Source organism: Candidatus Ruthia endofausta (genome assembly GCF_013342985.1).
Classification (GTDB): domain Bacteria; phylum Pseudomonadota; class Gammaproteobacteria; order PS1; family Pseudothioglobaceae; genus Ruthia; species Ruthia endofausta.
The window spans coordinates 458486-572217 of sequence record NZ_CP054490.1; the positions used below are offsets into that span (position 1 = coordinate 458486).

The window sequence follows — 113732 nt, forward strand, 5'->3', positions numbered from 1 at the left end:
CTTCAACAAACAAGGGTGTAGCAGAGGATGTTACTATTGAGTTTTTAGGTGTGCCTATTTTTTATTCTCCCCACCATGAATGGCTGTTGGAGGGTCGTAGCTCTGGATTTTTAGCGCCAGCATTTGGTGGTTACAATGAATCAGACACTGACAAAGGTAGCAACTACCAAGTTAAAATACCTTATTATTTTAATATTGCCCCTGATTGTGATTTTCTTTTAACGCTCAATCAGCTCTCAAGTCGTGGCAGTGTACTTGAAGGCAAATATCGTCAAATTATTACTAATAATAATAACTTGGATGATGGACGTTTTGAAATTGAAGCTCATTATTTAAATAAAGATAAAATTACCAACAATAGGCGCTGGCTATTAAATTCAAAATTAGATTTATCACTTAATGCCAAAACTGATTTAAGTGTTGTTATCAACCGAGTGTCGGATTCAGATTATTTTAAAGAAATTGCTCATAGCAATGCTTCGAATTCAGAATTGCAATCTCATGTTGATTTGTCCTATAAAGACCAAAAGAAAAATTTAACCATGTCTTTATTTGCTGAGTCAGAACAACTCATTAATAATGGCAGTGCCTCGTACACGCGTGCACCAGAACTATCCATTAACAAAGGCTATAAAGGCTTAGGCGGACGTCATGTTAATTTAACATTAGTTAGTACAAAATTTACGCACAAAAACTCAAATACCGCAACCAATAAAACCGGGGTTCGCACTTACGCACAAGCAAAATTTAGCCGCTCAATAAGGACTAATAACTATTCCCTCACCCCAAGTTTGAATTTATCAACAACTGATTACGCGATGGATGATATTGCTAATCAAAAGCGCAATATTGTTAATTTTAACCTTGATTCTAAATTATTTTTAGAAAGGAAAATATCCTTATTTGGTACAAATTTAACCCAAACTCTAACCCCAAGACTGGCTTACAATTACACACCTAAAAAAGACCAAAGTGCTTTGCCTAATTTTGACTCAGATGATAAAAATAATTCATATCAAGGTTTGTTTTCAGGGCAAAAATTTACAGGTATTGATAGAATTGCCAGTGCCAATGACCTTACTTTTGGCCTTGAGTCAGATTTTATTGATGAAGAGACAGGTGATACCTATTTAAGTTTAAAAATAGCTCAAGTATACCGATTTGATGACATGGGCATGAATAATAGTGGCGCCTTAGTTAGTCAAAGAAAATATTCTGATATTGCCATGTCAGCTAATTTAACGATTCATGATTTTGCCTTTAATAACTCACTACAATACGACCCAAAAACCAATAAAATAAATAAGCGCAATAGTTCGGTTAGTTACATTCTAAGTCCTAGAAAGTTTTTAACCTTGGCACATCATGATGATAGTGGCAAAAAATCAGCTGAATTGTATGGTGCTTATCGATTAACACAAAAAATACATCTATTTGCTGGTATTAACCGATCCATTAGTGATTCAATTACCAACAAAGAAACCACAGGCATTGCTTATGAATCTTGTTGTTGGGCGCTACGTTTAGCGCACTTTAAAGATCGTGTTAGTGATGGTGATTACGACTACGTGACTAAAATTGAGCTCATACTCAAGGGCTTAGCCACCACTTCTCCAAGTTTATACAAACGCTTAGAAAAAGATGTACCTAATTATTTAGCCAACCTTGATGATTTTTAAAATGAATAAAACTTTACTACTAATTTTTATATTTTCATTGAATGCATTTGCCACGCTTAACAGCATTATTGCCATTGTTAATGATGATTTAGTCACTTTTGACCAAATTAGCGCTGACATCAAACCTGACCATACCAGAGTTCAAAAGTTGGTCTTGCTCAATCAGCAAATAAACTTAATTTTACAATTGCAGAAAATTAAACAACTAAACATTACGCCAAAAGCAAATGCGATTAATGGCATATTAAGTAATATTGCCTCAAATAATGATTTAAGTTTAATGCAATTACAATCTCTACCTAAATTTGATGAAATTGTTGACCATGTCAAACAGAGTTTATCGTTAGAGGGTCTTAGGCAGTTTATTGTTGAAAATCTTGGTATTAAACTTACTAAGGCTGAAATAACTAAGCAATTTCTCAAAATTCCTAATCATTCAAACAAGTTAGAGCAACAAATAAAAATTGCACAGATCGCCGTTGATTCTGTTAATCAAGCAAACTTATTATTACGATCAAAAGATGATTTAATTAAAGACTTCTTAATTGATTTAAGTGAGAAAATTAACAAAGGTGATTCATTCTCTACTTTAGCAAAACTTCACTCGCAAGATGCTTCTTATAAAAATGGCGGGGAATCTGATTGGCTTGTTCTGTTAAAATTACCAAAAATTTTTCAACAGAACTTAAAAGACCTTTCAGTAGGTGACTTATCACAGCCATTTAAAATAGGACAAGTCTGGAGAATTGTTAAAATTATTGATAAGCGTAGTATTGATAACAACTTGATTGAGCTTAAAGCTAAATTAGTGCGTCAAAAAGAAAATATCTATTTTAATGACTGGATAAAAAAAATAAGGAAAGAAGCTTATATTGAAATTTTTGATAATAAGTTGTAGATGTCAAAACCAATTATTATCACTGGTTTTCATGCTATTCAAGCACAACTAGAATCCAGTCCTGAATGTTTTATTAAGGTCTTTACACTAAACAGCAGGTGTGATAAACGCTTAAATACCCTTACCTCTGAGCTTAATAATTTTGGCATTAGTGTTCAGCAGTGCGCCAAAATTCAATTAGATAAATTAAGCAATCATCAAACCCATCAAGGCGTTGCAGCTGAAATATTATTACCTGCCCTGCCCAATCAAGACGAATTAATCTCTTATGTATCTAAATTGGATAATGCTGGTTTAATTTTAATACTTGATTCTATTCAAGATCCTAGAAATTTGGGCGCTTGCTTACGCAGTGCTAATGCAGCTGGGGTTGATTATGTGGTCATTAATAAAGATGGCTCAGCACCTATTAACGCACTGGTGCATAAAACTTCTGCAGGTGCACTTAATCAGCTAAAAATTTTCCAAGTGACCAATTTGTCACGTACCATTAAAGCACTACAGCAACAAAATATTTGGATAATTGGTTTAGATGCTTCTGCCAATACCTCCATTTACCAAATAGATTTAACCACACCAAATGCTATTATTATGGGCGCTGAAGGCTCTGGTCTTAGAAGGCTAACCAAACAATCTTGTGATCAATTGGCTAGAATCCCCATGCAAGGCATGGCGGAGAGTTTGAACGTGTCTGTCGCCACAGGGGTGATACTCTTTGAGGTAAATAGACAACGTCTTTTATAGCTTAAAGGTATGTGAATATTGCGCACATATTTGGTTAACAATGATAATAATTCCTTCTGTCTTATATCGTTAAAACGACTAATAGGCCCAGATAGGGTTAATATCCCTAGAAAATGACCATTATCAGCAATAACTAGCATTGAAATTGTAAACAAAGAAATATTATGTTCATTAACTGAAACATAATAACCCTTGTCACGAATATTTTTTAAAAACCACTTAAGGTCATTTTTACGCTGACCATAGACCAAAATTATTCACTCTGAAATGCCCCGATTAAGCTCTAATCCAGTACCTTAGTCAATACTATGACGAATTTTGTCAAAAAAATCGCCGCGATATAGACAAATACGATGATTATCCTCTTCAATAAAAAAACGAAGCCATTTCATCACAGAAAGCATCCCTAATGCCATCAACAATAGCTCTAATTTGGATTAAATGATTAACATTTTTAAAAATAAAGACTTGGGTGCCAATGCAATAGTTTTTGTCTACAGTACGTACAACGTAGCCATAATCAGCTAAAGTTTGCAATATTCGATACGTGGTTGAGGGATTAAATTCTACCCTGGTGTAAATTTCTTTCAAACTTAACATGGATTTATCAATAGAAAAAATAGACAAACTTTTTTCTATCACAGTCATTTCTTTTATTCGTTATTTTTTTCATATTGTGAAATAATAAGCTATATGGTGAAAAAAACCTTAAATTCAAGCCACCTATGTATGATTGATGTTGAAACAAACATTTAACTATTAAATTAATACAACACCATTTAAGTAAAAATAACACACTAGGAGATTTTCATGAATAGACAAAAACAAGCGGATGTATTAACAAAGGACTGGGCTGAGAATCCACGTTGGAAAAATGTGAAACGTGCTTATGATGCACAAGACGTTGTACGTCTACGTGGCTCCATACAACCTGAATATACTTATGCACGACTAGGTGCTGAAAAATTATGGAAACTGATTAATGGCTCTTCTAAAAAAAGTTATGTTAATTGCATGGGTGCAATCACAGCAGGTCAAGCAATGCAACAAGCAAAAGCAGGTATTGAGGCAATTTATTTATCAGGTTGGCAAGTTGCTGCTGATGGCAACACATCAGAAACTATGTACCCTGATCAATCTTTGTATGCATATGACTCAGTGCCAACAATGGTACGTCGCATTAACAATACTTTTAAGCGTGCTGATGAAATTCAGTGGGCAAAAGGTATTAATCAAAACGATAAAGAACATGTTGATTATTTTTTACCTATTATTGCTGATGCTGAAGCTGGTTTTGGCGGTGTATTAAATGCTTATGAGTTGATGAAAAATATGATTGTCAATGGTGCAGCGGCGGCTCATTTTGAAGACCAACTAGCCTCAGTTAAGAAATGTGGACATATGGGTGGTAAGGTTCTAGTCCCCACTCAAGAAGCGATTCAAAAACTCACCTCAGCACGCTTAGCAGCAGATGTAATGGGCGTTCCTACAATTGTATTAGCACGAACTGATGCTGAAGCAGCAAATTTATTAACGTCTGATGTAGACCCTAGAGATGAAAGATTTATGACTGGTAAACGTACCCCAGAAGGGTTTTATATTGTTAAAAATAGTCTTGACCAAGCCATTTCACGCGGGATTTCATACGCACCATATGCTGACTTGGTGTGGTGTGAAACCGGAAAGCCAGATTTAGGTTTTGCTCGTGAATTTGCTCAAGCAGTATTAGCTGACAATTCAGAACAACTACTGGCATATAACTGCTCACCTTCGTTCAATTGGAAAAAGAATTTAACCGATAGTCAAATAGCTTCCTTTCAAGAAGATATTGCTGCCATGGGATATAAGTATCAATTCATCACTTTGGCTGGTATTCATAATATGTGGTATAACATGTTTGAGCTTGCTCATGAATACGCTCAAGGTGAAGGTATGAAGCACTATGTTGAAAAAGTTCAAGAGCCTGAATTTGCAGCAGCAGAAAAAGGCTATACATTTGCCTCTCATCAACAAGAAGTTGGGGCGGGTTATTTTGATGATGTTACTACCGTTATTCAAGGTGGCATATCTTCAGTAACCGCCTTAACAGGTTCAACAGAGGAGACGCAATTTTAAAGCACTACCCCATTTCAAATTTGCTTGAGGTGGCGTCTAAATGTAGATAAATAAAGTGATAAATTAAGTAAATTAACACAACTCGAATGATAATACCATGGAAAATAATCTTTCAACAATCACTGCAAAAAAAAATACTAAATGGCTTTAAGGTACATTACAAGGCTTTTAAAGAAAGGCAATGGGTGTAATTATTAAAAGACTCAAAACAAACAAATCTTTTGGAGGGGTAATCTTGTGAAATTCTAGTAATTAGCTCGCCATTTTTCAAAAGAAAAGCAAATTATCTAATTGGTAAAATTATTTCACACAATAACACATCCCATCCTTTGCTAATTGCCATTCTGAATGATAAAAAAAACTGGCTTATATATGAATGCTTTGTTAACGAATGTTAGTAGTATCTCTATGGTTTTTGGTTTTTCAAGATCATATTTTTTATTAATATTCACTACTCTGCCGCGATTGTTGATTTTCTAAAATCAATCTTATCCAGAAAAATTAAAGTAGATTTGTACAGTACAATTGGCTTACACAAACACGGTAAAACTTTGCTTTATGGAACATTTTTAAAATACTCCAAAGTGACTGATGAGAAATTAATTATTGCACCAGGCATTATAAGGTATGATGATGGTCGTATTCACTTTTTCTATGTTTCCTTATGTTTTTAAGGTGATTAATGATAAATTTGCACCCTCTAAATCAAGCACGCCAAAAAAGGTTAAAGATAAATATTTCTTTGTTAAAAGCCATTGCAGAATTGGAGGTTCGGCAGATACTTGAGAGTTTTCCAATGTGACATTTCCCATTCGTGATTTAGGCTCAGATTTATTAAAAGAGTTGGCTGATAAAGTTAGTTCTAGTATCTCCATAGAAGGAGATCTTTTGATTATTAAGCACTTCTATATGGAAAATAAAATGATGCTGTTAAACCTATACATCAACAATACAAATGATAAGCAATTAAAACATATTATTAATGATTATGGCAGTGCCATTAATGAGCTTATTAATGCTGATATTTTTCCTGGGGAAATGCTCGCTAAAAATTTTGGCGTAACTCGACAAAATCGAGTAGTTCTCTATGATTATGATGAAACAATATCAATGAACAGTCCTGTTTTTAGAAAAATTCTAACCGCTAAATATGAAGAGGATGAAATGGCATCTGAACTTTGGTATTACGTAGGTCCAAATGATGTATCTCCAGAAGAGTTTAAATTTTCTATCTTTTCTGATCAGAAAAGATAGACAAATATTTAACCAGCATTATAACAAATTACTAGATATTGACTATTGGCAAACAATACACAACAGCAGACAAATCAGACAAATTACAATCATTGCAGCGCCATAATTAGTGGTACCAATTTCCAGTGTGCGCTTTGCACTAAATGCAATTAATGCTTGCTGGAGAAGTTTGTATGATGCGTTGTATGTTAGCAACGTTATTGCAAATAAAGACAAAACTTCTATTGGCTCTAGTTATAACCCAGTTTGTTGTTCAGTGAGTTAATGACTTTTTAGATAAAACAATATCATTAGCTGATGGTTCTTATTCACAGCTTAAATCCATCAACATACAACAAAACAAATTAGAATTTACACTAGACAATGGAAATCATACACAACTAAGTAAATACACAGGCTTATCGAAATTTTCTAGGTTTAGTGAGAGAAAGACTTGAAAGTGGCTTTTCAAAAAGGCGATCGAACAATCAATCGAAGTATTAACCAAAATAAGCTGTACACCAAAATATCAGGTGAATCTGGCATATTATCTACCACAAGCTTGATACTAGTGCATAACGTGGATCATCATATGCTCTCAGATTTAATTAAAAATAGTAACGGCGATGAACTTGGTGAGGGTATTTTGGACACCATGGTAACAACATTAATTAGTATGCACGACTTAGAAAAATCACGTACAAACTCAACAACAGATAGCATTTACATTGTCAAACCAAAAATTCATGGTCCAGAAGAAGTGGACTTTACCGTAAAGCTGTTTGCCAAAATAGAAAAGGCACTAAGGCTTAAAAAAATACCATTAAAGTAGGCATCATAGATGAGGACGGCGGCGTACTAGTATTAATTTAAAGGCTTGTATTAAAGCTGCTAAAAATAGAGTCATCTTCATCAATACAGGCTTTTTAGACCGTACTGGTGATGAAATACACACCGGCATGTTAGCAAGCCACCATAGTGGCTAGAAATGACATTAAAAATGAGCCATGGATTCAGGCTTATGATCGACAAAGGCATGTGACACAAGCAGACCCAGATGAGTGAGATGCTTGAACAAAAAATGACGCATCTTTTAATAGGGGCAAATTGTGCTTGGGTGCCCTCATCCACTGCAGCAACACTATACGCTACACATTATAGTTAATTTGATATTTTTAAAAGACAAGTTGAGCTAATGAATGGTGGCATTAATCAGGATGATTTATTAGTCATTTCGCTGATGAATGGCAATACCAAATTAACTATAATGATGCCATTCAAAAAGAATTAAATAACAATACTCAAAGTATTTTAGGCTATGTAGTCAAATGGATAAATCAAGGTATTGGTTGCTCCAAAGTGCAAGATATTAATCATATTGGCTTAATGGAAGATAGAGCCACATTTCAAATTTTTAGCCAGCATATAGCCAACTGGATAGAGTACAAAATCTGTAGTAAAGTACAAGTTGAAAAGACTTTTAGAACAATGACCATTGTTGTAGATCAACAAAACAAAAATGGCTCTTATTATGTCAGCATGGCACCTCTAAGTATGCTAGCTATACATTTCAAGCAGCTTTAGCACTAGTATTGCACCATTGAATCATCAAGTTGTTTAGCCCAAGCATCAATTCCACCACGTAGGTTAATAATACGACCAAAGCCAATAGACTCAAAATAACGCGCAACTTGCATTGAACGAATACCGTGGTGACAAATGAGCACCGTTTCTTCTGACCTATCCAAGGTATCTAGGTTGGTCATAATTTCCCCCATGGGTAATAATTTTGCCTTATCAAAATGACACTTGTCCCACTCCCATTGTTCTCGAACATCTAGCATTAACGGATGGTTGTGTTTTAAATGCACTCTTAGTTCAGATGGCGTGAAATTCTTCATAATTATGAAAATATCTCTATTAATTTAATTGAATGCGATGCCCCCATGGCACATTTTCTTTACCTTTAACAAACCACATCACTGGATAACTTGGTTCAAATTCTGGGAATTTTCCCTTAGCATCGGTAAAGTAAATTAACACACTAGAGGCGGTGTCTTGCACGCTAACATAATCAAAAACAGGGTTAAAATTAGTGCCTTTGCCACCACCTAATGATACTGGAAATGTTAACTCGTCCCAAGCCTCAAAACGCCATATCAGCTCTTTACTGATTTTTTCATCACAAGCAATCAATGTAATTGAAGCACGTATATTGCTTTTAATGGCATTGATTTCTGCCACAAACTCATTAATCTCATCTTTAGAAATTGAGCCAGAAGTATCAATGGCAACAGTAATATCAATTTGGCTAGATCTAGGTGATGGTAATATTGCATTGCCACTACGACGTGATGGTCTAGCATAGGAGAAATCATCACGTGCAAATAATTTAACAAATTCACCGCTCAATTTTCCCGCTTGTTGTGCAAGTTGTGCGCTTGAGGCAAGATTTTTTTGCCATTTACTGCTTAATTGTTGAATTTCATCAGGTGTTAAAGGATTGGGTTTATCTGCTAAACCAGAGGAATTTGTGTTATTTTGATGATTATTTTTGTCGTTGTCTTTTCTTAAATTGCTTTGTAAGTCACCCTCACACAGCCCCCATCAGACTCATTTGCGTCATCTTTTGGATCGTCATCATATAAATGTTGGTCCATGGGTTCAGTATCAATACTATCATCAATCATTGGGTAGATTTCTTCTGCAATCATACCTTTATATTTATGAAAAATAGGCAAATCAAGTGGCGGATGAAACCCCTCTTTTACCAAAAGTGGATTAATAGCAAAATCGCAAGCTAAATCCCATTTATGTTTAAGCCGATTGCCACAACGAGAAAAATGCGTTAATGCACAATGCAAGGCTTCATGAATAAGAACAAACTTAACTTGATGATTATCAAGCTGGTTAATAAAACTTGGATTGTAGTAAAAACTTTTGGCATCAGTAGCACTGGTCCTACACCAAGAGCCAGCAGCTTTAAGCGGTAATCGAAGTACTAAATTACCCAAAAAAGGCTTGTCAAGAATAAGTTGTGTGCGTGCTTTAGTTAGTTTTGCTTTAATTGCTTGTAAGTCAATGTTATCAATGTTGTTTTCAATCATAACATCTTCACCAATAACTTTTACCTGCGGTTCAAGCTCAATGTTGTTTTGCCAAAATTGATAGTTTATTTTAACCATGGGCGTATGATATAAGCTTGATTTAATAATAGCAAATTTTTCGCTGTCTGATAATTCAATTTTTAGAAATAGTTGTCTGTCTTCTAATCGAGAATGAGACTTTAATAAGCCACCAAAGCTTAGCAAGTATTCTGGATGATTAGGTAAATCTTTAGCTAGCTTATACAATCGTTGATGTTCATCAATCAATTGGTATAAATATCACTAATAAAATCAAGCTTGATAAATCCAAGAATTTAGAATTTTTTAACTCATAATCAAGCCCCAACCCGCGCTCAATAAAAAAAAATCAACCTTCTTATCATCATAAAAATCAGACTCAATACCAAATAAAAACCCGCAATAATCGTCATTGTGTAGGCAAAAATCATCTCATGCGCATGCCAAATAGTACTGTTGATATTGCTAGTTAATATCGATGTGTGAAAAAACACTCCACAACAACATTGAAAAAACACTAACTAAACCTGCTTGCCATAAAAAACACTCTAAATCCTGAGCGTAAAAAGGCGTTATTGGATAGGTGTTATTTTGATTAGGGCTAATCATCGGTTTTAGTCAAACATGACATCGGCAATTTTATTTACCCAATCGGAAAATTCAGAAATGGTAAAAATGTCACCGCCAATGGCGTGCTGCATATCTGATACTAGCATAACGCCCAATTCTTTTTGTGGAAAATTTTTAGCAAAATTAAGAATATTACCCCACACTTTTTCAGCATGATCGGTACCTTTAACGCCGATTGCTCTACCTGCTAGTGCTGCACAAATTGCATATTGCAAATCAAGCTCTTTGGGAATTGAGACGCTTTCGCCATTAATAATAGCATTAAGATCAGGCAAATTAGCCATGTGTTCAACAAACGTGGTAATTTCAACCCCTGCCACTTCACCAACACAAGCGCTAGCAGCCTGCCTAAATAAAGACAAATCAGTGCCAAATTTATTCAGCGCCCTATGTACAAATTCCCAAGTTCTTGGTGAAGGAAAGGCAACTGGGTTGTGTTTAGCATCAAACTCAAACAAATGCTCAGGACGGTAGCGCAAAAAACCAATAATACGCTCATCAATGTTGTTTTCATATGCCCACGCCACCCAATCATCCAAGTTAACATCAAGCGCAAAATGCGAAAATCGATTTGCCAAAGGTGCAGGCATGGAATAAGTAACACCTCGATCACCTTGACGATTGCCTGCAGCAAATATCACCCAACCCTCAGGCACAATATAATCACCTAAACGACGGTCAAGAATGAGTTGATAAGCCGCTGCTGATACGGTCGGTGGTGCTGAGGTAATTTCATCAAGAAACAAAATACCTTGCTCGCCATGACGCTTTGAATCGGGCAATAATGAAGGCACTGACCACTCAACCAAACCTCCATTTTTAAACGGTATGCCATGAAGGTCACTAGGCTCCATTTGTGATAAGCGAATACCAATGATATTAACCCCATTCTTGGTCGCCACTTAAAAGATGATTTGGGACTTACCAATTCCTGGTGCACCCCATAACATAACAGGTGTATGATGGCCTTGCATCACTGATATTAACTCTTCATTAAGAATTTTACTGACTTGCTCTGGACGCATGAATACTTGAAATTATTAAAACAGACCCTATTCTACAGTAACAAAAGATATAATCACCTGATATGATTACCGCTAATCCCACTCCAAAAGCACTGTTTAATTCCCCTTGCGATTACCCTATTAAGATACTTGGCAAAGATTGTGAAGCGCTTCAGCACACAATTTGCAGCATTGTTGAGCGTCACACTGACAAATTACACCCCAATCAAATAACAAAAAAGTACAGTTCTAAAGGTAGTTATGTATCTTTTACCATCCGTATTATTGTCAGTAGTAGAGCTCAATTAGATACCATTAATCAAGATTTACAAGACTGCCATCTAGTGTCTTATGTTTTATAAATTCTTATGCGTATTATCAACTTGGGGCGTCAAGACTATTTAAACATCTGGGAACGGATGAAAATATTTACTAACACTCGTGATAAAAACACTCAAGATGAGTTGTGGATTGTAGAGCACAGCCCTGTATTTACGCAAGGTATTTCTAGTAAACCAGAATATGTTTTGTCAAGCAGTAATATTCCCATTATTCAAACCGATCGTGGCGGACAAATTACTTATCACGGCCCTGGTCAAGCGGTTATTTATTGTTTAATTGACCTCAAACGTCTTGAGATTGGGATTAAAAAAATGATTGAAATCATTGAAAATTCAATCATTGATTTATTAAAAACTTACGCCATTAAAGCGCATCTAAAATCAGGTGCACCGGGTGTGTATGTTAATAACGCTAAAATTGCAGCGCTGGGCTTAAAGGTTAAACAATCAAAAATTTATCATGGTTTGAGCTTTAATGTGGATATGGACTTGTCTCCATTTATGCAAATTAATCCCTGTGGATATCAAGGCTTGAAAGTAACACAGCTTTGTGATTTAACGGGTAATAGCGATACCTTAAATACCGTTGCTGAGAAACTTAGCCTAATACTTATTAATTATGTTACAAGAAATAGACATTAAAAGCCTAAAAGGCAAATCCAAAGTAGCGCGCTTAAAAATTAAGCCTGATGCTGACAAACTACCCATTAGAAAGCCAAGTTGGATTCGCATTAAACACACTGCGGGCTCAAAAGTTGATGAATTAAAACACACACTTCGATTACAAAGATTATTTACAGTTTGTGAAGAAGCGCAATGTCCAAATTTAAGCGAGTGTTTTAATCATGGTACTGCCACTTTTATGGTTATGGGACAAATTTGCACGCGTCGTTGCCCATTTTGCGATGTGGCTCATGGCAAGCCAAAAGCGCTTGATCTAGATGAGCCTAAACATTTGGCTGATACCATTAAAAAAATGCAGCTTAAATATGTGGTGATTACGTCAGTAGATAGGGATGATTTACGTGATGGCGGCGCTCAACATTTTAAAATGTGCATTGATAATATCAGGCTAAACACGCCCAAAGTAAAAATTGAAATTTTAACACCAGATTTCAGAGGTAGGATTGATAAAGCACTTAAAGTCTTTAAATCTTGCCCGCCTGATGTCTTTAATCATAATCTGGAAACAGTGCCAAGCTTATACCCAAAAGTTCGCCCTGGTGCAAATTATGAGCATTCATTAAGGCTACTTAAAGAATTTAAACAACAACACCCATTTGTTATTACCAAATCAGGATTAATGCTAGGGGTGGGTGAAAGTAAAAAACAAGTTATTGATGTATTAAAAAACTTGCGCACACACAATGTAGATATGCTTACCCTAGGTCAGTATTTACAGCCAAGTAAACATCATTTGGCTGTTGAGGCGTATATTCATCCGAATCAATTTGATAAATACAAAAAAATTGCACTTAAGCTAGGCTTTCTTCAAGTTGCTAGCGGACCTATGGTACGTTCTTCTTACCATGCTGATTTACAAGTCAAGGGCGAGTTAATGAGTTAAAAGTTAGTAGGAATAAAGATGGAAATATACATCGGATAGGTGTGGGAATAATATACAGGCAATAGCAGCTTTCCTTGATGTTAATCTTTCTTTTTTGTGCAACAAAGAGTGAGAGTGTATTATTCACCGTCTATAAATTGAGCATTAGAATATTTAACAAACTCTGAAGGTCAGAGGCATTATTAGCAGCAGACCTAAACAAAAGCGATATTACTATTATTGCTTTAATGTTTCGAATCATAATAAATCGCTCTTATCTTCTTTCTTCTTGCCACTAGCCTCTTCAGTTTGGTCTTTTCTGTCCAGAACCGTTTTTATCCATTCTTTAGGGTCTTTGCCTATCTTTTCAGATTTTGATTTTTTAGCTTTGACTGGCTTTGCAACATTGTATTTTTCATCTGCATCTGTATCACCAGGAAGAAGCTCCATGTTAACTGCAATATTCCTACAAGCAACCTCACCAGCAGACAAAGTACCTAATGGAATTACAATTAGAGTAAGTATAGTAGAAATCAGTACGCCGAATAACAACGAAATTGCCATGCCTTGAAAGATAGGATCTGACAAAATAACACTAGAGCCCCCAACTAATGCAAATGCAGTAATCATGATAGGTCGTGTGCGTGAAGAGCATGAACTAATCACTGCATCAAAAAACGGCATACCTTTAGCATATTCTTGAACAGTAAAATCAACCAATAAAATTGAGTTTCGCACAATAATACCTGCTAATGCAATCCAGCCAATCATTGAAGTAGCTGTAAATTCTGCACCTAACAACCAATGACCTGGAACAATACCTAGTAATGTTAATGGGATTGGTGCCATAATAACAGCCGGGATAATAAAGTTACCAAACTGCCATACAACCAACATATAAATTACCACCAATGCCACAGCAAATGCACTGCCCATATCACGAAAAGTCTCATAAGTAACCGTCCATTCGCCTGTCCATTCAAAACTTGGAGAGGTTTGATCTGTTGGTGGTCCAAGATATTCACCTTGTAATTGCTTGCCATCAATCGTTTGGTATTTAAGCAGCAAGTCATCCACACCCATCATTGCATAAATTGGTGCGCTTAAGCGACCCTTAGGTTCTCCCAACACATATTCAACATCTGCTAAGTCTTTGTGAAAAATTAAGTCATCTTGCTTTTTATAACTAAACGAGCCTAACTCTGAAATTGGAATCATACCACCATGTTGTGAAGGTACGGGCAATTGAGTTAAATAAGACAATTGAGAGCGTTTAGATAACGGTATTTGCAGGCAAATTCGCGAAGGTTCAAGTGCATTCTTTAATCGAATCGTACCTACATTAAGACTACTCATAGCCATAGAGAGTGTCTCTTTAATACTCATAACACTAACACCAAATCGAGAAGCTTTTGCCGTATCCACTTGAAAATCAATAACGGGATATTTATCACGCATTAAATTATCAATATCTGTCATTGTACCAGATTCTTTAAATAACTCTGTCAAATCGTTTGCAAGTTTGCGACGCGTTTCTTTATCTGGACCATATACTTCAGCAACTACGGGGCGCAACACCGGAGGGCCTGGTGGCATTTCAACAACAGCATAATTAGCACCCGCATCTTCCACAATTTGTTTAACCAAAGTTCTTGCTTCTAAAGAAATCTCATGACTAGAACGGTCGCGTTCTGACTTTTCCACCAACTGAATTTGTAATTCGCCTTCTGAAGGGGCTTGTCTTAAATAATAATGCCTTACTAGTCCGTTAAAATCAAAAGGCTTAGCAGTACCTGAATAAGACTGAACGGCAACCACTTCTGGCATATTACGCAACACTTGTGCCATTTTATGCAAAGTTGAAGCAGTATTTGCTAATGCTGTACCATCAGGCATGTCCAAAACCACGCCAAATTCAGACTTATTATCCAATGGCAGCATTTTGACAGGAACCAAAGTAGTATAGAACATTGACATTGATATAAAAAAAGCAACAACCAATCCAATTAAGAAACTCCAGCCATATACTTTTATATTGAACAGTTTAGAAATGGTTGAATAAAAAAAATCAAACATAATCTTCGTTTCTTTTTCTTCTTTTTTGTGCATTTTCCGCAATACCTTTAAAGGTGGTGCGAACACCATAATAAAATAAGGTGTAAAAACGAATGCTGCAAATAATGAAAACATCATTGCAACCGATCCCAGCACAGGAATTGGCGCCATATATGGACCCATCATACCACTCACTACTGCCATGGGCACCAAAGCTGCCACCACAGTAAAAGTTGCTAAAATTGTTGGGTTGCCCACTTCACGTACTGCATCAATTGCAGTGCCAATGGTGATTTTATTATCAATCAGCCATCGTCTATAAATATTTTCGGTAACAACAATTGCGTCATCCACCAAAATACCAATTGAGAAAATCAAGGCAAATAAACTTACTCTATCAATGGTCATACCTAACATCCATGCAGAAAAAATGGTCATCAATAATACAACTGGAATAACCAATGTGACAACAATAGCTGGACGAATACCCAAAGCAAACCAAACAAGTATAGTCACCGCGCCTGTGGCAATAAATAATTTTTTAATCAAAGCGTTTACTTTGTTTTTTGCAGATTCTCCGTAGTTTCTAGTAATACTAACTTCTACATTATCGGGGATTAATCTGCCCTTTAACGCTTCAATTTTAGCAAGAATATTTTGCGTTACTTCCACGCCATTGGTGCCATATTTCTTTGCAATAGCAATGGTTACAGCTTGTTCTCCAGTAGCTTTTTTGCCTGTTTTGTTTGCTTTTCCCGTATAATAACTGACCATGTGCTCGGCATCTTCTGGCGCATAATATACATCAGCCACATCACGTACATAAATTGCCTTACCATCGCTGACTGTAATTACTAAGTTTTCAATATCTTCAACTTTACTAAAAAAATCACCTGAATAGACTTCCATCTTAAAACCATTGAGTTCAATATTGCCTGTATGCCCCCTAACGTTAGCATTACCAACTGTGTTAGCGATTTGTTGAATAGAGATACCATGTCCAGCCAAACGACCTGGATAAGCATCAATATGAAAAATTTCCTTACGCCCGCCAACAATAAAGCCGTTATTAGTATTTTTAACCTTGGCAAGCTGTTGTAACAACTCTAAACCCAATGAGCGTAACTGTCCATCATCAAGTGATTTTGACCAAAGCGTTAAATTAATAATTGATACGTCATCAATTTCTTTGGGCTTAATGAGTGGTTGTCTAACACCTGGTGGCATAAAATCAAGATTTGCCAACATTTTGTCACGCACTTTGATAATAGAGGTGTTCATTTCCTGGCCCACATCAAACTCAACAGTAATAATGCCTTGACTTTTATCACTAACAGAATAAACATGCTTAACACCTAAAATATTTGACATTAAACGTTCTAAAGGCTTAACAATAATATTCGACACTTCCTCAGAAGAGGCGCCTGGATACTCGACAAATAAGTCAATAAGTGGCACAGAAATTTGAGGGTCTTCCTGCCTCGGGGTTGAAATTAAACCAATAATGCCCGCACCCATCATAGCAAAAAATATGATAATGGATAATGGCGAAGTAATGAAAGCTTTGGTGAGCTTTCCAGCAATACCTAACTCAAAATCTTTATAAGTCTCATCAATTTTTGTTTGATCAACGTGATTTTTATTTGCCATAATTAAACTAAATACTCATACCTGAAACCATTAAGATGTTTGGATTAACAACAATTCTTTCGCCAATTTTCAAACCTGATAGAACGCTTTTCTTATCCTTGCCAACTTGTTCGCCTAAACGTATGAATCTTAACTCTGTTTTATTGGTTGATGAATTAATAACGAACACGCTTGGTAGTGAAGAACGCCACATAATAGACACTTCGGGAATAACAGGTGTTAGTATGCCAGAGTATGTTTCAAAAATTTCTACTTCTGCATATGCACCTGACAATACTGGCACATTGGCTGGTAAATCAAACTTAACTTTAACGCTGTGTTTGGCATTATCTGCAATGGGATAAATTTGTGCAAGTTTGGCATCAACCACAATGTTGGCAATGTCCAATTTAATGCGATATGTTTTATTAAGTTTAAGGCTTCTGACTAGTCTCGAAGGCACATTCACTTCAACTTGAAGATTTTTAATATTGGCAAATTTTATTAAAATTTGTCCAGACTGGACAACATCACCCTTATTAATACTTTTAGCCACAATCACACCATCAAATGGTGCACTAATATTGGCATCTTTTAAGCGTAATTCAGCTTGCTTTAAATGCAATTCAGCTTGCTTGAGTTTATTTTTAGCCTGCTGATAGTTTGTGTATCTAGAAGTTCTATTGGCAAACTTGTCAAAATCTGGATTACCTTGGCCTGATATCTTTAGCATAGGATCAGTAAACATTGAAAACATACCTGGTACGCTACCAAACATACCACCTGAGTTTGGGGATACGATTGATTGTGAATATTGAACACCTGCATTTCTAAGCGCTTCATTGGCTGAGGCAATTTCAGCATAAGCTGAATCTCTTTGTGCTTGAATGGATTCTTGTTCTAATGTAACTAAAATTGAACCTTGTTTAAATATGTCACCTTCTTGACCGCCAATACTTAACACATCGCCAGAAACCTGAGCAATTAAATTAACCTGCGAAGAAGAAATGACTGAACCGCCCAAAAGTGCTCTTTTATCAAGTGACATTCCACTCACAATCTGGACGTTATAAACAGATTCAAAATTATTAACGCTTTGATTTACGCCTCTCAAAGGCGCACCAAATGATGTAATTTGCGCCTGAGAAAACAACGAAAATATCAATAAAATTGATGTGAATAATAGTAAGACTGATGAATTCATAGCTGGCCTGTTTTTTTTGAAGTGAAAAAAATAAACTTTAGCGAGAATTTTATATGATTAAAATACGCCATATTTATTATTTTCTTTAAATATGAACAGCTTGCTTTTATCTTACTTGATACAAGTTTTTGTTTTTAAATAACTTTATTTATTTTCATGGACAAATTTCGCTTGTATAGAAACCTCACAATATTAACCTAATGACGACCATTGCTTTCACCGTTGGAGAACCATCAGGTATCGGACCTGATTTGGCTGTTATTTACGCTCAAATAAAATCAAATAAAAATCTTTTGTTATTTGCAGATCCAGATATTTTATTAAATCGTGCAAAACAACTTAATCTAAACATAAAAATCGTTGAATCCGAGCAAGCCAGTTCAGCTTATGAACTGGCTGTTTATCCAATTAAAGTTAACACTCCTGTAGCGTGTGGTATTTTGAATAGAAACAATGCGCAATATGTGTTAAATACACTTGATTGCGCAACTAAGTATTGTCTTAACTCACAATGCGATGCTTTGGTTACTGGTCCAGTACATAAAGGTATTATTAACCAAGCAGGAATTAGTTTTACGGGGCATACTGAATATTTAGCCAACTTGTCTAATACTGATAAAACAGTCATGATGTTGGCAACAAATGACTTAAAGATTGCTCTAGCAACCACGCATATGCCGCTTTCAGAAGTGCCCCAAAGTATTACCACGCAATCTTTGCAAAAAACCATTAGTATTATTCATCAATTCTTATTAAATGACGGTATCGACATGCCTAAGATTGTTGTATGTGGCTTAAATCCACATGCAGGCGAAGATGGCTATTTAGGCATGGAAGAGATTGAAATTATCAATCCTTTAATCAAAAAACTAAACAGCCAAGGATACAATCTTGTCGGCAGTGTGGCTGCTGATACAGCCTTTACATCTGATGCGCTGACTGGTGTTGATTGCGTGCTTAGCATGTATCACGACCAAGGTTTGCCAGTGTTAAAAACATTGGGATTTAAAAAAGCGGTTAATATTACACTAGGCTTGCCATTTATCCGAACTTCGGTCGATCATGGCAGTGCACTTAGTCTTGCAGGTACTGGAAATATTAGCCTTGGTAGTCTAAATACTGCGCTGAATTATGCACAAATGCTAGTAGCCAATCGTAAAAAACGCCAACCTTCACAAGGTGCATCATCTTATGCATAAAGCTCGCAAGTGTTTTGGACAAAATTTTCTCATTGATAATAGAATTATTGACCGTATTGTTGCCACCATCGCTCCAAAGCATGATGATAATTTACTAGAAATTGGTCCTGGGCAGGGCGCCATAACGCTGCCCTTATTAGATTATGTTGAGCAATTGAATGTCATTGAAATTGATCGAAATTTAATTTCAATGTTGGAATCACTGAAACATCCTAATTTAATCATTCATCAAGGTGATGTGCTTAAATTCGACTTAAACACCCTACCCGCACCAATTAGGGTGATTGGAAATTTACCTTACAATATTTCTTCCTCCGTTCTTTTTCATTTGCTTGAAAATTTAGACAAAATAAAAGACATGACCTTCATGTTGCAAAAAGAAGTTGTAGAAAGAATGGCAGCAAACAATGGCTCTAAAATATATGGACGTTTAAGTGTCATGATGCAAACGTTTTTTGATGTTCAGATGATTTTTATCGTACCACCAGAATCATTCAATCCTGCACCAAGAGTAGAGTCTGCCATTGTACACTTAAACCCCTTAACACAAGCAAAAACCAAAGATATTAAAGTACTTGAAAAAGTTGTAAAATTAGCGTTTTCACAACGCAGAAAAACGCTTAGGAATTGCTTGAAATCAATACTAACTCAGGAGCAAACTGATATTGACTTATCTCAACGCGCTGAAATGCTAACAATTGATGATTTTATTACCTTAACACAAGACCATGAAAAACAACATTGAAATAAAGGTTAAAGTGGTCTATTTAGAGCATCAATCGGATGTTTATGCGAGTCAATATGCCTATACTTATACCATTACAATCACCAACAAAGGCGATGCTGGCGTGCAACTTTTAACGCGTCATTGGCGCATTCAAGATGAAACTGGGCATACTGAAGATGTTATTGGCGAAGGTGTAATTGGTCAACAGCCTCATTTGGCATCAGAAGAATCTTTTCAGTACACCTCAGGTGTCATTATCAAAACCTTAACTGGCTACATGAAAGGATCCTATGGTATGGTTGATGACCATGGCGAGCGTTTTAATGTGCAAATTCCTGAATTTGTGCTTAGTAAGCCTTATACGCTACATTAATGTCAGATTATTTAATTGGCGATATTCAAGGTTGTTTTAACTCCTTACAAGCCTTGTTAAAAAAAATTAAATTCTCAAGCGACAAAGACCAGCTGTTTTTTTTAGGCGATGTGGTTAATAGGGGTAAGAAATCTCTAGCCACATTGCACTTTATTAAAGATTTAAAAGGCAATGCCTCAATGGTATTAGGCAACCATGATTTTCACTTGCTGGCTTGTTCACTGGGCAGCAAAAAGCCTAACAAAAAAGACACGTTTATGGATATTATCAATGCCAATGATGCAGATTCACTACTGGGCTTTCTGCGTAACCAACCCTTGATGATTAAGCATAAAAATGCTCTCATGATTCATGCTGGTGTGCCACCAAATTGGGGTGTTGATAGACTTCTTCAACAATCTAAGCAAGTGCAAAAACATCTTCGAGGTGCTAATATTTCACAGTTTTTAGACAACATGTATAACAATAAGCCTAATATTTGGTCTACAGATTTGACCGAACTAGAACAATGTCGATACACTATTAATGCCCTAATGCGGCTACGCTTTTGTAAAGCTAATGGCGAGTTGGAATTTAGTCATAAAATGAATTACACATATCCACCAAAAGGCTTTCAAGCTTGGTTTATGCACAAAGATCGATTGTTAAAAAATACCGATATATTCTTTGGTCATTGGTCTAGTTTGTCAGGTGTTAATCAAACACACATTTATCCTATGGATCACGGCTGTATTTGGCATGGACGATTAAGCGCTATCAGACTAAAGGACAAAAAAGTCTTTTCTATTAGTTGTTAAATTTCTACTCTGCCTTCAAATACAAATTGTGCAGGGCCTGATAAAAATACATGCCCACCCTGTGTGTATTCAATCAAAGCATCGCCGCCACTTAAGTGAGCAACCACATTTTCTTTTAACAGAGTTTGTTCAACACCATAAACCACTGCTGCACAAGCGCCAGAACCACAAGCCAAAGTTTCACCAGAGCCACGCTCATAAACACGTAAGTTAATTTCATGAGTATTCAAGATTTGCATAAAGCCAATGTTGGCTTGATTGGGTAGCAATTTACTTTGTTGAATTTTGCGTGCAATACTACTAACATCAACTGTATTAACATCTTTAACCAGTATCACGCAATGAGGATTGCCAATTGAAACAACACCTAAATCAAACCCTTCGATTTGATAATACGCACTTTGTTGTGGTACTAGGAGGGGAATGTCAATCGGATTAAGACTTGGCTTTCCCATGTCAACACGCACTGTATTGTCATTGTTCAAATATAAACTAATAATGCCAGAGCAAGTTTCGACAATAATTGGATTATTGCTACTTAAACCTTTTTCGCTAACAAAACGCGCAAAACAACGTGTGCCATTGCCACATTGTTCTACCTCTAAACCATCGGCATTATAAATAACATAACGAAAATCAACATTCTTTGTACTGCTAGTCTCAACCACCAATAGCTGGTCAAAGCCAATGCCAAAATGTCGATTGGCTAAATTTACTATTTGTTCAGCATTAAAAGTAACATCAGCAGCAAGGTTATCAACCACCATAAAGTCGTTACCAAGCCCGTGCATTTTTGTAAAATTAATCAACATATCTTGTACATTATCCACTTATAACTCTCAAGGTTAAGAATAATTGAGTTCTGATAAAATATGGCTTAATTTCCACATCAAGGCAATCAATGCAAACACCAACTAATATTACCCTAAACAAAGAAAAAACCTTATTAACCATCACCCTTGGCAAGATTAATTATCCACTTAGCGCTGAATATTTAAGGGTTTATTCGCCCTCAGCTGAAGTGGTTGGTCATGGCAAGGGGCAAGAAACTTTGCAACTTAATAAAGAAAACGTAACCATTTTACGCATTCAGCCAACAGGCAATTATGCCGTTATTTTATTTTTTAGCGATGGTCATGACAGTGGCATTTACTCTTGGTCGCATTTACACAAACTTGCTTTGGATCATGACAAGCTTTGGAGTGAATATTTGCAAAAGCTCAAAGACATTGGACATGCTCATCCACAAATATAAATCCTAATGGCATTTATTTCCTCCCTAGGGTTTTTCTTAATTACTATTGGTATTTTGGTAACTATCCATGAGCTAGGTCATTTTTTAGTCGCCAAAAAACTCAACGTCAAGGTATTGCGTTTTTCTATTGGGTTTGGCAAGATCTTAAAATCATTCAAGTATGGTGAAACACAATACACATTGTGTGTGCTCCCTTTAGGCGGTTTTGTTAAAATGCTTGATGAAAACGAAACGCCAGTTGAGGCGTCAGAAAAACATCGTGCTTTTAATCAACAAAGCGTTTATAAACGCATCATGATTGTTGCAGCCGGACCGCTTGCTAATTTTCTTTTAGCCATTGCCCTCTATACTGTTGTTTTTGTTATCGGTGTTAATGGCGTTAAGCCTGTTGTAAATGTGCTTGAAAGTCCTGGCATTGCTCAACAAGCAGGCATTCAAACAGGCGATCAACTATTAAGTATTAATGGTGTTTTAACACCAACCATTAGCGAATTTTCAATTAATTTTATTCAATCAATGGATGAAAATCCTCTTTATGTTAACGTTATTTCCAGTACTTCAAATCTTAAAAAATTAGAACTTAACTTATCTGGTGATTTCTTATCTAATCCAGAGCAAGGTGTTGATAACTACTTGGGATTTAAATTTGCCATGCCTAAACTTGAGGCAATTATTAACCAAGTTGTGCCTAATTCACCTGCCTCAATAGCGGACTTGCAAACAAATGATAAAATTCTAAGTGCAAATCATACTAATATCGATTCATGGCATGATTTTGTTAATGTTATTCAAAATAGTCCAAATAAAGAAATTAATCTACAAGTTAAACGCAATGGCAATATTTTAAATACGACATTAACACCAAAAATTGAGAACGGTTTAGCCAAAGCAGGTGTTAGCGTCTTAGTGCCCACTGGTTATTTAGATAAATGGCTCGTACTAGTTAAAAAAGATATGCTTGATGCTTTTATAGCGGCCAATGATAAAGTCTATCAACTTACCCTGCTTAATCTAAAAATGATTAAAAAGATGATTATAGGTGACACATCACTTGATCAAATTAGTGGCCCTATTAGCATTGCTAACTATGCTGGCAAAAGTGCTCAAGTGGGTTTTGTTCCATTTTTATCTTTCTTAGCTCTGATTAGTATTGGCCTGGGTTTGCTTAATTTATTACCTATTCCGCTATTGGATGGTGGGTATTTATTTTTCTATTTAATAGAGCTTATTAAAGGTTCGGCTGTTAGTCAATCATTTCAACAAGTTTTAACGAAATTTGGCTTGTTTGTTATTATCTCACTAACGGTTGTTGCTCTGTATAATGATTTGTCACGTTTATTATAATTTATGAAAAAATATAATATGAAAAATATAATCACCTTATTTGTCTTAGCAGCAAGTATCTTAACTTGTTCAGTTGCACTAGCAGCGCCTATTAAAAATATTGAAATTCTAGGTCTTAATGTTATTTCTAGGGGGGCAGTTTTGAGCTATCTTCCAATTGAAGCAGGTGATGATTATAACAATCAAGTGTCAGGACAAATTATTCGCGCCCTGTATAAAACTAATTTTTTTAAAGACATTGAAGTTTCTCAAGAGGGTCAAATTTTAAAAATTAAGTTAACAGAAAACCCCCACATTAAATACATTGATGTGACTAATTATTCAAACAAAGTAATTGAAGAAAAGTCATTAAATCAAATTTTAAAAACCATGGGGCTTTCTCAGGGAAAATTTTTCAATAAAAGACAACTTGATAAATTAATTGCCCAACTAAAAGTTGTATATGCATCAAAAGGTTATTATGGCATTAGCATCGCCAAAACTATTAAGATTGACACACAAAATAGAGTGGGTATTGAGCTTAATATTAGTGAAGGCAAAGTGGCAAAAATTAGTTCAATGAAAATTACTGGCAATCATGTTTTTGATGAAAGTGAGTTATTAAATTTATTTGAAATTGGACAAGCCGACTTTTTTATTATCAATTATTTCACTAAAAAAGATCATCACTCTAAAGTGGCATTAGATGCTGGTATTGAATCTATGAAGTCATTCTATATTAACGCCGGTTATCTTGATTTTAAAGTTAATGAAGTCAAAACAGATTTATCAGAAAATAAACAAAGTGTTAGTATTAACATTCAGATCAGTGAAGGTGCTGAATACAAAATTGGTACCATTCAATTTACGGGCGACTTGCTTAGTCATTCCATTGAAGATCTTAGAAAATTATTGAGTTTTAAAAAAGGCGATGTGTTCGAACGTAAAAAAATGATGCAGAGTTTGCAGTCCATTAATGACGTATTCGCTAATCAGGGTTATGCTTTTTCTGATGTCAAAGTTGCAACATTAGAAAATACAAGTACACATACGATTGATTTAAATATTGACATAACGCCCAATAAAAAAGTTTATATTAACCGCATCACTATTGTTGGCAATACTCGCACTCAAGATGAAGTTATTCGTCGTGAAATTGACATTCATGAGGGTGGCTTATACTCCAATACTGAACTTAATGAATCTATCGAAAAAATCAAACGCTTAGGTTTTTTCTCCGATGTAAAGATGCAAGTTTCAAAACTTGAAGGTTTTAAGGATAAAATTAACCTACATTTTAGTGTTGAAGAAACCCAAACTGGTACTTTTTCAATTGGCTTATCACACTCTAGTAGCACGGGCGCATCACTCAACTTAGGCGTACAAGAAAGAAACTTTTTAGGTACGGGTAATACACTAAATCTTTCTTTATCTAATTCTAAAGCAGCAAGAGATATTAGTTTTTATTTTTCTGATCCGTATTTCACTCAAGATGGGCACAGAATTAGTTACGGCGTATTTTCAAAAAAATTAGACGCATCTGAACTAGAACTAGATGAATATAAGATTGATGAGAACGGCTTTGGTTTAGGCTATAGCATACCAATAACAAAAGAAACAAGAATTGGTGCTGACTTAAGAGCTTCAAAACGTGATGTTACTTGTGGAGAAACCTTTAAAGATAATGATCATGAACCAACACAATGTGCCAGTAAAGATGAAACTGAACTGAAATTAGACTTGAATTGGAGTAACAATACATTAAATGACTTTAATTTTCCAACCAAAGGGCAAAAAAATAGTTTAAATTTTAGTCTGGCCTTACCTGTGGCAGATTTTCGTTACTACAAATTAGACGCCTCTCATAAAAGTTACTACCCACTGAAAAATGATCTGACTCTCTCTTTAAAGGGAAATCTAGGTCTTGCTCAAGGTTATGATGGCAAAGAACTGCCTTTCTTTAAACGCTATTATGGTGGTGGCTCCTCATCAGTGCGTGGGTTTGACTTTAACTCCTTAGGTGCAAAATATATAGGTAGTGATAAAGCCAAAGGTGGTGAGCTTTCCTTTCTAACTAGTGTTTCAGCCATCTCGCCAATCAAATTTATGGATGATAGTAAGAATATGCGCATTAGCACCTTTGTTGATTTAGGGTCTATTAGTGAAAAAGCCTCTGGATTTGACGTAGATGAACTACGCCTTTCAATAGGTGTTGCATTTTCTTGGCTAACACCTATTGGACCATTAGGCTTTTATGCTGCCCAGCCTTTAATTAAAAAATCAGGCGACAAAACCAAAACATTTGACTTTACATTAGGCACTAGTTTCTAAATCAAACGTAGTAGATATAATCACCTTTTGGTTTAATTTGAATAATGTACACATTGGGAGAGATTGCTAAAACTATCAACGCCAAACTTGTGGGTGATACCGATATTGAGATTACAGGCATTGCTACGAGTTTATCTGCCAATCAAGCGCAACTAACCTACATCAACGGTAAAAAATATAAGCAAACATTAATAAACTCCAAGGCTGGCGCTGTTATTCTTAATAATGATTTGCTAAAAAACTGTCCTACCAATGCTTTAATAGTTGATGATGTCTACTTGGCATTTGCAAAAGCCACACACTTATTTAAAAAACAAGTTGTGCCTTATCAAGGTATTCATCCAAGCGTCAAAACTAATCATGCAAAAATAGCACCGAACTGCACTATCGGTAAAAATGTTGTTATTGGCAATCACTGCACCATTGCTTCAAATGTTGTTATTGAAGATAATGTTACCATTGGTAATGACGCTCTGATTCAGCCAAATGTGAGTATTTTGCAAGGTTGTTCAATCGGCAACAAGGTTGTTATATCTCCTGGTGCGGTAATTGGTTCAGAAGGATTTGGCAATGCTCAGGATCAACAAAAACACTGGCATAGCATTGCACACCTTGGTTGTGTTGTTATTGGCAATAATGTGAGCATTGGCGCAAACACAACCATTGACCGAGGCACGATTGAAGATACTCAAATTCACAACGGTGTTCAAATTGACAACTTAGTACATATTGCACACAACGTTATTATTGGCCAAGACTCTGCCATTGCTGCTACAGTGACTATTGGCGGTAGTTGCATGCTAGGAAAAAGATGCATGGTGGGTGGTGGTACAACCATTGCCAGCCACATTAGTTTAGTAGACGATATTATTGTAACAGGTGCCAGCACCGTTGATAGAAATCTATTTGAGCAAGGGCATTACACAGGCTTCACTTCTATTAGCAAGCATCAAAAATGGAAGAGAATACAAGTATGGCTGTTAAATCTTGATAAAATCGCTCATTATTTAAACATTAAACTTAAAAAATTAAAAGAAAAATAACATGGAAATGAATATTCAAGACGTCAAAAACTACCTGCCCCATCGTTATCCTTTTTTACTCATTGATAGAGTGTTAGAGTTAGAAGTTGGCAAGTCAATTGTGGCATTAAAAAATGTTACCTTTAATGAGCCTCAATTTACTGGACACTTCCCTGATCAGCCAATTATGCCTGGCGTTATGATTGTTGAAGCTTTAGCCCAAGCAACAGGAATTTTGGCTTTTAAATCTGAAGTTGGCAGGCCAATTGATGGGCAAATATATATGCTTGTCGGTATTGATAAAGTCAGATTTAAACGTATGGTTGAACCTGGAGACCAATTGCGTTTAGAGGTAGAGATTATGGTAGTTAAACGCGGTATTTGGAAGTTTAAATGCAAGGCAACTGTGGATAATCAAATTGTTACGAGTGCTGAACTTATGTGTACTCAAAAAGCAGCGGATTAATTAAAATTAAGGAGCGTAAAGTGGCTATAAACCCTAGTGCAATTATCGACCCTAGTGCAAAAATTCATAAAAATGCTGAAATATGCGCTTATGTCATTATTGGTGCTAATGTAGAAATTGATTCTGGTACAATTGTTGAAGCACACGTCGTTATTCAAGGCCCAACTAAAATTGGAAAAAACAACCATATTTATTCTTTCGCTTCAATAGGTGGAGATCCGCAAGATATTACTTATGCAGAAGGTCAAGAATCTAGTTTAATTATTAGCAATGACAATCTCATTCGTGAATTTTGCACCATTAACCGCGGTACAGAAAAAGAAAACTCCATCACTCGAGTAGGCTCAAATAATATGTTAATGGCTTATGTTCATATTGCGCATGATTGCCAAGTGGGTAATCATATTATTATGTCCAACAATGCCTCTCTTGCAGGTCATGTTAGAATTCATGATTGGGCAATCTTGGGTGGTTTTACCTTGGTAAAACAATTTTGCATGATTGGTATGCATACCTATGTTGGCATGGGCTGTCAAATCAACAAAGACATTCCTGCTTATATGGTCGCCTCTGGTGTGCAAACTCGGGTTAGAAGTATTAACGCCGAAGGCATGAGGCGGCGAGGTTTTAGCCTTAATGCGATTGCCGCTATTAAACGCGCTTTCAAAGCAGTTTATCGTGAATCTGGCTTGTTAGAACAATCTCTTAAAGAATTAGAACAATCAGAATCTGACCATCCAGAAGTGGTGCAATTTGTTAAATGCATTCGTAGTTCTAAAGTTGGTATTATGCGCGGCCCAACTGAAGAGTGATATTTTAGAGATGCCCCTTGGATAAGTCTTTTTTAAAGTCCAGCAGTGTTATTGCTGCCATGACTTTTCTTTCACGCATACTAGGCTTGGTGCGTGATTATTTTATTGCCCGATATTTTGGTGCCAACGGTCTGACTGATGCCTTTTTAATCGCTTTTAGAATCCCCAATTTTTTTAGGCGTCTATTTGGCGAAGGTGCTTTTTCACAAGCTTTTGTGCCTATTTTAGCTGAGGCTAAAGCCAATAATACACAGGTCAAGGTTCAAAATATCATTAACCATATTGGCACAAAATTTCTTTTTGTGTTAATTATAATCACACTCATTACAGTTATTATTGCACCCATCATCATCTTTATGTTCGCTTGGGGGTTTTATTTTTCACCTGATCCAATGCAATTTAATCTAGCATCAGATATGCTAAGAATCACCTTTCCTTATTTGTTGTTCATCTCTTTAACAGCTTTTTCTGGTGCTATTTTAAATACTTATGATCAATTTGCAGTACCTGCATTTACGCCAGTTTTGCTCAATATTTCTATGATTTTGAGTGCTATATATTTATCTGAACAGATGGACACCCCTATTATGGCACTGGCATGGGGGGTATTTTTTGGTGGCATTGCACAACTTTTGTTTCAAATACCTTTCTTAATAAAAATAAAAAAATTACCCAAATTAACATTTGGCGACCATCAAGCGGTTAAAACCTTAAAAAAACGTATGTTACCTGCCCTATTTGGCGTATCAGTATCGCAAATAAATTTACTAATCGATACCATGATTGCTTCAATTCTTGTTAGTGGTAGTGTTTCATGGCTATATTATTCAGACAGACTATTAGAACTACCCTTAGCACTTATTGGCATTGCTTTAGCCACTGTATCTTTAGCCAAATTAAGTCATCATTTTTCTGATAAAAATGATGAGAAATTTGTGCAAACAATCAATAATGCTTTAACAATTGGATTGATACTTGGGCTACCAGCCTGTGCTGGTTTAGTGTTACTTGCTGAACCTTTAATTATCACCTTGTTCCAATACGATCAATTTGATGCATTTGCTGCATTACAGTCATCATTGAGCCTGATGGCTTATGGCTCAGGGTTAATGGCTTTTATTTTTGTTAAGATTTTAGCCCCTATTTTTTTATCCAGAGGAGACACTAAAACACCAGTTAAAGTCGGGATAATTGCCATGATATCTAATGTTTTCTTAAACATTATTTTAGGTTTTTATTTTGCTCATGTGGGTTTGGCAATAGCCACTTCTATTTCTGCTTTACTCAATACCAGCTTGCTCTATTACTATTTAAACAAACAATCTATCTTTAATGCTTCTAGTAACTTATATCAAACTTTTTTTAAAGCCCTGATTGCAAGCTTTATAATGATTGTCTTTATTTTGATTTCTGGATCAGAAGTTAATATTTACTTAAAGGCTGATGTTAGTTCAAGAATAACATTGCTAGGTACAACTATTGTGCTTGCAATTGTTGTATATTTTTCCAGCTTAAAACTGCTAAACATGGGAATGAAAAAACAATGAATACTGTAAAATGTATTAAATTAGGCAAGCAACTTGAAGCCTTGGATAGAGCGCCCTACCCCGGTGAATTAGGTCAGAGAATACTAGGCAACGTATCCAAACAAGGCTGGCAGCTCTGGCTTGAGCATCAAACTATGTTGATCAATGAAAACAACTTAAATCTGATGGATTCAAACTCACAAAGTTATCTTAAAGAGCAAATGGATAAGTTCTTCTTTTCAAAAAAAGGTGCAGACAACATTCAAGGTTACACACCTAAATGAGTAACGGCGTGTTGTTTGTTATTTCCGCCCCTTCAGGATGTGGAAAAACTTCATTGGTTAAAGCGCTCATTAAAAAAATTGATCATTTGTGTGTTTCAGTTTCACATTCTACAAGAGTGCCACGCTTAGGCGAAGTACAGGGCGAAAACTACTTTTTTGTCTCTAAAGATGAGTTTAATAAAATAAAAAATAGCAATGGCTTTATTGAATCAGCACAAGTGTTTGATAATAACTATGGCAGTGCTAAACAATCGGTTCAAAATTTGTTAAATAATGGCTCTGATGTTATTTTAGAGATTGACTGGCAAGGTTTTAGACAAGTTAAACAAACCTTTAATCGTTCAGTTGGTATTTTTATTCTCCCACCTTCTCAAACAGCATTAAAAGAACGTCTAACTAACAGAGGAGAAGACAATCAAGGTATTATTGACAGAAGAATGCATGATGCAGTAAGTGAAATGCAACATTTTAATGAATTTGACTATTTGGTTATTAATGATAACTTTGACGTGGCTCTGAATGATTTATCAACCATTGTGCAAGCTGCACGCCTAACGCTAACACAACAATCAGATAAGTATCAAGATTTGCTTAAAACATTGATATAACCTATAATATCAATCCTTACTGATATTTATCATTAGTTATTTAATAAAATGAGTCAAGAGTTCGCATTATTACCTGCTAAAAAAACCTCAAGCCTGGAGGTTCAAAAATATCCGCCAATTCTGAGCAGTGAACAAGAACATGAATTAGCCGTTCAATTGTATGAAAATCACGATTTAAGTGCAGCCAGAAAATTGGTTTTATCACACATGCGCTTTGTCGCCTTTATTGCCCATGGCTACAAAGGCTATGGTCTTGAACAAGCCGATCTTGTGCAAGAAGGTACCATTGGGTTAATGAAGGCAGTTAAGCGTTTTAATCCAAATAGAAATGTGCGTCTTGCCTCATTTGCAGTATATTGGATTCGTGCGGAAATTCACGAATTTATTTTCAAGAATTGGAAAATCGTTAAAGTTGCCACAACCAAGGCACAACGCAAATTATTTTTCAAACTTAAACAAGCTAAGGCACATATTTATAGCTCATTGAACGAAGAACAGGCGGATAAAATTGCCAACGATTTGGGCGTGCGTCGTAAGGATGTATTGGAGATGGAATCACGCTTGCAATTTAACGATGTAACGTTTGAAGTGTCTGATGATGAGGATTCTCATGCACCAGAACAATATTTAACCAATGAAAACGTCCAAACACCTGAGCAACTATTACTAATAGACGATTCAAAACAAAACCAACAGCAGCAACTTTACAAAGCCTTGTCGTCGTTAGATGAAAGAAGTTTGGATATTTTACAATCTAGATACTTGAAAGAAGAAAAAACAACCCTACATACTTTAGCAGACAAGTATGGCATCTCAAAAGAAAGAGTGCGCCAACTTGAAACTAAAGCCATGCAAAAGCTTAAATCAAATTTACAAGAGCAAACTCTTTAAAGACCGACTTAAACTTAAGTATCAGCTTAAAAATTAATTTATTAACTAGGAGAAAAAAAATGAATATTCGCCCCCTTCACGATCGTGTGATTGTCCGTAGAACACAAGAGGAAAAAACCACTGAAAGTGGATTAATTATTCCAGATTCAGCCACAGAAAAACCTTCAAAGGGTGAAATTTTGGCGGTTGGTCATGGTAGAATTAACGACAATGGTGATGTTATTGCATTGGACGTTAAAGTTGGAGACCAAGTATTATTTGGACAATATGCGGGTAACGAAATTAAAGCAGATGGTGAAACATTGCTAGTTATGCGTGAAGACGATGTTGTCGCAGTTATTGAATAAAGGAGATTAAAAATGAAAGATATAAAATTTGGCTCAGAAGCTAGAAACTTAATGTTAGATGGTGTTAATATGCTAGCTAACGCAGTTAAAGTAACACTAGGACCCAAGGGTAGAAATGTTGTACTAGATAAATCATTTGGCGGTCCAACAATTACCAAAGATGGTGTTTCTGTTGCTCAAGAAATCACCTTAGAAGGTAAATTTGAAAACATGGGTGCACAAATGGTCAAAGAAGTGGCATCAAAAACCAATGACATTGCTGGTGATGGCACCACAACAGCAACTGTGCTTGCACAAGCCCTTGTTATTGAAGGTGTTAAATCAGTGGCAGCAGGTATGAACCCTATGGATCTTAAACGAGGCATTGATAAAGCAACAGAAGCTGCTGTTAATGCATTGCGTGACATCTCACAACCTTGCAATGACACAAAAGCCATTGCCCAAGTGGGTACTATTTCTGCAAACTCTGACACTTCTGTGGGTGATATTATTGCCAATGCCATGAAAAAAGTGGGTCAAGCTGGTGTCATTACGGTTGAAGAAGGTTCTGGTTTTGAGAATGAGCTTGATGTGGTCGAAGGTATGCAATTTGATCGTGGCTATTTGTCGCCTTACTTTGTTAACAATCAAGAATCAATGACTGCTGATCTTGAGACGCCTTTTGTATTGTTACATGACGGTAAAATTTCAAATATTCGTGATTTATTACCCGCACTAGAAGCAGTCCAAAAATCAGGCAAAGCTTTGTTAATCATCGCTGAAGATATTGATGGCGAAGCGTTGGCCACTTTAGTGGTTAACAATATACGTGGTATTGTTAAAGTTGCAGCAGTTAAAGCACCTGGCTTTGGCGATCGTCGTAAGGCAATTTTGGAAGACATTGCCGTACTAACAGGTGGTGTGGTTATTTCAGAAGAAGTTGGCTTGTCTTTAGAAAAAGTAACTGATGAACACCTTGGTACCGCTAAGCGCATTGAAATCGGTAAGGAAAATACTGTTATTGTTGATGGCGCAGGTAAAAAAGCTGATATTGATGCTCGTATTGCACAAATTAAAGCACAAATTGAAACCACAACGAGCGATTATGATAAAGAAAAATTACTTGAACGCTTGGCTAAATTATCAGGTGGTGTTGCTGTGATTAAAGTAGGCGCTGCTACTGAAGTTGAAATGAAAGAAAAGAAAGACCGTGTTGATGATGCACTACATGCTACTCGCGCCGCTGTTGAAGAAGGTGTCGTTCCTGGTGGTGGTGTTGCCTTAGTTCGTGCTATTAAAGCCTTAGACAGGTTAACGGGTGATAATCATGATCAAAACATTGGTATTGACATTACTAAACGCGCCATGGAAGCACCACTACGCCAAATTGTAACAAATGGTGGTGGTGAGGCTTCTGTTATTCTTAATGAAGTCGCTAAGGGTAAGGGTAATTATGGCTACAATGCAGCAACAGAAGAATATGGTGATATACTTAAGATGGGTATTTTAGACCCAACAAAAGTTGTTCGTGCAGCATTACAACATGCTGCCAGTATTTCAGGTCTTATGATTACAACTGAGGCAATGATTACTGATACTCCTCAAGACGCACCTGCTGCTGCACCTGATATGGGTGGTATGGGTGGTATGGGTGGTATGATGTAACCATGTTATATAACCTTTAAGTAAATAAAAAGCCCCATTTTATGGGGCTTTTTATTATGATAGAAAGCAGTATAAGTTATTTTTTATGCTGAAATAATGTTTTATAATGGTATATTTTTAACACCAAATAAGAGGCTTTAAGGTGAAAATAACACAACGTTTATTAATTATTTTAACAATATCTTTGCTGGAATTACAAGCACAAGCAAATATACAATCTTTCATAAATTCAGAAGCTGATATCATGATGAATTTTACTAGAAGTGGCAATAATTCACATTCAAGCATTGACAACCTATCTTCAAAAAAATGTAGTAGATGTCATAGTGATATTTATGAACAATGGGAAAGTTCAATGCATGCTAAAAGCACAGCATTAAAAGACCCTATTCATGGTCTTTTTTATGATGCAGTTGTAGGCAATCCTAGAGTTAAAGGTGTTAGAATGGGAAAAAATAAAGATAAATACCCAGTTTGTTTAGAGTGTCATTCGCCCGCAGCTGCAAAAGAAGGGAAAACCCAACTTAATGCCAAAAGATCATTCTCTGAAGGGGTTAATTGTATCGCTTGTCATTCTTTAACTAAATTCAAAGGAACAAAGAAAAAAAGTGGTGGGCTAAAATTAGGCATGAAAGCTTATGAATATTCATCCAATCAAATACAGGGTCCTAATGGCACTAGTAAAAAACATAAAAATTTTGGTAAAGGCGGTGTTGCAAACAATCCAGGTTTATTTAAAACTTCCAAGGTGTGCTTAGGTTGTCATGACCAGCGTAACAATTCTAAAAAAGTACCACTTTGTCAAACTGGTGGAGAAATTATATCTGCAGGAGGTTCTACCACTTGCCAATCTTGTCATATGCCAGTAATTGAAGGTATTAGCAACCATACAATGGCGGGTGGGCATTCTGCTGAAATGGTAAGCAAAGGTTTGGTTATGACAATTAATATCAAAAAGGTTTCCGATATGTTTCAAATTAAAGTAAATGCAACTAACTTATTGCCACATAATTTCCCAACAGGCGCACCATTTAGGAATTTCTATATTACTGTTACTGCACAAAATTCTCATGGTGACGTCTTGTGGCAAAGCTCTAAAACTCACCCTATGAAGGATGACAAGCAAGCCATGTTTATGTACATTATTGGTGATGATAATAACAAGCCAACATCACCACCTAAAGCAACCAAAGTTTTGGGAGATACTCGTTTAAAGCCAAATGAAACTCGCGTATTAAATTATACGATTTCATCAAATGGCGTTGCCATAATTACAGCAAAAGCTTATTATGATTTGCTGCTAGTAGCAATTAAAGATAAATTTGGCTCAAAATTATCTAAGCGCTTATTAGAACCTAAAGAAATAGCAAAAGCTATCGTAGTTATTGAATAGTCTTTATTAAAAAAGCCTCGTTTTTTCGAAGCTTTTTTTGGTATGATACTTGCCAAATTATCACATTTAAACATCATGAGTAGCTACGATTCATCCTCTATTGAGGTTTTAACAGGCCTTGACCCAGTACGCAAACGTCCAGGAATGTACACTGAAACTGAGCGCCCAAACCACCTTGCCCAAGAGGTTATTGACAATAGTGTTGATGAAGCAATTGCAGGATATGCTTCTAAAATTAGCGTTGTTTTATACAAGGATGGCTCCTTATCCGTTGAAGATAATGGCAGAGGCATACCTGTGGATATTCACCCTAAGGAGGGTAAGTCAGGTGTTGAGGTTATTTTAACCAAACTTCATGCAGGTGGAAAATTTTCAAATGATTCATATCAATTTTCAGGTGGCTTACACGGTGTTGGCATTTCACTGGTTAACGCCCTATCCACTTTGGTAGAAATTTGGATTAAAAGAGATGCTAAAGAACATTACATCACTTTTTCAAACGGTTTTAAGCAAACAGAACTTGAAATAACTCGCGCCGTTGGTAAGCGCAACACGGGTACTATCGTTAAATTTAGACCTGATGCACAATTCTTTGACACTATTAAATTCTCCGCAACTAAATTACGCCATAACCTACGCTCTAAAGCAATTTTATGCCCAGGTTTAGAGGTTCATTTTTATAATGAAATAGATGAAACAATAGAGAAGTGGGTTTACAAAGAAGGCTTAAAAGACTATCTACTCATGTCTTTAGATGGCTTAGATTGTCTACCACCCGCCCCCTTTATTGTTAATTATAAAACTGACGAACAGCAACTTAATTGTTCACTCGCATGGACGCGATACACCACCAATGTTGTAGCTGAAAGCTATGTTAATCTTATCCCAACCATTGGTGGTGGCACGCATGTTAACGGGCTAAGATCAGGACTTACTGAAGCCTTAAAAGAATTTTGTAAATTTAGAAATTTAATCCCAAGAAACATCAAACTCACACCTGATGATATCTGGCAAAAAATTGCCTATGTATTATCCATAAAAATATTAGACCCGCAATTTTCTGGGCAAACCAAAGAAAGACTCTCTTCCAGAGAATGTGCTAGTTTTGTTGCCAATGTTGTTAAAGATGCTTTTAGTCTTTGGCTAAATCAACATACCAGCATTGCGGAGCAAATCGCTCAACTGGCTATTGTCAATGCGCAAGCAAGACTTAAAACCAACAAAAAAGTCATTCGCAAGAAAATAGTTAATGGTCCTGCCCTGCCTGGAAAATTATCAGATTGCACCAGCACTGACCTTAATCAAACAGAAATATTTTTAGTTGAAGGTGACTCCGCAGGTGGCTCTGCCAAACAAGCAAGAGACAAAGAGTATCAAGCTATTTTACCACTGCGCGGTAAAATTTTAAACACTTGGGAGTTGGATTCTGAACAAGTATTGGCCAGTAACGAAATTCATGACATTAGCATTGCTATTGGTCTTGAGCCTAATAGCGAAGATTTATCTGGCTTGAGGTATGGTAAAATTTGTATTCTTGCTGATGCCGATTCAGATGGTGCGCATATTGCCACGCTCATTTGTACTTTGTTCGTGAAACATTTCCCAAAACTTATTCAAGAAGGTCATATATTTATTGCAATGCCGCCTTTATATCGTGTGGACGCAGGAAAACAAGTTCACTACGCCCTTAATAACAATGAACAAGACGCCATTATTAAAAAAATAGAAAGTGAGAACAAGCGTGTTAAAATTCAAGTTCAGCGCTTTAAAGGTTTGGGTGAAATGAACCCTTCTCAATTAAGAGAGACCACTATGCTACCTGATACTAGACGCTTAATTCAACTCACATTAGATAATCCATTGCAAGTTTTTCAAACCATGGACATGTTATTAAGTAAAAAACGTGCAGCTAATCGAAAAAAATGGTTAGAAGAAAAAGGTAATTTGGCCAATGTTTAATGCTAAACATAAAACCAAAGCTGTTATTCTTTTATCTAGCGGGCTAGATTCTACAACAACTTTAGCCATTGCTAAAACAAAAGAATTTGAATGCTATAGTCTGGGTTTTGATTATGGGCAAAAGCAGAAGTCAGAGTTAAAATCTGCTGAAAATATTGCCCAAATTTTTGCCACTACTGAAGATAGAGTTATGAAAATATCTTTATCTGATATTGGTGGTTCTACCTTAATAGATAATAAGATTGACATACCTAAATTTTCTCAAAGCAATAATATTCCGATTGCGCTAGCATGTCAGAGATGCTAAATTGCCAGCATGTATTTATTGGCGTTGATGCGTGGACTATTTGGTTATCCTGATTGTAGAGAGTCTTATATCAAAGCATTTAAAGTGATGGCTAATCTTGCCACCAAACAAGGTGTTGAAGGGAAAAAACTAACCGTTCACACACCACTAATTCATTTAAATAAAGCACAAATTATCAAAAAAGAGGCCTTTCTCTTGGTATTGTCTATTCACTGATAACAAGGTGTTATCAGGCGGATAAAAATGGAAAAACTTGTGACATTTTTGATGCATGTGAATATAGAAAATTAGGCTTTAAAGAGGTGAAAATAACAGACCCAACCCAATATCAAATCTAGCATTATTTATATAAAACACTTTAATAAAAAAATTAAAATTTAGTCTTGTATAACCTCTTTTTGACGATAAAATAATGATTTTAAAATAGTTAAGGAAATAGACAGATGAGTATTGAACAAAGAGTAAAAAAAGTTGTAGCTGAACAATTAGATGTAAGCGGTGATATTGATAACAATGCTTCTTTTATTGATGATTTAGGTGCAGATTCTTTGGATACTGTTGAATTGGTCATGTCTCTTGAAGAAGAATTTGACTGTGAAATTCCTGACAATCAAGCCGAAAACATTACCACAGTTCAACAAGCAATTGACTACATTAACAATAATTTGTAATTTCCGTTCATCAACTTAACGCAATAAGGCGCTTCTTTCTTTGAATTAAGCGCCTTATTTATATTAAATTTTAAAACATTATGAGTAAAAGAAAGGTTGTTATTACAGGCATGGGTATGGTTTGTCCAGTGGGTTTAAGTGTAGACGAATCTTGGGATAATATTCTTAAAGGTCATTCTGGCATTGCCCCACTCACTAATATTGATACCAAAGGTCAGTTAGTCACATTTGGTGGTTCGGTTAAGGATTTTGAAATTACTGACTACTTAAAACCTAAAGATGCCAAAAAAATGGACACCTTTATCCATTACGGCATGGTCGCTGGCATTCAAGCTATTGAAGACAGTGGTATTGAGATTACTGAGCAAAATACTCACCGCATCGGTGTTGCCATCGGTGCTGGCATTGGCGGTCTTGGCACAATTGAAAAAACTGCAGATCTATTCAGAGAAAAAGGTGCAAAGCGCATTTCACCTTTTTTCGTTCCTTCGTCAATCATTAATATGATTTCAGGCAATCTTTCTATCAAATATGGCTTAAAAGGCCCTAATTTTTCCATTGTTACCGCTTGCGCCACAGGCACTCATAACATTGGTGATGCTTCTCGCTTAATTGAATACGACGATGCTGATGTGATGATTGCTGGTGGTGCTGAAATGTCAACCACTAATTGTGGGCTAGGTGGTTTTTCTGCGGCACGCGCATTATCCACTCGTAATGATGACCCGACAAGCGCTTCTTGCCCTTGGGATAAAGACAGAGATGGTTTTGTGCTTGGTGACGGTGCGGGTGTTGTGGTATTAGAAGAATTTAAACACGCTAAAGCACGTGGTGCAAAAATTTATGCACAAGTGTCAGGCTACGGTATGAGCGGGGATGCTTATCACATGACACTACCTTCAAAAAAGGGGGAAGGGGCAGCCAGATGTATGCAAAATGCGCTGAGAAACTCAGGTATTAACGTTGATCAAATTGATTACATTAACGCCCATGGCACCTCTACGCCAGCAGGTGACCAGGCAGAAACAGATGCTGCAAAATTAGCCCTTGGCAAGCATGCTTATAACATTGTCATGAGTTCAACCAAATCTATGACTGGGCATTTATTGGGCGCTGCCGGTGGCATTGAAGCCATTTTTACTGCACTTGCCATTCAAAATCAAATAGCACCACCTACCATTAATATTATCAATCAAGACCCAAATTGTGATTTAGATTATTGTGCTAATGAAGCACGAGAAATGACAATCAATCATGCCATTTCTAACTCATTTGGGTTTGGTGGTGCTAATGGCTCAATTGTATTGAGCAAGATTTAAAAAAATCTTATTCTGAAAACAACTTAGAATATTAACTATTTTGTTGTTGTTAAATCAACGCCTTTAATTTTATCAGCATCAGAAATTAATACCTCAATAAACTCATAAATTGCAATTGCACCATTTTGAACACTACTAAGTGCAACTTCCTTATTCATAACCAAAGACCAGCTTTCATCAGTTGCAATAAACTGTACAGCACCGCCAATTAATGCCAAAATAATAATAATACTGAGAATAAATCTAATCATGTTTTTTCCTTAGTTGAATGAATGTGCCGTTTGCTTTTAATAAGGCACTAATTGAGGGTTTTTCACCTCTAAATTTTATATATTGTTGCATAAAATCTAGACTGCCGCCTATTTGCAAAATATTATACAAGAAATCTTGAGAGGCATTAGAACCAATACCACCCTTCTTTTGCACATAGTAATAAGCATCAGCTGCTAAAACTTCTGCCCATTTGTAGCTAAAATATCCCGCGCCATAACCGCCTGAAAAAATATGCCCAAAAGTGTTTAAAAATCGATTTTCATCAATACCATCCATCAGAGCCGTTTCTAATCGAACTTGGGCTAATACTTCATAAGTGTCTGAATTGGACATGTGTGTTTTAAGATCCCACAATGAAAACTCACATTGTCGTAACATACTCAGTGCTGAGTGAAAATTTTTAGAAGCGATGAGTTTGTCAAACAAATCATTAGGCAAAGATTTTCCAGTTTTATAATGCTTTGAAATAAGCACAATCACTTGTTTTTCAAATGCATAAAACTCCATGTACTGACTGGGCAATTCCACGCCATCCCATGGCACACCAGATATGCCTGCAGCACAGGGATATTTAACTTTAGTCAATAGATGATGTAACGCATGTCCAAACTCATGAAATAAAGTAACAATTTCATCAAATTCAAATAGGGCTGGTTTGTCTTTAGTAGGGGAATTAAGATTACAAACCACAAAAGCAACTGGTTTTTTCTTATTAATCAAAGGCTGGTAATCCGCCATCCATGCACCAGAACGCTTATTTTCTCTGGCATATAAATCAAGATAAATTCTACCAATGAGTTCATTTTTATCACTAACATTTAAAACTTTAACATCGACGTGATAGCTATCTTGCTGTATTTGCTTAATTTTAATCTGATATAAATTTTCAATGGTTGAAAACAACCCATTTAACACACTCTCTGCTGGAAAATACGGCGTTAAATCAGATTTTTTAAATCCAAATTTTTGTTCTTTAAGTTTTTCACTATAAAACCCTAAATCCCACGGTTTTAAATCAATGCCTGAAAAATTTTCTAATTCTTCTAGCTCTAATTGCGCCTGAGGCTTTGAACACCCCACCAAATTAGACAAAAACTGAAGTACTTCATCAACTGTACTAACCATTTTAGATGCAATAGACAACTGCGCATAATGCTCAAAACCTAAGATATTAGCCATCTCAGCACGTAATGATAAAATCTCATCCATAATTGGCTTGTTGTTATAATTAGTTGAAGTAATGCCCAATTCTGAGGCTCTTGATACATAAGCTCTGTACACTTCTTCTCTTAAATCTCGGTTGTCTAAATAAGTCATAACATCCATATAAACAGGCATTTGCAAACTTAATTCATAACCCTTATTAGTTCTAATTTTTGCCAATTCATTATCACTATAGCCTTTTAACTCATTTTTACCTACATTTTTTTTCCACTCGTTAGTGGACTTTAAAGCGTTTTTAGAAAACTCATTGCTCAGTAAACTGAGTTTCTCCTTGATAGTTTTAAATCTATTTGCAGTCTTGCCTTTCAAGCCCACACCTGAAAGCTCAAAGCCCTCTATGGCGTCTTTAACGATGTGTTGTTGTTGCTTATTAAGGTTGGTCTTTTTGAGTGCTTCGTAAGCTTGATATAGAGCTTTATTGGTAGATATATCAGAATAAAAATTAGTAATAATTGGCAGCGTTTGTTCATATTGCTGATTAAATTCATCACTAAACATCACTGCATTTAAATGTGAATTAACACTGGTGAACTTACCCAACTCAAACTCCATTTGGTCAATAGGTACAACCACACTATTCCAACTCCTACCAAGGCTTGCCTGTTCTACTACCTTAAGCCCGTCTTTGGTTAATTTTTTAATGGTTTTAACAATATTTTTAGGTTGAAAATTTGGTTTCATAAGGAATTAATATGGTGGAAGGAGTGGGATTCGAACCCACGGCACCCCCAAAGGTACACACACTTTCCAAGTGTGCTCATTCGGCCGCTCTGACATCCTTCCGAAAAAAATTATTTTAATCAACAATGGTTAAGATTTCAAGGCTAACTAATTTTTATGCCTGGCTTAGCAGTAGAATCAACTGACAAAATATGCAACGACTCACCATCACCTGCTGCAAGTGCCATCTCTTGTGAGATGCCCAAAGCGCATTTTTCTAGAGCTATAAGTTTGCAACCATAATGTGGTAAGTCGCCCTTCTAAACCCTTTGTTGTGTAATGGGCTTTAATGCCTGCAAACACATTGCGTGTTTCTTGTTCGCCGATGTCTAATATTAATTGTAATAATTTATTAGCACCTTCTACATTTTGGGCTTTGATAATTTTGGCAACCCGTAAATCAATTTTTCTAAAGTCGTTATTCTGAATCATGACTCTGAGTTTTTTTCGTTCTTGCGTGGTTGATTGTTGCATACTTTCGCTTTGGATTCTTAATAACTTGCTCAATTTGTTCATCTTCGATACGTGACATTAACGGCTTAAAGGAGTTAATTTGGTGCTTGGTTAAGGGGTGTTGTTTTAAATCCTTCCAATTAAGCGCATCTATATTTAAAAACACTTCAACCTGCTCTGCCATAACGGGTAACACTGGTTTAAGATAAATCATCAACACTCTAAATAAATTAATAGCGAGTGAAGTTATATCATGCACTTGTGCTTGCTTGTCTTGTTCTTTTACCAATTGCCATGGCTTATGCTCATCGATATATTGATTGGCTTTATCGGCTAATTTCATAATCTCGCGCATGGCTTGATTATAATTACGCGCCTCATAGTGTTTTTTAATAACATCACTACAAGCAACAAACTCATGATAAAGCTCAGGTTCAATAGCATAGGCAGATAAAGTTTTGTTAAATTTATTAACAATAAATCCCGCACTACGTGAAGCAATATTAACCACTTTTCCCACCAAATCTGAATTTACACGTTGTTTAAAATCGGTCAAATTAAGATCTACATCATCAATTTTAGCAGACAGTTTATAGGCATAATAATAACGCAAACATTCAGGATTAAGATGATTAAGATAAGTTCTGGCCTGAATAAACGTACCGCGAGATTTGCTCATTTTTTGACCATTCACAGTTAAAAAACCATGTGCAAAAATCGCGCTTGGCGTGCGATAATTCGCACCCATCAACATCGCTGGCCAAAAAAGTGCGTGAAAATAAACAATGTCTTTACCGATAAAATGATAAAGCTCGCTACTTGAGTCTTTGTTAAAGTACTCATCAAAATCTAACCCCTGCTCGTCGCAAAGCTTTTTAAAACTCGCCATATAACCAATCGGTGCATCTAGCCAAACATAGAAATATTTACCTTCCATCCCAGGAATCTGGAAACCAAAATACGGTGCATCACGAGAAATATCCCATTGTTGAAGGCCTTGCTCAAACCACTCAGATAATTTATTTCTAACTTCATCTTGTAAATGCCCTGCTTTGGTCCACGCTTTAAGTTGCGCTTCAAATTGAGGCAAGTCAAAGAAATAGTGCTCTGAGTCTTTAGTGATTGGGGTTGTACCTGAAATGGCAGATTTGGCATTTTTCAGCTCTATTGGCGAATAGATTGCGCCACAAACTTCACAATTATCACCATATTGGTCATTAGCACCACACTTAGGGCAATCACCTTTAATGAAGCGGTCGGGTAAAAACATTTGCTTCTCAGGGTCAAATGCCTGAGAGATGGTACGTGTTTTAATAAAACCAGCGTCATTTAGCTTGCTATAAATATTGGCAGAAATGTCTTTATTTTCCTGGCTATGGGTTGAGTGATATTGGCTAAAACCAATGGAGAACTCTTTAAAATCTGCCTGATGGCGCTCACTCACATCTTCAATTAACACTTCAGGCTTAATACCAAGCTCATCAGCTTTAAGCATAATGGGTGTACCATGTGCATCATCTGCACAAACATAATGACACTCATTACCCATCATTTTTTGAAAACGCACCCAGATATCAGTTTGAATGTATTCCAATAAATGCCCCAGATGAATTTCACCATTGGCATAAGGCAGTGCTGAGGTAACGAGAATTTTTCGCGATGTCATAATAAGCTTGGTAATATTAAGGGTGGCTTATATCGTTATACGATAAAATATCGCTATTATTTTACTTAATTGGATACAATAAAAATGGCAGATTTAACGAACAAGCAAATTAAAGATACTTTATCCAAAGTTGTTGATGTTTATACCGAACAAGATATTGTTTCTTCAAATGTCATTAATGATGTTAACATTGATGGTGACAAAGTGCAAATTGACATTGAACTTAATTACCCTGCTAATAGTTATCACGCTACTTTATCTAGTGCTATTACTGATGCATTAGCAGAAGCCAATATTAACAATGTTAGCGTTGATATTAAAACCAAAATTGTTAAATACACCACTCAAAAAGGAGTTGATGTCCTACCAGAAGTTAAAAACATTATTGCAGTTGCTTCAGGCAAAGGTGGTGTTGGCAAATCAACCACTGCGGTTAATTTAGCATTAGCATTACAAACAGAAGGCGCCAAAGTTGCTATTTTAGATGCCGATATTTATGGCCCTTCTCAACCTAGAATGCTAGGCGTTAGCAAAGCTAAGCCAGAATCCACCGCTGAGGGTAAATTATTACCTATTTTGGGTCATGGTATGCAAAGCATGTCAATTGGCTATTTGGTTGATGAAGACAATCCTATGATTTGGCGTGGTCCTATGGTCACCCAAGCTTTAGAGCAAATGCTAAGAGACACCTTATGGCGTGGTATTGATTATATGGTGATTGACTTACCACCAGGCACAGGCGATACACAATTGACACTATCACAAAAAATACCAGTTAGTGGCTCTGTGATTGTAACAACCCCACAAGACATTGCACTAATTGATGCTAAAAAAGGCTTAAAAATGTTTGAAAAAGTCAATATTCCTATTTTAGGTATTGTTGAAAACATGTCGTTACATATTTGCTCTAAGTGCGGGCACGAAGAAGCTACTTTTGGTACAGGTGGCGGTGAAACCATGGCAGCTGATGCAGGTGTTGAGTTTTTAGGTGCACTCCCTTTAGAGATGGACATTCGAACTGACGTTGACGAAGGCACACCAACCGTTGCCAAAAACCCAGAAGGCAGAGTAGCTGAGATTTATAAAGAAATCGCCAAAAAAGTTAGTGCCAAACTCACCCAACAATCTCGCGCAACTAGTGCTTTCCCAAGTATTACCATTGAGTAGCACTAAATAGGCAAAATAGAGCGGCTTAAAGGCAGGTTTATTGACATCATTCAATGGGATATGATTGGCCATGCACTTTTGTTTGACAAGCTTAACAGAAATCCAAGCGATTAGTACCTGTATGACACCTTAAAAGTTGCGCGAAAAGTAGTTACTAATGCCAATGAATTTATTAAAACATTTAAGTGATATTAAAAAAGTCATTAAAATTGAGCGCCAAGAAAAATATTGCGGTGTTGTTTATACCAATGATTTAGACAACCCTGACTTTGTCAAAATATTTCACCCAAACAACCTAGGTAAAGTTTGTGGTAGTAGTAAAAATCCGCTAATACCACGATGATTATTGTCTAAAGACAAACCAATGGAGATAGGAACAGAATTCGAGTCCAAAAAAGCACAGGGCTTGGTTTCTGCTATTTAAGCATTATCAGCTATACTTTTAATCCTTAATGCAATACACCTGAAGCGTCATATAGTATACAAGTAGCCCCTATTGTTTTTGTATTATACTCACCCAAAACAACTTTAATTTCACTATGGCAATAGGGACTTTCTCAATACGAATCTTGTTGGCTCGTTGAACCAAAGCAAGTGTGATTAAACCCATCACACTACTGGTTTTAAAGGCTTATCATCAATGGCAAAATTGGTGAGTTACTCGTTGTTATCGAATGGCAACTTAAGGCTTAATTTTCCATAGCTTTTACTGCTTGTATTGTTGTCTCCTTATCCAAATTCAAAACTGATTAAAGGCGTGAGTTCAACTTCTATACCGAGAATATTGCCTTTGATGTTGTCGTTTAGCTCAGAGATGGGTTGAATGGTTTTAATGCTATAATCTAGCTCTTTTGAACTAAGTCCATGAATGCTGATTTGCATGCGACCAGAACCAAACTGATTAAAAAACTCATTGGCTTTGTCATTCATCAAGTTTTCGGCTTTATTAATGGCTTAAATCACTAGCATTGTCTGAGTTTGTAGAGCCTAGGGCGTTGCGTAGTGTGCTACCCTCTTCTTTGAGTAAGGTGGTTGTTTTGGGGTTTTTTTTGTTAACAACGGTTTAACTGTACTTAGTGTTTAAATCTAGGTAAGTGGGTTTATCGAATTAAAAAATATTAAATATGAACTTTATTGATGATAATATCATAATATATATTAAATTATAAGTCTTGCCTAAAAAAAATAAGGTCTTAATGGTTTTCAGAGACTTGATTGATTGTGTATTTTGGAATTTCAATCACCAAGTCAGTGTCACCTACAATTGTTTGACAAGATAGGCGCGATTCTGGGTCTAAGCCCCAAGCCTTATCCAATAAATCATCTTCGGTTTCATCTGACTCCTCTACTGAATCAAACCCTTCGCGCAGGTAAATATGGCAAGTTGTGCAAGCATTTGACATTTCGCAGGCGTGTTCGATTTCAACGTCATTGGCAAGTAGTGCATCACAAACACTAATGCCTGATTGGGTTTCAATAACAGTGCCTTCTGGGCATAATTCATGATGGGGTAGTACAATAATTTGTGGCATATAGTATAGGCTTTCTAAATATTTTTGTTAAAATTCATCAACATTATGGCCTTGCATGGCTTTCATAACAGCGTTGTTCATGCGCATCTCAACAAATTTTGAACAGCTGTTCTCAAGATTGTTAATGGCAGCTTTAATGGCTTTTTCATCATCAGAATGAGCAATGTCAAACAGTGTAGTTCTTACACTTAAAATATTATTAAGCATTTTATCATCAAGCATGTGCTTGTCTTTTTTAAGTGCTGAATCTATGGCTTGAATGCTTCTGTCTGCCTCTACTTGTGTTTCATGAAGCTGTCTGGTTTGAATGTCAGTTTTGGTAAATAAAACAGAATCTTTAAGCATCTTCTCCATTTGCATATCTGTTAATCCATAAGATGGTTTGATGGTGATATTTGCTTTAACGCCTGATATTTGCTCAATAGCACTCACAGATAACAAGCTATCAGCATCCACTTGAAACTCTATGCGAATACGAGCACTACCTGCTACCATTGGCGGAATACCTTGCAAATCGAATTTAGCCAATGAGCGACAATCTTTAACCAACTCCCTTTCACCTTGAAGTACATGAATACTCATGGCAGTTTGTCCGTCTTTAAAAGTGGTAAATTCTTGTGCACGAATAATGGGAATTGTAGTGTTGCGATGAATGACTTTTTCCACCAATCCGCCCATGGTTTCAAGCCCAAGTGATAAGGGTAAAACATCTAATAAAAGCATATCATCTTGTGGTTTATTACCAGCCAAAATATTGGCTTGTATCGCCGCCCCTTTAGCAACCACTTCATCTGGGTTAATAGAGCATAAAACAGGTTTGTTAAATAAATTACTCACCATAGAACGAAGCAAAGGTATGCGTGTAGAGCCACCTACCATAATAATATCTTTAATGCTTTCAGTCTCAACTTGCGCGTCTCTAATGGCTCGTTTGGTTAAAAGTAAAGTGCGTTTAATAAGTACTTTGGCTAGCGTTTCAAATTTTTTCTTAGTAATGCGATAAGGCTTTTCAATACAGTCAAATTCTGCAAACTCATGACTACTCAAAGTTTCTTTGGCGGTACGCGAAAATTGCTTAATCTTTTGCATTTGAGTAAGTGTCAGTTTATTAATACCTAGTTGCTCAATGCAATCATCAATAATCAGTGCATCAAAATCATCACCACCCAAGGTAGTATCACCGCCTGTTGCTAATACCTTGAACACACCTTTACTAAAGTTTAAAATTGAGATATCAAACGTACCACCGCCTAAATCATAAATTGCATGCACACCCTCTTCACCCGACTCCAAGCCATAAGCAACTGCTGCTGCTGTTGGTTCATTAAGCAAACGTAAAGTTTTAAGGCCAGCCAAGGTTGCTGCATCTTTGGTTGCTTGGCGCTGTGCATCGTTGAAATAAGCAGGCACTGTAATTACTGCGCCAGATAACGCATCACCTAGTGATTTTTCAGCGCGTTGCTTAAGTGAAGATAAAATACCAGCAGAAATTTCAACCGCAGATAAGTCCCCCATAGCAGTGTGAAACAATACATTATTACCATTTTCAAGCAATTGGTAAGGACAATTTTTAAATGTACTAACTTCTTTATAGCTCATGCCCATAAAGCGTTTGACTGAAATAATGGTATTGGTCGGATCAGTGTTTGCATAAGGACAAGCATCACAACCAACCGTTAGTTTATCATCCTTACCACAATGCACAACTGAGGGCAAAATTGCCTTGTTATTCTCATCCATGAGAATTTTGCTTTGACCATTCATCACAGATGCAACCAATGAATTAGTCGTGCCTAAATCAATACCAATCGTTAATTTATGCTGATGTGGTTCAGATGTTTGACCGGGTTCTGATATTTGTAGTAAAGCCATTATTTTGTAGAAGGGACCACAGAATTTAAAATTTTATTAAAAGTATTGTTAAATATAATCTCAGAGCAAGGGTTATGGTCTTTGTAGAGTTTGACCTTATACTTATTTTTATTTTTTATACACTCATTACGCTTTTTTGCCGCTTCAATAAAAGATTTTTTGCTATTCCAGCCACCAAATTTTTCTTGTGCAATAATGTCTGGATTGATATAAGTTGTATTATCAAGCCATGAATGAGTTAATAACTGTTCAGTAATAGTTGTTTTCCCAGTACCATTCGGACCTGCAATAATAATTAAAACTGGTTTTGACTGCATTTCTTATTTATTTTTTAGGATTTTAACTGCATTTTTTCTATCGCTTGTTTATTGGCAATCTCAGCATTTTTATCAAAACTCTTGAACAATTTATCCAATTCAAAAATAGATTTTTCTTTTTTATCAAATTTCTTTTTCATAGCCATTCATCTATTAATTGATTTGCTTGCATGCTTAACTGTTTATAAAATTTCAGCTCTCTAACCAGACTCTTAATTTGTACAAGATTATTTTCCTCGAAAAAAGTCTGAATTTGTTTAATATTTTGACTAATTTTTAGATTTATATTGTCAATAAAATTGTCCAATTTCAGCTCATCTTTACTAGCTCGAATTATCTCTAAAGCCTCTCTTAATTCAATTTGAGCCATTAAAAAATCAACATCCATTTGAGTATCTGTTTCATCAAATGCGTTAATACCATTTAGTTCTAATAAATAATTAGCACGATTAAGTGGAGATTTTAAGGTGTTAAATGCTGTGTTAATTAACGAGGTATTTTGTAATGCTAAAACCCTTTCTTTATCACTATTAGAGGCAAATTTATCAGGGTGAAATTTTGCGACTTGTTGTTGGTATTCAGTGTTAAGCTTAGTGATATTTATATCAAAGTCAACTGCTAATGAAAACAACTCAAAATAGTTTTCCATTTTTTAAACAACTAAACCGTAAAAGATTCGCCACAGCCACATTCAGCTTTAGCATTTGGGTTGTTAAACTCAAAACCCTCATTTAAACCTTCTTTAACATGATCAATTTGCGTACCATCTAAATAAATCAAACTCTTTGCATCAACAATAACTTTAACACCATTGCCTTCAAACACAGTGTCATCATCGTTAGTATTATCAACAAATTCTATGTTGTAACCAAGACCAGAACAACCTGTAGTTTGCACACTAAGGCGAATACCCATACCAAAACCGCGATTGGTTAAAAAATCAACAATACGCCCTGCTGCACGGTCAGTTAAAGTAATTGCCATTATTAAACTTTACTTTTAATGTTATTAATAGCTGCTTTAATAGCATCTTCAGCCAAGACTGAGCAATGTATTTTAACGGGTGGTAAAGATAACTCTTCTGCAATGTCAGAATTTTTAATTTCTGCCGCTTCATCTAGTGTTTTTCCTTTAACCCATTCTGTTAATAATGAACTTGATGCAATGGCAGAGCCACAACCATAAGTTTTAAACTTGGCATCTTCAATTATGCCATTATCATCAATCTGAATTTGCAAACGCATCACATCACCACATGCGGGCGCACCCACCATGCCTGTACCAACATTTTTAGCATCTTTATCTAGCACACCCACGTTACGTGGATTTTCATAATGATCCATTACTTTTTTGCCATACGCCATCTCTTTCCTCCTTTTAAGTGTTTATTGCCATTCTAGTCTTGTTGTGAACCCTTAACCCGTGTATTTGTTACGCTTATTTAATGTGTGCTGCCCACTCAACTTTATTGATATCAATTCCATCTTTAAACATATCCCAAAGTGGTGATAAATCACGTAATTTATCAACTTTAGAGCGTACCAAATCAATGGCTTTATCAACTTGCGTTTCAGTTGTATAGCGTCCAATGGTAAATCTAATTGACGAGTGTGCCAATTCATCACTCAAGCCCAATGCACGTAAAACATACGACGGCTCAAGACTTGAACTGGTACAAGCTGAACCTGAAGACACGGCAATATCATTAATAGCCATCATCAGCGATTCACCTTCAACATAGTTAAAACTGATGTTTAAATTTCCTGAAATACGATTTTCCATATCACCATTAACCACAACTTCTTCCATGTCAACAAAACCTGCCAACAAGCGATCACGTAATTGTCTAATTTTTTCATTTTCTTCAACCATTTCGGCTTGAGCAATCGCAAAAGCCTCACCCATACCAACAATTTGATGTGTGGCTAAAGTACCTGAACGCATACCTCGTTCATGACCACCACCATGCATTTGCGCCTCAATACGTACACGCGGCTTACGACGCACATAAAGTGCACCTATACCTTTGGGTCCATAAATTTTATGAGCTGAAAAGCTCATCAAATCAACGGATAATTTTGATAAATCAATCGCTACTTTACCTGCTGATTGTGCTGCATCAACATGGAAAAAAATCTTATTCTCACGACATAGATTGCCAATGGCTCCAATATCTTGAATCACGCCAATTTCGTTATTAACATGCATGATTGACACCAATATGGTATCTTCACGTATCGCATCTTCTAAAACATTCAAATCTAACAAGCCATTTGGCATTGGGTCTAAATATGTCACCTCAAAGTCTTCACGCTCTAGTTGTCGACAAGTATCCAACACCGCCTTGTGTTCAGTTTTTAATGTAATAATATGCTTGCTTTTTTTATGATAAAAATGCGCAATACCTTTAATAGCTAAATTATCAGATTCGGTTGCACCCGAAGTCCAAACAATTTCTTTTGGATTGGCACCTATCAAATCAGCCACTTGCTGTCTGGCTTTTTTAACAGCCTCATCAGCTTGCCAACCGTAATAATGAGAATTTGATGCTGGATTACCAAAATCACCATCCATGGTTAAGTGTTGCATCATTTTCTGGGCAACACGCTCGTCAACGGGTGTTGTTGCTGAATAATCCATATAAGTAGGTGTTAACATATTTATATTCCTTTATTTGAGTTATGATCGTCAATCACCATTTGCAAGGTTTTACCGTTCAAAAATGTTCTAATTTGTTCACTAACTTCACACCACAACTGGTGGGAAATACATTGACGCCCATTATTGCACCCTCTAATACCTTTACAACGACGCAAATCAATATTTTCATCCACTGCCTCAATGATTTGAGTTAAATTAATATCACAGGCTTTAGCATCAAGCAAGTAACCACCACCTGGGCCACGCACACTTTTAACCAATTCAGCGCGACGCAACTTGGCGAATAATTGCTCCAGGTAAGACAATGAAATATTCTGTCTTTGAGAGATAATGTCCAAGGTAACAGGCTTTCCAGTATCGTTAGATGCCAAATCTAACATTGCAGTTATTGCATAACGACCTTTGGTTGTTAATTGCATATCAGTCCATTCTAGTTAATAACGAGAGATGATTATACACTTAACCAAGTTATTTAGTCAAGTAAATAACCTTAATATTAGTTGGTTATTTACTTTCAATTTCCAAATCATTCACAGAGGTGTCTTTTTGGTCTTTGATGTTCAATTCTTTTGAAACTTTGTGCAATTGCGAATCCACATCGTGTAAATGTACCAAGATAGAATTGATAGCTTTAACAGTAGGGTCATCAACATCACCACCCACAGCATAAGAATCAAAATGGTCTGATTTAATTTGGTTATTTTTCAGAACACGGCCAGGCACACCAACAACCGTTTGAGATTCATCAATAGATTTAACCACAACAGAGTTTGAGCCTACTCTAACGTTATCAGCAAGTGTAATCGGACCTAGTATCTTTGCACCAGCACCAATCACAACATTATTACCCAGAGTGGGATGGCGTTTACCTTTTTGCCAAGTTGTCCCACCAAGTGTCACTCCGTGATATAAAGTACAATCATCCCCAATTTTAGCAGTTTCACCAATCACCACACCCATGCCGTGGTCAATAAAAAAACGCCGACCGATAACAGCGCTTGGATGAATTTCAACACCTGTGAACCATCTTGCTAATGATGATATAAATCTTGCCAACCATTTAAATTCTAAACGCCATAATCGATGTGCTAAACGATAAAACAACATGGCTTGCACGCCTGAGTAGCAAGTTACAATTTCAAAGATGTTTCTAGCAGCAGGGTCACGATCAAAAATACTTTGAATATCTTCAATAAATTTCATGGCTAGAATTATATCATACAGCACTAATGTCTTAAATTACGTTTATACGCAAAAATCCTTAGTAATTAATAACCGATTTAAAACGCTTATAATTCCATAAATACTGCTCTGGCTGGGTTGTAATCAAATCTTCAATGACTTTATTCATCAGCAATGCGTCATCTTCAAGTGTGTTGGCGCTAGACAGCACTTTTACTGGTTTAAGATTAAGCTCGTAACCTTTAGCATCTGGCAAGCGTTTTGTCCATGCCATAACCACTTGAGCATCATTCTTCCTAGCAAGTCTTACCAATAAAGTCATCGTGTGTACATTTTGTGAAAAAAATGGCGCTAAAACACTCCCCACTTCACCCGGATCTTGGTCGGGTAATATGGCAATGAGTTGTTTGTTGTTAATTGCTCTTTGCAATTTGATAACACCTTTTTTATTGGCTGACGCCATTAGCAAATCGCCCTGCTGTCGTTTTGAGAGTAATAATGTGTTTTTCTGTTTATCTTTTAACTCCTTGTACATAAACACGACTGGCTCAGATAATGATACCATTCTAGCCACCAATTCCCAACAGCCAAAATGAGGTACTAATAAAATAACGGCTTTGTTGCTTTTAAGATGCTCCATGCCTATTCTTTTTGTCACGTATTTGGCATTATCATCAAAATTTCTAAACCAAATAAGCCCAGACTCACTTAAACCCTTGCCTGACTCTATGAGTGATTTTTTAATCAATGTTTGTTGTTGTTCTGGATTTAATTTTGGAAAACAAAGTTGAATATTTTTACTCACCACAGCCTTGGAGTTAGACTTTATTAAATACAGATATTGGCCAATCAATGTGCCAACAAAATGGTTTAACCTCAGTGGCATGATTGAAAAAATCCAAAGAATAAATCTAATCATTCAAGTCTTCCTTGGTTTCATCTAGCATGGGCTTCATGGCCCTTAGTAGGTTTTTATACAAATTAGGCGTGCGCTTTTCTTCAGTTAACAACCACTGTTTAAAATGTGCTCGTTCGGTGGGCATTTGATAGCAAGCTGGACAGGAATCTTTAATCACGGGCAAGTATATTGTTTTGGCAAAATCAGCCACTTGTCTTTCTCGAACATACACTAGTGGTCGAATAATACGTAAATCTTTTGCGTCGTTAATGTAATGTGCTTTCATAGTTTGAATTTTGCCATTATGACACATTGACATCATTAGTGATTCAGCTAAGTCGTCTAAATGCTGCCCCAATGCTAAAACATTGTAGCCTTCACGCCGTGCCACTTGGTACATTAGTCCTCGCTTAATGCGTGCACAAAAAGAACAATATGAATTACCCTTTATACTTTTTTCAGCTTGCTTCACAATAGGAAAGGTTTCAAAAAAATAAGGCGTGTCAAATTTTTTAAAAAAACTTTCCAAGACTTGTGGCTCAAAACCATTCACTTGAGGGTCAATCGTCACCACGCCAAGTTCAAAATGAATTGGCGCAGAGATAAGAAAATGGCGCAAGATATGGAATAAGCTCAGCGAGTCTTTACCTCCAGACACTGCTAAAAGTACCTTATCATCCTCTTTAATCATTTTAAAATCACTCATTGCACGCCCGACTGGCTTGAGCAATAATTTTAGCGAAATTATTCTAGGCTTAACAGCGCGTATTTTTTTAGGGTTATTTATTTTGCTTGTGAAAACCATTTCTTTTGTCTTCCTAAGGTTTCTACACTCACTTCTTCATGGTTAATGGTGACGATTTTATCACCTACATACAGCCCAGATTTTTGTGCACAAGTGCCTGAAAATACAGTTGTAATTTGAGCAAACTCTCCTTTGGTATTAATGTTAATACCGGAATTAGACACCTCTTTTTTATTAACGTTAAAGACGCAATCTACACCAACATAGGCAAAGGTTTTTTGTAGTGGCAACTCTTTTACGCCATATAAATAATCATTTAAAAAATCAGACAAATCGCCCCTAACCAAATCATTGACAATACGCCGTATAGTGTTGTCCTCCAGTCCAAACTTTTGATAATTCTCCCAAGCAAATTTTAAAACACCATTCAACGATACTTTGTCATTGGTGCATTGTCTAATATTGATATCAAGTACAAAAGCAAGTAATGCGCCTTTGGTGTAATAACTAACAATAACATTAGGAGCATTTTCGTCTTGTTGGTAAAACTTAGTCCAAGTGTCATAACTAGATTCTAGCAAGGATTGTTTTTGCCTGCCTTTGGATTGTTGCACTCGCGTTATGGTTTGGGCAAAAAGGGTTAAATATTGCTTTAGCGTTAAGATTTTAGTGCGCAATAAAGACAGTTCATCATAATATGAGGTAAAGCCTTCAAAAATCCACAACTGCTGAGTGTAGTTTTCTGTGTTCAAATCTAATTGATGAAAGTTAGCAGGTTTAATGGTTTTAATCCAGCAAGCATAGAAATATTCATGCAAGCATAAGACTAAAAATCTTGTGTATTCTGGTGTTATATCATCTTCACCAGATACTGGCATTTCTTTCCTAGAACAAATAAGACTTGAAGAATTTTTATGCTCCAATCCATCATAAGCATTTGTCCTAACCAAGGTTAAAAATAAGTACTCATCAAATGGAATAGCGCCGTTAAAGAAATTAATATGGTGAGTGCATATAATCGCCAAATCCTTTGCTAGACGTTTAATATCTGCGTTGTGCTTTCCAGTGATTGCCATTTTGTGGCTAATGCCTCTTGCATCAAACTCTAGCTTAGTAAAAGCTATCATTTCTACAGGATGGTCAATCAAATCTTGATAATTATGAGTAATAAAACTCATAATTATCTAACGCAGTCAAGCCCATAGCACATGACCAATTGCCTAATGTTTAATTTTGATTGGTAAATTTTATGTTTAGTTCGCATGAATCTGACTCAAATCCTAAAGGTAATAAAACAAACTACTGCCATTAAAAAGGCACGTTTGTTATCTAAACAAGCCAGCCTAACTGATAATCAAAGGCATAAACTCCGTATTTAATACTTAGTACATTTTCACAAGGATAAGCAATCCAATGGTTTTTATCGAGTTTTTTAATTGGTATTTGTTGGTGGTTACTTCTAGCCTTAATCCTGATGATATTTTTAGTAAAATCGCGAATCAGATAACTATCAGGAATCCAGCTGGGTAATGAAAATACTTGTTCTAATAAATTAGGGTTGTTTAGTGTTAATACAACCTTGAAAATATGAGTATGAAGATCTTTAATAGCAACTGTGTATTTAATGTTCATAAGGCGTTTTTTGTTCTTTTTAATACCTTAAAAAATAAAATGCTGGTATCGTTCATATCACCCAAAGCAAAATTTGTCATGGCAATAATTGGTCAATAGTTGCCTTAAAATCAAGCACTGATTGTTGATAACTTTTCGCCACTTGAATGTGGTTAAGACTTGCACTTTGCTCATTATTTTGTGCTGAAATAACAAAACTTGCTTGAGAGTTGGCATTGTTGTATCTTCGTTTTTCCTCTTTGGTGCGTGCCTTAGCAATTTCGATTTGCATTTTATTGGATTCAAGTATTTCCACCAAATATTGAATTTTTTGCTTTAATGCGTTCGCCTTGGCGTGGATATTTAATAATTGCTCTTGCTTTTGTTCTCTAGCTCTAGCAAGTTTTATTTGTGTTTTTTCAATGGCTGACTTGGCTTGCATACCGCCAATAGGATAACTCAAATCTAAGCCAATATTCCACGATGAACTCTGGCTAGAAATAGAGCTTGTATAGCGACTATTTTCACCTTCGCTGCTAATACCAAGTTTTAAGTCAAGCTGTATTTTTGAATTATTTTTGTCACTCTTTAACTGACGTTCTAACAAATCTTGATTTAAATCAGCTATTTTTAATACTCTAGAATTAGTCAATAAGTATTGTTTAAGATTATCATCATTGGTTGTATAGCCTTGATATAAATCAAATTCAGCCCTAACATTAGAAAAATCAATATCTAAAGTAATGGCCATTTCATGACGCAAAAAATTTAAATCTTGTTGGGTTTGGAGTTGTTGTTGCTTAGCACTTTGATAAGCATCTTCTTGCAGCAATACATCAACTTTATCAACCACTGACATAGTAAATTTTTGTTTAACCAAAGTCAATTCCTGAGTGGCTAAATCTAGGCGTTGATTATTAATCATTAAGCGCTCTTGAGCGTAAGCCAAGTCAATAAATTTCTTCAATTGAGTAAGTATAAAAATCTCTTGTTGTTCAGCAATCTCAAGCCTAGATATTTGCACATCAATATTGGATAAATCTGTATTTAGTTGATCATTAATGCCACTTGCATCTTTCAATAATGGATAAAAATAATCAATAGAAAATTTATTTCTTTTGATATTTAAACTGGCGATTTCAGCTTTGCTTTTGTTTTTCCAATTGTGTTTGACAGTAATACCAGCGCCTGAGCTTACTATTTTTTTAGTTGCTGAAAAGTCAATTGAAGTGGTGTTTAAATTATTATAAGTCGTTATAGATGAAATATCGCTTACATCTTCATTCTTAAAATTAGTTTTTACACCAACGAGCCAATCTTGATTAGCTCTGGTTGCTTGTTGATCAATTTGCTTAATTTGTAGAGATAAATCAAGTTGTGTAAAAAAAGGATGTGTATTTTTTAAACGTTCAATAAATTTATTTTGTGTCATTGCTTGAGCATCAAGACAAATGGCAAAAATCAACACAGTGATTAGATTCTCTTTCATATTGGAATGGCTTTTTTAATCTCATTAATAATAGCGTATAACTTCTTACCTGTGGTGTCAATCACCACATCTGCCACTTCTTGATATAAAGATTCGCGCTTTGATACCAAGTCACGAATGGTTTTCTCTCGATTGCTTGATTGTTCAAGTAGTGGCCTAGATCTAGAATTTATGGTGCGTTTAAGTAACTGTTCAACCGTTGACGATAGATACACCACAAAACTATTGTGCTTAAGCATTTCTCGATTTTCAACCTTAATAACAACACCACCACCAGTGGCGATGACAATATTTTTAATCTCGTACAAATCAGCCAACATTTGTGTTTCGCGCTTGCGAAAGCCTTGTTCGCCCTCTACATCAAAAATATGATCAATAGCCACACCTGTACGCGCTACTATTTCGAAATCTGAATCAAAGAAATCACGCTTAAGAACACAGGCCAAACGGCGACCAACCGATGTCTTGCCAGAGCCCATTGGTCCAACTAAAACAACATTTGGTGAGTTACTACTCATTAAGTTTATGCCAATTCGTAGCTGGCACTACAGTACGGACAAGATGCTTTACCATTTTTGTCGAATTTTAAAAATACCTTGGGGTGCATATTCCACTTTTGCGCCTCTGGCGGTGGGCAATGAAATGGCAAATCTTTTTCTTCCACAACGCTAAAACTAACATGCTTTTTTTTGAAAATCATCTACGGATAAATTCATTGGCAATCCAGTGTTGGTATTGCTTATTCCTGCCATAAACACAATCAAAATATAAGGTTTGTAACTGCTCAGTCACTGGACCACGAGTACCTAAACCGATTGTACGATTATCAAGTTCGCGAATGGGGGTTATCTCCGCTGCTGTACCTGTAAAAAATGCTTCATCTGCAATGTACACTTCATCACGAGTGATGCGTTTTTCAATCACTTTATAACCCAAATCAGTTGCCAATTTAAATACGGTATCACGAGTAATACCTGCTAGTGCTGAGGTCAAATCAGGTGTGTAAATAATACCATCTCGCACAATAAAAATATTTTCACCACTGCCTTCAGCCACAAAACCATCAACATCTAACATTAATGCCTCATCATAATCATCAGTTAACGCTTCTTGTAAGGCTAACATTGAATTAATATAGTTGCCATTGGCCTTAGCTTTAGTCATGGCAATATTAACATGGTGGCGTGCATAACTTGAAGTGCGAATGCGAATACCGTTTTTCATATTGTCCTCGCCTAAATACGACCCCCACTCCCAAGCAGCAATAATAGTATGCACCTTAAGTCCATCAGCACGTAATCCCATGCCTTCTGAGCCGTAAAAGCACATGGGGCGAATGTAGGCGCTATCAAGATTATTTTTAGCAACTGCATCTTCTTGAGCTTGATTAAGCTCGTCTTTGGAAAAGCCAATATCCATGTTCATAATCTTGGCAGAATTAAACAGTCTGTTAGTGTGCTCTTCAAGACGAAAAATTGTGGGTCCTTTTTTGGTTTCGTATGCACGAACCCCTTCAAACACACCCATACCATAATGCAAAGTATGAGTCAATACATGAACTTTAGCTTCACGCCAATCTACCCACTTACCATCAAACCAAATTAAACCATCTCTATCGTCAAATGTATGCATTTTTATTCCTTATCCAATTCAAACACAGCATGTAATGAACGCACTGCTAATTCTAAATACTTCTCATCAATCACCACTGAAATTTTAATTTCGCTAGTGGAAATCATCTGAATATTAATACCCTCATTATGCAACACCTCAAACATCTGTGTGGCAATACCCGCATGAGAACGCATACCAATACCCACCAATGATACTTTAACCACTTTGTCGTCACTTTGGACAATCATTGCGCCTAATTCTTGACACAAACGATCTAGGATTTTACTAGCAGTTTTAAAATCATTCCTATGCACAGTAAAAGCAAAGTTAGTCAGACCCTCACGTGCAGATACACTTTGCACAATCATATCAACTTCGATATTGGCTATGCTAATTAGGCCTAGAATTTTAAATGCAATACCAGGCTCATCTGGCACACCGATTAAACTTAGCTTTGCCTCATCTTTATTATGAGCGATGCCTGAAATAAGGGCTTGTTCCACAATATTCTCCTCATTGGTAATTAATGTACCTACTGGATTATCAATCAAAGATGATAGCACTCTTAACGGCACTTTATATTTTGATGCAAACTCCACAGAACGAATTTGCAAGACTTTTGAGCCAAGTGATGCCATTTCTAACATCTCTTCATAACTCACAACATTCATTTTTCTAGCATTTGGCTCAATGCGAGGGTCGGTTGTGAACACCCCATCTACATCAGTATAAATCTGGCATTCGTCAGCCTTAAGTGCAGCCGCAAGTGCCACAGCAGTAGTATCAGAACCACCACGACCTAATGTGGTAATGTGCCCATCTTCATCCACACCTTGAAACCCTGCCACAACCACAACTTTACCTTGTGTCAAACTTTGACGAATACGATGATCATCAATCGACTTGATGCGCGCTTTACCGTGCTCAGAATCAGTCATAATGCGCACTTGCGCACCCGTATAAGAAATCGCATCACAACCTAATTGTTGCAACGCCATAGTAAGCAAAGCAATCGTCACTTGCTCACCAGTCGTTAGTAAAACATCCATCTCTCTTAAAGAAGGCGTATCTTGAATAGTTTGTGCAAGTGCAGTCATTCGATTAGTTTCACCACTCATAGCAGATACACTCACCACCAGCTGATCACCAGTCTCTTTAAATGCTTTAATTTTTTGTGCAACCGCCCGAATACGCTCAGCCGAAGCGACTGAAGTACCGCCATATTTTTGTACAATTAATGCCATTAATCATAGTTCAATTAATAATTATCAATATTATACATTAACAACTGCATTTTCAGTAATAAAAAAGCACCCTGTCCATTATTAAAATAAGTCTTGTTTGTTAGTCAAAAGCCTATCAAAGCAAAAAAAAATAAAAGTATTTAACGTTTAATTACTACTTATTATTAAAAATATATTTTGGCTTGAAAGTATAAGCTAGCAATTGGAATGATTGTTAGCGCAACCACCACATCAATAATTAATGCCTTAAAGATAAAAATAGCCAATGTTCAAGTATTTGCTAATTGTGTCATCAATAATAGAACAAAACTTGCTAATAATACTAAAAATAGATACAAATACCCGCCGGCACCTGTTGCTTCTAACGTATTTTTAAGAGAACCAAACCCACATTATCCATACAGTAGCGAGCATCTCTTCTTGTAAGACGAGATATCATATAAATATCATAATCCACACCTAAGCCCATAGCAATCGACAATGACACTAAAGCAGCAAAATACAAATTACCTGATCAATTTTCAACACTAGTATAATATGCGCCTAAACCATATTGTGCAAACAAAGTAACCAGCAACGTGGAGGTTAAAATATCTGCAATGAGCGGTGAGGCAAAAATCAGTGCAGCAATCACAAAAATAGCAAGCGTAGTTACTAGTGATGACTTAATATATTCCACCTCTGCCATATCTCATGTATTGCTTCTGTAGTACCTAAAAAAACCACCCACTGACATTGTCGTGTCACCACTTTGCTCAATGGTTATAACCTTGCCTGTCTCAGACATATGAAGCACATCACCGGATTTAAAGCCCCAAGTTACCAAATCAAAACCTAGCTCATCTTTATTATCTTCAAACCACTGTTGAATATCTTTAACAGTTTGGTGTGTTTTTACTGGATCCATGGTATTAACAAAGCCCATAATCACACCTTCATTTCAATTTTTGACAACAAATGAATCCAAATCCTCCTGACTGGTATTGGCCTCTAACAAGCCATTAAAGCTTGTGACAATTTCATTAGCATTTGGCACGTGAAAATATTTAAAGTTTGGCTCTTGCCCTTCAGGTGTTTATCATTAACATATTGACAATTTTTAAGGACTGAATATATGATCCTGTAAAACCAATATTTGGATGTGTGTGTATCCAATCTTCAGTTTTTTCAATTACTGTCATAACCTCAGCATTGCTAAATGCACCTTGAGGATTGTCCTCGTCCCAACACCGAGTTCCTTCTGCCATTGTGCCGTCATACGCACAAGCCGGCAACATTGGAAAATACTCTGGTTTACCTTTAATTGGAATGTTGACTGATATTACAACCTGGCATTATCTCACCCAGACGACGTAAATCAATATTAGCGTCAGAATCATACTTAAACGCAGCACGAAAATAGTTAATTCCTATTTCAATTCCTGGCATTGCAGATTCTGCAGTGGGTGTTAATATTTTAGTTTGTGCAGTCGAGTACTTATAATTAACCTTAAGTAGTACTAGAGGGAATAAATACCAATGTTTCATGCCCTGTTGACAAGATTTTGCCATACCAATCCAATAGCCCCACAATAATTAGCACGTTTATCAGCTAAATTGCTCGAAACCCAACTCCTGTCAATTACTTTAACCTTATCCATCTTTAAAGTATTCAGTACGGTAATCAACAAATGTTGTCGTACCATCAATTAGATTCTTTAGCAGTTAACTTGAGTTTATAAACTTTTTACCATCAACAGAACAATCTGTTTTAATATTGGTATTTTGAGTGTGCTTATTACGTTTCACGTTTTTCATCACGCCTAAACAGCCAGAAAAGCTATCTATGCCCAATAATTCATGAGTTTCGTGTTTAAGTTTACGTAGAGTAACATCACCAAAAGTAAAAAAGGAATAAAAATTTCATACGACTGCAAATCTTTAAAATCAGTAATCAGCATGCCCGTACCTTTAAGCTTCTCTGAACAGAAAATTGCCAAGTCTTGTGCATTAACATTGGCAGATTTTTGTTTATTATTTAAATAATATCTAATGTTAGTGGGTTTGAGTCTTTTGACCTTAAAATAAGTGCAGTAATATCTTTCCCTTGTCTGATCATGGTATAATTATTAAAACTGTAAAAATGGTTAAGCAACTTACTTGGGTAACCCCCTGCCAATTAAAACAATTGTTAAACAATGTTTGATAGTACCTGCCTTATGTATAAAAATATCGTAATATTCTAATATTTATTAACACCTATTTATCTAGGTAAAATAATAATAATTTTTTTAAAAAAACATGGCATTTAATCTATTTACCTTAATTTTTCTAATAGCCGCTTTTAGCTATGTTATCACCTTGTTGTGGCTAAACCTCAGACAAAGCAAGGTGATTATTCAATCGTTTGATAAAATACCTAGCGAATTTAGCAAAAAAATTACGCTAAAAGAACACCAAAAAGCAGCTAAATACACACAAGCTAAGCTCAAATTAAATCATTTTGAAATTATATTTTCAACTGGCATATTGCTACTATGGACACTTGGTGGCGGATTGGACTACTTAGACAACGCTTGGCAAGCGCAAACTGACAACGCTTTGTACATAGGTGTGGGTTTTGTAGTGAGCTTGATGGTGTTAGGTAGTTTGATTGATTTACCATTTGGTGTGTATCGGACTTTTGTATTAGAACAAAAATTTGGGTTTAATCAAACCGATGTGAAAACCTTTATCATGGATTTACTCAAAGGCACGTTACTTATGCTGATTATTGGTTTGCCACTGATTTATGCCATTCTTTATTTAATGGGTGCCATGGGTGGATATTGGTGGATTTATGTTTGGCTGGTTCTCACTGGATTTTCATTATTGATGTTTTGGCTTTATCCCACTTATATTGCACCCATTTTTAATCAATTTAAGCCGCTAGATAATGCTGAGTTAAAAACTAAAATTAACAATCTGCTTAAACGCACAGGGTTTAAAAGTGACGGCGTATTTGTGATGAACGGGTCTAAAAGGTCATCGCATGGCAATGCCTACTTTACAGGCATTGGTAAAAACAAACGCATTGTGTTTTTTGATACATTACTCAAAAGCATGAGTGATGATGAAGTTCAAGCAATTCTTGCTCATGAACTGGGGCATTTTCATCACAAACATATTCGCAAACACATGTTCAATTCGTTTGCAATTTCTTTATTTAGTTTGACGTTGCTTGGCTATTTGATTAATCAGGACTGGTTTTTTCATGGACTTGGTATTAGCCATCCTTCAAATCATACAGCTCTTATTTTGTTTACACTAACCATACCAGTGTTTAGTTTTTTTATTGCACCTATTAATAATTACCTATCACGAAGGCATGAGTTTGAAGCCGATCTCTTCGCCGCTAAACATACCAATGCAGATGATTTAATATCTTCGCTGGTGAAGTTATATAAAGACAATGCCGCAACCCTCACACCAGATTATTTATACTCTGCTTTCCATGATTCTCATCCAAGTGCTTCAATTCGCATTAATCAGCTTAAGACTTATAAAAGCAATAAACGATATACTTAAAAACTAGCTAGAGGGAAAATTTATGAATCAATTATTACTAACCACAATGCTAATCGCATCAAGTGCTACATTTGCCAATGAAGAGGGTAAGGAATTACACAAAGAATCTTGTATTGCTTGTCATATTATTGAGCATGATGATGCTTTTTATACACGGGATAACTCACGTTTGCACAATCACTTTGATTTACGTCTCCAAGTGAGTAATTGTGTCAGTGCACTCAACATTAATTGGTTTCCTGATGAGAAAAAATCAGTTGTAAATCACTTAAACAATGAATATTATAAGTTCAAAAAATAGCATGCAGTTTTGCTTTTAACGCACCGCAAAAAATGGCGACTTGAAAAGATTCAAGCTGAGCGTATTACTAGAGCAAATAAAGCCTCAGACAATTTTGAAGAATCACCCCTTAACTCTGACAAAGCACAAATAGGCTTGGTGATTACTCGCTATGGACAGCGTTTATTAGTTAAAGCAAAATCAGGCGAGTTATATCAATGCACTGCTAGACGTAATATTGACTTACCTGTTGCTGGCGATCAAGTCATCTTTCAAATAACGCAATCCAATCAAGATATTGTCACTGCCCTACTTGAGCGTCATAATCAACTACATCGCGCGCACAAACTCATTGCTGCTAATATCGACCAACTGTGGTTGGTGGTTGCCATTGAGCCACATTACCAGTTTGAATTAATCGATCGTTATTTAGTGGTGGCTGAAAATGCCAAACTACCTATTAATATTGTGGTTAATAAAATTGAATTAGCAGGTGATATTGGACACATTAAATCTGATTTTTCTATGTATGAAAATATTGGTTATTCAGTGAACTATTTAAGCATTAAAGAGCAAATCAATATTAATCAATTAAAAACTCAACTTAATAACAAGGCTCATGTCTTTCTAGGTCAATCTGGCGTGGGAAAATCCTCGCTCATTAATGAACTAATACCTAATTTAAATTTGCGCATTAATGAAATATCCAAAAAAAGTAAGCTTGGTAAACACACGACAACCAATACCACACTGTACCACATTCCTTCAGGTGGTAATTTAATTGATTCCCCGGGTATTCGTGAATTTCAGTTAGATGAGCTCACTAATCAAGAAATTTTGAGTGGATTTAAAGAGTTTAAATCACTCATTAACGCTTGTAAATTTCGAAACTGTACTCATATTAACGAACCAAAATGCGCAATTAAATCGGCAGTCAAATCAGGAGAAATTCACAAAAAACGCTACCAGTCTTACTTAACCCTAGTTTCAGCATAAACAAGATTAATGATTCAAATTCCATTTGTTTAAAAATACGCTCAGCATTTTGTTTGTGCAGTTCATTATAAAGTACCCCAATTTTAGTAAGCATCAAGTAAACCACCATCATCCTGGCAGCCAAAGTTGGATATCATCAAGCAAATGAGAGGCACCAAGGAGCAACAATCAATCGTGATGCCGCCCATATTCAAAATCATTTTATCTTCTTGTGTTCTCAATACAGGTGCGTAGATATCCTCAGACCGATGTTGAATTTCTTTGTAGGCTTTGGTATGTGCAATTAAAGTCGCCCCTTGTTCTTTCCAGTAATTTGAGCCCAAAATAACATGCCCTTGTAAATTTTCTAACACCAGGTATTTAACAGATTGAGAAGTAATTTTTTTAATCTACTCATGCATAGCCTTTGCAATTAAGTAGCTACTGCCTGCATTAAACACCAAAACACCGTCTGTTGTTACAACGAATGATAAGTTGTTATTATAGTTTGAGTTCTCATAAGTAGGTGGCTGAGTAGCACTATCGTAGAATAAATATTTTTAGCGATTTGAATAGGCTTTCTATATAAAATATTGTCTGTTTCAGAATCACTAATTTTGACAGAGTCAGATACCTTTTTCCATACAAAATAGCCATCAACATAATTTTTAACACTAGTATAGCCCATATTCTCTAAGGTCTTTGGCTAATAGAATAGCGAGCGTAGATTCTTGCCACAATAAACAATAATTGGCGTGTCCTTTAACTCGACATAATCACCCACTTGAAACTCTAACCAGCCTCTAATAATATTCACATTCTAGCCACGCTTAATTGTGCCTAATTTAGCCAATTCAGAAGGTGTGCGTACGTCTATTAAAATCACATTGGGTTCAGTATCAAGAATGGCTTTTAATTCATCTGTGTCAATATTGACTATTTTCTTGTTAACCGATTCTAGCATTTGATTGCCACTAATAAATGCCAATATCAGCATAAATGTTAATCAATATAAAAATGTAGCTAATTGCTAAAAAAAATAACAACGCATCACTCTATTCCTTGGGTGAAAAAATATCTAACGATTATGACAGATAAGAACTTAGCATACTGAGATTATCTTTTGTTATTTTGGTTTGACAAAAACAAAAGCAAGTCTTGTCACGCTTAACCAGCCAAGCATCAATAGCACACCACCTACTGGTGTAACAAAAACAAAGCCATGTAGTTTGGTCAAAGTGTATAAATACAAACTACCTGAAAATAGCACAATACCTACTATAAAAAGCCAAATACTTTGGTCGATAGACCTAAACGAAATACGCTGCGAACACGTAGCTAATATTGCAATCATTAAAGTGTGGTACATTTGGTAAGTAGCCGCTGTATGTATGCGTGTAATATCTTCTGCTTGCATAATATCCTTTAAAACATGTGCTGACATTGCGCCCATTATTACTGCTAAAACACCGCTTAACGCTATAAATATCCAAAAAAAATTCATCAGTTTCGTTTTCTTGTTTATATATAATTATACGCTTAGATTAAATAAATTGGCTACTTGAATTTCATTAAGAACAAAACAACATCATCACCATAAAACTTAACCACACCCTATTTATTGGCAAGATAGTTCATAGTCATTTGGCTAAAAAACAGATATGCGTTGAACCGTCCTTATAATGCCAATATTCAAAATTAGTATCACTGTTTAGCATATTGGTCATAATGGATAAGATATATACCCTTACCGCCATCGTTGCAAAAAGTCTATCTAACTCAAATCCAGGCTTCTCAAAATGGCTCCACCACTTCACTTAAAGTAATAAAATCATAGTGATTATTGAAAATTGAAGTGTCATTTGCATAGAATTTATCAAACAAATCTATGGCAGTATCCTCGTTCTAAAAACATAACACAGAGTGTAAATCCTGGACCAGAAGCAAAATCAAGCCCAATAGCATTTAGTGAAATATGTCTTAATACTGGCTTGAAAACTTTGGATAGAAATTGTCGATAATGTAAATCTTAGGATTATTCTGACATGAATTATACTTAGATTTTTCTTGAATACCAGTTAAATGATATTCAACAGGTGCGGAAAACCAACTCGCATTAGGCGCAAATAAAATGATCTAAATCTTTGTTCTTAGAATAGCGCTTTAAATCAGTTGATTAGCATAATGGAGAATGACTTTCTACGTGCTAATCTAGAAAAAACGCCTAATGAGAGCAAGAACTAGAATGCACATGACTGTGTTCCAACTCATCCTTACTTGTAGGCCCCTATTATGCTTTCAATACTCACATTAAAATACAATATTTCGCCCGCCAAAAGATGATTTAGCGTCAACCGTTACTTGTTTTCTTATTAATGGTTTTAACACGAACAATAAATGGATTTCCTTGTTCATCTTGATGATTGCAATTCCATGCCCACTGTCAAATTATCAATACCTTACAAGGCTCTCTCATAGAAATGTCTTAAATGGCTTCCGAGTGATGAACACCATAGCATCCTTCTGGGGTTCTCCTTACCCCTATGTGTATTTAAATTTTTATTAATGCGAAAAAAAAGACTCAATAATTTTGAATCCCTTTAATATAGTATGGTGGGGCGTGAGCGATTTGAACGCTCGACCAGCGGATTAAAAGTCCGATGCTCTACCAACTGAGCTAACGCCCCTATTTATTTAACACTCTAACGGTTTTAACACTTCACGTAAAAAAAATAAAATTATACATTAATCATACTTTGTAAATCAATCAAAAACTAGGCTTTATTAACGATTTCTTTAAGTAATTTACCTGGCTTAAAAAATGGTACAAACTTCTCACTTACTTGTGTTCTTTCGCTAGTTTTAGGGTTAATACCCTGACGAGCCTTGCGGTGTTTCTTGTAAAAACCACCAAAACCTCTTATTTCAACACCTTGACCAGAAATAATGCCTTGCATTATTTCTTGCAAAATCACTTCAACCACTATTTTGGCATCAATTTTAGATAAATCAGAACTGTCTGATAAATTTAAAATAAGGTCGGTCTTTTTCATAAAAAACAAAAAAACAATCACTACATGATTGTTTTTTAAAGTGTTATTTATTGTCTTTTGCTTCTTTTAGCAAATCGCCCAATGTAGAGCTAGTTGCTGCATCAGAAGATTGTTTATTGTAATCTTTCATTGCTGCTTTTTCTTTCACTGAGTTTTTAGCATTAATACTGACTAAGATATTACGAGTTCTTCTGTCAACATTCACAATTGCAACTTCTACTTCTTCTCCAGTTTTTAATACCAAGGTTGCATCAACAACACGATCTTCTGAAATTTCCCCTGCTTTCAAATAGCCTGTAATATTTTCACCTAAACTAATGGCTGCACCATGTGGATCAACTTCCATAATCACGCCTTTAACAATTGAACCCTTTCTATTGGCAGATGCATACTGCATAAAGTCATCTTCTAAAAGCTGCTTAATACCTAAAGAAATACGCTCTTTTTCAGCATCAATATTCAAAATAATCACTTCCAATTCTTGTCCTTTAGAATAACTAGATACCAACTGGTCTGAGGATTGTTTTTCCCATGAAATATCAGCTAAGTGAATCAAACCATCAATACCACCTGGAAGACCGACAAACAAGCCAAAGTCAGTGATTGATTTAACACTAACAGGGACTTTATCACCCTTGTTATGTGTTGCCTCAAACGCTTCCCAAGGGTTTTCTTGAGCTTGCTTCATGGATAATGAAATACGGTGCTTGGACTCTTGAATATCTAATACAACCACTTCAACTTCTTGACCTAATTTAACAATCTTAGAAGGACGAACATTGGCATTTGTCCAATCCATTTCACTCACGTGAACCAAGCCTTCAACACCCTCTTCAATACGCACAAACGCACCATAGTCTGTTAAGTTAGAAACTGTACCTGATACTTTCTTGCCGATAGGCAAGCGGTCTGAAATGTTGTCCCAAGGGCTGGCAGTTAACTGTTTAAGTCCTAATGATACACGCATTTTTTCTTTATCGTAATTAAGCACTTTAACAATAATTTTATCGCCAATTGTTAATTTTTCAGATGGATGATTAACACGTTGCCAAGAAATATCTGTAATGTGCAACAAGCCATCAACACCACCAAGATCAACAAACGCACCATAATCTGCAAGATTTTTAACAATACCTTCAATTTTCTTACCCTCTTCAAGACCTTCAAGTAGCGCCTCTCTATCAGCAGAGTTAGCTTCTTGTAATACAGCTTTTCTAGAAATCACAATATTGTTTCTAACTTCATCCATCTTAATAACAATAGCTCCAATTTCTTGACCTGTTAAGTATGAGAAATCTTTCACAGGACGTATATCCACTAATGAACCAGGTAAGAATGCTTTAACTATACCAATGTCAACTGTCAAACCACCCTTAACAGCGCCAGTTACAACGCCTGTCACGACTTCCTTAGAGTTCATTGCCAATTCAAGTGATTGCCATAGCTTAATACGCTTAGCGTCTGTATGTGACAACAAGGTATTGCCCAAACCATCATCAATTGATTTAAGTGCAACTTCAACAATGTCGCCCTCTTCAACTTCTAATTCTCCTTGTGGATTTTTAAATTCGTCTAGAGAGATAAAACCCTCTGATTTAAGTCCAACATTAATAATCGCTTTTTCACGATTAATACTAACAATGGTTCCCATTAAAAGAGCGCCAACTTTTACGTTTTGTTGTTCTATGCTATTTTCAAATAGCTCAGCAAATGATTCTGACATATTATTATTTTTTTGGTATTGACCGGTAATTCTTAAGCTATTTACGGTATACGCCTAGTACATTATCGGGTTAATTTATTTAAGAGGTTAACCGCTTAAGCCTCAATTAATGCTACCACCTGAGTGACAACCTCATCAATAGATAACTCAGTGGTATCAATGATAAGTGCATCTTTAGCAGGTTTAAGTGGAGAGTGTTTACGTGAACTATCACACTCATCTCTTGCTTTCACTTTTGCCAGGATTTGCAAAATTATACCCTTACTGCCTTGCGCTTGCAATTGTTTTAAGCGCCTATTAGCTCGCTCATCAGCACTTGCAATTAAATATACTTTAAATGGTGCATCAGGAAAAACAATTGTGCCCATATCCCTACCATCTGCCACCAATCCTGGTGGTTTTGCAAAGTCTTTCTGACGCTTTAAAAGAGCGGCACGAACCACGCCAATAGAAGCAATTTTTGAAGCCACCTCGCCTGTTTTCTCTGTGCGTAAAATCGTAGACACATCTTTACCATCAAGATAAACACTCACAAGTTCATTGCCTAATTGGGTTTTAAATTCTAAATCAAGGGTTTGTGCAATCTTTCCTAAGGCTTTTTCATCAGTAATATCAACCTCTCTAGCATCAACCGCCAAAGCAAAAGCACGATAAATCGCACCAGAATCTAACAAATGCCAGTTTTGTTTTTTCGCCACAATTCTTGCCACAGTGCCTTTTCCAACCCCACTTGGACCATCAATGGTTAAAACTGACATTGTATTCTGACTCATTTATCCATACCTCGAAATTCAGACACCCTAATTTTTCCATTAACCATTCTTGATTGACGTTTGTTAAGTTTTTCCATTTTTTTCCAAAAGGCTTGATTAAGGTCAAAATTAGCACTAATCGCCGTACCTATCAATAAAATCAATAAATCTGCTGATTCTTCCGCCAAATCTTCATTAGACTTTCCCTTGGTCACACAAGCAGATATCTCACCCAACTCTTCTGCCATTAATGCCACACGATAAGCCAAATCTTCGCCGCCATGATTTCTAAAATCATGCTTATCGTGAAATGATTGCACAATTGCCAGCATAGACTGATAAGAATCTTGATTCATTTACTGACGCCAATAAACCTAAATAATTGGTATTTTTTCACTTTACTCCGGGGCGCATATGTGGAAATAAAAGCACATCACGAATTGATGGTGAATCAGTAAATAGCATCACCAATCTATCAATGCCGATGCCCTCGCCTGCTGTGGGTGGCATGCCATATTCTAGGGCGCGAATATAATCAGCATCATAGTGCATGGCCTCATCGTCACCTGCGTCTCTTTCTACAACTTGTTTTTTAAAACGTTCAGCTTGGTCTTGTGCATCATTAAGTTCAGAAAATCCATTGGCAATTTCACGACCACCAATGAACAGTTCGAATCGATCGGTAATAAACGGGTTGTCGTCATTACGCCGTGCTAGTGGTGATACTTCAGTTGGATACTGCATGACAAAAGTGGGCTGAATGAGTTTTTCTTCAACAGTGGCTTCGAAGATTTCAATTTGAATTCTACCTAAACCCCAATTTTCTTTGACTTGAATGCCTAATTTTTCTGCTATTTTTTTAGCGTTATCCTGGTTTAAATCAGTTACTACTAGGTCTAGATTATATTGCAAAATTGAATCAAACATACTAATACGCTCAAATGATTTTGAAAAATCAAAATCATCACCTTGGTAGTGAATATTAGCACTGCCGCAGACATCAAGTGCAATATCGCGGAATAATTTTTCTGTCAAATCCATTAAATCATGATACGTAGCGTAGGCTTGGTAAAATTCAATCATAGTGAATTCTGGATTGTGCCTTGTGGAAAGCCCTTCGTTTCTAAAGTTACGATTAATTTCAAACACCCTGTCCATACCGCCAACAATTAAGCGCTTCAAATAAAGCTCAGGCGCAATACGCAAATATATAGGCATGTCTAATGCATTATGATGAGTCTCGAATGGTTTGGCTGTTGCGCCGCCTGAAATGGTTTGCAACATGGGTGTTTCTACCTCGATAAAATCATGATTATTAAAAAAATTGCGAATATAGCCTACAATTCGACTGCGACGCTTAAACGTATTGCGTGAATTTTCATTCATAATTAAATCAATATAACGCTGACGGTAACGAGTTTCTTGATTGCTTAATCCATGAAATTTTTCAGGCAGTGGACGTAATGACTTAGTCAGCAACTTAATATCACTAACACGAATTGATAATTCACCCACATTGGTTTTAAACAAAACACCCGTAGTACCAATAATATCACCAATATCCCATTTTTTAAATTGCTCATTATAAAAACTTTCGGGCAACTCATCACGAGTGATAAAAAGCTGAATTTGTCCACTAGAATCTTGCACATGCGCAAAACTAGCTTTGCCCATCACACGCTTGAGCATCATCCGCCCTGCTATAGATACTTGCACATTTTTTTGCGCCAGTGCTTCTTTAGAAAAACCATCAAATTTTTGAATAATATCTTGTGCTAAATTTTCAGGCTTAAAATTATTAACAAATGGATTGCCAGTTTCTCTTAATAAAGCCAATTTTGATTTTCTTTCAATCATTAATTTGTTGTTATCTTGGTCGCTCACTGGACTCCTTAATGTGTTTTTTGTTCTAGTTCTGCTTGTGCCAATGCCAAATCTTGTTTGGATTGCTCCAAGCGCTCTAATTGGGCTAATAAAGTGCCACGATTATAATAGACTTAATAAAAATTTGCGTCTAATTCAAGCACCAAAGTTAAATCTTTTAAAGCCAATTGAGGCTCATTGGTTTTCATATAAACATTACCATAATTGTAAATGGCAGCAACGTATTGATTGTTAATGGCGATGGCTTGTGTATAAGCACTAATTGCCCTAGTTGTTTGGTTGAGTTGATCATAACAATTGCCTAAATTATTATAAGCACCACTGTACAGTATTATTTAATGCCAAAGCCTGTTCAAAATAGCCAATAGTCCGTTCAAAAGATTGCTTTTCTTGTGCCATATAAGCCAAGCAAATAGTACGCCTCTGAACTATTTGGATTGACTTTTAATGACATTTGACATGCTCTGAATCGCCAACTCATCACTACCTTCTAATTGATGTAAATTGCCTAAGTTTAAATGCGCATTGGCCTTTAAATCTTTATCAGAAATTGATGATTGAGCAAATTATTTCAAACTGTAATTGCCTTTGATGATTCACCATTTTTTTGATGTGCATAAGCTTTAATGATTAAATCACTTAGTTCGGTTTACTATTCACGATAGCGTTATAATCAATTTTCTAGTGTTTTCACCGGATCGATGTTCGTATAAAAACAACCCTTGAAATTGACCCAACCCCAATTTGTTGTCAATAATAGGAATGGTTTTAGCCTCACCAGTCAAAATTGTGCGAATATGCCCTGACATATCAAAATCATCTTCGTTGTTGTGTCGATATTTAGGACTTGCATCCAACACTATTTTTTGCAGATAATCTTCAACATCCAACAATATATCTGAGTCTTCACTACCAGTAATCATGAGTGATGCTGAACTGTGAGCAACAAACACATGGCACAACTCAACTAAATGACCTTGTATAACAATAATATCATTCACTTTTTGTGTAATTTCAACAGCTCCACGTTGGTGGGTTTTAATAAATAGTTGCTGTTGACTCATTTTAATAAATCTTTAGCTTTGATTGTATCTACAGTACTTTTAACATTAGATTTTTGAGTTGATAAAGAACGCATTAAAAAGAACAAACCTAAAGCCAAAAATATAAAAGGTGCAAACCACAACAAATAGGTATTTTTGTTAACCGGTGGTTTAAACACGACAAAATCGCCATATCGGTCAGTCATAAATTTTCGAATGCTATCATCAGTATTTTGTTTTAATATTAATTCTCTGACTTTCTCGCGTAAATCTTTAGCCAATCCCGCATTTGAACCGCCAATGCTTTGACCTAAACAAACTGGACAGCGAATTTCGTTAATTAACGCCTGATAGCGCTGTTGTTGCTGATTATTAACAAAACTTTTAGCTTCAATACTCTCAGCATAAGCAGGATTAATAAGTTCTAATAGTAATAAAAATTGAATAAAATGATGCACAATAAAATTTTGTTTAAATAAAAAATAATTTTAACCCATGCCACTTATTACGCTTGACAATATTTCTTTTAGTTTTTCTGACAAACCTATCTTAAACAAGGTAAGTTCAACTATCCATAAAGGCGATAAAATCGCACTCATTGGTAAAAATGGTGAAGGAAAATCTACTTTTATGCGCATTCTTGCTGGTACAATTGATCCAGATGATGGCAAATTAAAAATTAAAAAGGGCACCAGAATTAGCTACTTAGAGCAAACACTACCACAAGATAATGACAAAAATCTATTTGATATTGTGGCAGAAGGCTTGGGAGAAATTGGCATTATTCTCAAACAGTACCAGCATTTAATTAACGATGTAAAACTAGAGCAAGCTAGTGAAGTGCAAGAGAAAATTGATCAGTTGAATGGCTGGCAATATTTGCATAAAATCCAAGCCATTCTTAATCGCTTTACACTCAATGCTGATACAATTTTATCCACACTTTCTGGCGGTTGGAGAAGGCGAGTAATGCTGGCTCAAGCGTTAATCCAAGAACCAGATGTGTTATTGCTTGATGAGCCAACTAATCACATGGACATTACTGCTATTCTTGACCTTGAGTGTATGCTAAAAGATTATCATGGCACTTTAGTGCTTATTAGTCATGATCGTTCATTTATTAAAAATATTGTTAATTGCGTGTTTGACCTTGATCGTGGCAATTTATCAGTATTTAATTGTGGTTATGTTGATTACATCAAACGCAAAGATGAACAACTGCACGCTGAAGAAATTGCCAATGCACGATTTGACAAAAAACTTGCGCAAGAAGAAACTTGGATTAGGCAAGGCATTAAAGCCAGACGTACTCGCAACGAAGGGCGTGTTCGTACTTTACAATCTATGCGTGAATCGTTTATAAATCGCCGTGCAAAAAAAGGCCAAGTTAAAATCCACGCACTGGATGATGAAAACTGCGTCTCCAAATTGGTTTTTGAAGTTAAAAAAATTAACTACCAAATTGCTGACATTAAGCTGATTGAAAGATTTTCTATGCTGGTTTTAAAAGGTGAAAAAATCGGCATTATTGGTGGTAATGGCACAGGAAAATCTACTTTCATTAAACTCCTGCTTGATGAATTACAACCTGATAGTGGCTCTATTCGTAGGTCAAAAACCATTAAACTAGCCTACTTTGACCAAATGCGAGAGCATCTTGACCCTAACATGAAAGCCATGGATTTCGTCTCTGAAGGTCGTGAACGTATTGATATTGGTGGAAAAAGTAAGCACATTATTGGTTACTTGCGTCAATTCTTATTTACTGGAAAGCAAGCCATGGCACCGATTAGAATGTTTTCTGGTGGTGAAAAAAATCGCCTCATGTTGGCCAAAATTTTATCCCAGCCCGCTAATTTATTGGTGCTTGATGAGCCAACCAATGACCTTGATGTTGAAACACTTGAATTATTAGAAGAAATGCTGGTAGATTACAGTGGCACTTTAATTCTAATCTCGCATGATAGAACTTTCTTAAATAATGTTATTGGCTCTACAGTTGTTATGGATGGTAATGGCATTATCAACCAATATGCTGGTGGTTATGATGATTACTTGATTCAAAAACAAGACAAATTGAGTCAACAAAAAGACAAATCCAAAGTTAAAACAACTAAAAAAACAGAAAATACTAAAAAATTAAGCTACAAACAACAGCAAACACTTAAAGATTTGCAAAAAAAAATTGAACAAATTGAAATAAAAATTGCTCAAATTCAATTACAATTATCAGGCCCTGAGTTTTTTCAACAAGAAAAATCTCAAGATGCCTTAACCACACTTGCCAGATTAGAGGCTGACCTTGAAAGATATTATGAAAAATGGGAAGCCTTAGAATGACACCATTAATCGTTGACTTAGACCATACATTAATTAATACAGATTTATTGTATGAGTCTTCAGTGGGTGTATTAAAAAAAAATCCACTGCTTATTTTTATTTATCCCTTTTGGTTCTTGCATGGAAAAGGATACTTAAAAGAACAATTAACCAAGCGATTTTCTATTGATGTCAGTACTTTGCCTTACAATCAAATCGTCATTGACTATATCAAAAAACGTAAAAAACAAGGTGACAAAATCATCCTTGCTACCGCTTCACACAAACTATACGCTTTTGCCGTTAGCAATTATCTTAAAATGGAAAAAACTCAGGCAAAAAACAAGCAACAAGATTTTGATCTTTTTACCCACAGCAGCCAACAAATAATCGTTAAAAAAGTTAATTTATTTGATGACGTCATGGCAAGCAACAAAAACTTTAATCTATCTTCACGCAATAAAGCAGAAAAACTAATCGAACGCTTTGGTGATAAAGGTTTTGATTATATGGGTGATCATATGCGTGATTTACCTATTTGGGAAGCGTCCAATCTGTCAATTTTAGTTACTGTTTCAAAAAAAGTAACTAAAAAAACTAAGCATCTTAATGTGTTAGTTTTAACAAAAAAAGTGCACTATCATCTTAAAGGATGACTATTTTTTTAGTGTAATACTACCAAGATAGTGTGTTAATTTACGTAACTTAGTGTTCACTTTTTTAGATAAAAAAAGTTCAAATTATTATATCTTTAGACCCTTTCAATTAAATATGACAAACTACCTAAAAACAAGTATATCACGCTTGTAACAACAAGTGTGGCAGCAATTACTTTGGCTATTTTTAAATTTTTTCCCAGAACTCGACTGTTAATCCACCACACAAAGTAGCCAATAACAAAAGCAATGATAAGTATTCTTATAAACATATTAATCTTTTAGTTTTTCAACTATTTTAGTCGCTAATGTTAAATTAATACCACTGACTTTTTGAATTTCATGAATCGATGCTTTTTTCACTTCTTGAAAACCACCAAAATAATTCAGCAATGTCATTCCACGTAATTTTCCTACACCTATAATAGATTCTAGTATTGAGATTGTGCGTCTTGACGCACATTTCTTTCGATAATTTTTAATCGCAAAACGGTGTGATTCGTCTCGAATGCGCTTGACTAACATAAGCGCAGGGTCGTAAGGTGGTAGATTAATTTTATTGACCTTATCATCTTTAACCGTAATTAAGGTCTCAAGCCCTGTCTTTAGATTCTCTCCCTTGGCAATGCCTACCAATTGTACATCATCCACGCCGATTGAATTCATCACCATAATAACCTGATTGAACTGCCCTAATCCCCCATCAATAAAGATAATGTCTGGTAAAGGCTTTTTATCCTTTAGTAGTTTAGAATAACGCCGATACACGACTTGATTCATTGCAGCATAGTCATCACCAGAGGTAATATTTTTAATGTCAAATTGGCAATATTGACTCACTTCTAGCACGCCTTTTTCAAACACTACGCACGAAGCAACTGTTGCCTCGCCCATCATATGGTTAATATCAAAACATTCAATATAATTAGGTAGTTTATCCAATCCTAAAGTAACTTGCAAGTGAACAAGTGTTGATTTTTTTCTAAATCTTGATAATAAATTTTGATTAAGATTTTCCTTGGCAGTTAAATTAGCAATATTTAGATAATGCTGTTTATCCTTATTTGACGTGTCAATAATGTGCGTATTTAAAGCCGAAGCAATTGTTTTTTTATCACTCAACTTCTGGCTAATTAATATTTGTTTTGGGATGTTTTTATCCAAATAATACAAAGGCAAAAAAGCAGATAAAACTTGTTTAATGTCTTGGTTGTTTGAGTTTTTAGGCAAAATAAACACTTGTCCAATTTGCTTACCAGAGCGTATAAATAACACCTCAACACCACTTACCCCATCTTGTTGAGCGATACTAACCACATCCAAGTCATTACTGGCACTCGAAGTGTGTTGTTCTTGAATGGTGCGCAAATCAATTAATTGATCACGCAAGCGTGCTGCCAATTCAAACTCTAAATTTTGAGAGGCAAGTTGCATTTTCTTTGACACCTTTTCTAGGGTTTTCCTACCTTTGCCAGATAAAAACAAAGACATCATTAATACATCTGATTGATAATTTTCATCGCTAATTTTGCTAACACAAGGTGCACTACACAGCCCTATTTGATATTCTAAACAAGGCTTGGAGCGTGATTGGTAAGTACTATTAGTACATTGTCTAACTTTAAAGATTTTTTTAAGTAAATTAAGCGAATCTCTGACCATATGAGCTGAAGGGTAGGGGCCAAAATATTGAGCATTCTGATGCCTTTTGCCTCGATAAAAATCCACTCTAGGATGTTTGTCATGACTGATAAAGATATAGGGATAACTTTTTGAATCTTTTAACAAGATGTTATATCTTGGCATGTGCTGCTTAATTAGTTCAGATTCTAATAACAAAGCCTGAGTTTCCGTTGCAGTAACGATTACTTTAAAGTCTTTAGTATTTGCAACTAAAACTCTAGTCTTGTTCTGCTCATGTGTTTTAACAAAATAGTTTGATACTCTATTTTTTAGGTTTTTAGCCTTGCCCACATAAATCACTTGGTCTTGCTTATCAAACATTTGATAAACGCCAGGATTGGTGGTTAAATTCTTTAGCTTTTCTTTAATTGACATCTATACAAAAAACACTTACAAAGGTAAAATTTAATTTAAATTGATTTCTCTTTTAAAAATTGTGATTAAAGCACTACTCATTATATTGTCTATTTTGCCTATAAATTCTGCTTTAGCAATAGATAAAGCATCCAATATAACTCATCAAGCAATTGTGGATATTATTGACCCGCCTAATTCGGCTGCGCTTAACATTATGGTTAGCGCCCTAAGTTCTTTAAAAGAATTAAAAAAACAAAAAAAAGCCACCAAACAAAATATTGGAGCCTTAATTCGATTAAAACTCCTGCCCAATATTGCTGTGGGTGTATCCACTAAAATTGCATTAAGCAAACATTGGGATGGCTTGAACATTCAACAAAAACAGTTTTTTCAATACTATGTCTCAGAGTCTTTAATTCAAGATTATCTAGGTATTTTATCTAGTTATGGCAAACTTGATAGTGTTCACATCTCAGTAGACCCTGACGTTAAACGCAAAGGTGATAAAGCCATTGTAAAATTAATTATTAACGTTAATGATGACCCAAAATCCAGTATTATTTCTCTAAAAATGATACGTCTTAACACTTGGCATGTATATGACATCGTATTTTCTGGCGTAAGTATTGTTAAAAATTATCGCGCTCAATTTAACTCATATATTAGACGTAAAGGTGTTAATAGCTTGATTTCAAAATCAAAAAAGAAACTTGAAAAATTGGCTAAATAATGTATAAGCTTATTATTAATGGTGGCATTATGCTAAATGGCCACGTTAAAACCTCAGGATCAAAAAACTCATCTTTACCTATTTTATTTGCCTCAATATTGGCCAATGGTCCCATTACTTTAACTAACACACCACATTTAAGTGATATTTCAACCACGCTTAGGTTGTTAATGGATATGGGCGCAGAATTTATACTAGAATCAGACAATTCTTTGTTTATAGATAGCTCAAAGTTAACCAGCTTGGTTGCTCAATACAATTTAGTTAAAACCATGCGTGCTTCAATTTTAGCACTTGGACCAATACTTGTTAAATATGGCAAAGCAAAAATATCCCTGCCTGGTGGCTGTGCAATTGGCTCACGTCCTGTTAATTTACACTTAAAGGCATTAGAAGATTTAGGTGCTTTTATTAAAGTTGAAAATGGCTATATTTACGCCAGAGCTAAAAAACTCATTGGCACTGAAATACATTTTGACCAAATTTCAGTGACTGCCACTGAAAACATCATCATGGCAGCAACTTTGGCAACAGGCATAACCACAATTCATAATGCAGCACAAGAGCCTGAAATTGTAGATTTGGTTAATTGCTTGATTAAAATGGGTGCTAAAATTTCTGGTGCTGGCAGTTCAATTATCACCATTGAAGGGGTTGATGAATTATCAGGCGTGACTTATGCAGTTTGCCCTGATCGAATTGAAGCAGGCACTTATCTTGTTGCTGCAGCCATCACAGGTGGCAAAATTACAATTAAAAATGTACGCTATCAATCAATGCGCGCCATTCTTGCAAAATTACTTGAAACCGGTGCAGACATTAAAACTGAAAAAAATTCAATCACACTTGATATGCAAGGAAAACGACCCAAGGCTGTTAATATCAGAACCAGTACTTATCCAAATTTCCCCACAGACATGCAAGCACAATTTACAGCTCTCAATGCTATTGCTGATGGGCATAGTACTATCACCGAAACCATTTTTGAAAATAGGTTTATGCACATCCCTGAATTATCACGCATGGGTGCAAGCCTCACTTTAGAAGGTAACACCGTTGTTTGTAAAGGGGTAAAATCTTTAGCGGGTGCGCATTTAATGGCAACTGATTTAAGAGCTTCGGCATCCTTGGTATTGGCAGGACTAGTAGCAACAGGCACCACAACAATTGAACGTGTTTATCACCTAGATCGTGGTTACGAAACCATTGAAGAAAAATTAAAACTATTAGGCGCTCAAATTGAACGTGTACAGGATTAAAAACTTATGCTAACAATTGCATTATCCAAAGGTAGAATTTTAGAACAAACACTACCTTTACTTGAAAAAGCAGGTTTAACTATTGCTAAAAAAGAGCTAAGCTCACGTAAATTAATTCTTGATACCAGTCTTACTGACGTTCAGGTTATTATCATTCGTGCAACTGATGTACCTGTATTTGTACAACACGGTGCTGCTGATGTGGGCATTGTTGGCAAAGATGTCTTGCTTGAGCATGGCTCTAATAATTTATTCGAAGTACTGGATTTAGGCATTGCTAAATGCAAACTGATGGTGGCTGCTGAATCAAAAGATAAACTCAAACAAAATACACTTAAAATCGCCACTAAATATGTCAATTTAGCCAAACGTTATTTTCAAAATAAAGATCAATCTTGTGAAATAATCAAACTTTATGGTGCAATGGAATTAGCACCTAAGGTTGGTTTGGCACATTGTATTGTTGATTTGGTTGATACTGGCAATACTTTAAAAGCCAATGGCCTTATTCCACTTGAGCACATTGAAGAGATTAGCTCGCGCTTGGTGGTAAATGCCGCCTCATTTAAAACCAAAAATGTACAAATTAAGTCTTGGACTCAAAATATTGAGCACAGCTTGTGATTACTAAATTAACCTCCACACAATCTGATTTTCAAGAAAAACTTGCTTCATTGCTTGCATGGGATAACGTTTCTAACAAAGAGGTTGCCCAAACGGTTGATGATATTATTGCCAATGTTCGTAATAGTGGCGATAGTGCTTTAATTGACTACACAAATAAATTTGATGGTGTTAATGCCTCTAGCATGAAAGATTTAACCATTAAACTGCCTGCACTTAAACAAGCATTTGACGCCCTTAATAAAAAGCAGAAATCTGCACTAACCATAGCGGCAGACCGTATACGCCTTTACCACGAAAAACAAAAACAAAGCACTTGGAACTATACAGAAGATGATAGCACAATGTTGGGGCAAAAAATCACACCACTTGATCACGTCGGTTTGTATGTTCCTGGTGGTAAAGCAGCTTACCCTTCCTCTGTTTTAATGAACGCTATTCCAGCCAAAGTTGCTGATGTAGAATCATTAATTATGGTTGTGCCAACGCCCAATGGTATCAGCAATCCATTGGTATTAGCAGCAGCATATATTTCAGGCATCACTCAAGTATTTACAGTAGGTGGCGCACAAGCAATAGCAGCACTTGCCTATGGTACAAAAACCATACCAAAAGTAGATAAGATTGTAGGTCCTGGTAATATTTATGTAGCAACAGCCAAGCGTGCAGTGTTTGGCCAAGTTGGCATTGATATGATTGCTGGTCCTAGTGAGATTTTAATTATTTGTGATGGAAAAACCAATCCTGATTGGATTGCCATGGATTTATTCTCTCAAGCAGAGCACGATGAAGATGCACAGTCAATTTTGCTGTGTCCAGACTCAAACTTTATTAACCAAGTTGAAATAAGTATTAAAAAATTACTACCAACCATGGATAGGCAAGCCATCATTAAAATTGCACTCAAAGAACGTGGCGCACTCATTCAAACTCAAGACATGAATGAAGCCATTACTTTATCTAATCAAATTGCCCCTGAACATTTGGAGCTATCCGTTGAAGACCCACAAATCTTGCTAGATAATATTAAACATGCAGGCGCAATTTTTATGGGTCGTCACACTTGTGAATCCTTAGGGGATTATTGTGCAGGGCCAAATCACGTGCTACCCACCTCAGGTACAGCGCGTTTTTCATCCCCTTTGGGTGTGTACGATTTTCAAAAGAAATCAAGCTTAATTATGGTATCACGCCAAGGCGCAAATACATTAGGCAAAGTGGCTGCTATCTTGGCGGATGGTGAGGGTTTGCAGGCGCATGCTCAATCTGCCAAATATCGAATAAGTCACTAATTCATCAACGCAAAATATGGCATTAACCATCTATCAAATTGATGTCTTTGAAAACAAACTATTTGAAGATAATCCTGCAGCAGTTTGTCCACTTGAAAAATGGCTGCCTGATGAACTTATGCAATCAATAGCAAGTGAAAATAATCTTTCTGAAACAGCATCTTTTATCCCCACTGGATAATTTATCAAATCAGGTGGTTCCACACCTATCTAAGAGGTTAACTTATGCGCTCATGCTACACTTGCCGCTGCATTTGTATTGTTCAATATTCTTGAATATGAGTTTCATCAAAGAGTGGCACTCTAATTGTCACTAAAAATAAAGAATGATTAGAAATAGATTATCCAGCCCAACCTCCAATATTATCTCCAACACCCCTGCAAATCCTAAAAGCGTTTTCCGTAGCACCCGTTTCATGTCTCAAATCTGAAGATTATATTGTCGTTTTTGAAGACGAACAGAGGATATTAACTGTAAAACCAAACATTACTAAGTCCAATTGGATTTAAGAAAGATTGTAATTACAGAAAAAGGAAGTGATTTTGATTTTGTTATTCGGTGTCTTTCACCAAAATATGGCTTCGATGAAGATCCTGTTACAGGTTCTGCATTCACCCAGCTTGTTTCGTATTGGTCAAAAAAACTTGATAAAAATAACCTAATTGCAAAACAATTCTCAAAACGAGATGGCAGAGTTAAATGTCAACACTTAGATTAAAGAGTAAAAATCTCTGGCAAATCCATCAAATACATGACAGGCACTATTGAAGTTTAGCAAATCTTAAAAAGGAAACTTATTACCACCACCCATATTAAGTAATTTCATTTTAGAAAAATCAGGTATACCATCAACGCCTGCCATTTTAGCCATCATTTTTTGCATCTTCCCGCCACCCATCTTTTTCATTTGTTTTTGCATTTTTTCAAACTGTTTGATGAGTTTGTTAACAGCTTGAACGTTCGTACCAGAGCCATTAGCAATGCGTGCCTTACGCGAGCCTTTAATTAGCTTAATGTGGCTACGTTCTTTAGGTGTCATAGAATTAATGATAGCGACCATTTCCTTAGTTCCAGCCTCGCCCATCATTTGGTTTTTAACATTTTGTGGAATTTGACCCATGCCTGGAAGTTTGTCCATTAAGACTTCCATTCCGCCCATTTGCTCCATTTGCAAAAGTTGGTCGCGCATATCGGATAAATCAAATTGACCTCTGACTATTTTTTGGACGGACTTTTGTGCTTTTTTATGATCAAGCTTGCGTGAAATCTCCTCCACCAATGAAAGCACATCCCCCATGCCCAAAAGCCTTGAGACCACACGCTCTGGATGAAACGGTTCTAAGGCATCAATTTTCTCACCAACACCTAAAAACTTAATCGGCTTACCAGTAATATGGCGTACAGATAATGCTGCACCACCTCTAGCGTCACCATCAGTTTTGGTAAGAATAATGCCTGTTAATGGTAACGCATCAGCAAATGCTTTGGCAGTATGCGCCGCATCCTGACCCGTCATAGAATCAACCACAAACAAGGTTTCAATTGGGTTGACTTTCTTCTGTAAGGTTTTAATTTCATCCATCATTTGCTCATCTATATGCAAACGACCTGCGGTATCAACCAATAAAACATCAAAAAACTGTTTCTGTGCGTGCTTTTTAGCGCTAGTGACAATATCTGAAGGCTTGTCATCAATCGTTGATGGGAAAAAATCCACCTCAACTTGCTTGGCTAATACTTCTAATTGCTCAATGGCAGCAGGACGATAAACATCAGCACTGACTACTAATACTTTTTTATTCTCACGCTGTTTTAAATAAAGCGCAAGCTTAGCAATTGAGGTGGTTTTACCCGCACCTTGCAAACCTGCCACCATAACAACTGCCGGTGGCTGGGTTTTTAAATCAAGCGATTCACTCTCACCACCAATAATCTCAGTTAATTCAGTTTCAACCAGTTTAATAAATGCTTGTGATGGTGTTAACCCTTGTCCAACTTTAAGCCCTAAGGCCTTGGTTTGAACTTGGTCCAAAAACACCTTAATCACCCCAAGTGCAACATCAGCCTCAAGCAGTGCACGACGCACTTCACGAATTGCCTCTTTAATATTGGATTCAGATAGTTTGTTTTTTCCTTGTAAAACTTTAAAACTATTTTGTAGACGCTCGGTTAAATTATCAAACATTTTTAAATAAATATAACGAAAGTATCGTATTATAGTGTTTTATATTAATTCAAAAGTTGATTATGCTTTTATCTTACCTTGCAATAGCCTTGTATTTGGCTGTAGCCCTTTTGTTAATGCGTTATTTTGTAAAAAATGAAACTCAACACCAACACCAAAAAACCATTTTTTTATTGATCAGTTTTGCCATAATTGCACAAGCGCTCACCTTTAACCATTTTTGGAGTGACAAAGGCGTTGTTTTTGGCTTGGCAAATAGCGCTTCATTTGTTGCTTGGTTGATTGCTGTTTTGTTGTTTTTATCCTCATTATCCAAACCTGTGCACGCATTGGGTATATTAGTTTATCCATTAGTGGCATTCACGCTAGTCTTTAGTATCACCTTTCCAGATACAACAAACAAAGTCATTCCACTAAATATTACTTCGCACGTATTTTTATCAATCACTGCCTATGCCCTGCTAGCCCTAGCAGTATGTCAATCTGTATTGTTAAAAATCCAAGAAAAGCACTTACACGCAAGAAAGGTTAATGGCTTTATCAACAAACTGCCAGCGCTACAAACCATGGAGGCGTTGCTGTTTCAAAGTCTTAGGATTGGTTTTTATTTATTAACCTTATCACTACTTTCTGGCTTTATTTTTATACAAGATATATTTGCCCAACACTTGATACATAAAACCACCCTTTCAATTATCGCATGGATTATTTTTGCCACACTTGTGTTTGGAAGAAAGACCTTTGGCTGGCGTGGAAAACAAGCCATCACCGCCACACAAATTGGCTTTGGTATCTTGGTTATTGCTTATTTTGGCTCTAAACTCGTCTTAGAAAGGCTTTTGAATTAGAATAATTCGCTGTGACTACCAATTCTAATAAGTTTAAGCTCAACAAAACTAGTTTGATAAACAAGTAATAAATCAGGCTTGATAGGCATTTTCGAAAATCAATATAATGACCACTAAGACAATGGTCTTTGTATTCTCCCTGTAACCTTCGTTGCTTTTCTAAAGCTTGAATCACTTCAAAAACAGCCTTTAAATCAGGTAATAGTAATTTCCTAACTTTTTTAAAATCCTTTTTAAATTGTGTTGAATAAACAATTTCCAACATTACATCTCAATATCAAGCTCTTTAAATAATGCTTTAACTCCGCCAACTTTAATACCATTACCACTTTCTAATTCTTGCATAGCTTTTATAATTTCTTGGTTGGACTGTTTAGCGATTAATTTAAATGAAATTGAGCCAGAATTAATAACCGCTATGGGGAATAGTTTAATGGCTTGAGAAGGATTATAAGCCCAATTTGTTCACAAGTTTGAACAAATTTGATTTTTGTATCATTGTCAATTCTTGCACTGAGTAAAGTCGTCATAATAACAACACTTGATTAGTTACAGAATGATGCCAATCATAATATAATTGTATATCTTTTTGTAAGTGATATTATCAATCAATATGCAAAACTGCTAAAAATGCCTCCTGAGGCATGTCCACTCTACCCACGCTACGCATACGTTTTTTGCCTTTTCTCTGTTTATCAAGTAGTTTTCGTTTACGCGAAACGTCGCCACCATAGCATTTAGCGGTTACATTTTTTCTAAGTGCTTTTACGTTTGAACGTGAAATAATTTTAGAACCGATACAAGCTTGAATGGCAACATCAAACATTTGCCTTGGAATAAGTTCTTTCATTTTTTCGGCTAGCTCTCGTCCTTTACGCACAGAATCGTCTCGGTGAATAATCAGTGCTAGCGCATCTACTGGCTCTTGGTTAATCATGATATCTAGGCGAATTAAATCAGATTCTTGATAACGCTCAAAATGATAATCCATGGAGGCAAAACCGCGTGATACAGATTTTAATCGATCAAAAAAATCCAGCACAACTTCATTGAGTGGTAATTCATAAATAAGGGACACTTGCCTACCCGTATAAGTGATGTTCTTTTGCACGCCACGTTTTTCAACACATAAGCTAATTACTGCACCTACATATTCGTCAGTTACTAGAATGTTTGCTGTAATAATTGGCTCTCTAAATTCAGCAATGCCTTGATTAGTTGGCATTTTTGAGGGGCTATCCACCCTGTGAATATTACCCTTTATGTCAAGAATTTCATAAATCACAGTGGGTGCTGTAGTGATAATATCAAGATCATATTCACGCTCTAGACGTTCTTGAACAATCTCCATGTGCAACAAGCCTAAAAATCCAATGCGGAAACCAAAACCCAATGCATCTGAATTTTCAGGCTCATATTGCAACGCCGCATCGTTTAGGCGAAGTTTTGCTAGTGCATCGCGAAACTTCTCATAGTCTTCGCCAGAAATAGGGAAAATACCTGCAAATACACGAGGTTGTACTGGCTTAAAACCTTCCAGAGCTTCTGATGCAGGGTTTTTGGCACTGGTAATAGTATCTCCTACTGGTGCACCATCAATGTTTTTAATACTGGCAATTAAAAACCCAACTTCTCCTGCCTTTAAACTGTCTGTTTTTTTACGTTTTGGGGTAAACACACCAACTTCATCTACTAAATGTTCTTCTCCATTTGAGAAAATTTTGATTTTTGTTTTGGTTTTAATTTCACCATCAATCACACGAATTAGAGACACCACGCCTAAATAATTATCAAACCAAGAGTCAATAATTAAAGCTTTAATGGATGCGTCAATCTCACCTTTTGGAGCAGGGATTTTTTCTACAATTTGTTCTAAAATATCCTCAATACCAATGCCTGATTTAGCACTAGAATGAACTGCATCATGCGCCTCAACGCCAATTACATCTTCAATTTCATCCACCACACGCTCAGGGTCTGCTGCTGGCAAGTCAATTTTGTTAAGTACAGGTACTACTTCTAAGCCTTGGTCTAGCGCCGTATAGCAATTTGCAACCGTTTGCGCTTCAACCCCTTGTGATGCATCAACAATCAGTAGTGCACCCTCGCAAGCAGAAAGCGAGCGAGATACTTCATAAGAAAAATCCACATGACCTGGTGTATCAATAAAATTTAATTGATAAGTTTCACCATTTCTAGCCTGATAATCAAGCGTAACACTTTGCGATTTAATGGTAATACCTCGTTCTTTTTCAATATCCATAGAATCCAGCACTTGTGCTGACATTTCCCGATCACTTAAACCACCACAAAACTGAATAAAGCGATCAGCAATGGTTGATTTACCGTGGTCAATATGAGCAATAATTGAGAAATTACGAATGTTTTTCATGTGATAAAATAGATTTTTTTTAAGCACATGTATTATACAGTTATGAATAAAGTTCAACCAACTACCTGCATTGCTACAAGCGATTTAGAAATAAGCATTCCTGATACTCAAGGACGTAACATCGTATTGTATTTTTACCCCAAAGACGCCACCCCAGGATGCACCACCGAAGGGCAAGATTTTAGAAACAATCACCAAGCCTTTGTAGATGCTAATACAGTGATTTATGGCGTTTCAAAAGATGATCTAATCAAACATGAAAAATTTAAAGCCAAGCAAAAATTTCCTTTTGAACTGATTGCTGATGTTGATGGTACTTTGTGCGAATTCTTTAACGTTTGGCAATTAAAAAAGTTTATGGGGCGTGAATATATGGGTATTGTAAGATCAACTTTTTTAATTGATGTTGATGGTAATATCCTCAAACATTGGGACAAGGTTAAGGTCAAAGGTCATGCTGAAACAGTTTTAGCTTACTCTCAAGCACTATGAGCAACGTAGATTTTAACGAAATTGATAAATTCGCCGCCCTAGCATCACACTGGTGGAATAAAAATTCTGAATTTAAACCCCTGCACGACATTAATCCACTTAGGCTAAATTACATCAAACAGCAATGTGGCGGCTCACTCGAAGATAAAAGAATCCTTGATGTTGGCTGTGGTGGTGGCATCTTAGCAGAGTCCCTTGCTTTAGAAGGCGCAATTGTGACAGGTATTGACATGGCAAAAGCTTCTCTTGAAGTTGCCAAACTACACTTGCTTGAATCGGGCTTGGAAGTGGATTATCAAAAAATCCCTGTAGAAGAATTTGCCGAGCAACACCCTGAAAAATTTGACATTGTTACCTGTTTAGAAATGCTAGAACACGTACCTGACCTTAATTCAATTATCAAAGCTTGTAGCAAATTAGTCAAACCTAGCGGACAAGCCTTCTTTTCAACCATCAATCGTAATGCGAAGTCCTATTTATTCGCCATTATCGGTGCAGAATACATCCTAAAACTCCTACCCCGAGGCACTCACGACTGGGATAAATTCATCCAACCTAGCGAAATGGACAAATGGGCAAGACACTCAAGTTTAACCCTAAAAGGTATGATTGGTATGACTTATAACCCCTTTACAAGAACCTACAAACTTGAAGATGATGTGAGTGTGAATTATTTGTCTTATTATCAAAAATAACAGCTATAAATCATAAAAACAACTACAGGTAAATAAAATGAAAAAAATACTCACTTTTCTATTACTTGCTGCTAATTTTAGTACGTTAGCTCTCTCACCTAATGAAATGCTGGTAATTATTGGTGCGGTGAAATATTACAATGAAGACTGTGGCGGGTTAAATCCAGCAGGGTTTCAACGAATGAACAAAGGCTTAAAACGCTTTAAAATGCATAAAACCCCTATACCTGTATTGGAACAACACCCTCTAGCCATATCTAGTTATCAAACAGCAGAAAAATTTGGTTGTGTTAGTACTAAGAATGAGGCTTATAAAGCAGGGTTTGGTCAATATATCAATTAGTTTTCTGTTTCTAAAACAACAAACGCCACAGCGTTAAATTTTTCATCTGACAAACTAAGATGCGCCTGTTTAATGTTTTTATTCACAAGATATAAGCGTAATTTTTCGCTAGGAATAAAATACGGCTTGCCGTTTTCATTATTACGCACGGTTAAATCTTGAAAACTAACAATCTTACCAATACCCTTACCCAAAGCTTTTGCAAAAGCTTCTTTGGCGGCAAAACGCTTGGCATAATAAGCGGCACTGTCGCCTTTATTGGCGAATAAGGCTTGTTCATGCTCAGACAATACGCGCTTGACAAAGCCTTGTTTGTTTTTGCTTAATATGTGTTCAACACGTTTGATGTTGATAATATCAGTGCCTACGCCATAAATCATTCTCTTACCTCTAGCATTAGTGTTTTCATTTCACGAGTGGCGGCTTCAAGCCCGATAAACATAGCTCTGGCAATAATTGAATGTCCGATATTAAGCTCAACAATTTCAGGTAATTTAGCAATAGCAGTTGTATTTTCTAAAGTCAATCCATGGCCTGCATTGACTTGCAAACCAATTGAGTGTGCATAAGTGGTCATGGTTTTAATTTTTTCAAGTTCTGTTAGTTGTGCCTCATTAGTTGCATTGGCATAGTGCCCAGTATGTAGCTCAATCACAGGCGCGCCACACTCACGTACTGCATCAATTTGATTCTTTTGTGCGTCAATAAACAAAGAAACAATAATGTGTGATTCGCTCAAGCACAGGCAAACGTCTTTCATTCTAGGTATTTGCGATACTACATCAAGCCCACCTTCGGTGGTTAGCTCCTCACGCTTTTCAGGCACTAGGCAACAATCCTGAGGTTTGATTTTGCTAGCAATGGCAATCATTTCATCTGTTGCTGCCATTTCTAAGTTCATTTTTGTGGTGAGTTGGTTGCGTAGAATTTTCACATCAGCATCTTGAATATGACGCCTGTCTTCACGCAAATGTAGTGTAATGCTGTCTGCGCCTGATTTTTCACACAATAAAGCTGCCTCTATTGGTGAGGGATAGTTTGTACCTCTGGCTTGCCTGATGGTGGCAATGTGATCAATATTAATACCTAAATAAATACTCATTGTTTGTTATTGTTTAATAAAAAATAAAGACCGACTTTTTAAAGGCTTGTCGCCCAAAAGCACACTTAGGCGCTGTCTGTTTAAATCTCGGCAAACTTTTAATTGTTGCGCATCTAGTACATCTTCAATCGCTTCTATGAGTAATTGGTTGATTAATTTTCCTGATATTTTACCCAAAGAATTGCGCATAAATCCTGCTTGGGGTTGATATTCATAATGGCTGTTTTGGTCAATTTTATTACCATTAATATCTTCTGTAAAACTAATGCCATAACCCAATTCGGTTAATAAGTTATTTTCAAATATTCTTAAATGCCAATACTTAGCACTTTGCTTTAAACGCCCCATTTGGCTTACAAATTTCTGATACTGTGCAAACAACTCAGAATATGGGTCTTGCTCATGTAATAGTCTTGATACAAGTTCATTCACATACATACCCAATATCAACTCTTCGCCTTTAAAATTCCTAGGCACATCATCAATTTCCCAATAACTTAGTGCTTTTAGCTCGCCTCTACCTGCAAATGAAATGCTCAAATTTTGGAACATTTGAATGTTGGTTTTTGACCCTCTAAGCCCTCTACCAACTAGACGAATTTTGCCAAAATCACGAGTAAAAAAATCAAGTAGTAGTGATGAATTTTTAAAAGCTCGACGATGAATTAAAAAAGCAGGGGTTAGCTCAACTTTAATCATACCCTAATAAGACCAACGCGCGCTTATCGTCAGCCCAGCCTTGTTTGACTTTAACCCAAAGCTTTAAGAATACTTTTCTGTCTAAAAAGCCTTCGATACTTTTTCGTGCTTCAGTGCCAATTAGTTTGAGCATATCACCTTTATTACCAATCACGATATTTTTTTGTGAAGCTTTGTCAACAAAAATACAGGCAGAAATTCGCTGCAGATTACCATCTTGTTCAAATTGTTCAATTTCAACGGTTAAATCATAAGGCAATTCATCTTCTAAATGGCGCATGAGTTTTTCTCGAATGAATTCAGTAATAATAAATTTTTCACTTCTATCGGTTATATAATTAGCATCAAAAATAAGGGCTTGTTTTGGTAGGTATTGAAAAACTAACTCACGTAATGCACAAATATCTTTCTTTTTAAATACCGACAAAGGGAACAAATCTGTTGGCTGGTATTTTTGAGAAACTTTATCCAAAAATGGTAATACCTCTTGCGCAGATTTTAATTTATCAATTTTGTTAATACATAAAATAACAGGCACCTTAACTTGCCTAATGTGTTCCAAAACCCTTGAATCCTCTTTGGTCCATTTGCCCACTTCTGTTAGCCATAAAATAATATCCACATCCGCTATGGTTGAACTGGCCGCTCTGTTCATATAAGAATTAATGGCTTTGGAATTACCTATATGAATGCCTGGTGTATCCACAAATACCATTTGATAATCATCAGTTGTATCAATAGCGTGGATGCGGTGGCGCGTGGTTTGTGGACGATGTGAAGTGATGGATAATTTCTGCTCAATTAATTCATTAATAAGTGTAGATTTACCAACATTAGGCCGCCCAACAACTGCAATAAAGCCTGACTTAAAATTTGGCTTAATAGTTTTATTGCTTGTTGTAAGTTGTTTGAGATTCATGATTTTTTTAGTTTTTTTAATAAGGTTTGTGCACAAGATTGTTCTGCTTTTTTAATACTTTTGGCAGATTCGCTAACTTGCAAGTTTTGCTCCTTTAAAAGACAGTTTATTGTAAATATTGCATTATGATCTTTGCCTACTATCTCACTAAGCTCATATTTTGGCAAAACGTTGCCACGCTTTTGTAAGTATTCTTGTAATTGTGTCTTTGGGTCTTTTAGCGAATTATCTGAACTGATATTGCTTAATAACGTCTCAAAAAGGCCTAGAATAACCGTACTCGTGGTTTCAAAATTAGAATCCAATAACACCGCACCAAATATTGCCTCAACAGCATCTGCTTGAATAGATTCACGTCTGTAACCACCACTTTTAAATTCACCAGAGCCTAAAATCAAATTGTTTGACAATTCTAATGCTACGCCTAGTTGTGCCAAAGTTTGCCCTCTAACCAAGTGTGATCTTAATCGAGAAAGCTTACCCTCGTCAATATGAGCAAAGCGCTGATAAAGCTCTTTTGAAATGACCATACCTAAAATACTATCGCCCAAAAATTCCAAACGTTCGTTATTATTTTTACCCATAGAGCGATGCGTCAAAGCAAGCTTTAATAAAGATAAATCTTTAAATTGATAATTAATTTTTTTTTGTAATTTTTCCATTACGTTTGTGTTGGGTTTTATAACGATAAATAAGTTTATAATATCTACCTATTATAACTTAAGCTGATAATTTACTATTTTATGTTCTGGCAAGAAGACGCTAAAAAAGAACATTTTACGCTGCCTGAAACCATACAAAATGCAGTGTTCAATATTTATGCTAGAATTTTACCCATTGATCATGGCTTTTTACTAGCACAAGCACTACTTAAACATTTGCCATGGCTTGATAAGGTGGGTGCTGGCATATTTAACATCAGTGTCGCAGATGGTAACGGCTGGATGCAAAACCACGAAGATGGATTTTATTACCCCTCTAAACGCTCAAAACTAACCATTAGAGTGCCAAAAAATAAGCTAAACAAGGTCCAGCAATTACTTGGAAAAACACTAGATTTAGGCGAATACCAAATAGACGTTATTAAATCTTTAAAGCCAAAATTACTTAGCGACATGCCTGTATTGTTTGCAAAAAGTATTGCTTGTGACAAGGAAATGAGTGAGGAGGATTTCTTGCAAGTTACTTTTGAAGACCTAAAAATGCTTGGTATTTCTGTTAAAAAAATAATGGCTGGTCTTGAGAATAACATTAAAACTGACACTAGTACTATCCACACCCGCTCGCTAATGGTGGCTGATTTAAAAAAAGATGAATCAGTATTATTACAAGAAAAAGGTCTTGGTGATTATCGGTTATTAGGTTGTGGTTTGTTTATTCCACACAAAGACATCACAAACATCTAACTTGCACTAGAAAGCATTTTAGTACTAAAATTAAGCCATTAAGCAACTTCTAAAGATACATTGTGTATACTTTGATACTATTATTTTCTTTAGCTTGTCTCATTTTCATCTGTTGCAATTGAACTCTCGAAAGAAGGTGAATTTTTAGGTGCCAAGGTCGTTGATGAGGCGCCTAATCGGTTCAAAGCTTCTTTTATGAATTTTTCTGAAGATTTAGAAGAGACGACAGACAATAATAACCATGTGATGATTTACTTTCATCAAAATAGTTGTCCTTATTGCGTCAAATTGGTTAAAGATAATTTTCATAATCTCTCTCTTTGGTCGCCAAATTACAAAAAGATAAAACAGGCAATCTTAATCAAGACCCATTATCTGAAACACCACCACACATGCTATCTCGCAATAAAATCTTGCCTGCGCAAAATTATTACCCCATCAAGAAAAGGAACTACTGCTAAAATGGTATGAGAATCTGAAACTTAATTTATAAATCGGCCATTATGTTTTACGTTATCAGGAAAGATGCTTTTAAGAGCTTATCACTTCCACAGTATTATGACTTATACGTCACTTCAGGGGATTACAAATATCAGCCAAACTTTCAGCGTTATATAGAAGATAAGTCAGATAAACTTCGTGCTCAAGGCATTACAATGGATATTTGGAAATAATTTAAATCGCAACTAGTGCTTTAATAGGTGCATCAAATACGTAATTTATAAACTCAAAATATTCAAAACTATAATCAAAAATACTCTCAGGTTTACGCTTGATTTTAAGGGTTGTTAATGCTTTTGGGCTACGAGCTAATTGTGTTTCTACTTGCTGGGTATGATTGGAATAAATATGACAATCACCACCACTCCAAATAAAATCACCCACTTCCAAATCACACTGTTGCGCCATCATGTGCGTTAATAATGCATATGAAGCAATATTAAATGGCACACCAAGAAAAATATCTGCACTTCTTTGGTACAACTGGCAAGACAGCTTTCCATCAGCTACGTAAAACTGAAAAAATACATGACAAGGTGGTAATGCCATATTTTCTAATTCACCAACATTCCAAGCTGAAACAATAATTCTACGAGAATCTGGTGTGCTTTTGATTTGCGCTACCACTTGCGTGATCTGATCAATACTTTCGCCTCTAGCATTTTGCCAATTTCGCCACTGTGCGCCGTAAACTGGACCCAAATCTCCATTTTTATCTGCCCATTCATTCCAAATTCGCACGCCATTTTCTTGCAAATATTTAATGTTAGTGTCACCACTAAGAAACCACAACAACTCGTGCACGACCGAAAGCAAATGTACACGCTTGGTAGTAACAAGTGGAAAACCCTTAGATAAATCAAAACGCATTTGGTGTCCAAACAAGCTGGTTGTTCCTGTGCCTGTTCTGTCAGTTTTGTTGATACCAGTATTTTTAACCAGTCTTAAAAAATCTAAGTATTGTTTCATATTACCTTCTTTTTAAAATATGCTTTTCGCAATAGCACAATGCCAAACGCTACCATTGGTAGACTTAATAATTGCCCCATGGTAAGCCAACCAAAAGCCAAATAACCCAACCGCACATCTGGCACTCGAACAAACTCAATTATAAATCTAAACAAACCATAGAAAATCAAAAATAATGCTGAAATTGACATGGACGGGCGCAATTTGTTACTAAACATCCAAAGAATAATAAATAAAATTAAACCCTCTAAAAATGCTTCAAACAGTTGTGATGGATATCGGCTTACTCCTTGTTGTTCAATATACATACCAAATGGACTGGTGGTTATTTTACCCCAAAGTTCACTATTAATAAAATTACCCATTCTACCAAAACCTAATCCTAAAGGCACAAGTGGTGCAACAAAATCCATTGTGGTAAAAAAAGTTTTATTATATTTTCGATTAAACAAAACCATTGCCAACAACACACCTAAAAAACCACCGTGGAATGACATGCCACCATCTTGAATGGCAAAAATTAATAAAAGATCAGATAAAAAATTTGGCAAATTATAAAATAACATATAACCCAAACGACCACCAGCAACCACACCAATTGCACCATAAAAAATTAAATCTTCAATTTGTTGCGTATGCCAATTTTTGAGCTGCTTGGCACGATAATTCGCCAATAAATAAGCCGCTAAAAAAGCCATCAAATACATCAACCCATACCAATAGATTTGTACAAAACCTAAATCTAGTGCAATTGGACTAATGATTGGATAAGTCATGCTTAATATTCCTAATGGTGCGCTCGAGGTGATTCGAACACCCGACATTTAGCTTCGGAGGCTAACACTCTATCCAGCTGAGCTACGAGCGCATAGAGAAAAGTTGTTAAAATTAACCTTATTCAGAGCAGAACACTGTTTGTATATTAGACACCAATTTTAGAACTTTTGCGTCTTTAACTTTGCATAATATTTTATTACCATCACGCCGAGATTCGACAATATTCTTAGTTCTAAGAATGTCAATATGTTGTGAAATATTAGATTGTGAAGAGCCAACTTTTTTTACAATTTCTAATACGGGTAATTCGTCATTTTTTAGTGCGCATAAAATCTTTAAACGCAGCGGATGTGCCATTGCTTTTAAAGCTCTTGTTGCTTTTTCAATATCTTCTTCTTTTTCTAATAATGTTATTTTGCTCATAATTAATCCTCTATTTCTTTAAAATTAATTAAAGTCTGCCCAACATGCCATAAATACCATATCGCCTAACTTTGATTAATACCATCTTTTGATAATAGTTAATCAGGCTGTCATTATTAAGCACAATATCAAAAATTTGCCACTGTTTATCCTCGTTTTGATGGAATAACAAATCAAGATAAATACCGCTAAATGAAGTATATCCATTGACTTTAAGTTGTACTGCAATTGAACTGTCTATCATTGGCCTAGCAGATATAAATTGAAACGAGGTAGAATTTACTTGAGACAATCTTGCCAATAAAGTGCTCATCATATTGTTTTTCAGCCTGTTAACAAAAAACTTGGTTTCTTCTTCGCCCAAGCGATTATTACTCACTAGCAAAACTTCACTGGCAATATAGTTAAAGTCAAATAATGGTGCAATTTCTTTTTCAACGAAAAAATTAAGCATTTTTGGTGAATATGCCATGGTTGCTAACTGATTAAGCTTTACAATCGCTATTTGTATTGCCTGAACTGGGCCATTGTCTTGTGCTACTCTTTCCGCAAAAGCACTTAATGAGGTAAACATCATTAAAGCCAACAAAATTACATTTAGTCTTCTCATTTTTTTCTCCATTTTTTTAAAAAAAACCAATGTAAAATTCAAAATAATAATATTGGTTTCATAGTATTATATTTAAACTTTCTATAAACAAATTATTATATTTAAACTTTCTATAAACAAATTATTATATTATGACTTTTTTGAACTTTTTTAAATATTCACTATTTTTAACGCTTTTTTATACACTTTTTGGCATTTATACACCCACATTAGCTAAAAGCGATGCTGAAAAACAAAAAATAGAAGCTTTTTTCAAAGATCTTGAGACATTTACGGCTGTTTTTAGCAATATTAAACAGTTGTACGTTGATAATGTCGATAATAAAAAACTATTTAACCATGCTATTAAAGGTATGGTCAGTGGATTAGACCCGCATTCAAGCTATCTTGAGCCCAAAGAACAGAAAAATCTGCTTGAAAGTGCCTTAGGTAAATTTGGAGGTCTTGGTATTGTTATTGGCATGAAAAATGAGGCCATTCAAGTTATTTCTCCTATTGACGATACGCCCGCCTATAGAGCCGGCATCCAAGCGGGCGATTTAATCGTAAAAATTGGTGATAAGCCAGTACGTGGCATGACTTTGGAGGATGGTGTTGAGTTAATGCGTGGCAAAGCAGGTACTGATATCCAAATTACCATTGTGCGTAAAAATAAGAAACCGTTTGTTGTTAATATTACTAGAGAAATTATTACCATTATCTCGGTTAAAGGCTATTTACTGGAAAAAAATATTGGCTATATACGTATCTCTAGCTTTCAAGATCCAACAGCAGAACTATTCAAACAGACTTTTAATGATTTGATTGAAGAAAATAATGCCCAACTTAGCTCATTAATTCTTGATTTGAGGAACAATCCAGGCGGTATTTTGGATAGTGCAGTTGATATATCAAATTTATTTCTTGACAAGAAAGGACTGGTGGTTTACACCAAAGGTAGAATTCCAAGCTCAAATCTTAAATTCAAAATAAAATCAGGTGACATCATGCAAGGATTACCTATTGTTGTACTAATCAATGAAGGCTCAGCTTCTGCATCAGAAATTGTTGCAGGCGCATTGCAAGACCACAAACGCGCCATTATTATGGGCAGTACTTCGTTTGGAAAAGGCTCGGTGCAAACCATTCTTGAGTTTCAAAAAGGCTATGGACTTAAACTTACAACTGCCAGATATTACACACCAAATGGACGCTCTATTCAAGCCAAAGGTATTGTGCCTGATATTGAACTAAAGAACATTAGTCTAGAAAATGAAGCAGAAAAATCAGTGATTGAGACTAAAGAAAAAGACCTTGATGGTCACTTGGAAGTTGAGGATCCTTCTAAACTCTCTTCTAAAGAAATACTAAGCGCCCAAGAAAAAAACAAAGAAAAACAAAACAGAATAAGTATTGAAAAATTAAAAAAAGATTATTTTGTACACGAGGCCACAATTTTATTAAAAGCTTTAACGGTTTTAAACAGCCAATAATAGCAATTACACTTTCTGTTGCAAACCAAAAAGGCGGCGTCGGTAAGATAACAACAACTGTCAATCTAAGTGGGGCATTAAAAGCCATTAAAAAGCGCATATTGCTTGTTGATACCAGTTCTCAAGGTAATGCAACGATGGGTTGTAGCGTAGATAAATATAACCTTAATATTCTATTTGTGAGTTGCAGTGTAAGTACTACGCATTAGAAGGTTTAAGTGCATTGATACAAACGATTGATAAAATCAAATCAACTAATCACAATCCTAACTTGAAGATTACAGGTTCAATACGCACAATATTTGACACAAGGAATAACTTATTCAATGAAGCGCCTATTCAGTTGCTTCAATATTTTTTTTCACACAAAGTCTTTAAAACATCACCCCTAGAAATGTATTAACAGAAGCGCCGAGTTTTGTAGAAAATGTAATTAACTATGTAAGATTATTCAGAGGGGCAATTTCTTATATCTCCTTAGCCAGTGGAGTGCTGGAAAACGTTAATTAATTAATATGGAAAAGATTTCAAAACTAGGGCGTAGATTGGATATATTATCAGGACAAGTGCCTGCTAAAAGCAAGCAAGCTGCTTCCGAAAACAACTTAAAAATGTTAAATATTGGTTGGTTGTAAACAAAGAAAGTTCCAGTCTAGAAAGGACATTGACCCCGATACGCTAAATGAATTAGCCAAAAAAGTGTTTAATCCACTCCCTAAAAATCAACTTCAATCGAGCCATGTATTTTAGAGCTAATACAAACTTTAAGTAAAAAGCTAGCCTCAAAAACTGAAATTAAACCAAATGACAATCAAGGAAAAATTATTATTCATTATCAATCAATAGATGAGTTGGATAATATTCCAAATTACATTAACTAATCAAAGCCACCGATTCTATCAAGCTTTAAAGATTCATCCCAGTGCATCCAAATACCAAACGCTTTACCAATAATGTATGATTCTGGCACAAAACCCCAAAAACGAGAATCACTACTACGAGCACGATTATCACCCATCACAAAGTAATGCTTTTCTGGTACAGTTAGTTCTACACTTTTAGAGTGTTGATTTGGATCTAGCAAAATATGATGCGGGTTATTGTCTAATAATTCACGCTTATGCTTAAAGCCCGTCATGATTAAGCCCGATTCAACACCTTGATACACACCAATATTTTTATTATTAATTTTTACACCATTCACATACAAACTATCTGCACGGTAAATTATCTTATCACCCGGAATGCCAATGACACGCTTAATAAAATCAGCACCCTGATATTTTGATTTTTTTTCATAATTAGGATACCTAAATACAACAACATCGCCCCTTTCAGGCTTTGAAAACTCGATTATCTTTTTATTTAAAATTGGAATACTAACACCATAATCAAACTTTGATACCAAAATAAAATCGCCTGTTAATAAGGTTGGCATCATTGAATTTGAAGGAATTCTAAAAGGCTCAATAACAAAGCCTCGAAGTACAAACACTAATAGCAATACTGGAAAAAACTCAGCCGACCATTGTACTATTTTAGGGCGATCTAGATATTTTTCAAATTTGTTAAAACGTAAAAATAAGGCAAAATGGACAAACCTCCCCAAGGTTGATTTTTTCGTTTTATCTGCAACTGGCGTTTGCGTATGACTAAAGAATAATTGATCAATCATCACAATAACAAAAGCCAGTGTTAAAAATAAAGCCAAGAATGAAGAAACATCCCATGCAAAAAAAGGTGAAGCGTTTTCAATTGTCATAATAAAAATAAGCGAATTCAAAAAGTAATTATTATATAATAATTACTTTTTAATTGATGGAGAAAGAAATGGCATTAGCTGATTTAGAAAGAGATAATTATGGTTACCTAAAAGATCTTAATGAATGGAATGAAGACATTGCTCGTGAGTTAGCAGAAGAAGAAGGTGTCAACTTAACAGATAACAGCTTTAAATTAATTAATTTTTTACGTGGTGAATACATCAATAACAACGCCAACCAGCCTAACGAGCGCAACATGGTCAAAGGCTTAAAAGATGACTGGAAAGGTAAATTAAGCACTAAAGAGTTATACGTATTATTTCCAAAAGGTCCTGCCAAGCAAGCAGGTAAAATTGCTGGACTGCCTGAAACTAAACGCAAAGGTGGCTACTAAATTTTAACCTCCTTTGTTAAAAAACACCTATTCAAGCGTCTTTTTTTATAATTAAATTTCTGTAATATTCATGCCCGAAAAATTAGCCAATTCAACAAAATTGGGAAACGAAGTTTTGACATTATCCACACCTTCAATTTCAATGTCGTGATGACACCTTAAAGAGGCAATGGCGAATGACATAGAAATGCGGTGGTCATGGTGAGATTTAATCGCAACATTAGGCTTTAAAAAAACACCGCCTTGAATTTTAATACCATCCTCAAGCACTTCATTCTCAATACTAAGAATATTCAAACCATCTGCCATCACTTGAATACGATCAGATTCCTTAACTCTTAGTTCTTTGGCACCAGTCAGTATGGTTTCACCCTTGGCACAGCTGGCTGCAATAAAAATAACGGGAAGTTCATCAATGGCTAGTGGCACTAAATTTTCAGGAATGTGGATACCTTTTAGTCGCGCTGATTGAATGCGAATATCGGCTAACAACTCTCCACCAATCTCACGTTTATTTGATAAGCTTAAATTAGCACCCATTAACTTCAAAATATCAATAACACCTGTTCGTGTTGGATTAATATTAACACCAGTAAGGGTTATATCTGCTTTTGGTGCAATTGATGCAGCTACCATAAAAAATGCAGCTGATGATATATCGCTTGGCACTTGTATTGCAAAAGCACTTAACTGAGCACCACCTGTTAAACATATTTTATTTCTATTAACACCCACCTTGTAACCCAAGCCTTTTAACATGCGTTCAGTGTGGTCTCGTGTGGGTGCTGTCTCTTTAATGCAAGTTTCACCTTGTGCATATAAACCCGCTAAAAGCACACAAGATTTTACTTGCGCTGAAGCCACTGGCAAATCATAATGAATGCCTTTTAATATTTGCCCGCCTTTAATTTTAAGGGGTAATTTGCCATCATTACTTTCAATCACCGCACCCATTTTAGTTAAAGGATTAATAACCCTACTCATCGGACGCTTTGATAGTGATTCATCACCACACAATTCACTAGCAAACGTTTGCGCCGCTAATATGCCAGATATTAAACGAATAGAAGTGCCAGAATTACCTAAATTAAGTGGTGCTAAAGGTTTTTTTAGCCCATTAAGACCCACTCCATAAATAGTAACATTATCACCATTACGCTCAATTTTAACCCCCATAGCTTGAAAGGCTTTTAAGGTTGACAATGCATCCTCTCCTTCTAAAAAACCACTGATTTTAGTAATGCCATTAGCTAAAGAGCCTAGCATAATGCTTCGATGGGAAATCGACTTATCACCAGGCACTTTTAAATGACCAGAAAATGAATTGGCTGGCTTTGCAACAAATTTACTCATATTTTTTTAACCATCCAACCAGTTGTCTCGTGCAGATTTAGCCTCTTGAAAGAGATTTTCAAGTGCTTGTGCTTGATTATTTTTAATTAAGTTTGATATTTTTTCTAATGTTTGTTGATAACCCTCAATGTGCTTCACAATTTCCTTAGGGTTGTTAATGCAAATATCGCTCCACATAAGCGCATCTGATGAGGCAATGCGTGAAAAATCCTTAAATCCACCTGCCGCATAACGACAAGCATCTGGATTATTGCTGATTAAATAATCCATCAATCCATACGCCAACATATGTGGCAAATGGGAGGTCATGGCTAGTAAATCATCATGCTTTTTATCACTCATAATCTCTACTTTAGCGCCGAGTGAACACCACAGACTACTTAATATATCCACCGCCTGAGCATCTGCATTTTTTTCTGGAGTTAAAATAACACGCTTATGATTAAACAATTGAGCATCAACCGCCTCAATACCACTTCTTTCCTTGCCAGCAATTGGATGAGCTGGAATAAACCTTACTGGCATTTGACCAAATACTAGTTTGGCAATTTTTATCACACTACCCTTGGTGCTACCCACATCAGAAATAATAACCGATTCATGAATATGGGGCTTAATCAATTCTAAAATGGCTTGAAAGCTATTCACTGGCGTTGCAATAATAACCATTTTCACTTGTTTTAAAACCTGAGCAATATCCAAACTATACGCATCAATAACGCCCATTTCTTGTGCTTTTTTAAGGTGCGACTCTTGCCTAGAAAAACCAACAATAGTTTTCACTTGACCCATTTTCTTTAATCCAACTGCAAAGGAGCCGCCAATCAACCCAACCCCAATAATACAAATTTTATCTATCATAAGACTGATTTTAATGCCTCTAAGAAATCATTGTTTTCTTTTAATGTGCCAACAGACACTCTTAAATAATTCTCCATCTCCACTGATCGTACAATAAAGCCCTTTGTCAATAATTTTTGATAAGTATCAGTCGCATTATCAACTTTTAGTGCAATAAAATTTGCAAAAGACTTAATATAAGAAAGTTGTAATTCATCCAATCCTTTTGATAACTGAATTAAGCCATTTTTATTAGCAAGTATTGACCTTGTTAAAAAAGAATCATCAGCCAATGCTGATATGGCGGCTATTTGCGCAATATGATTGACATTAAATGGCTGACGAATACGGTTTAAATAATCAGCTATCTTAGCACTTGATACGCTATAGCCTACCCTCAATCCTGCTAAAGCATAAGCTTTAGAAAAAGTGCGAGTAATGATTAGATTATCAAATTCTTTTAGCCATTCAATCGCCCTATCTTCAACATCTAAATATTCAAAATAAGCCTGGTCTAATACCACAACAACTGATTTTAGCACTTGCTTTAAAAACTGAAAAATGGCTTCATTGCTTAAAAGTGTACCTGTTGGATTGTTTGGATTGGCAATGAAAACAAGTTTGGTTTTGTCACTGATTGCCGCAAGCATTACATCTAAATCATGTCCAAAATTTTTAGATTTTGTCACCACTGCCTTTGCACCAAGCGCTTGAGTCACTAAAGGATAAACCACAAATGCATATTCTGAAAACACTACTTCATCATCAAAGTGACAAACATAAGCCCTAGCCACCAGTTCTAAAATATCATTTGAGCCGTTACCCAATGTAATACAACTAGTATCAACATTCAAACGTTCACCAATTGCTTGTTTTAGTTCAAAGCTATTACCATCAGGATATCTATTAATCTCAGTAATGGCTTGTTGCATGGCTTTTTGAACTCTAGGTCCAATACCCAAAGGGTTTTCATTACTAGCAAGCTTAACAATATGTTCTAGCTCTAGTTCACGATATAATTCAGAAACGGGTTTACCGCCTTGGTAAGGTTTTAAAGACTTTATCGCTGGACAAACACTCATAATGAAAATTTTCCAAACAAGGAAAAGTTTTGTAAATGTGCAAAAGAGAAAATCACCCTTTTAAAAATTGATATTTTCATAACGATCAATACGAAAAATCACCTTATAAAACAGCAACAGGATACGAGCCAAGTACATTAACTTTAAGTACTCTGCTAGTCACTTCTGCTAATGCTAATTTTACTTTTTTATCGTCTTTATGCCCTTCAATATCAATTAAAAATAGATATCCCCATTTAACGCCAGGCATGGGGTGTTTTGCCAGTTGTATCATGTTAATATTTTGCTGTTTAAATGGCTCTAATAAATCAAACAGTGCGCCAGACTCGCACTTGGTCACGACCAAAAGTGAAGTCTTATCTTCACCAGAGACAGGAATATCCTCTTTACCAAGAATTAAAAAACGAGTGACATTTCCAGCCTTGTCTTCAATATTTTTGGCAATTCTTTCTAAGCCGTACAAACTTAATGCCGCCTCTGAAGCAATGGCTGCAGCGCTCACTTCATCTTTAACAATACGAGCAGCCAATGCATTTGATGCCACTGATTTTAACTCGGTGTTTGGGTAGTGATTGCTTAGCCAGCGCTGGCATTGATCCAATGCTTGAGAGTGAGCATAAATAACTTTAATTTCTTGTGATTGATTTGCACTCATTAGCTGATGCTGAATTGAAATTTCCACTTCACCACAAATTTTCAAATTTTGAGAATAAAGCATATCAACCGTAGCGCCAATCACGCCATTAGATGAATTCTCAATAGGCACAACGCCATAATGTGCATTACCTTTCTCAACTTGATGAAAAATTTCATCAATACTCGCACAATCAAGTGTGGATACGCTGTGTCCAAAATTTTTAAGTGCTGCTTCTTGTGTAAAGGTACCCTCAGGACCTAAGTAAGCAATACTTAAAGGTTGTTCAAGTGCAAGACAGGCTGACATAATTTGGCGAAAAATATACGCCATGTCTTTGTCTTTTAATAGACTGTCATTTCTTTTAGTAATTGAATGTAGCACTTGTGCTTCACGCTCAGGTCGATAAAAAACACTATTACCATCTGAGGCTTTTTTCACTTGTGCAACTTCAACAGCTAATTGCGCACGATCACCAATTAATAATTGGATTTTTTTATCTAATATATCAATCCCATCACGCAGTTCTAATAGTGTTTTTTTGCTCATACTTTATCTCTTAAAGGCCTCTAACAGTCAATATACCTTTGACTTGTTTTAAATTATTAATAATCGAAGGTGAAATTTCATGCTCTAAATCAACCAGAGTATAAGCAACATTATCTCTTGATTTGTTAAGCATATCAACAATACTAGCATCAGAATCTACAATGGTTGGTGAGATTTGACCCACCATATTAGGAATATTTTTATGGGTAATAGCCAGTCGCTCCTTGCCCGCTCTTGGCATTAAGGTTTCGGAAAAATTCACTGAGTTGGTAATATTGCCATTTTCTAAATAATCTCTTGCTTGGTTTGTGACCATAATCGCACAGTTGTCTTCGGCCTCTATCGTCGATGCACCTAAATGTAGCAAGGCGATCACTCTGTTATGATTTTTCTTATCATCAATTGAAAAATCAGTCACGTAATACTTAACTTTACCACTATCAAGTGCAACCATCAAAACCTCTTCATCAATAATACCGTCGCGGGAAAAATTAAGAATGGCTGCATCTTTTGGCAAAACAGCAATACGCTCTTTATTTAATAAGTTTTTAGTGCCTTTAAGTAATGGTACGTGAAATGAAACAAAATCACTGCGTGAAAATAACTCATCAACACTTAACACTTACTCTACACCTGCAGATAACTGCCACGTACTTTTAATGGTTGTACTAGGGTCAAAGCCAATAACATTCATACCTAAAGCATGTGCCGCATTAGCATTCGTACCCGGTACATTTAAAACCACCACACCTCTGTCGCTCATTTTATCCAGTGGGATGTTATTAACCCCTGCACCAGTATGGCTAATAGCTTTAAGGTTGTCATTAATTTCCATATCATGCATTTTTTACACTGCGCACTAAAATTGTATCAGGATTACTCATTTCTGAGGCAATTTCATAATCTTTTCTTGGTAATTTTTCCAAGCCAATTGGCGAAATATTATTAAGCGTGAACACCTTAATCATTAGGTATTTTCTTTTTCAAACGCTTTCATAAAATTCACCAATTCGTTAATCCCCTCTTGTGGCATGGCGTTATAAATACTAGCACGCATACCACCCACACTACGATGACCCTTTAAAGTAATTAAATTATTAGCAACTGCTTTTTCCAAAAAAAAATCATTGAGGCTCTCATCAGCTAGCAAAAATGGCACATTCATCCAAGAGCGATATTTTACTACCACTGGGTTTGAGTAAAAATCAGAGTCATCAATAATATCATAAAGTGTTTTTGCCTTGGTTTGATTAATCTTAGCCATAGTGTTCAATCCGCCTTGTTGTTTAAGCCATTCAAACACGCGAGATGCCACGTACCAAGGATAAGTTGATGGTGTGTTATACATCGAATCATTATTTGCTTGCGTTGTATAGTCAAACAATACAGGTTGATTAGCTACCACATTGCCTATCAAATCCTCTCTAACAATCACAATGGTAAGCCCTGCAATGCCAATATTTTTTTGTGCGCCCGCATAAATAACACCATACTTTGACACATCAATCTCACGCGACAAAATACTTGATGACATATCAGCCACAAGTGGCATACTCACCTCTGGCGCATAGTCAAATTCTAAGCCTGCGATGGTTTCATTAGGCGTGTAGTGCAAATAAGCACCATCAGGGTCAATGTTCCAATTCTCAAAGGCATCAATATCGGTATATTTATTATCTGAGCTGTCGGTGCAAATGTTTACTTCGCAATAACGCTTACCTTCAGCAATTGCCTTTTTAGACCAATGACCCGTATGTGCATAATTAGCCTTAGTTTTTCCCTGAAGTAAGTTAATCGGCACCATTGAAAATTGTGCTGATGCACCGCCTTGCAAAAATAAAACTTTATAATGATTAGGAATGCCCATCAAGTCTCTTAAATCTTGTTCTGATTTTTGTGCCATCGCCATAAAATCATCACCACGATGCGAAATTTCCATCACTGATGTTTTAGTATTGCCATATTCTAATAATTCATCTTGTATTTGTTTTAGTACTTCTGTTGGCAACATAGCAGGACCAGCACTAAAATTATAAACTTGGCTCATTTTTACGAACTCCTTTTTAATAAAATTAAAAGTCAGATGATTTTATCAGAACTCAGATATTTAAGCCTATTTAATAGACTATTACAATTTGCACCTAGTTTTGGCTATGGAAGTAGGTATAAATCCTACACTGTCCTCGTAATGGTATTTTTCGATATTCGAAATCAGTCGATACATCACTGAATTTTTTTAACTTCACAGAAGGATGATATCATGCAAAAAATCTTACCTATAGTAATGCTTATCGCTAGTCTTTAATGCTAATGCAGTTTTAGGACCTATTCCCATTTATCTTAACATCTTGGGAGCAAATTTAGCTCATATATCGCTCATTGGTAAATTATTGAGATTCCATTGGTACTATATTGGATGGTTGCTATTTTTAGCACTTTTATACTTAATCGTCGCTACTTATTAATACCTTATTTCTCAGCACAAAAAGATTAAATATTTGTGCTGAGAAAATCAATACAAAGCGCGTATGCAACGCAAAAAATCCTATATTGATGCTCGCATAGAAAAAGCCAAACAAATACTTAAACGATGATTCAATTAATCTGGTTGTGCTTGACGAACTCACTTATATGATTAGTTACAAACATCTTGATGAAACACAAATCATCAACACTTTAAACAGCTGCCCTAAAGACCAACATGTGGTGATTACTGGCAGATCTGTCTCTAAAAATTTAATCGAACTTGCCGATACAGTGGGTGAAATTAAAGATATTAAAGTCCAAAAAGACATCGATCTTTAATCAAAAAACTTTGTTTCAATTACAATCTTAGGTGTTTTCAATCATAAATTGCAAAGCTTGGTGTAAATACTCTACTGGCATAATTTTTAACCCTTTAAGTGCTTTTTTTGGCGCATTCCCCTTGGGTATGATGGCCACCTTAAAGCCATGTTTTTGCGCTTCTGACAAACGCTCAATGCTGTTATAAACTGAACGCACTTCGCCTGTTAAACCCACCTCGCCAAAAGCAACCCAATTTTTGGGAATAACCTTATCCCGCAAGCTGGACATAATTGCTAACATAACCACCAAATCTGAGGCAGTCTCATTCATCTTAATACCACCAACTACATTAACAAACACATCTTGATTGTGGGTTGCAATGCCACTATGCTTATGTAGTACTGCAAGTTGCAAAGCCAAACGATTTTGCTCCAAACCAACACACACACGCTTAGGATTACCACTAGCAGTATCCACCAATGCTTGTATTTCAATCATCAGTGGTCGAGTTGCCTCACGCATTACCATTACCATAGAGCCTGGTGAAGGCTTAGCTGAGTTTGATAAGAATATTGCTGATGGGTTCTCAACCTGTTGCAAACCTGCTTCACTCATCACAAAAATGCTAATCTCATTCACTGCGCCAAAGCGATTTTTTACCGCGCGGATAATGCGATAACGTCCACCCGCATCCCCTTCAAAATAAAGCACCGTGTCTACCATGTGCTCAAGAATTCTTGGACCTGCTAATGCACCATCTTTAGTAACATGACCAATCATTAAAAGAATGGTATTGGTTTGCTTAGCAAATTGAGTTAGTTGTGCAGCGCAATCACGAACTTGTGTCACTGAGCCTGGTACCGAAGTAGAGCCATCTGTTACCATGGTTTGAATAGAGTCAATTACAATAACTTTAGGTTGTACTGTTTTGGCAAGTTTGATAATTTTTTCTAGGTGTGTTTCACTCAGTAAAAGAATGTCTTCTTTAATGCTAAGACGCAACGCCCTATCGCTGATTTGGTCAGCTGATTCTTCACCACTCACATACAAAGTTGTGTGCCTTTGATTAATCGACGCCACAGCTTGCAGAATCAAAGTTGATTTACCAATACCAGGGTCGCCACCAATCAGTACCACCGAGCCATCGACCAAGCCACCACCCAAAGTACGGTCAAGCTCACTTAGCCCTGTTGAAAGCCTAACTCTATTTTCTGATTTAATATCAGATAAATTTTGAACTTTAGAGGCAGGCAGGTCTTGCAAAATTGTAGATTTTGATGGCGCGGTTTGCAACAACAAAATCTCTTCTAGAGTGTTCCAAGATTTACAATTTAGGCACTGCCCTGCCCATTGATGATGCGAAGATCCGCATTCACGACAGACGAATTCAACTTTTGTTTTTGCCATTATTCTAACGCGCCCTTATCAAGCAATAACTGATAAATTTGCTGTGCCATTAACTCATAAGCCTAATTGATTAAAATCAATCAAATCTGACTTATATTTTTGGTCAGACAATAAATTTTTAATTAAGTCTTTTGCAAAAACCAATTGGTATTCATCAGTCAATTGCTGATAAAAATCAGCCGTTCTTAATGAAGGTTGATGCTTTGCCAAAACTTTGCCTAAGCGTCTTAACCCTCCTTGCGTTGTTTCGCCAGATATGTCTACATTAATAACTTTATGACGGGTTAATTTTGATAAAATCGCAGGATAATTGTTATTTTTACTAACACCTTTACCAAAAGTTAAACTATCGCCAAATACTAAAATAACACTTTGAGGTGGTATTAAATTTAAAGGTTTTTCACCACAAGTATTTAATAATAAAAAACACAGACTTAAAAAATAACACATAAATTATCTCATTAATCTATCAATCTCTTTTTTAAACGCCTCAATATCTTGAAACTGGCGATAAACCGACGCAAAACGAATATATGCCACTTCATCTAATGCTTTAAGCTCTTCCATCACCCATCCGCCAATCTTAGCACAAGGCACTTCACGATCAGCTTGGGTCATTAATTTGCGCTCAATACGTGCAATGGAAGTTTCAATTTGCGAGGTTTTAACAGGGCGTTTTTCTAAAGCTTTTAACAAGCCAGAACGTAGCTTTTCCTCATCAAAAGCCTCTCTAGAGTCATCACTTTTAATCAAACGTGGCAGGTTAAGATCAACCGTCTCACGAGTTGAATAACGCTCACCACAAGAGGTGCATTCACGACGACGACGCACTTGAGAGCCATCATCAGTTAAACGTGTGTCTAATACTTTAGTATCATCAGATTGACAAAATGGACAACGCATATAGTCTTAATCTAGTTATAAACTGGGTACTTAGCACAAAGATTAGTAACTTTTTCTCTAACCTTGTTAATCACAGCCTTATTCTCTAAATCATCACAAATATCACACATCCACGTGGCTAAATCGGCACAATCAGCTTCATTAAAACCACGTGTTGTCACCGCTGGCGTACCCACGCGAATACCACTGGTTACAAAAGGAGAGTGTGGGTCATTCGGCACAGCATTCATATTAACCGTAATATGCGCACTGCCTAAGACAGCATCTACTGCTTTACCTGTTAACTCTTGGTCAATAAAACTTACTAAAAATAAATGATCATCCGTACCACCTGACACTACATCAAACCCGCGCTCAATAAATGTATTGGCCATCACTTGTGCATTAATCTTTACTTGTTTTTGATAAGCCTTATATTCATCACTCATTGCCTCTTTAAAACCCACCGCCTTAGCAGCAATAATATGCATCAGTGGCCCACCTTGAATACCAGGGAAAATAGCAGAATTAAGTTTCTTCTCAATTGCCTCATTAGCCTTAGCCAAAATTAAACCGCCACGGGGGCCGCGAAGTGTTTTATGCGTGGTTGTTGTGGTTACATCTGCAATTGCCACTGGTGATGGATATTCACCCGTTGCTATCAAACCTGCAACATGCGCCATATCAACCATCAAATAAGCGCCAACAGCATCTGCAATTTCTCTAAAACGCTGCCAATCAACCACACATGAATATGCCGAAAAGCCAGCAATAATCATTTTAGGCTTATGCTCTTTTGCTAAAGCCTCAACTTGCTCATAATCAATTTCACCCGTTTTTTCATTCAAGCCATACTGAATGGCATTAAAATTTTTACCCGAAAACGAAGGCGCAGCACCATGCGTTAAATGCCCGCCATGTGCCAAACTCATGCCTAAAATTGTATCTCCAGGCACTAATAATGCCTGAAAAACCGCAGCATTCGCTTGAGAACCAGAATGCGGCTGAACATTCGCATAATCCGCACCAAATAATGCCTTAGCACGATCAATCGCTAATTGCTCAACTGTGTCAACATGCTCACAACCCCCATAATAGCGCTTACGAGGATAACCCTCAGCATACTTATTCGTCAATTGCGAGCCTTGCGCTTCCATCACTGCAGGTGAGGTGTAGTTTTCACTGGCAATTAATTCAATATGCGTCTCCTGGCGAGCCTCTTCCAGTGCAATCGCTTGATGGATTTCAGCATCTACTTTAGCTAACGTTTGAGATTTATCGAACATACTTCTTCCTATAATGTGATGTTTAAAATTTAAGTTATTTATTTTAACGCACAAACGCAAATAAAGAATAAGTTATGGCTCAAAAGCTTTAATTGTTGAAATTGCGTTTTCATCTCAAGATGTGCTCTGTATAGATGAAGCTTTATTTTCATATTCCTTACATATGATGGTGTTATATTGCTGCTGGACTTCGCGTCAATCAGAGCGTCCATGCGCCTTTACTATGTGTCGTAGATGTTATGAATATTGTCTCTGATGATTTAAGCTTAACGGGCAAGGTCGATAAATAGGGCTTTTTTTTAAAACCGCAAGCCTCTACATTAAACTTCGGTTATATATAGAGGCTTGTCTTCTAACACTTAAAGCGCCCTTCTCAAAGTTTTTAAACTAATAGCACTCTTATGTTTAGTCTTTTTTAATTAATCAAATGACTTAATTTTATCCTTACAAAGCTGTTTAGTTAGAATTTGCAAGTGGGTCACTCTTTCACCTAAATAGTTTAACTCTTTCTTCTTCAGTGATTTTACAATGTCTAGAATAGCATGCCTTAACATAGGCTTATTTGAGTAGTTAAAAACAACGGTATTATTAACTTCTATGACATATCCATCTATAACAATAGTACGAGTTACGCCAGACCATATAAAACAATCTTGAGTTAATTTATACAGGGAATTATAAATCATGGTAATACTATTGATTATATTTTTATCATCAGTTTCTTTGACTATATCTGCTGATATATCGTTCTCAATTTTATTGCCAACAATTTTTTTAGATTTCTCTTCTTCTATCCAAACAGCAGAATAATTTTCACTTAACCCCTCCCCAACTGTCTTTAACAGGTTTAATCATTTGCCATTTTGTTTGTTGCTTTTTAGAAATTTCAAAACTAAAAATTGGCATAGTTACTATTCCAATGCGTATATCACTTAAAATTAGTTTATCATTCTATTCATCTAAGCGATAAAATCCACCATGGGAAAAATCTTTGTAGTTTTGGATAATGCTATCGTCTGATAAGTTAAATTTATGTTGTTGATAAGTGCTCTTAACCCATGAGCCAGTGCCTTTATAAAGATGATAAAAATTTCATACACCATATTTTATCTATCGACACGACTCGCCACAATACTAAATTAAAGGATTGGCATCACAAAAGTGTTGGCTATCTCGGCTTTATGAATGGATAATTTGACAACACCTAAAACATACGATTGTAATATCAATGAAAGTGCTAAGTACAATGTACTAATAATAGCTAACACCCAAGTATTTAGTAAATATCCAGCAACAATTGTGTGCCAAAAATGGTTAACGAATCCAACATGGGATGGGTTAATAAAACGCCTAAGCAAAATACCAACCAACATCAATAAGGCATTACATTTGTCCATATTTTTTACAAGCCCCATACCAATGGCAAGCAAAACAAACTTAATATAAAATAGAATGCGAAAAGCCAAGGTGATTAATCATGTTGCTAATGTTATCGCCATAATTAATAAATATCTCTAAATGCAAATATGCTCTAGCTATGATAGCGATTTTAGGCGATTTCTTTGGGCTAATCGCCAGCCCAACACTTGCACCTAAAACAGATTGACTCACTGAATCCATATTTATTCACGCTACTTTTAATTGGTCGGGACGACAGGATTTGAACCTGTGACCACCACACCCCCAGTGTGGTACGCTACCAGACTGCGCTACGCCCCGTGAGCACAGATTTTACAAGACTCGTCTTTATTTATTTTAATTTTTCTAAAAGAAAGGTCTAGCGCATCAATTAGCATTAATTTTCCCACTAATTGCTCACCTAAATTTAAAAGAACCTTGATGGCTTGCAAGGCTTGTAATGAACCCATCATACCTGCAACGGGTGATAGTATGCCATTGTCAACGCAGTTCTCATCAGAATTTCCCTTGGCTGAATACAAGCATTGATAACAAGGCTGTGTTTGCTCGTAACCTTTAAATACAGATAATTGCCCTTCAAAGCGGATAACTGCTGCTGATACTAGCTGTGTTTTTTGCACAACACAAGCCTTGTTAACTTTAAAACGAGTATCAAAATTATCAGTACCATCTAAAACCACATCAGCTTTAGCCACCCAATCATTTAGATTGCTTTGGTTAAGTGTTACAATCGTCGTGACTTTGATATTAGGATTAATGGCAAGCATTTTGTCTTTGGCAGAATCGACTTTTTTCCTACCAATATCATCCGTAAAATGGATGATTTGTCGTTGTAAGTTTGACAATTCAACTTCATCAAAATCAGAAATGATTAAATGTCCAATACCAGCAGAGGCTAAATACAAGGCACTAGGTGAGCCTAAACCACCCATGCCAATTAAGAGTAACGTAGCGTTTTTAAGAGCTTTTTGTCCTTCTACACCGATTTGGGGCAATAGTATTTGGCGAGAATATCTAAGCAGTTCTTGCTCGTTCATTGCTTAAAGTATTTAGCTAGTTTTAATGCGATTAGCATTTGGCAATAAGACTGTGATGAGTTGTCATTAAAGTAGTTTTGATGGTAATTTTCAGCGGAATAAAACACATCCAGTTTTGTAACCTGCGTTACAACCTTGTCACTCATTTGATTAATCATATCAAT

The 113732-nt window shown here is 36.0% G+C and carries 134 protein-coding genes, 4 tRNA genes and 6 pseudogenes (2 of these 144 running past the window's edge); 61 read left to right on the forward strand and 83 right to left on the reverse strand.

Annotation, left to right across the window (positions count from 1 at the left end; genetic code table 11):
• The 3 genes in view from HUE58_RS02440 to rlmB are tightly spaced (at most 1 nt apart) and all read left to right on the forward strand, a layout consistent with a single transcriptional unit that may run on beyond the window.
• Nucleotides 1–1679, forward strand: partial view of an LPS-assembly protein LptD gene (locus HUE58_RS02440; protein ID WP_174605480.1) — the 3' portion only. 529 nt of this gene lie to the left of the window's left edge; only the last 1679 of its 2208 coding nucleotides appear in the window; its start codon lies off the left edge, out of view; it ends in the stop codon at nucleotides 1677–1679.
• Between the two features lies 1 nt (nucleotide 1680).
• Nucleotides 1681–2577 (forward strand): peptidylprolyl isomerase, encoded by an 897-nt coding sequence (locus tag HUE58_RS02445; RefSeq protein ID WP_174605481.1) that lies wholly within the window; start codon nucleotides 1681–1683, stop codon nucleotides 2575–2577.
• Nucleotides 2578–3321 (forward strand): 23S rRNA (guanosine(2251)-2'-O)-methyltransferase RlmB, encoded by a 744-nt coding sequence (gene rlmB / locus HUE58_RS02450; RefSeq protein ID WP_174605482.1) that lies wholly within the window; start codon nucleotides 2578–2580, stop codon nucleotides 3319–3321.
• Here rlmB and HUE58_RS06815 read toward each other — a convergent pair.
• Nucleotides 3219–3572 (reverse strand): IclR family transcriptional regulator domain-containing protein, encoded by a 354-nt coding sequence (locus HUE58_RS06815; RefSeq protein ID WP_246260842.1) that lies wholly within the window; start codon nucleotides 3570–3572, stop codon nucleotides 3219–3221. The genes rlmB and HUE58_RS06815 overlap by 103 nt on opposite strands.
• A 115-nt stretch (nucleotides 3573–3687) precedes the next feature.
• A complete protein-coding gene (locus tag HUE58_RS06820; RefSeq protein ID WP_246260843.1) occupies nucleotides 3688–3963 on the reverse strand; it encodes a helix-turn-helix domain-containing protein in 276 nt (91 codons plus the stop codon).
• A 168-nt stretch (nucleotides 3964–4131) separates the two neighbouring features.
• Here HUE58_RS06820 and aceA point away from each other — a divergent pair, with 168 nt between their 5' ends.
• From aceA to HUE58_RS07100, 9 genes and pseudogenes are all read left to right on the forward strand, one after another.
• Nucleotides 4132–5436 (forward strand): isocitrate lyase, encoded by a 1305-nt coding sequence (gene aceA, locus HUE58_RS02460; RefSeq protein WP_174605483.1) that lies wholly within the window; start codon nucleotides 4132–4134, stop codon nucleotides 5434–5436.
• Nucleotides 5437–5726: 290 nt separating this feature from the next.
• Nucleotides 5727–5834: a hypothetical protein gene (locus tag HUE58_RS07090; RefSeq protein ID WP_277998017.1), complete on the forward strand. Its 108-nt coding sequence runs from the start codon at nucleotides 5727–5729 to the stop codon at nucleotides 5832–5834.
• A 10-nt stretch (nucleotides 5835–5844) separates the two neighbouring features.
• Nucleotides 5845–6110: pseudogene (locus tag HUE58_RS07305) on the forward strand (isocitrate dehydrogenase kinase/phosphatase AceK regulatory subunit).
• Nucleotides 6091–6690 (forward strand): annotated as a pseudogene (locus HUE58_RS07095) (isocitrate dehydrogenase kinase/phosphatase-domain containing protein). The pseudogenes HUE58_RS07305 and HUE58_RS07095 overlap by 20 nt, the downstream one beginning before the upstream one ends.
• Nucleotides 6691–6799: 109 nt before the next feature.
• On the forward strand, nucleotides 6800–6955 hold the full coding sequence (locus tag HUE58_RS02470; protein WP_174605484.1) for a hypothetical protein: 156 nt from the start codon (nucleotides 6800–6802) through the stop codon (nucleotides 6953–6955).
• A gap of 58 nt (nucleotides 6956–7013) precedes the next feature.
• Nucleotides 7014–7127 (forward strand): hypothetical protein, encoded by a 114-nt coding sequence (locus tag HUE58_RS07310; protein WP_422851481.1) that lies wholly within the window; start codon nucleotides 7014–7016, stop codon nucleotides 7125–7127.
• A 2-nt stretch (nucleotides 7128–7129) separates the two neighbouring features.
• A complete protein-coding gene (locus HUE58_RS02475; protein WP_174605485.1) occupies nucleotides 7130–7501 on the forward strand; it encodes a hypothetical protein in 372 nt (123 codons plus the stop codon).
• Between the two features lie 73 nt (nucleotides 7502–7574).
• On the forward strand, nucleotides 7575–7655 hold the full coding sequence (locus HUE58_RS07315; RefSeq protein WP_422851482.1) for a hypothetical protein: 81 nt from the start codon (nucleotides 7575–7577) through the stop codon (nucleotides 7653–7655).
• A 346-nt stretch (nucleotides 7656–8001) separates the two neighbouring features.
• Entirely contained in the window at nucleotides 8002–8253 is a 252-nt protein-coding gene (locus HUE58_RS07100) for a hypothetical protein (RefSeq protein WP_340689631.1), read from the forward strand.
• A gap of 2 nt (nucleotides 8254–8255) precedes the next feature.
• Here HUE58_RS07100 and HUE58_RS02495 read toward each other — a convergent pair whose 3' ends face one another.
• The 6 genes from HUE58_RS02495 to HUE58_RS07105 form a co-directional block, all read right to left on the reverse strand.
• Nucleotides 8256–8570, reverse strand: a complete 315-nt coding sequence (locus tag HUE58_RS02495) for a rhodanese-like domain-containing protein (RefSeq protein ID WP_174605487.1) — start codon at nucleotides 8568–8570, stop codon at nucleotides 8256–8258.
• Nucleotides 8571–8589: 19 nt separating this feature from the next.
• Nucleotides 8590–9081 (reverse strand): vWA domain-containing protein, encoded by a 492-nt coding sequence (locus HUE58_RS07210; RefSeq protein WP_340689627.1) that lies wholly within the window; start codon nucleotides 9079–9081, stop codon nucleotides 8590–8592.
• Nucleotides 9082–9239: 158 nt separating this feature from the next.
• Complete coding sequence (locus HUE58_RS07215; protein WP_340689628.1) at nucleotides 9240–10043, reverse strand: vWA domain-containing protein; 804 nt, start codon at nucleotides 10041–10043, stop codon at nucleotides 9240–9242.
• 216 nt (nucleotides 10044–10259) lie between these two features.
• Nucleotides 10260–10403: a hypothetical protein gene (locus HUE58_RS02505; RefSeq protein WP_174605488.1), complete on the reverse strand. Its 144-nt coding sequence runs from the start codon at nucleotides 10401–10403 to the stop codon at nucleotides 10260–10262.
• Between the two features lie 5 nt (nucleotides 10404–10408).
• On the reverse strand, nucleotides 10409–11278 hold the full coding sequence (locus HUE58_RS02510; protein WP_246260844.1) for a P-loop NTPase family protein: 870 nt from the start codon (nucleotides 11276–11278) through the stop codon (nucleotides 10409–10411).
• Between the two features lie 48 nt (nucleotides 11279–11326).
• On the reverse strand, nucleotides 11327–11449 hold the full coding sequence (locus HUE58_RS07105; protein WP_277998015.1) for a hypothetical protein: 123 nt from the start codon (nucleotides 11447–11449) through the stop codon (nucleotides 11327–11329).
• 62 nt (nucleotides 11450–11511) lie between these two features.
• Here HUE58_RS07105 and HUE58_RS02515 point away from each other — a divergent pair, with 62 nt between their 5' ends.
• Genes HUE58_RS02515 through lipA form a run of 3 tightly spaced genes read left to right on the forward strand, consistent with a single transcriptional unit; the run spans nucleotide 11512 to nucleotide 13336 of the window.
• Entirely contained in the window at nucleotides 11512–11790 is a 279-nt protein-coding gene (locus HUE58_RS02515) for a YbeD family protein (protein WP_174605489.1), read from the forward strand.
• A 6-nt stretch (nucleotides 11791–11796) separates the two neighbouring features.
• Nucleotides 11797–12411, forward strand: a complete 615-nt coding sequence (lipB, locus tag HUE58_RS02520) for a lipoyl(octanoyl) transferase LipB (protein WP_174605490.1) — start codon at nucleotides 11797–11799, stop codon at nucleotides 12409–12411.
• Nucleotides 12389–13336, forward strand: coding sequence for a lipoyl synthase (gene lipA / locus HUE58_RS02525; RefSeq protein ID WP_174605491.1), 948 nt, complete (start codon nucleotides 12389–12391; stop codon nucleotides 13334–13336). Before lipB ends, lipA begins: the two co-directional genes overlap by 23 nt.
• Before the next feature lie 237 nt (nucleotides 13337–13573).
• On the opposite strand, the gene HUE58_RS02530 is transcribed toward lipA, so the two are convergent.
• The gene (locus HUE58_RS02530; RefSeq protein ID WP_174605492.1) at nucleotides 13574–17020 is read right to left on the reverse strand and encodes an efflux RND transporter permease subunit; all 3447 of its coding nucleotides are present in this window, start codon (nucleotides 17018–17020) and stop codon (nucleotides 13574–13576) included.
• Nucleotides 17021–17027: 7 nt separating this feature from the next.
• Complete coding sequence (locus HUE58_RS02535) at nucleotides 17028–18203, reverse strand: efflux RND transporter periplasmic adaptor subunit (RefSeq protein WP_174605493.1); 1176 nt, start codon at nucleotides 18201–18203, stop codon at nucleotides 17028–17030.
• 200 nt (nucleotides 18204–18403) lie between these two features.
• Between HUE58_RS02535 and pdxA the strand changes: the two genes are divergently transcribed.
• Genes pdxA through HUE58_RS02555 form a run of 4 tightly spaced genes read left to right on the forward strand, consistent with a single transcriptional unit; the run spans nucleotide 18404 to nucleotide 21299 of the window.
• Nucleotides 18404–19402: a 4-hydroxythreonine-4-phosphate dehydrogenase PdxA gene (gene pdxA, locus HUE58_RS02540; protein ID WP_174605494.1), complete on the forward strand. Its 999-nt coding sequence runs from the start codon at nucleotides 18404–18406 to the stop codon at nucleotides 19400–19402.
• Nucleotides 19395–20147, forward strand: coding sequence for a 16S rRNA (adenine(1518)-N(6)/adenine(1519)-N(6))-dimethyltransferase RsmA (gene rsmA, locus HUE58_RS02545; protein WP_174605495.1), 753 nt, complete (start codon nucleotides 19395–19397; stop codon nucleotides 20145–20147). Before pdxA ends, rsmA begins: the two co-directional genes overlap by 8 nt.
• A complete protein-coding gene (gene apaG / locus HUE58_RS02550; protein WP_174605496.1) occupies nucleotides 20131–20502 on the forward strand; it encodes a Co2+/Mg2+ efflux facilitator ApaG/CorD in 372 nt (123 codons plus the stop codon). Before rsmA ends, apaG begins: the two co-directional genes overlap by 17 nt.
• Nucleotides 20502–21299: a symmetrical bis(5'-nucleosyl)-tetraphosphatase gene (locus tag HUE58_RS02555; protein ID WP_174605497.1), complete on the forward strand. Its 798-nt coding sequence runs from the start codon at nucleotides 20502–20504 to the stop codon at nucleotides 21297–21299. The genes apaG and HUE58_RS02555 overlap by 1 nt, the downstream gene beginning before the upstream one ends.
• Here the strand turns inward: HUE58_RS02555 and dapF are convergent.
• Entirely contained in the window at nucleotides 21296–22111 is an 816-nt protein-coding gene (gene dapF, locus HUE58_RS02560; RefSeq protein WP_174606222.1) for a diaminopimelate epimerase, read from the reverse strand. The two genes, HUE58_RS02555 and dapF, sit on opposite strands and share 4 nt — an antisense overlap.
• 89 nt (nucleotides 22112–22200) lie before the next feature.
• Between dapF and HUE58_RS02565 the strand changes: the two genes are divergently transcribed.
• The 18 genes and pseudogenes from HUE58_RS02565 to fabF all read left to right on the forward strand — a co-directional run bounded on the left by HUE58_RS02565 (nucleotide 22201) and on the right by fabF (nucleotide 39457).
• The gene (locus HUE58_RS02565) at nucleotides 22201–22554 is read left to right on the forward strand and encodes a gamma-butyrobetaine hydroxylase family protein (protein WP_174605498.1); all 354 of its coding nucleotides are present in this window, start codon (nucleotides 22201–22203) and stop codon (nucleotides 22552–22554) included.
• Between the two features lie 6 nt (nucleotides 22555–22560).
• Nucleotides 22561–23898 carry an RIP metalloprotease RseP gene (rseP, locus tag HUE58_RS02570; protein WP_174605499.1) on the forward strand — a complete coding sequence of 446 codons (1338 nt, stop codon included), beginning with the start codon at nucleotides 22561–22563 and terminating at the stop codon, nucleotides 23896–23898.
• A 3-nt stretch (nucleotides 23899–23901) separates the two neighbouring features.
• Nucleotides 23902–26208, forward strand: a complete 2307-nt coding sequence (gene bamA / locus HUE58_RS02575) for an outer membrane protein assembly factor BamA (protein ID WP_246260845.1) — start codon at nucleotides 23902–23904, stop codon at nucleotides 26206–26208.
• A 44-nt stretch (nucleotides 26209–26252) separates the two neighbouring features.
• Nucleotides 26253–27251 carry a UDP-3-O-(3-hydroxymyristoyl)glucosamine N-acyltransferase gene (lpxD, locus tag HUE58_RS02580; RefSeq protein WP_174605500.1) on the forward strand — a complete coding sequence of 333 codons (999 nt, stop codon included), beginning with the start codon at nucleotides 26253–26255 and terminating at the stop codon, nucleotides 27249–27251.
• Between the two features lies 1 nt (nucleotide 27252).
• Nucleotides 27253–27696, forward strand: a complete 444-nt coding sequence (gene fabZ / locus HUE58_RS02585) for a 3-hydroxyacyl-ACP dehydratase FabZ (protein ID WP_174605501.1) — start codon at nucleotides 27253–27255, stop codon at nucleotides 27694–27696.
• 20 nt (nucleotides 27697–27716) lie between these two features.
• The gene (gene lpxA, locus HUE58_RS02590) at nucleotides 27717–28508 is read left to right on the forward strand and encodes an acyl-ACP--UDP-N-acetylglucosamine O-acyltransferase (RefSeq protein ID WP_174605502.1); all 792 of its coding nucleotides are present in this window, start codon (nucleotides 27717–27719) and stop codon (nucleotides 28506–28508) included.
• Nucleotides 28509–28525: 17 nt separating this feature from the next.
• Nucleotides 28526–30055 (forward strand): murein biosynthesis integral membrane protein MurJ, encoded by a 1530-nt coding sequence (murJ, locus tag HUE58_RS02595; protein WP_174605503.1) that lies wholly within the window; start codon nucleotides 28526–28528, stop codon nucleotides 30053–30055.
• Nucleotides 30052–30318, forward strand: coding sequence for an oxidative damage protection protein (locus HUE58_RS02600; RefSeq protein WP_174605504.1), 267 nt, complete (start codon nucleotides 30052–30054; stop codon nucleotides 30316–30318). Before murJ ends, HUE58_RS02600 begins: the two co-directional genes overlap by 4 nt.
• Nucleotides 30315–30926, forward strand: coding sequence for a guanylate kinase (gmk, locus tag HUE58_RS02605; RefSeq protein WP_174605505.1), 612 nt, complete (start codon nucleotides 30315–30317; stop codon nucleotides 30924–30926). Before HUE58_RS02600 ends, gmk begins: the two co-directional genes overlap by 4 nt.
• Nucleotides 30927–30974: 48 nt before the next feature.
• Nucleotides 30975–31817: an RNA polymerase sigma factor RpoH gene (gene rpoH / locus HUE58_RS02610; RefSeq protein WP_174605506.1), complete on the forward strand. Its 843-nt coding sequence runs from the start codon at nucleotides 30975–30977 to the stop codon at nucleotides 31815–31817.
• 59 nt (nucleotides 31818–31876) lie between these two features.
• A complete protein-coding gene (locus HUE58_RS02615) occupies nucleotides 31877–32164 on the forward strand; it encodes a co-chaperone GroES (protein WP_174605507.1) in 288 nt (95 codons plus the stop codon).
• Nucleotides 32165–32176: 12 nt separating this feature from the next.
• Nucleotides 32177–33808 (forward strand): chaperonin GroEL, encoded by a 1632-nt coding sequence (groL, locus tag HUE58_RS02620; protein WP_174605508.1) that lies wholly within the window; start codon nucleotides 32177–32179, stop codon nucleotides 33806–33808.
• 142 nt (nucleotides 33809–33950) lie between these two features.
• Complete coding sequence (locus tag HUE58_RS02625) at nucleotides 33951–35201, forward strand: cytochrome c family protein (RefSeq protein ID WP_174605509.1); 1251 nt, start codon at nucleotides 33951–33953, stop codon at nucleotides 35199–35201.
• Nucleotides 35202–35276: 75 nt separating this feature from the next.
• On the forward strand, nucleotides 35277–37160 hold the full coding sequence (gene parE / locus HUE58_RS02630) for a DNA topoisomerase IV subunit B (RefSeq protein WP_277998019.1): 1884 nt from the start codon (nucleotides 35277–35279) through the stop codon (nucleotides 37158–37160).
• Nucleotides 37153–37683 (forward strand): annotated as a pseudogene (locus HUE58_RS02635) (7-cyano-7-deazaguanine synthase). The gene parE and the pseudogene HUE58_RS02635 overlap by 8 nt, the downstream one beginning before the upstream one ends.
• Entirely contained in the window at nucleotides 37683–37805 is a 123-nt protein-coding gene (locus tag HUE58_RS07110) for a hypothetical protein (RefSeq protein ID WP_277998020.1), read from the forward strand. The pseudogene HUE58_RS02635 and the gene HUE58_RS07110 overlap by 1 nt, the downstream one beginning before the upstream one ends.
• Nucleotides 37806–37910: 105 nt before the next feature.
• Complete coding sequence (gene acpP, locus HUE58_RS02640; protein WP_174605510.1) at nucleotides 37911–38138, forward strand: acyl carrier protein; 228 nt, start codon at nucleotides 37911–37913, stop codon at nucleotides 38136–38138.
• 80 nt (nucleotides 38139–38218) lie between these two features.
• Entirely contained in the window at nucleotides 38219–39457 is a 1239-nt protein-coding gene (gene fabF / locus HUE58_RS02645) for a beta-ketoacyl-ACP synthase II (protein WP_174605511.1), read from the forward strand.
• A 35-nt stretch (nucleotides 39458–39492) separates the two neighbouring features.
• On the opposite strand, the gene HUE58_RS02650 is transcribed toward fabF, so the two are convergent.
• The 4 genes and pseudogenes from HUE58_RS02650 to metG form a co-directional block, all read right to left on the reverse strand.
• A complete protein-coding gene (locus HUE58_RS02650; RefSeq protein ID WP_174605512.1) occupies nucleotides 39493–39708 on the reverse strand; it encodes a hypothetical protein in 216 nt (71 codons plus the stop codon).
• Nucleotides 39701–41635, reverse strand: coding sequence for a M3 family metallopeptidase (locus HUE58_RS02655; protein ID WP_174605513.1), 1935 nt, complete (start codon nucleotides 41633–41635; stop codon nucleotides 39701–39703). The genes HUE58_RS02650 and HUE58_RS02655 overlap by 8 nt, the downstream gene beginning before the upstream one ends.
• A gap of 12 nt (nucleotides 41636–41647) precedes the next feature.
• Nucleotides 41648–41737 (reverse strand) — tRNA-Ser (locus HUE58_RS02660).
• A 41-nt stretch (nucleotides 41738–41778) separates the two neighbouring features.
• Nucleotides 41779–43793: pseudogene (gene metG, locus HUE58_RS02665) on the reverse strand (methionine--tRNA ligase).
• An 84-nt stretch (nucleotides 43794–43877) separates the two neighbouring features.
• On the opposite strand from metG, the gene apbC reads away from it, so the two are divergent.
• Both apbC and HUE58_RS02675 read left to right on the forward strand, forming a co-directional pair.
• Nucleotides 43878–44960 carry an iron-sulfur cluster carrier protein ApbC gene (gene apbC, locus HUE58_RS02670; protein WP_174605514.1) on the forward strand — a complete coding sequence of 361 codons (1083 nt, stop codon included), beginning with the start codon at nucleotides 43878–43880 and terminating at the stop codon, nucleotides 44958–44960.
• Between the two features lie 163 nt (nucleotides 44961–45123).
• Entirely contained in the window at nucleotides 45124–45303 is a 180-nt protein-coding gene (locus tag HUE58_RS02675; RefSeq protein ID WP_174605515.1) for a hypothetical protein, read from the forward strand.
• Between the two features lie 386 nt (nucleotides 45304–45689).
• Here the strand turns inward: HUE58_RS02675 and HUE58_RS02680 are convergent, their stop codons facing one another.
• The 24 genes from HUE58_RS02680 to HUE58_RS02790 form a co-directional block, all read right to left on the reverse strand.
• Complete coding sequence (locus HUE58_RS02680; RefSeq protein WP_174605516.1) at nucleotides 45690–45890, reverse strand: hypothetical protein; 201 nt, start codon at nucleotides 45888–45890, stop codon at nucleotides 45690–45692.
• Between the two features lie 263 nt (nucleotides 45891–46153).
• Complete coding sequence (fdx, locus tag HUE58_RS02685; RefSeq protein WP_174605517.1) at nucleotides 46154–46492, reverse strand: ISC system 2Fe-2S type ferredoxin; 339 nt, start codon at nucleotides 46490–46492, stop codon at nucleotides 46154–46156.
• 27 nt (nucleotides 46493–46519) lie between these two features.
• Nucleotides 46520–48364 (reverse strand): Fe-S protein assembly chaperone HscA, encoded by a 1845-nt coding sequence (gene hscA / locus HUE58_RS02690; protein WP_174605518.1) that lies wholly within the window; start codon nucleotides 48362–48364, stop codon nucleotides 46520–46522.
• The gene (locus tag HUE58_RS02695) at nucleotides 48364–48681 is read right to left on the reverse strand and encodes a hypothetical protein (RefSeq protein ID WP_174605519.1); all 318 of its coding nucleotides are present in this window, start codon (nucleotides 48679–48681) and stop codon (nucleotides 48364–48366) included. The genes hscA and HUE58_RS02695 overlap by 1 nt, the downstream gene beginning before the upstream one ends.
• Before the next feature lie 14 nt (nucleotides 48682–48695).
• A complete protein-coding gene (locus HUE58_RS07115) occupies nucleotides 48696–48821 on the reverse strand; it encodes a hypothetical protein (protein ID WP_277998016.1) in 126 nt (41 codons plus the stop codon).
• Nucleotides 48818–49330 (reverse strand): Fe-S protein assembly co-chaperone HscB, encoded by a 513-nt coding sequence (gene hscB / locus HUE58_RS02700; protein ID WP_174605520.1) that lies wholly within the window; start codon nucleotides 49328–49330, stop codon nucleotides 48818–48820. The genes HUE58_RS07115 and hscB overlap by 4 nt, the downstream gene beginning before the upstream one ends.
• An 11-nt stretch (nucleotides 49331–49341) precedes the next feature.
• Nucleotides 49342–49665 carry an iron-sulfur cluster assembly protein IscA gene (gene iscA, locus HUE58_RS02705; RefSeq protein WP_174605521.1) on the reverse strand — a complete coding sequence of 108 codons (324 nt, stop codon included), beginning with the start codon at nucleotides 49663–49665 and terminating at the stop codon, nucleotides 49342–49344.
• A gap of 2 nt (nucleotides 49666–49667) precedes the next feature.
• The gene (gene iscU, locus HUE58_RS02710) at nucleotides 49668–50045 is read right to left on the reverse strand and encodes a Fe-S cluster assembly scaffold IscU (protein ID WP_174605522.1); all 378 of its coding nucleotides are present in this window, start codon (nucleotides 50043–50045) and stop codon (nucleotides 49668–49670) included.
• 73 nt (nucleotides 50046–50118) lie between these two features.
• Nucleotides 50119–51339 carry an IscS subfamily cysteine desulfurase gene (locus HUE58_RS02715; RefSeq protein ID WP_174605523.1) on the reverse strand — a complete coding sequence of 407 codons (1221 nt, stop codon included), beginning with the start codon at nucleotides 51337–51339 and terminating at the stop codon, nucleotides 50119–50121.
• Nucleotides 51340–51341: 2 nt separating this feature from the next.
• A complete protein-coding gene (locus HUE58_RS02720) occupies nucleotides 51342–51761 on the reverse strand; it encodes an Rrf2 family transcriptional regulator (RefSeq protein ID WP_174605524.1) in 420 nt (139 codons plus the stop codon).
• Between the two features lie 85 nt (nucleotides 51762–51846).
• Nucleotides 51847–52545: a serine O-acetyltransferase gene (gene cysE / locus HUE58_RS02725; protein WP_174605525.1), complete on the reverse strand. Its 699-nt coding sequence runs from the start codon at nucleotides 52543–52545 to the stop codon at nucleotides 51847–51849.
• 58 nt (nucleotides 52546–52603) lie between these two features.
• Nucleotides 52604–53443, reverse strand: a complete 840-nt coding sequence (locus tag HUE58_RS02730) for a lysophospholipid acyltransferase family protein (protein ID WP_174605526.1) — start codon at nucleotides 53441–53443, stop codon at nucleotides 52604–52606.
• On the reverse strand, nucleotides 53436–54227 hold the full coding sequence (locus HUE58_RS02735; protein ID WP_174605527.1) for a PP-loop family protein: 792 nt from the start codon (nucleotides 54225–54227) through the stop codon (nucleotides 53436–53438). Before HUE58_RS02735 ends, HUE58_RS02730 begins: the two co-directional genes overlap by 8 nt.
• On the reverse strand, nucleotides 54206–55345 hold the full coding sequence (locus tag HUE58_RS02740; RefSeq protein ID WP_174605528.1) for a M61 family metallopeptidase: 1140 nt from the start codon (nucleotides 55343–55345) through the stop codon (nucleotides 54206–54208). The genes HUE58_RS02735 and HUE58_RS02740 overlap by 22 nt, the downstream gene beginning before the upstream one ends.
• A 151-nt stretch (nucleotides 55346–55496) precedes the next feature.
• Nucleotides 55497–55799, reverse strand: a complete 303-nt coding sequence (locus HUE58_RS02745; RefSeq protein ID WP_174605529.1) for a M61 family metallopeptidase — start codon at nucleotides 55797–55799, stop codon at nucleotides 55497–55499.
• A gap of 76 nt (nucleotides 55800–55875) precedes the next feature.
• Nucleotides 55876–57267 (reverse strand): TolC family protein, encoded by a 1392-nt coding sequence (locus tag HUE58_RS02750; protein WP_174605530.1) that lies wholly within the window; start codon nucleotides 57265–57267, stop codon nucleotides 55876–55878.
• A complete protein-coding gene (locus tag HUE58_RS02755; protein ID WP_174605531.1) occupies nucleotides 57264–57785 on the reverse strand; it encodes a shikimate kinase in 522 nt (173 codons plus the stop codon). The genes HUE58_RS02750 and HUE58_RS02755 overlap by 4 nt, the downstream gene beginning before the upstream one ends.
• Before the next feature lie 5 nt (nucleotides 57786–57790).
• The gene (locus HUE58_RS02760; RefSeq protein WP_174605532.1) at nucleotides 57791–57967 is read right to left on the reverse strand and encodes a zinc-finger domain-containing protein; all 177 of its coding nucleotides are present in this window, start codon (nucleotides 57965–57967) and stop codon (nucleotides 57791–57793) included.
• Nucleotides 57964–58899, reverse strand: coding sequence for a branched-chain amino acid transaminase (locus HUE58_RS02765; RefSeq protein WP_174605533.1), 936 nt, complete (start codon nucleotides 58897–58899; stop codon nucleotides 57964–57966). Before HUE58_RS02765 ends, HUE58_RS02760 begins: the two co-directional genes overlap by 4 nt.
• 2 nt (nucleotides 58900–58901) lie before the next feature.
• Nucleotides 58902–60125, reverse strand: a complete 1224-nt coding sequence (locus HUE58_RS02770) for an aspartate kinase (RefSeq protein ID WP_174605534.1) — start codon at nucleotides 60123–60125, stop codon at nucleotides 58902–58904.
• A gap of 514 nt (nucleotides 60126–60639) precedes the next feature.
• Nucleotides 60640–60813 carry a hypothetical protein gene (locus HUE58_RS02775; protein WP_174605535.1) on the reverse strand — a complete coding sequence of 58 codons (174 nt, stop codon included), beginning with the start codon at nucleotides 60811–60813 and terminating at the stop codon, nucleotides 60640–60642.
• Nucleotides 60814–60816: 3 nt separating this feature from the next.
• Nucleotides 60817–61050, reverse strand: coding sequence for a hypothetical protein (locus HUE58_RS02780; RefSeq protein ID WP_174605536.1), 234 nt, complete (start codon nucleotides 61048–61050; stop codon nucleotides 60817–60819).
• 142 nt (nucleotides 61051–61192) lie between these two features.
• Nucleotides 61193–61402: a hypothetical protein gene (locus HUE58_RS02785; protein ID WP_174605537.1), complete on the reverse strand. Its 210-nt coding sequence runs from the start codon at nucleotides 61400–61402 to the stop codon at nucleotides 61193–61195.
• Between the two features lie 22 nt (nucleotides 61403–61424).
• A complete protein-coding gene (locus HUE58_RS02790; protein WP_174605538.1) occupies nucleotides 61425–61676 on the reverse strand; it encodes a hypothetical protein in 252 nt (83 codons plus the stop codon).
• A 729-nt stretch (nucleotides 61677–62405) separates the two neighbouring features.
• Between HUE58_RS02790 and HUE58_RS02795 the strand changes: the two genes are divergently transcribed.
• Genes HUE58_RS02795 through rsgA form a run of 3 tightly spaced genes read left to right on the forward strand, consistent with a single transcriptional unit; the run spans nucleotide 62406 to nucleotide 64947 of the window.
• The gene (locus HUE58_RS02795; RefSeq protein ID WP_174605539.1) at nucleotides 62406–63671 is read left to right on the forward strand and encodes a M48 family metallopeptidase; all 1266 of its coding nucleotides are present in this window, start codon (nucleotides 62406–62408) and stop codon (nucleotides 63669–63671) included.
• A 22-nt stretch (nucleotides 63672–63693) separates the two neighbouring features.
• A complete protein-coding gene (locus tag HUE58_RS02800) occupies nucleotides 63694–63972 on the forward strand; it encodes a hypothetical protein (protein WP_174605540.1) in 279 nt (92 codons plus the stop codon).
• A gap of 9 nt (nucleotides 63973–63981) precedes the next feature.
• Entirely contained in the window at nucleotides 63982–64947 is a 966-nt protein-coding gene (gene rsgA, locus HUE58_RS02805) for a ribosome small subunit-dependent GTPase A (RefSeq protein WP_174605541.1), read from the forward strand.
• An 83-nt stretch (nucleotides 64948–65030) separates the two neighbouring features.
• Here the strand turns inward: rsgA and HUE58_RS02810 are convergent, their stop codons facing one another.
• The 12 genes from HUE58_RS02810 to HUE58_RS02865 all read right to left on the reverse strand — a co-directional run bounded on the left by HUE58_RS02810 (nucleotide 65031) and on the right by HUE58_RS02865 (nucleotide 73839).
• Nucleotides 65031–65300 (reverse strand): MBL fold metallo-hydrolase, encoded by a 270-nt coding sequence (locus HUE58_RS02810; protein ID WP_174605542.1) that lies wholly within the window; start codon nucleotides 65298–65300, stop codon nucleotides 65031–65033.
• Between the two features lie 446 nt (nucleotides 65301–65746).
• On the reverse strand, nucleotides 65747–65923 hold the full coding sequence (locus HUE58_RS02815) for a rhodanese-like domain-containing protein (protein ID WP_174605543.1): 177 nt from the start codon (nucleotides 65921–65923) through the stop codon (nucleotides 65747–65749).
• 129 nt (nucleotides 65924–66052) lie between these two features.
• Nucleotides 66053–66430 carry a DUF423 domain-containing protein gene (locus HUE58_RS02820; RefSeq protein WP_174605544.1) on the reverse strand — a complete coding sequence of 126 codons (378 nt, stop codon included), beginning with the start codon at nucleotides 66428–66430 and terminating at the stop codon, nucleotides 66053–66055.
• Between the two features lie 1107 nt (nucleotides 66431–67537).
• Nucleotides 67538–67613, reverse strand: a tRNA-Lys gene (locus HUE58_RS02825).
• A gap of 87 nt (nucleotides 67614–67700) precedes the next feature.
• Nucleotides 67701–67979, reverse strand: coding sequence for an HU family DNA-binding protein (locus tag HUE58_RS02830; protein WP_174605545.1), 279 nt, complete (start codon nucleotides 67977–67979; stop codon nucleotides 67701–67703).
• Nucleotides 67980–68022: 43 nt separating this feature from the next.
• Nucleotides 68023–69702, reverse strand: coding sequence for a 30S ribosomal protein S1 (gene rpsA, locus HUE58_RS02835; RefSeq protein WP_174605546.1), 1680 nt, complete (start codon nucleotides 69700–69702; stop codon nucleotides 68023–68025).
• Between the two features lie 95 nt (nucleotides 69703–69797).
• A complete protein-coding gene (gene cmk, locus HUE58_RS02840) occupies nucleotides 69798–70475 on the reverse strand; it encodes a (d)CMP kinase (protein WP_174605547.1) in 678 nt (225 codons plus the stop codon).
• On the reverse strand, nucleotides 70472–70810 hold the full coding sequence (locus tag HUE58_RS02845; protein WP_174605548.1) for a MazG nucleotide pyrophosphohydrolase domain-containing protein: 339 nt from the start codon (nucleotides 70808–70810) through the stop codon (nucleotides 70472–70474). The genes cmk and HUE58_RS02845 overlap by 4 nt, the downstream gene beginning before the upstream one ends.
• Before the next feature lie 37 nt (nucleotides 70811–70847).
• The gene (gene lysS, locus HUE58_RS02850; protein WP_174605549.1) at nucleotides 70848–72338 is read right to left on the reverse strand and encodes a lysine--tRNA ligase; all 1491 of its coding nucleotides are present in this window, start codon (nucleotides 72336–72338) and stop codon (nucleotides 70848–70850) included.
• Nucleotides 72339–72451: 113 nt separating this feature from the next.
• Nucleotides 72452–72673 carry a tetratricopeptide repeat protein gene (locus HUE58_RS06825; protein WP_340689632.1) on the reverse strand — a complete coding sequence of 74 codons (222 nt, stop codon included), beginning with the start codon at nucleotides 72671–72673 and terminating at the stop codon, nucleotides 72452–72454.
• 321 nt (nucleotides 72674–72994) lie between these two features.
• Complete coding sequence (locus HUE58_RS02860; RefSeq protein WP_174605550.1) at nucleotides 72995–73402, reverse strand: secondary thiamine-phosphate synthase enzyme YjbQ; 408 nt, start codon at nucleotides 73400–73402, stop codon at nucleotides 72995–72997.
• A complete protein-coding gene (locus tag HUE58_RS02865; protein ID WP_174605551.1) occupies nucleotides 73399–73839 on the reverse strand; it encodes a cytochrome c-type biogenesis protein in 441 nt (146 codons plus the stop codon). The genes HUE58_RS02860 and HUE58_RS02865 overlap by 4 nt, the downstream gene beginning before the upstream one ends.
• 37 nt (nucleotides 73840–73876) lie before the next feature.
• On the opposite strand from HUE58_RS02865, the gene HUE58_RS02870 reads away from it, so the two are divergent.
• Both HUE58_RS02870 and HUE58_RS02875 read left to right on the forward strand, forming a co-directional pair.
• On the forward strand, nucleotides 73877–75721 hold the full coding sequence (locus HUE58_RS02870) for an ATP-binding cassette domain-containing protein (RefSeq protein WP_174605552.1): 1845 nt from the start codon (nucleotides 73877–73879) through the stop codon (nucleotides 75719–75721).
• On the forward strand, nucleotides 75703–76356 hold the full coding sequence (locus HUE58_RS02875) for a hypothetical protein (protein WP_246260846.1): 654 nt from the start codon (nucleotides 75703–75705) through the stop codon (nucleotides 76354–76356). The genes HUE58_RS02870 and HUE58_RS02875 overlap by 19 nt, the downstream gene beginning before the upstream one ends.
• 273 nt (nucleotides 76357–76629) lie before the next feature.
• Here the strand turns inward: HUE58_RS02875 and uvrC are convergent, their stop codons facing one another.
• On the reverse strand, nucleotides 76630–78414 hold the full coding sequence (gene uvrC / locus HUE58_RS02880) for an excinuclease ABC subunit UvrC (RefSeq protein ID WP_174605553.1): 1785 nt from the start codon (nucleotides 78412–78414) through the stop codon (nucleotides 76630–76632).
• Between the two features lie 40 nt (nucleotides 78415–78454).
• Here uvrC and HUE58_RS02885 point away from each other — a divergent pair, with 40 nt between their 5' ends.
• From HUE58_RS02885 to HUE58_RS02910, 6 genes are all read left to right on the forward strand, one after another.
• Nucleotides 78455–79126 carry an MlaC/ttg2D family ABC transporter substrate-binding protein gene (locus HUE58_RS02885; protein WP_246260847.1) on the forward strand — a complete coding sequence of 224 codons (672 nt, stop codon included), beginning with the start codon at nucleotides 78455–78457 and terminating at the stop codon, nucleotides 79124–79126.
• The gene (murA, locus tag HUE58_RS02890; RefSeq protein ID WP_174605554.1) at nucleotides 79126–80385 is read left to right on the forward strand and encodes a UDP-N-acetylglucosamine 1-carboxyvinyltransferase; all 1260 of its coding nucleotides are present in this window, start codon (nucleotides 79126–79128) and stop codon (nucleotides 80383–80385) included. Before HUE58_RS02885 ends, murA begins: the two co-directional genes overlap by 1 nt.
• Nucleotides 80386–80391: 6 nt before the next feature.
• On the forward strand, nucleotides 80392–81009 hold the full coding sequence (gene hisG / locus HUE58_RS02895) for an ATP phosphoribosyltransferase (RefSeq protein WP_174605555.1): 618 nt from the start codon (nucleotides 80392–80394) through the stop codon (nucleotides 81007–81009).
• The gene (gene hisD, locus HUE58_RS02900; RefSeq protein ID WP_174605556.1) at nucleotides 81006–82301 is read left to right on the forward strand and encodes a histidinol dehydrogenase; all 1296 of its coding nucleotides are present in this window, start codon (nucleotides 81006–81008) and stop codon (nucleotides 82299–82301) included. The genes hisG and hisD overlap by 4 nt, the downstream gene beginning before the upstream one ends.
• Nucleotides 82302–82317: 16 nt before the next feature.
• Entirely contained in the window at nucleotides 82318–82482 is a 165-nt protein-coding gene (locus HUE58_RS06830) for a PhzF family phenazine biosynthesis protein (protein WP_246260848.1), read from the forward strand.
• Between the two features lie 319 nt (nucleotides 82483–82801).
• A complete protein-coding gene (locus HUE58_RS02910) occupies nucleotides 82802–83020 on the forward strand; it encodes a PhzF family phenazine biosynthesis protein (protein WP_174605557.1) in 219 nt (72 codons plus the stop codon).
• Nucleotides 83021–83083: 63 nt separating this feature from the next.
• Here HUE58_RS02910 and ffh read toward each other — a convergent pair whose 3' ends face one another.
• Nucleotides 83084–84487 carry a signal recognition particle protein gene (ffh, locus tag HUE58_RS02915; RefSeq protein ID WP_174605558.1) on the reverse strand — a complete coding sequence of 468 codons (1404 nt, stop codon included), beginning with the start codon at nucleotides 84485–84487 and terminating at the stop codon, nucleotides 83084–83086.
• A 116-nt stretch (nucleotides 84488–84603) separates the two neighbouring features.
• Between ffh and HUE58_RS02920 the strand changes: the two genes are divergently transcribed.
• Nucleotides 84604–85335, forward strand: a complete 732-nt coding sequence (locus HUE58_RS02920; protein WP_340689629.1) for a cytochrome C assembly family protein — start codon at nucleotides 84604–84606, stop codon at nucleotides 85333–85335.
• On the opposite strand, the gene HUE58_RS07120 is transcribed toward HUE58_RS02920, so the two are convergent.
• The 5 genes and pseudogenes from HUE58_RS07120 to lepA all read right to left on the reverse strand — a co-directional run bounded on the left by HUE58_RS07120 (nucleotide 85332) and on the right by lepA (nucleotide 87727).
• A complete protein-coding gene (locus HUE58_RS07120) occupies nucleotides 85332–85424 on the reverse strand; it encodes a type II toxin-antitoxin system YafQ family toxin (protein WP_277998021.1) in 93 nt (30 codons plus the stop codon). The two genes, HUE58_RS02920 and HUE58_RS07120, sit on opposite strands and share 4 nt — an antisense overlap.
• A gap of 38 nt (nucleotides 85425–85462) precedes the next feature.
• Nucleotides 85463–85600 (reverse strand): annotated as a pseudogene (locus tag HUE58_RS07125) (type II toxin-antitoxin system YafQ family toxin); the annotation flags it as partial.
• A complete protein-coding gene (locus tag HUE58_RS07130) occupies nucleotides 85600–85770 on the reverse strand; it encodes a type II toxin-antitoxin system RelB/DinJ family antitoxin (RefSeq protein WP_340689633.1) in 171 nt (56 codons plus the stop codon). The gene HUE58_RS07130 and the pseudogene HUE58_RS07125, both read right to left, overlap by 1 nt.
• The gene (locus tag HUE58_RS07320) at nucleotides 85752–85865 is read right to left on the reverse strand and encodes a type II toxin-antitoxin system RelB/DinJ family antitoxin (RefSeq protein ID WP_422851477.1); all 114 of its coding nucleotides are present in this window, start codon (nucleotides 85863–85865) and stop codon (nucleotides 85752–85754) included. Before HUE58_RS07320 ends, HUE58_RS07130 begins: the two co-directional genes overlap by 19 nt.
• A gap of 74 nt (nucleotides 85866–85939) precedes the next feature.
• A complete protein-coding gene (lepA, locus tag HUE58_RS02935; RefSeq protein WP_174605560.1) occupies nucleotides 85940–87727 on the reverse strand; it encodes a translation elongation factor 4 in 1788 nt (595 codons plus the stop codon).
• Between the two features lie 42 nt (nucleotides 87728–87769).
• On the opposite strand from lepA, the gene HUE58_RS02940 reads away from it, so the two are divergent.
• From HUE58_RS02940 to HUE58_RS02950, 3 genes are read left to right on the forward strand one after another with little or no spacing between them, the layout of a single operon-like run.
• Nucleotides 87770–88219: a peroxiredoxin gene (locus HUE58_RS02940; RefSeq protein ID WP_174605561.1), complete on the forward strand. Its 450-nt coding sequence runs from the start codon at nucleotides 87770–87772 to the stop codon at nucleotides 88217–88219.
• Nucleotides 88216–88914, forward strand: coding sequence for a bifunctional 2-polyprenyl-6-hydroxyphenol methylase/3-demethylubiquinol 3-O-methyltransferase UbiG (gene ubiG, locus HUE58_RS02945; protein ID WP_174605562.1), 699 nt, complete (start codon nucleotides 88216–88218; stop codon nucleotides 88912–88914). The genes HUE58_RS02940 and ubiG overlap by 4 nt, the downstream gene beginning before the upstream one ends.
• 37 nt (nucleotides 88915–88951) lie before the next feature.
• Nucleotides 88952–89257, forward strand: coding sequence for a hypothetical protein (locus HUE58_RS02950; protein WP_174605563.1), 306 nt, complete (start codon nucleotides 88952–88954; stop codon nucleotides 89255–89257).
• Here HUE58_RS02950 and acpS read toward each other — a convergent pair.
• The 5 genes from acpS to rnc are packed head-to-tail and all read right to left on the reverse strand — an operon-like array spanning nucleotide 89254 to nucleotide 92639.
• A complete protein-coding gene (gene acpS / locus HUE58_RS02955; protein ID WP_174605564.1) occupies nucleotides 89254–89637 on the reverse strand; it encodes a holo-ACP synthase in 384 nt (127 codons plus the stop codon). The two genes, HUE58_RS02950 and acpS, sit on opposite strands and share 4 nt — an antisense overlap.
• Entirely contained in the window at nucleotides 89634–90359 is a 726-nt protein-coding gene (gene pdxJ / locus HUE58_RS02960) for a pyridoxine 5'-phosphate synthase (protein ID WP_174605565.1), read from the reverse strand. Before pdxJ ends, acpS begins: the two co-directional genes overlap by 4 nt.
• A gap of 6 nt (nucleotides 90360–90365) precedes the next feature.
• Nucleotides 90366–91058 carry a DNA repair protein RecO gene (gene recO / locus HUE58_RS02965; RefSeq protein ID WP_174605566.1) on the reverse strand — a complete coding sequence of 231 codons (693 nt, stop codon included), beginning with the start codon at nucleotides 91056–91058 and terminating at the stop codon, nucleotides 90366–90368.
• The gene (era, locus tag HUE58_RS02970) at nucleotides 91051–91977 is read right to left on the reverse strand and encodes a GTPase Era (RefSeq protein WP_174605567.1); all 927 of its coding nucleotides are present in this window, start codon (nucleotides 91975–91977) and stop codon (nucleotides 91051–91053) included. The genes recO and era overlap by 8 nt, the downstream gene beginning before the upstream one ends.
• Nucleotides 91974–92639: a ribonuclease III gene (gene rnc, locus HUE58_RS02975; protein WP_174605568.1), complete on the reverse strand. Its 666-nt coding sequence runs from the start codon at nucleotides 92637–92639 to the stop codon at nucleotides 91974–91976. The genes era and rnc overlap by 4 nt, the downstream gene beginning before the upstream one ends.
• A gap of 81 nt (nucleotides 92640–92720) precedes the next feature.
• Here rnc and cas6 point away from each other — a divergent pair, with 81 nt between their 5' ends.
• Nucleotides 92721–93383: a type I-MYXAN CRISPR-associated protein Cas6/Cmx6 gene (gene cas6 / locus HUE58_RS02980; RefSeq protein ID WP_174605569.1), complete on the forward strand. Its 663-nt coding sequence runs from the start codon at nucleotides 92721–92723 to the stop codon at nucleotides 93381–93383.
• A 675-nt stretch (nucleotides 93384–94058) separates the two neighbouring features.
• On the opposite strand, the gene HUE58_RS02985 is transcribed toward cas6, so the two are convergent.
• From HUE58_RS02985 to HUE58_RS03005, 5 genes are all read right to left on the reverse strand, one after another.
• Nucleotides 94059–94853, reverse strand: coding sequence for a thymidylate synthase (locus tag HUE58_RS02985; RefSeq protein WP_174605570.1), 795 nt, complete (start codon nucleotides 94851–94853; stop codon nucleotides 94059–94061).
• A complete protein-coding gene (gene lgt / locus HUE58_RS02990) occupies nucleotides 94850–95629 on the reverse strand; it encodes a prolipoprotein diacylglyceryl transferase (RefSeq protein WP_174605571.1) in 780 nt (259 codons plus the stop codon). The genes HUE58_RS02985 and lgt overlap by 4 nt, the downstream gene beginning before the upstream one ends.
• A gap of 15 nt (nucleotides 95630–95644) precedes the next feature.
• Nucleotides 95645–95721: transfer RNA gene (locus tag HUE58_RS02995), tRNA-Arg, on the reverse strand.
• A gap of 26 nt (nucleotides 95722–95747) precedes the next feature.
• Nucleotides 95748–96053, reverse strand: a complete 306-nt coding sequence (locus HUE58_RS03000; protein ID WP_174605572.1) for an ArsR/SmtB family transcription factor — start codon at nucleotides 96051–96053, stop codon at nucleotides 95748–95750.
• Nucleotides 96054–96081: 28 nt separating this feature from the next.
• Entirely contained in the window at nucleotides 96082–96663 is a 582-nt protein-coding gene (locus HUE58_RS03005; RefSeq protein ID WP_174605573.1) for an ABC transporter substrate-binding protein, read from the reverse strand.
• A gap of 131 nt (nucleotides 96664–96794) precedes the next feature.
• Between HUE58_RS03005 and HUE58_RS03010 the strand changes: the two genes are divergently transcribed.
• From HUE58_RS03010 to HUE58_RS07325, 3 genes are all read left to right on the forward strand, one after another.
• Nucleotides 96795–98135, forward strand: coding sequence for a S41 family peptidase (locus tag HUE58_RS03010; RefSeq protein ID WP_174605574.1), 1341 nt, complete (start codon nucleotides 96795–96797; stop codon nucleotides 98133–98135).
• Between the two features lie 47 nt (nucleotides 98136–98182).
• Nucleotides 98183–98344: a ParA family protein gene (locus HUE58_RS07220; protein ID WP_340689634.1), complete on the forward strand. Its 162-nt coding sequence runs from the start codon at nucleotides 98183–98185 to the stop codon at nucleotides 98342–98344.
• Between the two features lie 585 nt (nucleotides 98345–98929).
• Entirely contained in the window at nucleotides 98930–99016 is an 87-nt protein-coding gene (locus tag HUE58_RS07325; RefSeq protein ID WP_422851483.1) for a hypothetical protein, read from the forward strand.
• Here HUE58_RS07325 and lepB read toward each other — a convergent pair.
• Nucleotides 99013–99897 (reverse strand): signal peptidase I, encoded by an 885-nt coding sequence (gene lepB / locus HUE58_RS03020; RefSeq protein WP_174605575.1) that lies wholly within the window; start codon nucleotides 99895–99897, stop codon nucleotides 99013–99015. The genes HUE58_RS07325 and lepB overlap by 4 nt on opposite strands.
• A gap of 68 nt (nucleotides 99898–99965) precedes the next feature.
• Between lepB and HUE58_RS03025 the strand changes: the two genes are divergently transcribed.
• Nucleotides 99966–100292: a TusE/DsrC/DsvC family sulfur relay protein gene (locus tag HUE58_RS03025; protein WP_174605576.1), complete on the forward strand. Its 327-nt coding sequence runs from the start codon at nucleotides 99966–99968 to the stop codon at nucleotides 100290–100292.
• Nucleotides 100293–100343: 51 nt separating this feature from the next.
• On the opposite strand, the gene aroA is transcribed toward HUE58_RS03025, so the two are convergent.
• From aroA to serC, 6 genes and pseudogenes are all read right to left on the reverse strand, one after another.
• Complete coding sequence (gene aroA / locus HUE58_RS06835) at nucleotides 100344–101645, reverse strand: 3-phosphoshikimate 1-carboxyvinyltransferase (protein WP_246260849.1); 1302 nt, start codon at nucleotides 101643–101645, stop codon at nucleotides 100344–100346.
• 6 nt (nucleotides 101646–101651) lie between these two features.
• On the reverse strand, nucleotides 101652–102506 hold the full coding sequence (locus HUE58_RS06840; protein WP_246260850.1) for a prephenate dehydrogenase: 855 nt from the start codon (nucleotides 102504–102506) through the stop codon (nucleotides 101652–101654).
• The gene (gene hisC / locus HUE58_RS03035; protein WP_174605577.1) at nucleotides 102503–103567 is read right to left on the reverse strand and encodes a histidinol-phosphate transaminase; all 1065 of its coding nucleotides are present in this window, start codon (nucleotides 103565–103567) and stop codon (nucleotides 102503–102505) included. The genes HUE58_RS06840 and hisC overlap by 4 nt, the downstream gene beginning before the upstream one ends.
• 103 nt (nucleotides 103568–103670) lie before the next feature.
• The gene (pheA, locus tag HUE58_RS03040; RefSeq protein WP_174605578.1) at nucleotides 103671–104750 is read right to left on the reverse strand and encodes a prephenate dehydratase; all 1080 of its coding nucleotides are present in this window, start codon (nucleotides 104748–104750) and stop codon (nucleotides 103671–103673) included.
• A 10-nt stretch (nucleotides 104751–104760) separates the two neighbouring features.
• A pseudogene (locus HUE58_RS03045) lies at nucleotides 104761–105718 on the reverse strand (NAD(P)-dependent oxidoreductase).
• Nucleotides 105718–106797, reverse strand: coding sequence for a 3-phosphoserine/phosphohydroxythreonine transaminase (serC, locus tag HUE58_RS03050; RefSeq protein WP_174605579.1), 1080 nt, complete (start codon nucleotides 106795–106797; stop codon nucleotides 105718–105720). The pseudogene HUE58_RS03045 and the gene serC overlap by 1 nt, the downstream one beginning before the upstream one ends.
• A gap of 481 nt (nucleotides 106798–107278) precedes the next feature.
• Here serC and HUE58_RS07330 point away from each other — a divergent pair, with 481 nt between their 5' ends.
• Nucleotides 107279–107344: a hypothetical protein gene (locus HUE58_RS07330; protein ID WP_174606227.1), complete on the forward strand. Its 66-nt coding sequence runs from the start codon at nucleotides 107279–107281 to the stop codon at nucleotides 107342–107344.
• A gap of 16 nt (nucleotides 107345–107360) precedes the next feature.
• Nucleotides 107361–107555 carry a cob(I)yrinic acid a,c-diamide adenosyltransferase gene (locus tag HUE58_RS03060; protein ID WP_246260851.1) on the forward strand — a complete coding sequence of 65 codons (195 nt, stop codon included), beginning with the start codon at nucleotides 107361–107363 and terminating at the stop codon, nucleotides 107553–107555.
• Between the two features lie 27 nt (nucleotides 107556–107582).
• On the opposite strand, the gene radA is transcribed toward HUE58_RS03060, so the two are convergent.
• The 8 genes from radA to msrA all read right to left on the reverse strand — a co-directional run.
• Nucleotides 107583–108944: a DNA repair protein RadA gene (gene radA, locus HUE58_RS03065; protein WP_174605580.1), complete on the reverse strand. Its 1362-nt coding sequence runs from the start codon at nucleotides 108942–108944 to the stop codon at nucleotides 107583–107585.
• Between the two features lie 54 nt (nucleotides 108945–108998).
• Nucleotides 108999–109394, reverse strand: a complete 396-nt coding sequence (locus HUE58_RS03070) for an SGNH/GDSL hydrolase family protein (protein ID WP_174605581.1) — start codon at nucleotides 109392–109394, stop codon at nucleotides 108999–109001.
• 3 nt (nucleotides 109395–109397) lie between these two features.
• Entirely contained in the window at nucleotides 109398–109847 is a 450-nt protein-coding gene (nrdR, locus tag HUE58_RS03075) for a transcriptional regulator NrdR (RefSeq protein WP_174605582.1), read from the reverse strand.
• Nucleotides 109848–109858: 11 nt separating this feature from the next.
• Nucleotides 109859–111112, reverse strand: coding sequence for a serine hydroxymethyltransferase (glyA, locus tag HUE58_RS03080; protein WP_174605583.1), 1254 nt, complete (start codon nucleotides 111110–111112; stop codon nucleotides 109859–109861).
• Nucleotides 111113–112251: 1139 nt separating this feature from the next.
• Nucleotides 112252–112578, reverse strand: coding sequence for a hypothetical protein (locus tag HUE58_RS03085; RefSeq protein WP_174605584.1), 327 nt, complete (start codon nucleotides 112576–112578; stop codon nucleotides 112252–112254).
• 176 nt (nucleotides 112579–112754) lie between these two features.
• Nucleotides 112755–112831, reverse strand: a tRNA-Pro gene (locus HUE58_RS03090).
• A complete protein-coding gene (locus tag HUE58_RS03095) occupies nucleotides 112822–113568 on the reverse strand; it encodes a HesA/MoeB/ThiF family protein (protein WP_174605585.1) in 747 nt (248 codons plus the stop codon). Before HUE58_RS03095 ends, HUE58_RS03090 begins: the two co-directional genes overlap by 10 nt.
• Nucleotides 113565–113732: the 3' end of a peptide-methionine (S)-S-oxide reductase MsrA gene (gene msrA / locus HUE58_RS03100; protein ID WP_174605586.1), read on the reverse strand. 324 nt of this gene lie beyond the right edge of the window; only the last 168 of its 492 coding nucleotides appear in the window; its start codon lies off the right edge, out of view — the gene reads right to left on this strand; its stop codon occupies nucleotides 113565–113567. The genes HUE58_RS03095 and msrA overlap by 4 nt, the downstream gene beginning before the upstream one ends.

Excerpts from the sequence above, each read along its gene's own strand:
- HUE58_RS02920 (WP_340689629.1), top strand. The coding sequence starts at position 84,604 with ATGCGTTATTTTGTAAAAAATGAAACTCAACACCAACACCAAAAAACC.
- iscU (WP_174605522.1), bottom strand. The coding sequence starts at position 50,045 with ATGGCGTATGGCAAAAAAGTAATGGATCATTATGAAAATCCACGTAAC.
- HUE58_RS02775 (WP_174605535.1), bottom strand. The coding sequence starts at position 60,813 with ATGGCAGAGGTGGAATATATTAAGTCATCACTAGTAACTACGCTTGCT.
- HUE58_RS02555 (WP_174605497.1), top strand. The coding sequence starts at position 20,502 with ATGTCAGATTATTTAATTGGCGATATTCAAGGTTGTTTTAACTCCTTA.
- HUE58_RS02515 (WP_174605489.1), top strand. The coding sequence starts at position 11,512 with ATGATTACCGCTAATCCCACTCCAAAAGCACTGTTTAATTCCCCTTGC.
- lgt (WP_174605571.1), bottom strand. The coding sequence starts at position 95,629 with ATGACTTATCCAATCATTAGTCCAATTGCACTAGATTTAGGTTTTGTA.
- HUE58_RS02860 (WP_174605550.1), bottom strand. The coding sequence starts at position 73,402 with ATGAGTCAACAGCAACTATTTATTAAAACCCACCAACGTGGAGCTGTT.
- HUE58_RS02650 (WP_174605512.1), bottom strand. The coding sequence starts at position 39,708 with ATGATTAGATTTATTCTCAGTATTATTATTATTTTGGCATTAATTGGC.
- ffh (WP_174605558.1), bottom strand. The coding sequence starts at position 84,487 with ATGTTTGATAATTTAACCGAGCGTCTACAAAATAGTTTTAAAGTTTTA.
- rnc (WP_174605568.1), bottom strand. The coding sequence starts at position 92,639 with ATGGAAAAATTACAAAAAAAAATTAATTATCAATTTAAAGATTTATCT.
- HUE58_RS02845 (WP_174605548.1), bottom strand. The coding sequence starts at position 70,810 with ATGAATCAAGATTCTTATCAGTCTATGCTGGCAATTGTGCAATCATTT.
- HUE58_RS02600 (WP_174605504.1), top strand. The coding sequence starts at position 30,052 with ATGAATACTGTAAAATGTATTAAATTAGGCAAGCAACTTGAAGCCTTG.
- pdxA (WP_174605494.1), top strand. The coding sequence starts at position 18,404 with ATGACGACCATTGCTTTCACCGTTGGAGAACCATCAGGTATCGGACCT.
- HUE58_RS02760 (WP_174605532.1), bottom strand. The coding sequence starts at position 57,967 with ATGATTTTCAAAAAAAAGCATGTTAGTTTTAGCGTTGTGGAAGAAAAA.
- serC (WP_174605579.1), bottom strand. The coding sequence starts at position 106,797 with ATGAGCCAAGTTTATAATTTTAGTGCTGGTCCTGCTATGTTGCCAACA.
- apbC (WP_174605514.1), top strand. The coding sequence starts at position 43,878 with ATGGCAGATTTAACGAACAAGCAAATTAAAGATACTTTATCCAAAGTT.
- HUE58_RS02950 (WP_174605563.1), top strand. The coding sequence starts at position 88,952 with ATGAAAAAAATACTCACTTTTCTATTACTTGCTGCTAATTTTAGTACG.
- cysE (WP_174605525.1), bottom strand. The coding sequence starts at position 52,545 with ATGAAATTTATTGAAGATATTCAAAGTATTTTTGATCGTGACCCTGCT.
- HUE58_RS03095 (WP_174605585.1), bottom strand. The coding sequence starts at position 113,568 with ATGAACGAGCAAGAACTGCTTAGATATTCTCGCCAAATACTATTGCCC.
- pdxJ (WP_174605565.1), bottom strand. The coding sequence starts at position 90,359 with ATGAGTATTTATTTAGGTATTAATATTGATCACATTGCCACCATCAGG.
- HUE58_RS02615 (WP_174605507.1), top strand. The coding sequence starts at position 31,877 with ATGAATATTCGCCCCCTTCACGATCGTGTGATTGTCCGTAGAACACAA.
- lpxD (WP_174605500.1), top strand. The coding sequence starts at position 26,253 with ATGTACACATTGGGAGAGATTGCTAAAACTATCAACGCCAAACTTGTG.
- HUE58_RS02730 (WP_174605526.1), bottom strand. The coding sequence starts at position 53,443 with ATGATTAGATTTATTCTTTGGATTTTTTCAATCATGCCACTGAGGTTA.
- fabF (WP_174605511.1), top strand. The coding sequence starts at position 38,219 with ATGAGTAAAAGAAAGGTTGTTATTACAGGCATGGGTATGGTTTGTCCA.
- HUE58_RS02985 (WP_174605570.1), bottom strand. The coding sequence starts at position 94,853 with ATGAAACAATACTTAGATTTTTTAAGACTGGTTAAAAATACTGGTATC.
- lipB (WP_174605490.1), top strand. The coding sequence starts at position 11,797 with ATGCGTATTATCAACTTGGGGCGTCAAGACTATTTAAACATCTGGGAA.
- rpsA (WP_174605546.1), bottom strand. The coding sequence starts at position 69,702 with ATGTCAGAATCATTTGCTGAGCTATTTGAAAATAGCATAGAACAACAA.
- hscA (WP_174605518.1), bottom strand. The coding sequence starts at position 48,364 with ATGGCTTTACTACAAATATCAGAACCCGGTCAAACATCTGAACCACAT.
- HUE58_RS06840 (WP_246260850.1), bottom strand. The coding sequence starts at position 102,506 with ATGATAGATAAAATTTGTATTATTGGGGTTGGGTTGATTGGCGGCTCC.
- HUE58_RS02750 (WP_174605530.1), bottom strand. The coding sequence starts at position 57,267 with ATGAAAGAGAATCTAATCACTGTGTTGATTTTTGCCATTTGTCTTGAT.
- HUE58_RS02780 (WP_174605536.1), bottom strand. The coding sequence starts at position 61,050 with ATGGGCTTTGTTAATACCATGGATCCAGTAAAAACACACCAAACTGTT.
- HUE58_RS02530 (WP_174605492.1), bottom strand. The coding sequence starts at position 17,020 with ATGGCAAATAAAAATCACGTTGATCAAACAAAAATTGATGAGACTTAT.
- parE (WP_277998019.1), top strand. The coding sequence starts at position 35,277 with ATGAGTAGCTACGATTCATCCTCTATTGAGGTTTTAACAGGCCTTGAC.
- dapF (WP_174606222.1), bottom strand. The coding sequence starts at position 22,111 with ATGTTGATTAATTTTACAAAAATGCACGGGCTTGGTAACGACTTTATG.
- HUE58_RS03005 (WP_174605573.1), bottom strand. The coding sequence starts at position 96,663 with ATGAGAAGACTAAATGTAATTTTGTTGGCTTTAATGATGTTTACCTCA.
- HUE58_RS02695 (WP_174605519.1), bottom strand. The coding sequence starts at position 48,681 with ATGCAGTCAAAACCAGTTTTAATTATTATTGCAGGTCCGAATGGTACT.
- HUE58_RS02800 (WP_174605540.1), top strand. The coding sequence starts at position 63,694 with ATGAATCAATTATTACTAACCACAATGCTAATCGCATCAAGTGCTACA.
- HUE58_RS02755 (WP_174605531.1), bottom strand. The coding sequence starts at position 57,785 with ATGAGTAGTAACTCACCAAATGTTGTTTTAGTTGGACCAATGGGCTCT.
- HUE58_RS02735 (WP_174605527.1), bottom strand. The coding sequence starts at position 54,227 with ATGGTTTTCACAAGCAAAATAAATAACCCTAAAAAAATACGCGCTGTT.
- HUE58_RS02770 (WP_174605534.1), bottom strand. The coding sequence starts at position 60,125 with ATGGCATTAATTGTACAAAAATATGGCGGTACTTCAGTCGCTTCGGCT.
- HUE58_RS02745 (WP_174605529.1), bottom strand. The coding sequence starts at position 55,799 with ATGAACATTAAATACACAGTTGCTATTAAAGATCTTCATACTCATATT.
- HUE58_RS02875 (WP_246260846.1), top strand. The coding sequence starts at position 75,703 with ATGGGAAGCCTTAGAATGACACCATTAATCGTTGACTTAGACCATACA.
- apaG (WP_174605496.1), top strand. The coding sequence starts at position 20,131 with ATGAAAAACAACATTGAAATAAAGGTTAAAGTGGTCTATTTAGAGCAT.
- fabZ (WP_174605501.1), top strand. The coding sequence starts at position 27,253 with ATGGAAATGAATATTCAAGACGTCAAAAACTACCTGCCCCATCGTTAT.
- HUE58_RS03025 (WP_174605576.1), top strand. The coding sequence starts at position 99,966 with ATGGCATTAGCTGATTTAGAAAGAGATAATTATGGTTACCTAAAAGAT.
- hscB (WP_174605520.1), bottom strand. The coding sequence starts at position 49,330 with ATGGAAAACTATTTTGAGTTGTTTTCATTAGCAGTTGACTTTGATATA.
- HUE58_RS02790 (WP_174605538.1), bottom strand. The coding sequence starts at position 61,676 with ATGGCAAAATCTTGTCAACAGGGCATGAAACATTGGTATTTATTCCCT.
- hisG (WP_174605555.1), top strand. The coding sequence starts at position 80,392 with ATGCTAACAATTGCATTATCCAAAGGTAGAATTTTAGAACAAACACTA.
- uvrC (WP_174605553.1), bottom strand. The coding sequence starts at position 78,414 with ATGTCAATTAAAGAAAAGCTAAAGAATTTAACCACCAATCCTGGCGTT.
- HUE58_RS02535 (WP_174605493.1), bottom strand. The coding sequence starts at position 18,203 with ATGAATTCATCAGTCTTACTATTATTCACATCAATTTTATTGATATTT.
- HUE58_RS02680 (WP_174605516.1), bottom strand. The coding sequence starts at position 45,890 with ATGAATGACAAAGCCAATGAGTTTTTTAATCAGTTTGGTTCTGGTCGC.
- iscA (WP_174605521.1), bottom strand. The coding sequence starts at position 49,665 with ATGGCAATTACTTTAACTGACCGTGCAGCAGGGCGTATTGTTGATTTT.
- nrdR (WP_174605582.1), bottom strand. The coding sequence starts at position 109,847 with ATGCGTTGTCCATTTTGTCAATCTGATGATACTAAAGTATTAGACACA.
- HUE58_RS02510 (WP_246260844.1), bottom strand. The coding sequence starts at position 11,278 with ATGGAGCCTAGTGACCTTCATGGCATACCGTTTAAAAATGGAGGTTTG.
- HUE58_RS02820 (WP_174605544.1), bottom strand. The coding sequence starts at position 66,430 with ATGAATTTTTTTTGGATATTTATAGCGTTAAGCGGTGTTTTAGCAGTA.
- rseP (WP_174605499.1), top strand. The coding sequence starts at position 22,561 with ATGGCATTTATTTCCTCCCTAGGGTTTTTCTTAATTACTATTGGTATT.
- HUE58_RS02785 (WP_174605537.1), bottom strand. The coding sequence starts at position 61,402 with ATGTTGCCGGCTTGTGCGTATGACGGCACAATGGCAGAAGGAACTCGG.
- HUE58_RS02815 (WP_174605543.1), bottom strand. The coding sequence starts at position 65,923 with ATGCTGATATTGGCATTTATTAGTGGCAATCAAATGCTAGAATCGGTT.
- aceA (WP_174605483.1), top strand. The coding sequence starts at position 4,132 with ATGAATAGACAAAAACAAGCGGATGTATTAACAAAGGACTGGGCTGAG.
- HUE58_RS02505 (WP_174605488.1), bottom strand. The coding sequence starts at position 10,403 with ATGATTAGCCCTAATCAAAATAACACCTATCCAATAACGCCTTTTTAC.
- HUE58_RS06830 (WP_246260848.1), top strand. The coding sequence starts at position 82,318 with ATGGCATTAACCATCTATCAAATTGATGTCTTTGAAAACAAACTATTT.
- HUE58_RS03070 (WP_174605581.1), bottom strand. The coding sequence starts at position 109,394 with ATGTGTTATTTTTTAAGTCTGTGTTTTTTATTATTAAATACTTGTGGT.
- rlmB (WP_174605482.1), top strand. The coding sequence starts at position 2,578 with ATGTCAAAACCAATTATTATCACTGGTTTTCATGCTATTCAAGCACAA.
- pheA (WP_174605578.1), bottom strand. The coding sequence starts at position 104,750 with ATGAGCAAAAAAACACTATTAGAACTGCGTGATGGGATTGATATATTA.
- rsmA (WP_174605495.1), top strand. The coding sequence starts at position 19,395 with ATGCATAAAGCTCGCAAGTGTTTTGGACAAAATTTTCTCATTGATAAT.
- HUE58_RS02675 (WP_174605515.1), top strand. The coding sequence starts at position 45,124 with ATGAATTTATTAAAACATTTAAGTGATATTAAAAAAGTCATTAAAATT.
- radA (WP_174605580.1), bottom strand. The coding sequence starts at position 108,944 with ATGGCAAAAACAAAAGTTGAATTCGTCTGTCGTGAATGCGGATCTTCG.
- groL (WP_174605508.1), top strand. The coding sequence starts at position 32,177 with ATGAAAGATATAAAATTTGGCTCAGAAGCTAGAAACTTAATGTTAGAT.
- lipA (WP_174605491.1), top strand. The coding sequence starts at position 12,389 with ATGTTACAAGAAATAGACATTAAAAGCCTAAAAGGCAAATCCAAAGTA.
- acpP (WP_174605510.1), top strand. The coding sequence starts at position 37,911 with ATGAGTATTGAACAAAGAGTAAAAAAAGTTGTAGCTGAACAATTAGAT.
- cmk (WP_174605547.1), bottom strand. The coding sequence starts at position 70,475 with ATGAGTCAGAATACAATGTCAGTTTTAACCATTGATGGTCCAAGTGGG.
- bamA (WP_246260845.1), top strand. The coding sequence starts at position 23,902 with ATGAAAAAATATAATATGAAAAATATAATCACCTTATTTGTCTTAGCA.
- HUE58_RS02765 (WP_174605533.1), bottom strand. The coding sequence starts at position 58,899 with ATGCATACATTTGACGATAGAGATGGTTTAATTTGGTTTGATGGTAAG.
- HUE58_RS02495 (WP_174605487.1), bottom strand. The coding sequence starts at position 8,570 with ATGAAGAATTTCACGCCATCTGAACTAAGAGTGCATTTAAAACACAAC.
- HUE58_RS07120 (WP_277998021.1), bottom strand. The coding sequence starts at position 85,424 with ATGCCTATCAAGCCTGATTTATTACTTGTTTATCAAACTAGTTTTGTT.
- gmk (WP_174605505.1), top strand. The coding sequence starts at position 30,315 with ATGAGTAACGGCGTGTTGTTTGTTATTTCCGCCCCTTCAGGATGTGGA.
- HUE58_RS02940 (WP_174605561.1), top strand. The coding sequence starts at position 87,770 with ATGAATAAAGTTCAACCAACTACCTGCATTGCTACAAGCGATTTAGAA.
- ubiG (WP_174605562.1), top strand. The coding sequence starts at position 88,216 with ATGAGCAACGTAGATTTTAACGAAATTGATAAATTCGCCGCCCTAGCA.
- rpoH (WP_174605506.1), top strand. The coding sequence starts at position 30,975 with ATGAGTCAAGAGTTCGCATTATTACCTGCTAAAAAAACCTCAAGCCTG.
- fdx (WP_174605517.1), bottom strand. The coding sequence starts at position 46,492 with ATGCCACAAATTATTGTACTACCCCATCATGAATTATGCCCAGAAGGC.
- HUE58_RS02445 (WP_174605481.1), top strand. The coding sequence starts at position 1,681 with ATGAATAAAACTTTACTACTAATTTTTATATTTTCATTGAATGCATTT.
- HUE58_RS02655 (WP_174605513.1), bottom strand. The coding sequence starts at position 41,635 with ATGAAACCAAATTTTCAACCTAAAAATATTGTTAAAACCATTAAAAAA.
- HUE58_RS02565 (WP_174605498.1), top strand. The coding sequence starts at position 22,201 with ATGCAAACACCAACTAATATTACCCTAAACAAAGAAAAAACCTTATTA.
- HUE58_RS07115 (WP_277998016.1), bottom strand. The coding sequence starts at position 48,821 with ATGAAAAAGAAATTTGATAAAAAAGAAAAATCTATTTTTGAATTGGAT.
- era (WP_174605567.1), bottom strand. The coding sequence starts at position 91,977 with ATGAATCTCAAACAACTTACAACAAGCAATAAAACTATTAAGCCAAAT.
- HUE58_RS02740 (WP_174605528.1), bottom strand. The coding sequence starts at position 55,345 with ATGAGTTTTATTACTCATAATTATCAAGATTTGATTGACCATCCTGTA.
- aroA (WP_246260849.1), bottom strand. The coding sequence starts at position 101,645 with ATGAGTAAATTTGTTGCAAAGCCAGCCAATTCATTTTCTGGTCATTTA.
- HUE58_RS02830 (WP_174605545.1), bottom strand. The coding sequence starts at position 67,979 with ATGAAAAAGACCGACCTTATTTTAAATTTATCAGACAGTTCTGATTTA.
- hisC (WP_174605577.1), bottom strand. The coding sequence starts at position 103,567 with ATGAGTGTTTGTCCAGCGATAAAGTCTTTAAAACCTTACCAAGGCGGT.
- HUE58_RS02870 (WP_174605552.1), top strand. The coding sequence starts at position 73,877 with ATGCCACTTATTACGCTTGACAATATTTCTTTTAGTTTTTCTGACAAA.
- HUE58_RS07105 (WP_277998015.1), bottom strand. The coding sequence starts at position 11,449 with ATGCGTCCAGAGCAAGTCAGTAAAATTCTTAATGAAGAGTTAATATCA.
- murA (WP_174605554.1), top strand. The coding sequence starts at position 79,126 with ATGTATAAGCTTATTATTAATGGTGGCATTATGCTAAATGGCCACGTT.
- HUE58_RS03010 (WP_174605574.1), top strand. The coding sequence starts at position 96,795 with ATGACTTTTTTGAACTTTTTTAAATATTCACTATTTTTAACGCTTTTT.
- HUE58_RS02715 (WP_174605523.1), bottom strand. The coding sequence starts at position 51,339 with ATGTTAACACCTACTTATATGGATTATTCAGCAACAACACCCGTTGAC.
- recO (WP_174605566.1), bottom strand. The coding sequence starts at position 91,058 with ATGATTAAAGTTGAGCTAACCCCTGCTTTTTTAATTCATCGTCGAGCT.
- HUE58_RS03000 (WP_174605572.1), bottom strand. The coding sequence starts at position 96,053 with ATGAGCAAAATAACATTATTAGAAAAAGAAGAAGATATTGAAAAAGCA.
- HUE58_RS07320 (WP_422851477.1), bottom strand. The coding sequence starts at position 85,865 with ATGACGACTTTACTCAGTGCAAGAATTGACAATGATACAAAAATCAAA.
- cas6 (WP_174605569.1), top strand. The coding sequence starts at position 92,721 with ATGTTCTGGCAAGAAGACGCTAAAAAAGAACATTTTACGCTGCCTGAA.
- lepB (WP_174605575.1), bottom strand. The coding sequence starts at position 99,897 with ATGACAATTGAAAACGCTTCACCTTTTTTTGCATGGGATGTTTCTTCA.
- HUE58_RS02795 (WP_174605539.1), top strand. The coding sequence starts at position 62,406 with ATGGCATTTAATCTATTTACCTTAATTTTTCTAATAGCCGCTTTTAGC.
- acpS (WP_174605564.1), bottom strand. The coding sequence starts at position 89,637 with ATGATTTATGGCGTAGGCACTGATATTATCAACATCAAACGTGTTGAA.
- glyA (WP_174605583.1), bottom strand. The coding sequence starts at position 111,112 with ATGTTCGATAAATCTCAAACGTTAGCTAAAGTAGATGCTGAAATCCAT.
- lepA (WP_174605560.1), bottom strand. The coding sequence starts at position 87,727 with ATGAAAAACATTCGTAATTTCTCAATTATTGCTCATATTGACCACGGT.
- HUE58_RS02720 (WP_174605524.1), bottom strand. The coding sequence starts at position 51,761 with ATGCAATTAACAACCAAAGGTCGTTATGCAATAACTGCAATGTTAGAT.